Origin of the sequence: Glycomyces sp. NPDC021274, assembly GCF_040641195.1 — a bacterium.
Lineage (GTDB): Bacteria > Actinomycetota > Actinomycetes > Mycobacteriales > Micromonosporaceae > Glycomyces.
Genome location: NZ_JBFADC010000001.1, coordinates 679,276 through 793,392 on the forward strand (window position 1 = coordinate 679,276; position 114,117 = coordinate 793,392).

108 protein-coding genes and 1 tRNA gene (1 of these 109 only partly in view) are annotated in these 114,117 nt (G+C 70.3%); 36 read left to right on the plus strand and 73 right to left on the minus strand.

Features of this window, described 5'->3' with window-relative positions; genetic code table 11:
* On the plus strand, positions 1–473 hold the 3' portion of the coding sequence (lexA, locus tag AB0I03_RS03060; protein ID WP_205324876.1) for a transcriptional repressor LexA. Its footprint begins 184 nt before the window's first position; 473 of the gene's 657 nt are visible here — the last part of the coding sequence; the start codon falls outside the window, past its left edge; it ends in the stop codon at positions 471–473.
* 82 nt (positions 474–555) lie between these two features.
* On the opposite strand, the gene AB0I03_RS03065 is transcribed toward lexA, so the two are convergent.
* On the minus strand, positions 556–2,262 hold the full coding sequence (locus AB0I03_RS03065) for a hypothetical protein (RefSeq protein WP_360405463.1): 1,707 nt from the start codon (positions 2,260–2,262) through the stop codon (positions 556–558).
* 71 nt (positions 2,263–2,333) lie between these two features.
* A complete protein-coding gene (gene hflX, locus AB0I03_RS03070) occupies positions 2,334–3,749 on the minus strand; it encodes a GTPase HflX (RefSeq protein WP_360405466.1) in 1,416 nt (471 codons plus the stop codon).
* 295 nt (positions 3,750–4,044) lie between these two features.
* On the opposite strand from hflX, the gene AB0I03_RS03075 reads away from it, so the two are divergent.
* Positions 4,045–5,433, plus strand: coding sequence for an NAD-dependent malic enzyme (locus tag AB0I03_RS03075; RefSeq protein WP_360405469.1), 1,389 nt, complete (start codon positions 4,045–4,047; stop codon positions 5,431–5,433).
* Between the two features lie 187 nt (positions 5,434–5,620).
* Here the strand turns inward: AB0I03_RS03075 and dapF are convergent, their stop codons facing one another.
* Complete coding sequence (gene dapF / locus AB0I03_RS03080) at positions 5,621–6,403, minus strand: diaminopimelate epimerase (RefSeq protein WP_360405936.1); 783 nt, start codon at positions 6,401–6,403, stop codon at positions 5,621–5,623.
* Between the two features lie 50 nt (positions 6,404–6,453).
* Between dapF and AB0I03_RS03085 the strand changes: the two genes are divergently transcribed.
* Together AB0I03_RS03085 and AB0I03_RS03090 are read left to right on the plus strand one after the other, a co-directional pair.
* Positions 6,454–7,602, plus strand: coding sequence for a nicotinate-nucleotide--dimethylbenzimidazole phosphoribosyltransferase (locus AB0I03_RS03085; protein ID WP_360405472.1), 1,149 nt, complete (start codon positions 6,454–6,456; stop codon positions 7,600–7,602).
* A gap of 131 nt (positions 7,603–7,733) precedes the next feature.
* Complete coding sequence (locus AB0I03_RS03090; protein WP_360405475.1) at positions 7,734–10,463, plus strand: ATP-binding protein; 2,730 nt, start codon at positions 7,734–7,736, stop codon at positions 10,461–10,463.
* A 41-nt stretch (positions 10,464–10,504) separates the two neighbouring features.
* Here AB0I03_RS03090 and AB0I03_RS03095 read toward each other — a convergent pair whose 3' ends face one another.
* Positions 10,505–11,155: an HAD family hydrolase gene (locus tag AB0I03_RS03095; protein WP_360405478.1), complete on the minus strand. Its 651-nt coding sequence runs from the start codon at positions 11,153–11,155 to the stop codon at positions 10,505–10,507.
* A gap of 78 nt (positions 11,156–11,233) precedes the next feature.
* Between AB0I03_RS03095 and AB0I03_RS03100 the strand changes: the two genes are divergently transcribed.
* Both AB0I03_RS03100 and AB0I03_RS03105 read left to right on the plus strand, forming a co-directional pair.
* Positions 11,234–11,716, plus strand: a complete 483-nt coding sequence (locus tag AB0I03_RS03100; RefSeq protein WP_360405481.1) for an NUDIX hydrolase — start codon at positions 11,234–11,236, stop codon at positions 11,714–11,716.
* 10 nt (positions 11,717–11,726) lie between these two features.
* Positions 11,727–12,212 (plus strand): NUDIX hydrolase, encoded by a 486-nt coding sequence (locus AB0I03_RS03105; RefSeq protein WP_360405484.1) that lies wholly within the window; start codon positions 11,727–11,729, stop codon positions 12,210–12,212.
* A gap of 75 nt (positions 12,213–12,287) precedes the next feature.
* Here the strand turns inward: AB0I03_RS03105 and AB0I03_RS03110 are convergent, their stop codons facing one another.
* Together AB0I03_RS03110 and AB0I03_RS03115 are read right to left on the minus strand one after the other, a co-directional pair.
* Positions 12,288–13,247, minus strand: coding sequence for a bile acid:sodium symporter family protein (locus tag AB0I03_RS03110; protein WP_360405487.1), 960 nt, complete (start codon positions 13,245–13,247; stop codon positions 12,288–12,290).
* Between the two features lie 201 nt (positions 13,248–13,448).
* Positions 13,449–15,914, minus strand: coding sequence for a glycoside hydrolase family 2 TIM barrel-domain containing protein (locus tag AB0I03_RS03115; RefSeq protein WP_360405490.1), 2,466 nt, complete (start codon positions 15,912–15,914; stop codon positions 13,449–13,451).
* Positions 15,915–16,240: 326 nt separating this feature from the next.
* On the opposite strand from AB0I03_RS03115, the gene AB0I03_RS03120 reads away from it, so the two are divergent.
* Both AB0I03_RS03120 and AB0I03_RS03125 read left to right on the plus strand, forming a co-directional pair.
* Positions 16,241–17,290 carry a LacI family DNA-binding transcriptional regulator gene (locus AB0I03_RS03120; protein WP_360405493.1) on the plus strand — a complete coding sequence of 350 codons (1,050 nt, stop codon included), beginning with the start codon at positions 16,241–16,243 and terminating at the stop codon, positions 17,288–17,290.
* Positions 17,291–17,438: 148 nt separating this feature from the next.
* Positions 17,439–18,845, plus strand: coding sequence for a cellulase family glycosylhydrolase (locus AB0I03_RS03125; protein WP_360405496.1), 1,407 nt, complete (start codon positions 17,439–17,441; stop codon positions 18,843–18,845).
* A gap of 75 nt (positions 18,846–18,920) precedes the next feature.
* Here the strand turns inward: AB0I03_RS03125 and AB0I03_RS03130 are convergent, their stop codons facing one another.
* Positions 18,921–19,136 carry a hypothetical protein gene (locus AB0I03_RS03130; protein WP_360405499.1) on the minus strand — a complete coding sequence of 72 codons (216 nt, stop codon included), beginning with the start codon at positions 19,134–19,136 and terminating at the stop codon, positions 18,921–18,923.
* A gap of 216 nt (positions 19,137–19,352) precedes the next feature.
* On the opposite strand from AB0I03_RS03130, the gene AB0I03_RS03135 reads away from it, so the two are divergent.
* Positions 19,353–20,642: a hypothetical protein gene (locus AB0I03_RS03135; protein WP_360405502.1), complete on the plus strand. Its 1,290-nt coding sequence runs from the start codon at positions 19,353–19,355 to the stop codon at positions 20,640–20,642.
* Between the two features lie 335 nt (positions 20,643–20,977).
* On the opposite strand, the gene AB0I03_RS03140 is transcribed toward AB0I03_RS03135, so the two are convergent.
* From AB0I03_RS03140 to AB0I03_RS03155, 4 genes are all read right to left on the minus strand, one after another.
* A complete protein-coding gene (locus tag AB0I03_RS03140; protein ID WP_360405505.1) occupies positions 20,978–21,766 on the minus strand; it encodes an aminoglycoside phosphotransferase family protein in 789 nt (262 codons plus the stop codon).
* Between the two features lie 37 nt (positions 21,767–21,803).
* Complete coding sequence (ftsY, locus tag AB0I03_RS03145) at positions 21,804–22,949, minus strand: signal recognition particle-docking protein FtsY (protein WP_360405508.1); 1,146 nt, start codon at positions 22,947–22,949, stop codon at positions 21,804–21,806.
* Between the two features lie 81 nt (positions 22,950–23,030).
* Complete coding sequence (gene smc / locus AB0I03_RS03150) at positions 23,031–26,576, minus strand: chromosome segregation protein SMC (RefSeq protein ID WP_360405511.1); 3,546 nt, start codon at positions 26,574–26,576, stop codon at positions 23,031–23,033.
* Between the two features lie 197 nt (positions 26,577–26,773).
* Positions 26,774–26,962, minus strand: a complete 189-nt coding sequence (locus AB0I03_RS03155; protein WP_205325179.1) for a hypothetical protein — start codon at positions 26,960–26,962, stop codon at positions 26,774–26,776.
* 349 nt (positions 26,963–27,311) lie between these two features.
* Between AB0I03_RS03155 and AB0I03_RS03160 the strand changes: the two genes are divergently transcribed.
* From AB0I03_RS03160 to mutM, 3 genes are all read left to right on the plus strand, one after another.
* Positions 27,312–28,052: a CAP domain-containing protein gene (locus AB0I03_RS03160; protein WP_360405514.1), complete on the plus strand. Its 741-nt coding sequence runs from the start codon at positions 27,312–27,314 to the stop codon at positions 28,050–28,052.
* A gap of 196 nt (positions 28,053–28,248) precedes the next feature.
* Complete coding sequence (locus AB0I03_RS03165) at positions 28,249–28,872, plus strand: response regulator transcription factor (RefSeq protein WP_360405939.1); 624 nt, start codon at positions 28,249–28,251, stop codon at positions 28,870–28,872.
* Between the two features lie 41 nt (positions 28,873–28,913).
* Positions 28,914–29,744 carry a bifunctional DNA-formamidopyrimidine glycosylase/DNA-(apurinic or apyrimidinic site) lyase gene (gene mutM, locus AB0I03_RS03170; protein WP_360405517.1) on the plus strand — a complete coding sequence of 277 codons (831 nt, stop codon included), beginning with the start codon at positions 28,914–28,916 and terminating at the stop codon, positions 29,742–29,744.
* A gap of 44 nt (positions 29,745–29,788) precedes the next feature.
* On the opposite strand, the gene rnc is transcribed toward mutM, so the two are convergent.
* From rnc to AB0I03_RS03215, 9 genes are all read right to left on the minus strand, one after another.
* Positions 29,789–30,505, minus strand: coding sequence for a ribonuclease III (rnc, locus tag AB0I03_RS03175; protein WP_360405519.1), 717 nt, complete (start codon positions 30,503–30,505; stop codon positions 29,789–29,791).
* Between the two features lie 12 nt (positions 30,506–30,517).
* Positions 30,518–30,691 (minus strand): 50S ribosomal protein L32, encoded by a 174-nt coding sequence (gene rpmF / locus AB0I03_RS03180; protein WP_360405521.1) that lies wholly within the window; start codon positions 30,689–30,691, stop codon positions 30,518–30,520.
* A gap of 33 nt (positions 30,692–30,724) precedes the next feature.
* Entirely contained in the window at positions 30,725–31,294 is a 570-nt protein-coding gene (locus AB0I03_RS03185) for a YceD family protein (RefSeq protein WP_360405524.1), read from the minus strand.
* A 181-nt stretch (positions 31,295–31,475) separates the two neighbouring features.
* Complete coding sequence (locus tag AB0I03_RS03190; protein ID WP_360405942.1) at positions 31,476–31,988, minus strand: hypothetical protein; 513 nt, start codon at positions 31,986–31,988, stop codon at positions 31,476–31,478.
* Between the two features lie 63 nt (positions 31,989–32,051).
* Positions 32,052–32,543 carry a pantetheine-phosphate adenylyltransferase gene (gene coaD / locus AB0I03_RS03195; RefSeq protein ID WP_270115622.1) on the minus strand — a complete coding sequence of 164 codons (492 nt, stop codon included), beginning with the start codon at positions 32,541–32,543 and terminating at the stop codon, positions 32,052–32,054.
* Positions 32,540–33,097, minus strand: coding sequence for a 16S rRNA (guanine(966)-N(2))-methyltransferase RsmD (rsmD, locus tag AB0I03_RS03200; RefSeq protein WP_360405528.1), 558 nt, complete (start codon positions 33,095–33,097; stop codon positions 32,540–32,542). The genes coaD and rsmD overlap by 4 nt, the downstream gene beginning before the upstream one ends.
* Positions 33,098–33,312: 215 nt before the next feature.
* Positions 33,313–35,529, minus strand: coding sequence for an ATP-dependent DNA helicase RecG (recG, locus tag AB0I03_RS03205; RefSeq protein WP_360405531.1), 2,217 nt, complete (start codon positions 35,527–35,529; stop codon positions 33,313–33,315).
* Positions 35,526–37,148 carry a DAK2 domain-containing protein gene (locus tag AB0I03_RS03210; protein ID WP_360405534.1) on the minus strand — a complete coding sequence of 541 codons (1,623 nt, stop codon included), beginning with the start codon at positions 37,146–37,148 and terminating at the stop codon, positions 35,526–35,528. The genes recG and AB0I03_RS03210 overlap by 4 nt, the downstream gene beginning before the upstream one ends.
* Positions 37,149–37,257: 109 nt before the next feature.
* A complete protein-coding gene (locus tag AB0I03_RS03215; protein ID WP_360405537.1) occupies positions 37,258–38,472 on the minus strand; it encodes a hypothetical protein in 1,215 nt (404 codons plus the stop codon).
* Positions 38,473–38,872: 400 nt separating this feature from the next.
* Here AB0I03_RS03215 and rpmB point away from each other — a divergent pair, with 400 nt between their 5' ends.
* On the plus strand, positions 38,873–39,064 hold the full coding sequence (rpmB, locus tag AB0I03_RS03220; RefSeq protein WP_030157716.1) for a 50S ribosomal protein L28: 192 nt from the start codon (positions 38,873–38,875) through the stop codon (positions 39,062–39,064).
* A gap of 112 nt (positions 39,065–39,176) precedes the next feature.
* Here rpmB and AB0I03_RS03225 read toward each other — a convergent pair whose 3' ends face one another.
* Complete coding sequence (locus tag AB0I03_RS03225) at positions 39,177–40,127, minus strand: thiamine-phosphate kinase (RefSeq protein WP_360405540.1); 951 nt, start codon at positions 40,125–40,127, stop codon at positions 39,177–39,179.
* 145 nt (positions 40,128–40,272) lie between these two features.
* Between AB0I03_RS03225 and AB0I03_RS03230 the strand changes: the two genes are divergently transcribed.
* Genes AB0I03_RS03230 through AB0I03_RS03240 form a run of 3 tightly spaced genes read left to right on the plus strand, consistent with a single transcriptional unit; the run spans position 40,273 to position 41,650 of the window.
* Positions 40,273–40,506, plus strand: a complete 234-nt coding sequence (locus tag AB0I03_RS03230) for an Lrp/AsnC ligand binding domain-containing protein (protein WP_360405543.1) — start codon at positions 40,273–40,275, stop codon at positions 40,504–40,506.
* Between the two features lie 14 nt (positions 40,507–40,520).
* Positions 40,521–41,060, plus strand: a complete 540-nt coding sequence (locus tag AB0I03_RS03235; protein WP_360405545.1) for a DUF3515 family protein — start codon at positions 40,521–40,523, stop codon at positions 41,058–41,060.
* Positions 41,057–41,650: a DNA-3-methyladenine glycosylase gene (locus AB0I03_RS03240; RefSeq protein ID WP_360405548.1), complete on the plus strand. Its 594-nt coding sequence runs from the start codon at positions 41,057–41,059 to the stop codon at positions 41,648–41,650. The genes AB0I03_RS03235 and AB0I03_RS03240 overlap by 4 nt, the downstream gene beginning before the upstream one ends.
* 10 nt (positions 41,651–41,660) lie before the next feature.
* Here AB0I03_RS03240 and AB0I03_RS03245 read toward each other — a convergent pair whose 3' ends face one another.
* Positions 41,661–43,541 (minus strand): glycosyl hydrolase, encoded by a 1,881-nt coding sequence (locus AB0I03_RS03245; protein WP_360405551.1) that lies wholly within the window; start codon positions 43,539–43,541, stop codon positions 41,661–41,663.
* Between the two features lie 204 nt (positions 43,542–43,745).
* Between AB0I03_RS03245 and AB0I03_RS03250 the strand changes: the two genes are divergently transcribed.
* The 6 genes from AB0I03_RS03250 to AB0I03_RS03275 are packed head-to-tail and all read left to right on the plus strand — an operon-like array spanning position 43,746 to position 51,125.
* Positions 43,746–45,416, plus strand: a complete 1,671-nt coding sequence (locus tag AB0I03_RS03250; RefSeq protein WP_360405553.1) for a Wzz/FepE/Etk N-terminal domain-containing protein — start codon at positions 43,746–43,748, stop codon at positions 45,414–45,416.
* On the plus strand, positions 45,413–46,801 hold the full coding sequence (locus tag AB0I03_RS03255) for a hypothetical protein (protein ID WP_360405556.1): 1,389 nt from the start codon (positions 45,413–45,415) through the stop codon (positions 46,799–46,801). Before AB0I03_RS03250 ends, AB0I03_RS03255 begins: the two co-directional genes overlap by 4 nt.
* Complete coding sequence (locus AB0I03_RS03260; protein WP_360405559.1) at positions 46,798–48,033, plus strand: hypothetical protein; 1,236 nt, start codon at positions 46,798–46,800, stop codon at positions 48,031–48,033. The genes AB0I03_RS03255 and AB0I03_RS03260 overlap by 4 nt, the downstream gene beginning before the upstream one ends.
* A complete protein-coding gene (locus AB0I03_RS03265; protein ID WP_360405562.1) occupies positions 48,030–48,914 on the plus strand; it encodes a sulfotransferase in 885 nt (294 codons plus the stop codon). Before AB0I03_RS03260 ends, AB0I03_RS03265 begins: the two co-directional genes overlap by 4 nt.
* Positions 48,902–50,377, plus strand: coding sequence for a polysaccharide biosynthesis C-terminal domain-containing protein (locus AB0I03_RS03270; RefSeq protein WP_360405565.1), 1,476 nt, complete (start codon positions 48,902–48,904; stop codon positions 50,375–50,377). Before AB0I03_RS03265 ends, AB0I03_RS03270 begins: the two co-directional genes overlap by 13 nt.
* 16 nt (positions 50,378–50,393) lie before the next feature.
* The gene (locus tag AB0I03_RS03275; protein WP_360405568.1) at positions 50,394–51,125 is read left to right on the plus strand and encodes a methyltransferase domain-containing protein; all 732 of its coding nucleotides are present in this window, start codon (positions 50,394–50,396) and stop codon (positions 51,123–51,125) included.
* Here the strand turns inward: AB0I03_RS03275 and AB0I03_RS03280 are convergent.
* Positions 51,122–51,976 carry a WecB/TagA/CpsF family glycosyltransferase gene (locus AB0I03_RS03280; RefSeq protein WP_360405571.1) on the minus strand — a complete coding sequence of 285 codons (855 nt, stop codon included), beginning with the start codon at positions 51,974–51,976 and terminating at the stop codon, positions 51,122–51,124. The genes AB0I03_RS03275 and AB0I03_RS03280 overlap by 4 nt on opposite strands.
* A 158-nt stretch (positions 51,977–52,134) precedes the next feature.
* Between AB0I03_RS03280 and AB0I03_RS03285 the strand changes: the two genes are divergently transcribed.
* The 4 genes from AB0I03_RS03285 to AB0I03_RS03300 all read left to right on the plus strand — a co-directional run bounded on the left by AB0I03_RS03285 (position 52,135) and on the right by AB0I03_RS03300 (position 55,645).
* On the plus strand, positions 52,135–53,199 hold the full coding sequence (locus AB0I03_RS03285; RefSeq protein WP_360405574.1) for a sulfotransferase: 1,065 nt from the start codon (positions 52,135–52,137) through the stop codon (positions 53,197–53,199).
* On the plus strand, positions 53,196–54,101 hold the full coding sequence (locus AB0I03_RS03290; protein ID WP_360405577.1) for a glycosyltransferase family 2 protein: 906 nt from the start codon (positions 53,196–53,198) through the stop codon (positions 54,099–54,101). Before AB0I03_RS03285 ends, AB0I03_RS03290 begins: the two co-directional genes overlap by 4 nt.
* A gap of 147 nt (positions 54,102–54,248) precedes the next feature.
* Positions 54,249–54,848: a DUF4956 domain-containing protein gene (locus AB0I03_RS03295; RefSeq protein ID WP_360405580.1), complete on the plus strand. Its 600-nt coding sequence runs from the start codon at positions 54,249–54,251 to the stop codon at positions 54,846–54,848.
* Positions 54,848–55,645, plus strand: coding sequence for a polyphosphate polymerase domain-containing protein (locus tag AB0I03_RS03300; RefSeq protein ID WP_360405583.1), 798 nt, complete (start codon positions 54,848–54,850; stop codon positions 55,643–55,645). Before AB0I03_RS03295 ends, AB0I03_RS03300 begins: the two co-directional genes overlap by 1 nt.
* Here the strand turns inward: AB0I03_RS03300 and AB0I03_RS03305 are convergent.
* Both AB0I03_RS03305 and AB0I03_RS03310 read right to left on the minus strand, forming a co-directional pair.
* Positions 55,626–56,903 carry a HAMP domain-containing sensor histidine kinase gene (locus AB0I03_RS03305; RefSeq protein WP_360405586.1) on the minus strand — a complete coding sequence of 426 codons (1,278 nt, stop codon included), beginning with the start codon at positions 56,901–56,903 and terminating at the stop codon, positions 55,626–55,628. The two genes, AB0I03_RS03300 and AB0I03_RS03305, sit on opposite strands and share 20 nt — an antisense overlap.
* Positions 56,900–57,592 (minus strand): response regulator transcription factor, encoded by a 693-nt coding sequence (locus AB0I03_RS03310; protein WP_360405589.1) that lies wholly within the window; start codon positions 57,590–57,592, stop codon positions 56,900–56,902. Before AB0I03_RS03310 ends, AB0I03_RS03305 begins: the two co-directional genes overlap by 4 nt.
* Before the next feature lie 111 nt (positions 57,593–57,703).
* Here AB0I03_RS03310 and AB0I03_RS03315 point away from each other — a divergent pair, with 111 nt between their 5' ends.
* Positions 57,704–58,240: a hypothetical protein gene (locus tag AB0I03_RS03315; RefSeq protein ID WP_360405592.1), complete on the plus strand. Its 537-nt coding sequence runs from the start codon at positions 57,704–57,706 to the stop codon at positions 58,238–58,240.
* Between the two features lie 134 nt (positions 58,241–58,374).
* Here the strand turns inward: AB0I03_RS03315 and atpD are convergent, their stop codons facing one another.
* From atpD to argS, 20 genes are all read right to left on the minus strand, one after another.
* Positions 58,375–59,802 (minus strand): F0F1 ATP synthase subunit beta, encoded by a 1,428-nt coding sequence (atpD, locus tag AB0I03_RS03320; protein ID WP_360405595.1) that lies wholly within the window; start codon positions 59,800–59,802, stop codon positions 58,375–58,377.
* Between the two features lie 2 nt (positions 59,803–59,804).
* Complete coding sequence (locus tag AB0I03_RS03325) at positions 59,805–60,743, minus strand: F0F1 ATP synthase subunit gamma (RefSeq protein WP_360405598.1); 939 nt, start codon at positions 60,741–60,743, stop codon at positions 59,805–59,807.
* 2 nt (positions 60,744–60,745) lie between these two features.
* Complete coding sequence (atpA, locus tag AB0I03_RS03330) at positions 60,746–62,380, minus strand: F0F1 ATP synthase subunit alpha (RefSeq protein ID WP_360405601.1); 1,635 nt, start codon at positions 62,378–62,380, stop codon at positions 60,746–60,748.
* Between the two features lie 34 nt (positions 62,381–62,414).
* Complete coding sequence (locus AB0I03_RS03335) at positions 62,415–63,236, minus strand: F0F1 ATP synthase subunit delta (RefSeq protein WP_360405604.1); 822 nt, start codon at positions 63,234–63,236, stop codon at positions 62,415–62,417.
* A complete protein-coding gene (locus AB0I03_RS03340) occupies positions 63,236–63,781 on the minus strand; it encodes a F0F1 ATP synthase subunit B (RefSeq protein ID WP_360405607.1) in 546 nt (181 codons plus the stop codon). The genes AB0I03_RS03335 and AB0I03_RS03340 overlap by 1 nt, the downstream gene beginning before the upstream one ends.
* A gap of 18 nt (positions 63,782–63,799) precedes the next feature.
* Positions 63,800–64,006 (minus strand): F0F1 ATP synthase subunit C, encoded by a 207-nt coding sequence (locus AB0I03_RS03345; RefSeq protein WP_208495318.1) that lies wholly within the window; start codon positions 64,004–64,006, stop codon positions 63,800–63,802.
* A gap of 93 nt (positions 64,007–64,099) precedes the next feature.
* Positions 64,100–64,912, minus strand: coding sequence for a F0F1 ATP synthase subunit A (atpB, locus tag AB0I03_RS03350; protein ID WP_360405610.1), 813 nt, complete (start codon positions 64,910–64,912; stop codon positions 64,100–64,102).
* 33 nt (positions 64,913–64,945) lie between these two features.
* Positions 64,946–65,164 carry an AtpZ/AtpI family protein gene (locus tag AB0I03_RS03355; protein ID WP_208495320.1) on the minus strand — a complete coding sequence of 73 codons (219 nt, stop codon included), beginning with the start codon at positions 65,162–65,164 and terminating at the stop codon, positions 64,946–64,948.
* 126 nt (positions 65,165–65,290) lie between these two features.
* Entirely contained in the window at positions 65,291–65,692 is a 402-nt protein-coding gene (locus AB0I03_RS03360; RefSeq protein ID WP_360405613.1) for a hypothetical protein, read from the minus strand.
* Entirely contained in the window at positions 65,689–66,240 is a 552-nt protein-coding gene (locus tag AB0I03_RS03365; RefSeq protein ID WP_360405616.1) for a phosphotyrosine protein phosphatase, read from the minus strand. Before AB0I03_RS03365 ends, AB0I03_RS03360 begins: the two co-directional genes overlap by 4 nt.
* Positions 66,237–66,980 carry an L-threonylcarbamoyladenylate synthase gene (locus tag AB0I03_RS03370; protein WP_360405945.1) on the minus strand — a complete coding sequence of 248 codons (744 nt, stop codon included), beginning with the start codon at positions 66,978–66,980 and terminating at the stop codon, positions 66,237–66,239. Before AB0I03_RS03370 ends, AB0I03_RS03365 begins: the two co-directional genes overlap by 4 nt.
* 20 nt (positions 66,981–67,000) lie before the next feature.
* Positions 67,001–67,840: a peptide chain release factor N(5)-glutamine methyltransferase gene (gene prmC / locus AB0I03_RS03375; protein WP_360405619.1), complete on the minus strand. Its 840-nt coding sequence runs from the start codon at positions 67,838–67,840 to the stop codon at positions 67,001–67,003.
* Positions 67,837–68,922, minus strand: coding sequence for a peptide chain release factor 1 (prfA, locus tag AB0I03_RS03380; protein WP_360405622.1), 1,086 nt, complete (start codon positions 68,920–68,922; stop codon positions 67,837–67,839). The genes prmC and prfA overlap by 4 nt, the downstream gene beginning before the upstream one ends.
* Before the next feature lie 90 nt (positions 68,923–69,012).
* Complete coding sequence (gene rpmE / locus AB0I03_RS03385; protein WP_205325217.1) at positions 69,013–69,243, minus strand: 50S ribosomal protein L31; 231 nt, start codon at positions 69,241–69,243, stop codon at positions 69,013–69,015.
* Between the two features lie 153 nt (positions 69,244–69,396).
* Positions 69,397–71,406 carry a transcription termination factor Rho gene (gene rho / locus AB0I03_RS03390; RefSeq protein WP_360405948.1) on the minus strand — a complete coding sequence of 670 codons (2,010 nt, stop codon included), beginning with the start codon at positions 71,404–71,406 and terminating at the stop codon, positions 69,397–69,399.
* A 606-nt stretch (positions 71,407–72,012) separates the two neighbouring features.
* Positions 72,013–72,915 (minus strand): homoserine kinase, encoded by a 903-nt coding sequence (thrB, locus tag AB0I03_RS03395; protein WP_360405625.1) that lies wholly within the window; start codon positions 72,913–72,915, stop codon positions 72,013–72,015.
* Positions 72,916–72,971: 56 nt separating this feature from the next.
* A complete protein-coding gene (gene thrC / locus AB0I03_RS03400; RefSeq protein ID WP_360405628.1) occupies positions 72,972–74,027 on the minus strand; it encodes a threonine synthase in 1,056 nt (351 codons plus the stop codon).
* Between the two features lie 60 nt (positions 74,028–74,087).
* Positions 74,088–75,365: a homoserine dehydrogenase gene (locus tag AB0I03_RS03405; protein WP_360405631.1), complete on the minus strand. Its 1,278-nt coding sequence runs from the start codon at positions 75,363–75,365 to the stop codon at positions 74,088–74,090.
* Between the two features lie 177 nt (positions 75,366–75,542).
* Positions 75,543–76,946, minus strand: a complete 1,404-nt coding sequence (lysA, locus tag AB0I03_RS03410; RefSeq protein WP_360405634.1) for a diaminopimelate decarboxylase — start codon at positions 76,944–76,946, stop codon at positions 75,543–75,545.
* Entirely contained in the window at positions 76,946–78,595 is a 1,650-nt protein-coding gene (argS, locus tag AB0I03_RS03415) for an arginine--tRNA ligase (RefSeq protein ID WP_360405637.1), read from the minus strand. Before argS ends, lysA begins: the two co-directional genes overlap by 1 nt.
* 104 nt (positions 78,596–78,699) lie before the next feature.
* Between argS and AB0I03_RS03420 the strand changes: the two genes are divergently transcribed.
* The 5 genes from AB0I03_RS03420 to AB0I03_RS03440 all read left to right on the plus strand — a co-directional run bounded on the left by AB0I03_RS03420 (position 78,700) and on the right by AB0I03_RS03440 (position 82,271).
* Positions 78,700–79,386, plus strand: coding sequence for a DUF3105 domain-containing protein (locus tag AB0I03_RS03420; RefSeq protein WP_360405640.1), 687 nt, complete (start codon positions 78,700–78,702; stop codon positions 79,384–79,386).
* Between the two features lie 168 nt (positions 79,387–79,554).
* Positions 79,555–80,403 (plus strand): DUF3105 domain-containing protein, encoded by an 849-nt coding sequence (locus AB0I03_RS03425; RefSeq protein ID WP_360405643.1) that lies wholly within the window; start codon positions 79,555–79,557, stop codon positions 80,401–80,403.
* 90 nt (positions 80,404–80,493) lie between these two features.
* Entirely contained in the window at positions 80,494–81,114 is a 621-nt protein-coding gene (locus AB0I03_RS03430) for a DUF305 domain-containing protein (RefSeq protein ID WP_360405646.1), read from the plus strand.
* Between the two features lie 10 nt (positions 81,115–81,124).
* Complete coding sequence (locus tag AB0I03_RS03435; protein WP_360405649.1) at positions 81,125–81,871, plus strand: hypothetical protein; 747 nt, start codon at positions 81,125–81,127, stop codon at positions 81,869–81,871.
* Positions 81,872–81,926: 55 nt separating this feature from the next.
* The gene (locus AB0I03_RS03440) at positions 81,927–82,271 is read left to right on the plus strand and encodes an MmcQ/YjbR family DNA-binding protein (protein ID WP_360405652.1); all 345 of its coding nucleotides are present in this window, start codon (positions 81,927–81,929) and stop codon (positions 82,269–82,271) included.
* Between the two features lie 55 nt (positions 82,272–82,326).
* Here AB0I03_RS03440 and AB0I03_RS03445 read toward each other — a convergent pair whose 3' ends face one another.
* The 14 genes from AB0I03_RS03445 to glmU all read right to left on the minus strand — a co-directional run bounded on the left by AB0I03_RS03445 (position 82,327) and on the right by glmU (position 96,913).
* Positions 82,327–83,193: a hypothetical protein gene (locus tag AB0I03_RS03445; RefSeq protein ID WP_360405655.1), complete on the minus strand. Its 867-nt coding sequence runs from the start codon at positions 83,191–83,193 to the stop codon at positions 82,327–82,329.
* Positions 83,194–83,339: 146 nt separating this feature from the next.
* Positions 83,340–84,638 (minus strand): GTP-binding protein, encoded by a 1,299-nt coding sequence (locus AB0I03_RS03450; protein WP_360405658.1) that lies wholly within the window; start codon positions 84,636–84,638, stop codon positions 83,340–83,342.
* Positions 84,638–85,549, minus strand: a complete 912-nt coding sequence (cysD, locus tag AB0I03_RS03455) for a sulfate adenylyltransferase subunit CysD (protein ID WP_360405951.1) — start codon at positions 85,547–85,549, stop codon at positions 84,638–84,640. The genes AB0I03_RS03450 and cysD overlap by 1 nt, the downstream gene beginning before the upstream one ends.
* Positions 85,550–85,631: 82 nt before the next feature.
* A complete protein-coding gene (locus AB0I03_RS03460) occupies positions 85,632–86,456 on the minus strand; it encodes a 3'(2'),5'-bisphosphate nucleotidase CysQ (RefSeq protein WP_360405661.1) in 825 nt (274 codons plus the stop codon).
* An 89-nt stretch (positions 86,457–86,545) separates the two neighbouring features.
* Positions 86,546–87,091: a hypothetical protein gene (locus AB0I03_RS03465; RefSeq protein WP_360405664.1), complete on the minus strand. Its 546-nt coding sequence runs from the start codon at positions 87,089–87,091 to the stop codon at positions 86,546–86,548.
* A 331-nt stretch (positions 87,092–87,422) separates the two neighbouring features.
* On the minus strand, positions 87,423–88,130 hold the full coding sequence (locus AB0I03_RS03470) for a hypothetical protein (RefSeq protein ID WP_360405667.1): 708 nt from the start codon (positions 88,128–88,130) through the stop codon (positions 87,423–87,425).
* A gap of 168 nt (positions 88,131–88,298) precedes the next feature.
* A complete protein-coding gene (locus AB0I03_RS03475) occupies positions 88,299–90,056 on the minus strand; it encodes a hypothetical protein (RefSeq protein ID WP_360405670.1) in 1,758 nt (585 codons plus the stop codon).
* 2 nt (positions 90,057–90,058) lie between these two features.
* Positions 90,059–90,790 carry a hypothetical protein gene (locus AB0I03_RS03480; protein WP_360405673.1) on the minus strand — a complete coding sequence of 244 codons (732 nt, stop codon included), beginning with the start codon at positions 90,788–90,790 and terminating at the stop codon, positions 90,059–90,061.
* A 13-nt stretch (positions 90,791–90,803) separates the two neighbouring features.
* Complete coding sequence (locus AB0I03_RS03485) at positions 90,804–91,133, minus strand: hypothetical protein (protein WP_360405676.1); 330 nt, start codon at positions 91,131–91,133, stop codon at positions 90,804–90,806.
* A 250-nt stretch (positions 91,134–91,383) separates the two neighbouring features.
* Positions 91,384–92,853, minus strand: coding sequence for a sugar transferase (locus tag AB0I03_RS03490; RefSeq protein ID WP_360405679.1), 1,470 nt, complete (start codon positions 92,851–92,853; stop codon positions 91,384–91,386).
* Between the two features lie 124 nt (positions 92,854–92,977).
* Positions 92,978–93,568, minus strand: coding sequence for an aminoacyl-tRNA hydrolase (gene pth, locus AB0I03_RS03495; RefSeq protein WP_360405682.1), 591 nt, complete (start codon positions 93,566–93,568; stop codon positions 92,978–92,980).
* A 14-nt stretch (positions 93,569–93,582) separates the two neighbouring features.
* Entirely contained in the window at positions 93,583–94,185 is a 603-nt protein-coding gene (locus AB0I03_RS03500; protein ID WP_360405685.1) for a 50S ribosomal protein L25/general stress protein Ctc, read from the minus strand.
* 202 nt (positions 94,186–94,387) lie between these two features.
* Positions 94,388–95,371 (minus strand): ribose-phosphate diphosphokinase, encoded by a 984-nt coding sequence (locus AB0I03_RS03505; protein ID WP_270115694.1) that lies wholly within the window; start codon positions 95,369–95,371, stop codon positions 94,388–94,390.
* 102 nt (positions 95,372–95,473) lie between these two features.
* Complete coding sequence (gene glmU / locus AB0I03_RS03510; protein WP_360405688.1) at positions 95,474–96,913, minus strand: bifunctional UDP-N-acetylglucosamine diphosphorylase/glucosamine-1-phosphate N-acetyltransferase GlmU; 1,440 nt, start codon at positions 96,911–96,913, stop codon at positions 95,474–95,476.
* 167 nt (positions 96,914–97,080) lie between these two features.
* Between glmU and AB0I03_RS03515 the strand changes: the two genes are divergently transcribed.
* Genes AB0I03_RS03515 through AB0I03_RS03530 form a run of 4 tightly spaced genes read left to right on the plus strand, consistent with a single transcriptional unit; the run spans position 97,081 to position 101,306 of the window.
* Entirely contained in the window at positions 97,081–98,178 is a 1,098-nt protein-coding gene (locus AB0I03_RS03515; RefSeq protein ID WP_360405691.1) for a substrate-binding domain-containing protein, read from the plus strand.
* Between the two features lie 3 nt (positions 98,179–98,181).
* Positions 98,182–98,955, plus strand: a complete 774-nt coding sequence (locus tag AB0I03_RS03520) for an ATP-binding cassette domain-containing protein (protein WP_360405954.1) — start codon at positions 98,182–98,184, stop codon at positions 98,953–98,955.
* 47 nt (positions 98,956–99,002) lie between these two features.
* The gene (locus AB0I03_RS03525; protein WP_360405957.1) at positions 99,003–100,214 is read left to right on the plus strand and encodes an ABC transporter permease; all 1,212 of its coding nucleotides are present in this window, start codon (positions 99,003–99,005) and stop codon (positions 100,212–100,214) included.
* A gap of 3 nt (positions 100,215–100,217) precedes the next feature.
* A complete protein-coding gene (locus AB0I03_RS03530; RefSeq protein ID WP_360405694.1) occupies positions 100,218–101,306 on the plus strand; it encodes an ROK family protein in 1,089 nt (362 codons plus the stop codon).
* 130 nt (positions 101,307–101,436) lie between these two features.
* Here the strand turns inward: AB0I03_RS03530 and AB0I03_RS03535 are convergent.
* The 14 genes from AB0I03_RS03535 to AB0I03_RS03600 form a co-directional block, all read right to left on the minus strand.
* A tRNA-Gln gene (locus AB0I03_RS03535) sits at positions 101,437–101,511 on the minus strand.
* Positions 101,512–101,569: 58 nt separating this feature from the next.
* Positions 101,570–102,256: a hypothetical protein gene (locus AB0I03_RS03540; RefSeq protein WP_360405697.1), complete on the minus strand. Its 687-nt coding sequence runs from the start codon at positions 102,254–102,256 to the stop codon at positions 101,570–101,572.
* Positions 102,257–102,326: 70 nt separating this feature from the next.
* The gene (locus AB0I03_RS03545; protein WP_360405700.1) at positions 102,327–102,995 is read right to left on the minus strand and encodes a hypothetical protein; all 669 of its coding nucleotides are present in this window, start codon (positions 102,993–102,995) and stop codon (positions 102,327–102,329) included.
* Positions 102,996–103,073: 78 nt separating this feature from the next.
* On the minus strand, positions 103,074–103,961 hold the full coding sequence (locus AB0I03_RS03550) for a LemA family protein (RefSeq protein ID WP_360405703.1): 888 nt from the start codon (positions 103,959–103,961) through the stop codon (positions 103,074–103,076).
* An 81-nt stretch (positions 103,962–104,042) separates the two neighbouring features.
* A complete protein-coding gene (gene glmM / locus AB0I03_RS03555; protein WP_360405706.1) occupies positions 104,043–105,371 on the minus strand; it encodes a phosphoglucosamine mutase in 1,329 nt (442 codons plus the stop codon).
* A gap of 144 nt (positions 105,372–105,515) precedes the next feature.
* On the minus strand, positions 105,516–106,091 hold the full coding sequence (rpsI, locus tag AB0I03_RS03560; protein ID WP_353895412.1) for a 30S ribosomal protein S9: 576 nt from the start codon (positions 106,089–106,091) through the stop codon (positions 105,516–105,518).
* 25 nt (positions 106,092–106,116) lie between these two features.
* On the minus strand, positions 106,117–106,560 hold the full coding sequence (gene rplM / locus AB0I03_RS03565; RefSeq protein WP_270115708.1) for a 50S ribosomal protein L13: 444 nt from the start codon (positions 106,558–106,560) through the stop codon (positions 106,117–106,119).
* Between the two features lie 258 nt (positions 106,561–106,818).
* Positions 106,819–107,979, minus strand: coding sequence for a hypothetical protein (locus AB0I03_RS03570; RefSeq protein ID WP_360405710.1), 1,161 nt, complete (start codon positions 107,977–107,979; stop codon positions 106,819–106,821).
* A complete protein-coding gene (locus AB0I03_RS03575; RefSeq protein ID WP_360405713.1) occupies positions 107,966–108,097 on the minus strand; it encodes a hypothetical protein in 132 nt (43 codons plus the stop codon). Before AB0I03_RS03575 ends, AB0I03_RS03570 begins: the two co-directional genes overlap by 14 nt.
* A 111-nt stretch (positions 108,098–108,208) precedes the next feature.
* Positions 108,209–109,801 carry a phosphomethylpyrimidine synthase ThiC gene (thiC, locus tag AB0I03_RS03580; protein ID WP_360405716.1) on the minus strand — a complete coding sequence of 531 codons (1,593 nt, stop codon included), beginning with the start codon at positions 109,799–109,801 and terminating at the stop codon, positions 108,209–108,211.
* A 91-nt stretch (positions 109,802–109,892) separates the two neighbouring features.
* Complete coding sequence (thiD, locus tag AB0I03_RS03585) at positions 109,893–111,236, minus strand: bifunctional hydroxymethylpyrimidine kinase/phosphomethylpyrimidine kinase (protein WP_360405719.1); 1,344 nt, start codon at positions 111,234–111,236, stop codon at positions 109,893–109,895.
* On the minus strand, positions 111,233–112,039 hold the full coding sequence (locus AB0I03_RS03590) for a thiazole synthase (RefSeq protein ID WP_360405722.1): 807 nt from the start codon (positions 112,037–112,039) through the stop codon (positions 111,233–111,235). Before AB0I03_RS03590 ends, thiD begins: the two co-directional genes overlap by 4 nt.
* Before the next feature lie 2 nt (positions 112,040–112,041).
* Positions 112,042–112,233, minus strand: coding sequence for a sulfur carrier protein ThiS (gene thiS / locus AB0I03_RS03595; RefSeq protein WP_360405725.1), 192 nt, complete (start codon positions 112,231–112,233; stop codon positions 112,042–112,044).
* A complete protein-coding gene (locus AB0I03_RS03600; RefSeq protein ID WP_360405728.1) occupies positions 112,230–113,894 on the minus strand; it encodes an FAD-dependent oxidoreductase in 1,665 nt (554 codons plus the stop codon). Before AB0I03_RS03600 ends, thiS begins: the two co-directional genes overlap by 4 nt.
* Positions 113,895–114,117: the final 223 nt, after the last annotated feature.

The window sequence follows — 114,117 nt, forward strand, 5'->3', positions numbered from 1 at the left end:
AACGGAAGGGCTACCTCAACCGCCTGGCCGGCCGGCCGCGCGCGGTCGGGGTCCGCCAGTCCACCCCGGGCGGCGTCCAGACCTGCTCGCAGCACCCCCGGCCGCGGTACGTGCCGATGGTCGGCGAGATCGCCGCCGGGCAGCCGATCCTGGCCGAGGAGCGCGACTACGACGTCATGCCCCTGCCGGCCGAGTTCGTCGGCGAAGGCGTGCACTTCCTCCTGCGCGTCAAGGGCGACTCGATGGTCGAAGCGGCCATCACCGACGGCGACTGGGTCGTGGTGCGCCAGCAGCCCGACGCTCTGAACGGCGAGATCGTGGCCGCGATGATCGACGGTGAAGCCACCGTGAAGACCTGGAAGCGCAAGAACGGCAAGCCGTGGCTGCTCCCCGCGAACTCCCTGTACGACCCGATCGACGCCACCGAGGCCGAGATCCTCGGGCGCGTCGTCGCCGTCCTCCGGAAGATCTAGCACCGCGGCCTGCGGGCTGCGGTAGTACCGCTGCGCCCGGGAGCAGTGCGCTAACGCGCTGCTCCGGGCGCCGCAGCCGCTTTCAGCGCCCTCGGCCGTACGTCGTGCCGTTCTCAGGCGGGGCCCAGAAGCCGTCCTCCGGCTCCGGGGTCCCTTCGTTGTTTCCGGCCCCGTAGACGCCGCCCTGAGGGGCGCCGTAGGTGTTCCCCCGCCCAGGAGCCGGCGCGGCCGGGCGGGCCCCGTAGACGTTCCCTGAGGGCTCGGAACGGGCACCGAAGCTCTGGCCCGGGCCGGCGTTGTCGTAAACGCTGCCCTGACCGCCGCGCTCGAACGCGCCGTACTGGGGTTCCTCGCGGGCGGCGCCGTACACGCCGCCCTGCCCGGCGGGCGGGGTCTGCGGGCGGGCGCCGTAGACGTTGCCCGAAGGCTCAGGGCGCGAACCGCCGTAGACCGAGCCGGTGGACTCGGGGCGGGCCGGACTCGCACCGTAGACGTTGTCGGACCGGGCCGGCCCCGCGCCGTACACATTGCCCGAAGGCTCGGAGCGGACGCCGCCGTAGACGCCGCCGCGGGCGATCTGGCCCAGGTCCGGGTCGGGCTGGCCGGAGTCGAGGCCGAGGTCAACCGGGTCGTCGTCGAACGCGTCGCCGCGGTCCTTGCCGAAGCCCGACTCCTCGCGGGCGAAGCCCAGCTCGGTGTCGTCCTCTTCGTCGCCGCCGTTCTGCTTGCGGTACTTGCGGATGATGATGATGCCGAAGACCATCGAGGCCATGCCGAGGATCGCGATCGCGGCCAGGATCTTCACGATGGTGCCGACGCCCAGGGAGAGGATCCGGTCGACCAGCGACGGCCCCTCCTCCTCGGCCCCGCCGCCGGAGGCCTCCTCGCTTGCGGCGGGCTCCTCGGCCGCTGGAGCGGCCGGGGCGTAGCTGGTGAGGGTGCCGACGGTGCCGTCGCCATCGGCGGAGTCCAGGGTGACGAAGTTGCCTTCGGCGTCGTAGGCGAGGCCCTGCGCGTCGCCCGCGGCGGTGATCGGGGTGACCACCGGCGTGCCCTCGGTCAGGGTCGTGATCACATCGCCGTCGACGGTCCACTCGTAGACGGCGCTCTCGGTTCGCAGCGCGACCTTCGACGCGTCGGCGTTGAGCGCCGCACCGGTGACCGTGCCGCCCTCGGAGAGCGCGACGGTGCCGGCGCTCTCCAGCGGCGTGTTCTCGGTCTGGTTCTCGCCCGACGGGTAGTAGAGGTTGGTCTCGCCGTCTGCGGCGGAGAAGAACAGCGGCTTCTTGTCCGAGGCGTCCGGGATCAGGAACGTCTCGACCGCTTCGGGCGCGTCGGGGAAGACGTAGCGGTAGGCGACGTTGTTGCCGAAGTCTTCGAGCGAGATCTGGTTGACGGTGATCCAGTCGCGTTCGGTCGCACTGCCGGTGTCGCCGACCCAGAGGAAGCCGTCGGGGTCGAACGCCAGCGCCTGCGGGTCGCGCGGCTGGTGGTCGATGAAGACCTCATCGGCATCGCGAGGGTTGCAGTCGCCGCCGACCCGCATGATCGACAAGGTGCCGTCCTGGTTGTCGGCGGAGGAGACGATGTACCAGCCGTCGCCGTCGGGTGCGGCGACGATGCCCGAGGGACTCGCCAGGCGGGGGTCGTGCAGGTCGCACACCACTTCCCCGCCGCCCTCTTCCTGGGCGTGGGCGGGGGGCACGGCCACCACCAGGGCAGCCGCTCCGGCTGCCCCGGCGACGATCCGCGCAGGCAGGGCCCCTCGGCCCACACGGCGCTCTCGCATCAGGCAAGTGTTCCAGAACACGGGGTGTACCGGCCAGGCCCCCCGAGAGACATGTTCAGGACCACTGCGATTCAGTCGGTTTCGAGGACGAACGCCCGCAATTCTCCGGCCAGCGCGTCGTCGACGCGGGCGGTGATGACACTGCCGTCGCCGCGGTGCTCGGTCGAGAGGACCTCGCCGCGGGAGCGCATGCGGGAGACGAGGTCGCCTCGCACGTACGGGATGCAGACGGTGAGCGTCGTGCGGGGCTGCGGGAGGGCCTGCTCGATGGCGGCGCGGAGCTTGTCGATGCCTTCGCCGGAGTGGGCGGAGACGAAGACCGCGTCGGGCCAGTCGGAGCGGAGCTGCAGGATGTCGTCGGGCGCGACCAGGTCGAGCTTGTTGACGACCACCAGTTCCGGGACCTCTTCGGCGCCGACCTCGGCGAGCACTTCGCGGACCGCTGCGGCCTGGCCGAGCGGGTCGGGGTGCGAGCCGTCGATCACGTGGACGATGAGGTCGGCTTCGGCGACCTCTTCGAGCGTGGAGCGGAAGGCCTCGACGAGCTGGTGGGGCAGGTGCCGCACGAACCCGACGGTGTCGGTGACGGTGTACTCGCGGCCTTCGGCGGTGCGGGAGCGCCGCGTCGAGGTGTCGAGGGTGGCGAACAGGGCGTCCTGGACGAGGATGCCCGCGCCGGTGAGGGCGTTGAGCAGGCTCGACTTGCCGGCGTTGGTGTAGCCGGCGATGGCGACGCCGGGGACCCGGTTGCGGGTGCGGGAGTCGCGCTTGGTCTCGCGGGTGACGGTGAGCTTCGCGAGCTCGCGGCGGAGCTTGGCGACCTTGGCGCGGATGCGCCGGCGGTCGGTCTCGAGCTTCGTCTCGCCGGGGCCGCGGAGGCCGACGCCGCCGTTGGAGCCGCCCTGGCGGCTCATGGCGTCGCCCCAGCCGCGCAGGCGCGGCAGGAGGTACTGGAGCTGGGCGAGTTCGACCTGGGCCTTGCCCTCGGCGCTCTTCGCGTGCTGGGCGAAGATGTCGAGGATGAGGGCGGTGCGGTCGATGACCTTGACGTTGATGGCCTTCTCGAGGGCGATCAGCTGGCCTGGGGACAGTTCGCCGTCGGCGATGACCGTGTCGGCCCCGAGGGCTTCGACGGCTTCCTTGACCTCGCGGACCTTGCCGGAGCCGATGAAGGTGCCGGCGTCGGGCTTGGAGCGGCGCTGGATGAGGCCTTCGACGACTTCGGAGCCGGCGGTCTCGGCGAGCTGCGCGAGCTCGGCCAGGGAGTTCTCGGCGTCGTCGATCGTGCCTTCGGTCCACACGCCGACGAGGACGACGCGCTCGAGGCGCAGGCGCCGGTATTCGGCGTCGGTGACGTCTTCGAGTTCGGTCGAGGCGAGCCCGGCGACGCGTCGCAGTGCTTGGCGTGCTTCCAGGTCCAGTTCGCCCGTTGAGGGGGCGGTGTCGGACGGGAAGTCTTCTTGGGAGTTCATGTGCTCTTCGTGCATCACCACAAGCTTGACACGCGCGTGTGACAGCGGCGAGCGAATATCGCGCAGAGCGTAGTCGGCGGCGTGTCGGGGCGGCCCGGGAGCGGCGGGGCGGGCCCGGGGTTCGAGGTGCGGAGTGGCGGGGCCGATGCGGGGAACAGGGCTGAGGCGGTCTTGCGCGCGGCAGTGGCATCATTCAAGGCATCCGCCTCTGCAGATTCTCCGCGCGCGAGCAGCTTCGACGGCGCTTGCGGGCCATGAAGGAGCATCGCCGGAGGCGCGTCCACGACGAAGTGCACACCTAAGGAGCGGCATGACTGCAGCCCGTCTTCCCAGCGCCGGGTTCTCCATCACGGTCCGATTGGCCCTCTCGGCCGACCCGGGAGCGGCGGGGCGCCTCGCCACCGTCGTCGGGCAGGCCGGTGCGATCGTCACCGCGCTCGACGTGGTCGCCTCCGACAACAAGCGCATGACCGTCGACCTCACCTGCGACACCTCTGATGCGGCGCATGCCGAGCAGGTCACCCAGATCCTGGAGGCGATGCCGGACTTCGACGTGAAGAAGGTCTCCGACCGGACCTTCCTCGTCCACCTCGGCGGCAAGATCGAGGTCACCCCCAAGGTGCCGCTGCGCAACCGCGACGACCTGTCGATGGCGTACACGCCGGGCGTGGCCCGCGTGTGCATGGCGATCGCCGAGAATCCGGACGACGCCCGGCGGCTCACCATCAAGCGGAACACGGTCGCGGTCGTGACCGACGGCTCCGCGGTGCTCGGCCTGGGCAACATCGGGCCCGCCGCGGCGATGCCGGTCATGGAGGGCAAGGCGGCGCTGTTCAAGAAGTTCGGCGATGTGGACGCGTGGCCGGTGTGCCTGGACACGCAGGACACCGACGAGATCGTGAACATCGTGGCGGCGCTCGCGCCCACGTACGGCGGGATCAACCTGGAGGACATCGCCGCGCCGCGGTGCTTCGAGATCGAGGCGCGGCTGCGCGATCGGCTCGACATCCCGGTGTTCCACGACGACCAGCACGGCACCGCGATCGTGGTGCTCGCGGCGCTCACGAACGCGCTGCGCGTGGTGGGCAAGGAGTTCGGGGAGGTGCGGGCGACCATCGTGGGCTGCGGCGCGGCCGGGACGGCGATCATGCGGCTGCTGGAGAAGGCCGGGATCGGCGACATCATTCCGGTCGACCGGGACGGGGCGCTGCACAGCGGCATGGAGACCGACAACGAGACCTGGAAGTGGCTGGGCACGCACTTCAACAAGGGCGACTACTCGGGCGACCTCTCGGGGGCGGTCGAGGGCGCCGACGTGTTCATCGGGGTGAGCGCGCCGAACATCCTCAAGGGGTCGGACGTGGCGAAGATGGCGAAGGACCCGATCGTGTTCGCGCTGGCGAACCCGGATCCGGAGATCAGCCCGACGGAGGCGGCGCGGTACGCGGCGATCGTGGCGACCGGCCGGTCGGACCAGCCGAACCAGATCAACAACGTGCTGGCGTTCCCGGGCGTGTTCCGGGGGTTGCTGGACGCGCAGGCGCGCGACTGGAACGACGATGCGGCGCTGGCTGCGGCGCAGGCGATCGCGGACTGCGTGGGCGCGGAGAAGGTGAACGCGACGTACATCGTGCCGAGCGTCTTCGACCCGAACGTGGCTCCGGCGGTGGCGGCGGCGGTGAAGCAGGCGATGCGCTGACCGCTGCCGATGCTGCCGCTGCGAATGTGACGCGATTAACGCCCCGGGAACCGCTGGTTTCCGGGGTTTTCTGTCGGACCTCCGCGCGACGCTGGAGCCCCACGGTCCCCTCTTGGGAGGGTGGGGGTTTGTGGACGGCCTATTGCCGACGCGCCTCACATTCACCTTTTCGCCGGAAGCCGGCGGCCTAGATCCGGAAGGTGCCTTCGGCGACGATCACGGCCGGGCCGGTGAGGTAGAGGGTCTCGTCGGTGACGGTGATCGTGAGCGTCCCGCCGGGGACGTCCACTTTGCACACACCGGTGGTCTGGCCCGCGTGGCGCAGGGCCACCGCGCCGACCGCGCACGCGCCCGTGCCGCATGAGGCCGTCTCGCCGACGCCGCGCTCATGGACGCGCATCCGCACATGCGGGGCCGCGCCGGTCACGAACTCCACGTTCACGCCCTGCGGGAACACGCCCGCGTCGTAGCGCGGCTGGTGGAAGAGCTCCAGCGCCTCGAGCTCCGCCTCGTCGCCGAGGTGGCACACCAGGTGCGGGTTCCCCATCGACACGGCCTGCCCGGGCCAGGTGAACCCCTCCACGGAAGCCTGCGAGGTCGGCCCGAACTCGGCCGCGCCCATGTCGACCCGCAGCTCATCGCCTTCGACGCGCACGGTCTTGATCCCTGCCCGCGTCGCCACGGGCACCTCCGGGCCCGCCGCGAGCCCCTGCTCGAGCAGGTACCGCACGAACACGCGCACCCCGTTGCCGCACATCTCGGCGATCGAGCCGTCGGCGTTCCGGTAGTCCATGAACCACGCCGCCGCCGGGTCCTCCGAGGGCGCGACGCGCAGCAGCCCGTCGCCGCCGATCCCGAACCGGCGATCGCACAGCAGCGCCACTTGGGCGTCCTTCAGCGGCAGCGCGTCCTGGAGGTCCGGCACGATCACGAAGTCGTTCCCGGTGCCGTGTCCTTTGGCGAAGTCGATGGTGGTCACTAGGCAATTGTGCCCCACGGCTCCCGCGCTAGGCTTCTGCCGTGACTGAGACGACCGACGCCGGACCCCTCGCCGACCTGAAAGCGAAGTTCCCCAACGGGGTGTGGACCACCCGCGCCAACGCGCGGCTCCAGGACGCCCTCATCGAAGGCGCCGGGCTCGGCCGCCTCCAGCCCGCCATCGGGTGGGCCGCCCGCATGCAGGCCACCGAGGCGCCCGTGCCGTTCACCGCACCGCAGATGCTCCTGTTCGCCGGCGAGTACCCGGACGGCTGGGCCGCCGGCGACTACGCGCCCGTCGAAGAGCAGGCCGAAGCCCTGGAGCAGGGCGAAGGGCCGCTCGCCGAGCAGGCCGCCCGCGCCGGACTGCCCCTCACCGTCGTCCGCACCCCCGCGAGCGAGGGCGTCGAGGGTCCGCTCCTGGACGAGACCGAGCTGAACGAGGTCCTGCGACTGGGCCGCGAGAGCGCCGACCGCGCGATCGACGCCGGTGCCGACATCCTCCTCATCGCCGGCCTCGGCGCCGGCGCCGCGACCGCCTCGGTCGCCGTCTGCTCCTTCATCGCCAAGGACGACATCACCACCTACCAGCCGCAGCTGCGCGCCCCCGGCGGTTCGGTCCACGACGCCGCCTGGATGGGCCGCGTCGCCGCCCTGCGCGACCACCTCGCGTTCAACCGCGGCTTCAAACGCAGCCCCGAAGCGCTCGTCACGCGCCTCGCCGGAGCCCAGCTCGGCGCGATGGCGGCGGCGATCTTCACCGCCGCCACCCGCTCCACAGCGATCCTCATCGACGGCCCGGCCGCCATGGCCGCCATGATGATCGCCCGCGACTTCGGCCTCGCCGCCCCGAAGTGGTGCTACGCGCCGAACCGCTCCACCCACCCGGTCGTCGTCAAGCTCGCCAAGCAGGGCGGCCTCGCCGACGACCTCGGCTTCGAACTCGACCTCCCCGACGCTGCCGCGCTCCCCCTCGGCTGGGACCTCATCCAGACGGGCCTGCGCCTCTCGCAGTCACTCCCGATGCCCGCCAAGGAAGAACCGGAGCCGGAACCGGAGACCACGGCCGCCGCATCCACCGCAGCGGCCACCGCCGACGTCACGGCGGCCGAGGAGACCGGCGCCGCGACCGACCCGACGGAGCTGGCCGCCCAGACCGAACCGGCCGAAGAAAAACCCGCCGAAGCCTGAACGTGAAGGCGCTCGCCGCAACCGGCGAGCGCCCAGCACCTCAGTAACCGCTGCCTGCAGTGCCGACGGCGGGCCGCGGCCCGGTGGTATGACCAGTGGAAATGTCGGCCCTGCCAGTAGACTCGGCCGACATGACCGCCGCTCGGCTCCTCCGTGCCCTCGCCGACCTCGCCCCCGCGCCCGCCCCCGCGCAGTCCAATCAGGACTCACTACGCGACCATCTCGGGAAGCAGCACGTGTGGAGCCCCGAACTGGGCACCGTCCGGGGAGCGGGCGAACTGGCGAAGTACGACGAGCTCCACCACGATGAGCGGCTGCTGCGACAGGGCTGGGGCGTCGTCGTGGCCCGCACCGAGGTCGACGGCAAGCGGCGGCGCATCCGCGTTCCGCTCGTCAGCCGGCCGGTGCGGCTCCGAGCGGCCCCGGCGGGATCCGCAATCCAGGAAGTGGTTCCGGCCGGTGACGTCCAGGTCCACGAGGCGCTGGCCGGGACCGATTTCGCCGCGCGGCTCGAAGCCGTGTTCGACCCGGAGCGCAGCGCGGAAGTCCTGCAGGACCTCGCCTGGCTCCGGCAAGCGGCCGAGGCCGCCGGATTCCCGGATGCCGTGCTCTGGCACATTCCACCGCAACGCGACCGGGACCGGCTCCTCGTCGTCGTCGAAGCAGTGGTCTACATCGCGGCCGACCAGGTGCCGACACCACTGACCTCCGGCCTTCGCGCTTGGGCCGAGCGGCCGGAGCTCGATGCCACCGCGTTCGCCGCGATGTACGACCCGGCCGACGCCGAACCCGAAACGGACCCGCGCCCGCCGCAGTGCCCGCTGCCGCTCAGCCGCGAGCAGAGCGCGGCCGTCGTCCAGGCCCGCACCGCCCCGGTCACCGTCGTCGCGGGCGCGCCCGGCTGCGGCAAGAGCCACACCCTCGCCGCGATCGCCTTGGACGCCATAGCGAACGGGCAGTCCGTGCTCATCGCCACCCAGTCCGTGCACGCCGCCGACGTCCTCGCCGAACTCCTCGACCGCCACCCCGGACCGCTGCCCGTCCACTTCGGCGACTCCGAGCGCCGGGAGCGGTTCCTGACCAGGCTCGGCACCGGGACCGCCAAGGGCCACTGGCGCCGTACGGTCGAACGGCAGCGGGAGGCCGCCGCCGAAGCCGCCGAGTACGCCGCGCGCATCGAAACGGAGATCGCGACCTGGCTCGACCTCGAGTCCCGGCGCGGCCGCGTGCAGGACCTGCCGCTGTTCCTCCTCGACGACTTCCCCGGACTCCGCGACGCCGACCTCGACGAGGCCGACCGGCTCCTCGCCCGCGCCCGCCGCGACGACGGCTGGTGGCAGCGGCTCCGCGCCCGGCTCGCCGCCAAGCGGCTGCATCGGATCGCGGGCGCCGCCGGCAGCACCACCGCGCTCGCCCGGGCGCTCCGCACGGCACGCGACCAGCGCGACGCCGCCCGCCTGGCCGCCGCCGGAGGGCTGCGGCTCGCGCCGCTGTGGAGCAGCCTCGAATCCGCGGACGCCCATGCGGCCCAGACGATCGGACGCTCACTGCACCTCGATTCCGGCTCAGCCGACCGGCGCGGCTCGGCCGCGCGCCGAGCGCTGGCCGAGCTGGGGACTGCGCTGCGCAGCGGCAGCCGCCCGCAGCGCCGGGCGCGGCTGGAGAGCGTCGACGTCGCGGCGCTGCTGCGGGCCATGCCGTTGTGGATCGGCACGGTGGCCGATGTCGAGGACGTGCTCCCGGCTCGGGCCGGCATGTTCGACCTGGTGATCCTCGACGAGGCCTCCCATATCAACCAGGTGCGCGCGGCCCCGGTGCTCGCCCGGGCCCGGCGGGCGGTCGTCGCGGGCGATCCCCGGCAGCTGCGGTTCGTGTCGTTCGCCAGCGCCGCGAAGACTGCTGACGTCCTAGCGAAGCACGGCATCGCGGATCGCTTGGGGCAGTTGGACATCGGCAAGGTGAGCGCCTACGACCTGGCGTGCGGGGCCGGCCCTGTCGTGGAGTTGACCGAGCATCACCGCAGCGTGCCGCACCTGATCGGGTTCTCGGCCGCGAAGTTCTACCACGGCCGGGTCAAGCCGATCACCACCCATCCGCGCAACCACGAGGCGGACGCCATCTCGGTGCACCGCGTCGCGGCGCAGTCCTCTCAGGAGGGTGTGGTCGAAGCGGAGGTCTCGCGCGCGCTCGAGCTGCTCGCCGAGCTCGTCGATTCGGGTGCGACCGGGCTGGCCGTCATCTCGCCGTTCCGGGCGCAGGCCGAGGCGATCGAGGCGGGCATTCTCAAGCGCTTCGACCTGGAGACCATCCGCCGCCACCGCATGCGGGCCGGCACGGTGCACGCATTCCAGGGCAGTGAGGCGGAGACGGTGGTCATCGCCCTCGGTGTGGCCGAAGGCGATGCGGCGGGCCGCCGACGTTTCGCGGCCGGGCCGAACCTGTTCAACGTGATGATCACGCGGGCGCGCAAGCACCTGCACGTGGTCACCGCGGTGGGCGACCCGGACGGCCTGATCGGCGAGTTCCTGCGGTATGCGGACCGGCCCCCGCGTTCACCTGGGAACGGTGATGCGGTCGGGAAGTGGACGGCGAAGCTCGCCGATGCGCTGGAGGGCGCGGAAGTGCCGGTGCGCCAGGCGTATCCGGTCGGGCATTGGACGCTGGACCTGGTGGTGGGCGATGCCGAGGAGGCGATCGGCGTGGTCGCCGAGGTCCACCCCGAGGGCCCGGGCGCGCACATCGCCCGGCACCGGGCGCTGCGGCGTGCGGGATGGCGGATCGAGGAGGCCTTCCCGTCGGCGTACGGCGACGACCCGTCGCGGGCCGCGCTCGACCTGCTCGCCGAGGTGCGGGCTCGCTGAGGAGCGTTGCCCTGGTCCTGCTTGCGGGCCGGTCCGGGCGTTCACGAGTTCGCGTTCGCGGCGTGTTCGAGAGCCGCGGCGGCGGAATCGGCGGTGTGCGTCGGGGCGTACTCGGCCTGGGACCATTCGCGGCCGAGGTGGAGCCACACGCTGTGCAGGCCGAGCCGGTGCGCGCCGAGGATGTCGGCGTCGTCGCGGTCGCCGATCATCCAGGCCCCGTCGAGGGTGGCGCCGACGGTTGCGGCGGCCGCGTGGAAGATCCCGGGTTCGGGCTTGCGGGATCCTACGCCTTCGCTGACCACGGTGGCGTCGACGAGGCGGTCGAGTCCGGATGCCTTGACCTTGCCGGTCTGCTGCGGCACGGCCCCGTTGGTGACGATCACGACCTGGTGCCCGGCCGCGCGGATCGCTTGCAGCGCAGTGACGGTGGGCTCGGTGACTCGGGCGTGCTCGCGGGCGCCGCGGCGGAGGAAGTCGATGACCGCGTCCTCGTCGAGTCCGATCGGGTAGCGCTCGATGATCGCCTGCGCGACAGTGGACCGCGTGGCGTACCCGGAGGCGTCGACGGACATTACCCAGTCGGCGTCCTCGGCCGGAAGCCCGTGCGCGGCCAGGAACTCGGCCACACCGAGCCGGAACGCCCCGTCGCGGTCGATGAGGGTGTTGTCCAGGTCGATCATCAGGAGCGTCATGCGCTGGATGCTACGGATCACTGCACCCCTGGGCAAACGCGTTCCCACCGCGCCGCCCGCGCCCGGTAGCTTCAGTCCATGACGCAACTCCCCCAAGCGGTCCTCGACGGTTTCGCGACTTCCTACGCCGTGGTGTGCGCGTTCGCCACCGATCCGGAGGGGCGGGTGCTCGTCGTCAAGCCGACCTACCGCCCGGAGTGGCAGTTCGTCGGCGGGATGGTCGACCGCGGCGAGGCGCCGCACGAGGCGTGCGCGCGGGAGATCAAGGAGGAGATCGGCATCGACCTCCCGGTCGGCGACCTGCTGTTGCTCGACTACGTCCCGGCCCACGGGTTCGTCTCGGCGCCGATGACGATCTACGTCTTCGACTGCGGCACGGTCCAGGACCCGGCGCAGATACGCCTGCAGGCGGACGAGATCGAATCCTTCGCGTGCCTTCCCACCGAGGAGGCCGCCGCGAGGTTCCACCCCACCAACCGCGCCCGCATCAACCTGGCAGCAGAGGCCCGCCGCGCCGGCCGCACCGTCTATGCGCCGCATGGCGACCCGATGCCTCGGTAAGGTCGGCCCCATGCCTCCTAAGGAACTGACGCCGCCGGACCAGTGGCTCGAGGGCCGCCCGAAGCACCTCGCGGCGGCCGGTGCCCTGCTCACCGATGCCGAGGGCCGGGTCCTGGTCGTGAAGCCGAACTACCGCGACCACTGGCTCTTCGTCGGCGGCCAGCTCGATGAGGGCGAGACCCCTGAGCAGGCTTGCCGACGCGAGGTCAAGGAGGAGATCGGCCTCGACGTGGCACTCGGCGAACTCCTGGTGGTCGACTGGACGCCGCCGACCCGCGCCCGGCTGCTCCCACTGGTCGTCTTCATTTTCGACGGCGGCACCGTCGACCCCGCCCGGATTCGCCTGGACCGCGAGGAACTCGACGAGTTCCGTTTCGTCGCCGTCGCGGAGTCCCTCGAACTCCTGTCGGTGAACGGGCGTCGCCGCATGCCGGTGGCGGTCGACGCCAAGCGGACAGGCAACACCCGCTACCTGTCCGTCGGCGCCCGGCCATAGCTGCGGCTCGAACCTTCATGCGCAACGCGAAGGGGGCCCCGCGGTCACAGCCGCGGGGCCGCCATCAGGATCGGCTCACGCCTCGATCGGCTCGCGGTCCTCGTCCTGGGCGTCCTTCGCGGGACGGCGGGACCAGTAGGCCGCCAGCAGCGACCCGGAGATGTTGTGCCACACCGAGAACACCGCGGCGGGCAGGGCCGCGACCGGGTTGAAGTGGGCCGTCGCCAGCGCCGCGGCGAGGCCGGAGTTCTGCATGCCGACCTCGATGCTGACGGCGCGCCGGCCGGCCACGGGCATGCGGCCGAGTTTCGCGAGCACGTAGCCGAGTGCGAGGCCGAAGCCGTTGTGCAGCACCACGGCCAGGACGACGAGCGCGCCGACCTTGAGCAGCGCGTCGGCGCTGCCGGCGACGACCGCCATGACCACGAGGGTGATGCCGAGGACCGACACGAGCGGCAGCGCGTCGAGGACCTTGTCGATCAGGCGCGGCGCGAAGCGGCGCAGCAGCAGGCCGACCACGACGGGCACCAGCACGATCTGGATGATCGAGACGAACAGCGAGCCCGCGTCGACGGGCAGGAACTCGCCCGCGAGCCAGAGCACCAGGAGCGGCGTGAGGAGCGGGGCGAGCAGGGTCGAGACCGAGGTCATCGCGACCGAGAGCGCCGTGTCGCCTTTGGACAGATAGACCATGGCGTTCGAGGCCGTGCCGCCGGGTGCGGAGCCGACGAGGATCATGCCGACGGCCAGCATCGGCTCCATGTCGAAGGCCTGCGCGAGGCCGTATCCGACGAGGGGCATCACGAGGTACTGGGCGACGACGCCGACGACCACGGCCCACGGCCGCTTGCCGATGATCACGAAGTCCTTGGGCCGCAGGGTCATGCCCATGCCGAGCATGATGACCATGAGGAGGTACGGGACGGCCGGGCCGAGCGGGGCGAAGGTGCTGGGGGCCGCGAAGGCGACCGCCGCCGCCGCGAGCACGATGGCGGGCAGCCATGTGCCGGTGAGGGCGCTGATCCGTTGCAACATCTGGGGTATCGCTTTCTGCTGGGACCGCTGGAGCGTCATTGCCGCTGAGCAGGGGCGCGAGGGGTGATGGGCGGACGCGGGACGGCAGACACTCTACTCGCCAACCGAGGATTGGGAATCTGATTCCCAGATGGTGGATCGCGATGCGTAGGAAACGGGCGCGCGGGCGGCTTGAAGGAGCCGCCCGCGCGCCCGGATCGTTCAGTCGTTGATCGCGCGCAGCACCGGCTTGCCGGTCAGCGCCCGCTGCAGCTCGGGCGAGGCCGCGATCTTCTCGCTCTGCACCGTAAACACCACGTGCTCGCCCGGGACGAGGGTGACGAGCGCCTTGTCCACCACCGCATCCGGGTCGAGGCGGTCGGCGAACAGGCACAGGTCGCGGAGCACGCTCTCGGCGTGCACGGTGACGGCCACGCCGCCGTCGACGAGGGCGATCCCGGTGGAGAACCGGGCCTTCGGCCAGTCCATGTCCTTGTCCTCCTTGGTGAACCAGGTCGCGCGCGGAAAGTCCTCGCGGCCGGTCAGGAGGAATTCGCCGTCCTTCGGGATCGCGCCCGGCTCGAGTTCGAGCACGGCCGTGTCGCGCGGGTCGATCTCCATCTGCACGAGCGCCCGGCCGATGATGCGGCCCTCGGCGTTGCACTTCCAGAAGCCGATCACGCCGGTCCAGGCCTCGGCGGCGTCGTTGACCACCACCATGTTCAGCCCGTCGCCTTCGGGCTGGAAGGTCACGAAGCGGTCGGCGAAGCCGTCGCGCAGCGCGTACCAGAGCGGCTTCGGCCGCTCCTCGCCGTCGATCGCGGCCCACGAGGTGACCGGCCAGCAGTCGTTGAGCTGCCACACGACCGCGCCCGAGCAGTACGGGGCGAGCGAGCGGAGGTACTCGATGCCCAGGCGCACCGCACGGGCCTGGTTGACCTGCGTGAAGTACAGCCAGTCGTCGAAGTCGCGCGTGGGCGGCAGGTGGGCGTCGAGGCCGGCCTGGAGCTTGTCCTGGCCGCGCTCGGCCTTCTGGTGCCACAGCATGGCCGGGCTGTCGGGGACGAGCGGTTCATCGGTGACCATGCGCCGCACGGTGGCCCAGGTGGGCGGCGCCTGGTAGCCGAACTCGGCCACGAAGCGCGGCTTCCAGTCGCGGTAGTGGACGTAGTCGCGCTCGTTCCACACGTCCCAGATGTGGACGGAGCCGTGCGCCTGCTCGTTCGGGTGCAGTTCGCGCGCCCCGGAGTAGGGGCTGCCGGGCCAGTACGGCCGGGTGCCGTCCACTTCGGATACGAGCTTGGGGAGGAGGTCGTGGTAGTAGCTCGCGCCCCAGGTCCGCGAGCCCAGGTCGCCCTGCCAGTCCCAGTCGTGCCAGCCCCAGAGGTTCTCGTTGTTGCCGGTCCAGGTCACCAGGCTCGGGTGCGGGGCGAGGCGGGCGAGGTTGTCGCGGGCCTCGGCCTCCACTTCGGACCAGAACGGCTCCTCTTCGGGGTACGCGGCGCACGCGAACGCGAAGTCCTGCCCGACGAGCAGGCCGAGCCGGTCGCAGAGCCGGTAGAAGTCCTCGGACTCGTAGACTCCGCCGCCCCACACGCGGACGTAGTTGACGCCGGCCGCGACCGCCTGGCGCAGGCGGCGCTCGATCCGGGCGGTGTCGATACGGCCGAACAGGGCCTCGTCGGGGATCCAGTTGACGCCCTTGATCCAGACGGCCTCGCCGTTGACCTGCAGGCGGTAGGGCCGGCCGTCGTCGTCGGGCTCAGTGTCGAGTTCGACCGTGCGGAAACCGATCTGGCGCTCCCACTCGTCGAGCACGGTGCCGCCGGAGCGCACGGCCACCGAGGCGGCGTACAGCTCCAGGTCGCCGTGGCCGCGCGGACGCCAGAGGCCCGGGTCCTCGACCTCGAGCCGCACGGTCGCACTGTCGGCTCCGGCCGGGACCCGGAGGACGGCCTCGGCGACGACCTCGCCGTCCGCGGCCTCCCGAGCGAGAGTGCAGGCGAGCTCGATGTCCGCGTCCGCGGCCTGCTGGAGCCGGACGTCGAGCTCGACGATGCCCGTGCCGTCCGCAAGGGAGACCCGCGGCACGACCGCGTCGATGCGCGCGGTCTTCCAGCACTCCAGGCGCACCGGCCGCCAGATCCCGGCGCCGGCGAGGTTCGGGCCCCAGTCCCAGCCGAAGTTGCAGGCGGCCTTGCGGATGAAGTTCCCAGGCTCGGGGTAGGCGTTCGGACGGTCGCCGAGCCGGTCGCGCTGCGCCTCGGCATAGGCGTACGGGGCGGTGAAGTGCACTTCGAGTTCGTTGGCGCCCTCAAGGACCAGGTCGCGCACGTCGAAGCGGTAGCGGCGGTGCATGTTCGCGGTCTCGCCGACGACGGTGCCGTTGAAGCTCACCCGGGCGACCGTGTCGAGCCCGTCGAAGGCCAGCTCGATCCCGTCCCAGTCCGCGGCTGCGCCGTGTGCGGCGGTCCAGTCGAAGGAGGTCCGGTACGTCCAGTCGTGGCGGCCGACCCAGGCCAGCCCGCGCTCGGCCTCGTCCACGTACGGGTCGCCGACGAGTCCGGCGGCCAGCAGGTCGGCGACCACTTCGCCGGGCACCGAGGCCGGGATCGCCTCGACGGTCACCGGGGCCCCGGGGTCGCCGGTGACGGTCCAGCCGTCGTGCAGGGTTCGCTTGGCGCTCAAAGAGACTCCTATGCCTTGGGTAGCGAGCGGTGGAGAACACCACTGTCGGCAGCGTAACCAGCGGCGGCTCGCCCAGGGACGCGCCCGTCGGACCAATGCCGCACGAGGTCCGCGACAGAGTATCGCTTAACCGGATAAGTAGCGTCAACCGCCGACGCCAGCGCGCGCGCCGGCGACGCCTTGACCGGACCGTCGCCGCATTGCGATCATGGGCTTCGGGCCGGTCGATCACCACGGCTGAACCGGTTCGCTCATATCGTGCGCTACAGTCTGGAAACCGGCGCTCGACGCGAGTCCGCGCCCAGTGCCACTCGAGAGGACCACCGATGACCAGGCGAGTCACCATCGCCGACATCGCCGCCGCGGCGGGCGTGTCGAAGGGCGCGGTCTCCTACGCCCTCAACGGGAGGCCCGGCGTCTCGGAGACCACCCGCACCAAGATCCTCGCCATCGCCGCCGAGATGGGCTTCGTCCCCAACCGCGCCGCCCGCTCCCTCTCCGTCTCGTCCGCGCAGGCTGTGGGCATCGCGCTGCGCCGCTCCGCGCGCACCATCGGCATCGAGCCGTACTTCATGGAACTCATCAGCGGCATCGAGGCCACCCTCTCGGCCGGGTCGTTCGGCCTCACCCTCCAGATCGTGGGCACGGTCGAGGAGGAGCTGGAGGTCTACCGGCGGTGGTGGGCCGAGCGGCGCGTCGACGGCGTGTTCCTCTGCGACATCGGCACCAGCGACCAGCGGCTCGACTTCATCGCCGACCTCGGGCTGCCCGCCGTGGCCGTCGGCGGCCCGATTGAAGGCGCGCGGTTCCCCGCGGTCTGGCACGACGACGTCGAGCCCAGCCGCGACATCCTCGAGTACCTGTACACCCTGGGCCACCGGCGCGTCGCCCGCGTCGCGGGCATCCCCGGCCTGCTGCACACCGCGATCCGCGACAAGGCGTACGACGACACCGCGGCGGACCTCGCCTTCGAGTCCGTCACCACCGTCCACAGCGACTACACCGGCGAGCAGGGCGCCCAGATCACGCGGCGCCTGCTGTCATCCGCCAAGCGCCCCACCGCGATCGTCTACGACAACGACGTCATGGCCGTGGCCGGCCTCGGCGTCGCCCACGAACTCGGACTCGAGATCCCCGAGCAGCTGTCGCTCGTGGCCTGGGACGACTCGCAGCTGTGCCGCCTCACCCACCCGGCGCTCACCTCGCTGACGCGGGACATCCCGGCGTACGGCGCCAAGTGCGCCGAGGTCCTCATGTCCCTCATCGGCGCGGCCACCGAGACCGCCCCGAAGAGCACCGAGACGCGAGCTTTCTCGGTTCAGTGCAAGCCCGCTCAGCTCTCGCCCCGCGGCTCCACCGGCCCCGCGCAGACCTGAGCCGCCGCCGCGGTAAATACCGCGGTCACGGCCCGTGGTCAGGTCAATCTCACGGCACGTCTTGAACCTCATCAATATTTATGGTTCTCTATGTTGGGATGAAGATTAACCGATTCATCTCACGCCTGAACCTACAGATGGGATCGACATGGACATCGGCACCCCCAACGCCGCCCCGGCACGGCGTCGACAGTCACGCCGCCGCATGCGCAAGTGGCTCACGGCCCTCGCCGCCGCCCTGGCCGTCGTCTTCGCGGGCGTCTGGCAGCTGATCCCCGCGAGCGCGCAGCAGACCGGGGGCTTCTCCATCGAGGGCACGCAGCTCATCGACGCCAACGGCAACCCGTTCGTCATGCGCGGCTCCACCCACCCCGACGTCTGGTACCAGAGCGAGTTCGCGAGCTTCGGCGAGCTCAGCGACCTCGGCGCCAACACCGTCCGCGTCGTCCTCGGATCGGGCCTGCGCAGCTGGGGCGCGACCAGCCCCGCGCGGGTGCAGCAGATCGTGGACGAATGCAAGGCGCAGCAGCTCATCTGCGTCCTGGAGGTCCACGACACCACCGGCTACGGCGAGGACGCCGCCGCGATCACCCTGGACCAGGCCGTCACCTACTGGGAGAGCGTCCTCAGCGTCCTCGAGGGCGAGGAGGCCTACGTCCTCATCAACATCGGCAACGAGCCGATCGGCAACAACAACCCGCAGCAGTGGACGCAGGCCACGGTGAACGCAGTGGACCGCATGCGCGACATCGGCTACGAGCACACCCTGGTCGTGGACGCGCCGTCCTGGGGCCAGGACTGGGCCCACGTGATGCGCGACAACGCGCCCACCGTGGCCGCGGCCGACCCGCTCGGCAACACGCTGTTCTCGGTGCACATGTACCAGGTGTACGGCACCCCGCAGACCGTCATCGACTACTTCGACGCGTTCGAGGAGATGAACCTGCCGCTCATCGTCGGCGAGTACGCCGACACCCACCAGGGCTCCACGGTCGCCTGGGCGACCATCCAGTCCGAGGCGCAGGCGCGCGGCATCGGCTGGATCGCCTGGTCGTACTCCGGCAACAACGACCCGATCCTCGACCAGGTGCTCGGCTTCGACCCGAACCGGATGACGACCTACGGCGAGCGGGTCTTCAACTCCCAGTACGGCATCGGGAACACCGCCGAGCGCGCCAGCGTCTTCGGCGACGACCCGGGACCGACCACCCCGACGACGAGCCCGACGGGCGAGCCGACGACCGGCGGGCCGACCGAAGGCGACTGCACCGCCAAGATCACCGTCGCCGGCTCGTGGGGCACGGGCTGGCAGGGGAACGTGAGCGTCACCGCCGATCAGGGCGCGGTGGACGGCTGGCGTCTCACCTGGACGTGGGCCGGGTCGACCCGGATCACGAGCAGCTGGAACGCCGACCTCACGGCCTCCGGCGCGAACGTGATCGCGGAGGACGTGGGCTGGAACGCCGCCGTCGCGAGCGGCCAGACCCGCGAGGTCTTCGGCTTCATCGCGTCCAGTCCGACCGGCACGCCGACAGTGACCTGCGAAGCGATCTGATCCCGACATGACGAACGGGCGGCGGACCAGATGGTCCGCCGCCCGTATTCGCGTGTGTGCCGTTCCCGACCGGTGCTAGCCGTTCTTCGTCGGCAGCTGGAACTTGCCGGGTCCGCCCTTCGGCATCTGCGAACGGACGCCGCCCTTCTTGTTGCCGATGGGCTGGTGGCCGGTCTTCTCGGCCTTCTTCCCGCGGGCGAGCGCACGGCGCTGCTCGCGGTTCAGGGGCTCCTCGGCGGTGTCTTCGGTTGCTTCTGCGGCTTCTTGGGCCTTGGGAGCTTCGGCGGTCATACGCTTCCCCTTTTCGGGTAGAGAGTGAAGAGACGTGAGCGCGAAACGGAGTCTGACTCTACGTCTCGAGAACTTGGCACTCAGTCGTATTGGCGGCCTCATCGCAGGAGGCGGCCGAATCTCTTCTAAAAGATCATGCGGCCCACTCTAGCGGAGGTGCGGACGCGGCACAACAACGTTTGCGAGCGGCGTGCCGGTGACTCTACCCTCATACGCATGACCCAGCCCCGTCAGCGCAGCGCGCCGGCCGACCACCCGCACGGCCGGCGCGGCACGCCGCCCGCGCCCAGCCCGGCGAAGCTCGCGCGCGTGCGCACCGTCGCGCAGGACGCCATGCGCGGCGCCCGCTGGTGGACGCTCCTGGACCTCGAGCGGATCCTGCGCGGCGACACCGAGTTCTGGCGCGACCTCTGGGCCCCCTCGCTCGCCATCGCCGCCCACAAGGTCGGCCTCAAGAACGCCCGGTCGCGGCTCGACGAGGCGATCGACGCCGGGTTCCACCAGACCGACCTGTTCGAGCCCGAGCTCTCGGCCGCGTTCGGCGCGGATCCGGACTGGGCGGCGGTGATGGAGCGCGCCCGCGCGAACGTGCCCCGCCCGGCGCTGCGGCTCACGGCCTGGCCCGAGCCGGGGCGGGCCGCGCCGCTGCGCCTCGACCGCGCCGAGGCCCACCGCGAACCGCAGCTGCCGCCGCGCCTGCCGCAGCCCCGTGCGGGGGCCTGGGAGACGGCGAAGGCCCTGCTGGGGTGGACGGCAGGATTGTGGCGGCACGCGAACGCGCGCATCAATGCGGGCGACGCGCTCGACGTCCTCGAGCAGGTCGCCAACGGCGCGCGCTACTCCTGCGTGGAGTACTCGATCGTGCTCGCGCAGGGGCTCAACGCGCTCCGCGTCCCCGCCCGCCGGGTGTGGCTGCGGCGCGGCGACTACCACGACGGTGTGGGCCAGGGCCATGCCGTGGCCGAGGCCTGGATCGACGACCTCGACCAGTGGGTGCTGCTCGACGGCCAGCACGGCGCGTACTGGGCCGACGAGAACGGGAAGCCGCTGAGCCTGCCCGAACTCCAAGCGCGCGAACGGCCCGCGCGGCCGGTCCACGTGGGGCCGCGCGCGCCGATGAAGGACCCGGGCCTGTGGGCGGCGTACTTCGCGCACGCCTCGGTCACCGGGATCGCGTGGGAGCCCGAGGGCTTCGTGCCCGTGTTCCAGGACGGCCAGGTCCTGGCGACCGAGCGGCTGGTGCGCGACAGCGCCGAGGCCTACCCGCGCCTCTCCGACCTCGCGATCGGCGTGACCGCACTTGACGGTGCGCCGGCCGTGGAGCTGAAGCCGGTGCACCCGTACGCGATCGGCGGCTCGTGGAACGGCGAAGCGATCATCGCGCAAGGCCGGCAGCGCTTCGCGCGCGCGCTGGACCGCGAGCCGGGCGAGCACCGCGCGGCGCTGGCGGCCGTGACCGCTTACGGCCCCTTGGCCTCCCGCGAACTGCGCTGGACCGCGAGCTGAAACCGGGCTTGAGCCGCAATGGGTTTCGCGTGCCGAGCCGTAAGAGATATTGACATTTGCCTATCTATTGACAGGCAAGCGCTCGCACGGTAGGTTTGCTTCACTTCCCTCAAAACCATCAAGAAGCCGCACCCGGCGGCGCCTCCCCAGACCAGCGGATCGCTGCGCATCCGCACGGTTCCCTTTGGGAGCGCTCCATTCGTGCGGTCCGCGGTGCCCGCTCCCAGGTTTCGCGGCAAGGGCGAAGACCCCCGGCTCCCGGCTCGTCGGCGGGTCTTCGTCACGGAGGACAGGCTCGAAGCGAGCACGCTCGAACGGCACTGCCGAACGCGGGCCTACCGCAGCGCCTCGTCGAGGATGTACCGCTCAGCGTCCAGGAGCCGCAGGTCCCGCGCCGGCCGGCGCAGGTGGCCCTTCTCCACGATCCGCTCGAACGCGGGATCGCCCGCCTGGGCCATCCGCCGGATGCCCTCGATGTGGTCCACGATCCGCTTGCGGATCACCTTGATGAACCGCTGCCGGTCCCGGTCGGAGAGCCCGTACGCGTCCGCGAACATCCGCAGCCGCCGCGCCCGGTCGGGTTTCTTCCAGCCCAGCGTGACCGAGTCCCGGTCCGTGAAGATCGGTACCCACGTCCAGGCCGCGTACGCGACGTCGTAGATCCGCGCGCCGGGGCTCGCCAGGTCGAAGTCGATGAGCGAGAGCGTCCCGTCCGGCCGCCAGACCACGTTGTGCGGAGCGGCGTCGTGGTGGCAGATGACCTCGGTGTCCGGCGGCGGCGGCCCGAAGGACCGCCAGGTGGCGCCCTGCGGCGGCCGGAAGCCGTACTGCGCGTCGTGGAACATCCGCAGCATCTTCGCGACCGCGCTCATCGTCTCGTCGGTCGTCCAGTGCGGCGCCAGCGGGTACTTGCCCGGCTCGCCCTCGACGAACGAGAGCACCTCCCGGGCGTGCTCGTCGATGCCGAGCACCCGCGGCGCGCCCGTGAAGCCGGCGCCGTCCAGGTGCCGCAGGAGCGAATGCACCGCGGGAGTCCAGGGTCCCGTGTTCCGGCGGACCGTGTCCCCCAGGCGGACGACCGTGCTCGTGTTGCCGCCGATCAGCGGAATCTCGTCTTGGCTCACCGGTCCCCGCAGTGCCTGCCGTCTTCGTTAAGGGGTGTCAGGACTCGGCGCCGTCGACAATCGCATCGACGAACGCTCCGACTTCGAACGGGGCCAGGTCGTCCGGCCCCTCCCCGAGTCCGACCAGCTTAACCGGTACCCCCAACTGCCGCTGAACCGCGATCACGATCCCGCCCTTGGCCGAGCCGTCGAGTTTGGTGAGCACGATGCCGGTGACGTCGCAGACCTCGCCGAAGACCTTCGCCTGCTGCAGGCCGTTCTGGCCGGTGGTCGCATCGAGCACCAGCAGGGTCTCGGCGACCGGGCCCTGCTTCTCGACGACCCGCTTGACCTTGCCGAGCTCGTCCATCAGCCCGGCCTTGTTCTGGAGCCGCCCGGCGGTGTCGATGAGCACGACGTCGGCGCCCTCCTCGGCCCCGGCCTTCACCGCGTCGAACGCGACCGAAGCGGGGTCGGCGCCCTCGCCGCGGCGCACCACCTTGGCGCCCACACGCGAGCCCCAGGTCTCCAGCTGCTCAGCGGCGGCGGCGCGGAACGTGTCCGCCGCGCCCATGAGCACGGTCTTGTCCTCCGCGATGAGCACGCGGGCCACCCGGCCGCAGGTCGTGGTCTTGCCCGAGCCGTTGACACCGACCATCATGATCACGGCCGGGCCCTCGCCCGAGGGCGAGACGGTGGCGATCGAGCGGTCCAGCTCCGGTTCGAGCACGGCGGTGAGCTCGGCCTTCAGCAGGCGGCGCAGCTCCTCCGGATCGCGGGTGCCCAGGACCTTCACCCGCTCGCGCAGGCTCTCGACCACCGCGGTCGTGTCGGCCATGCCGACATCCGCGCCGAGCAGCGTCTCCTCGACCTCGTCCCACACGTCGTCGTCGAGCTTGTCGCTCGCCAGGAGCGCCAGCAGGCCCTTCCCGAGCGCGTTGTTGGAACGGGCGAGGCGCGAGCGCAGCCGCACCAGGCGGCCTTCGACGGGCTCGGGCTTCTCAATGGCCGGAGCCGCCGGCTGCGGCCCCTCGTCCTTGGGGGCCTCGGCTTCCGGCTCAGCCTGCTTCGGGGCCTCGACCTGCGGCTCCTCGGCCGGCGCCTCGACCGCCTTCGAGCGGGAAGCGCGCACACCGACCACGATGCCGACCAGCGCCGCGATCACGACGACGGCCGCGACCACCCAGATCCACAGGTTGTCCACAGGAAAGTCCTCCACCAGAGCTTCAGTCGCACGGATGCGACCGGGCAGTCGCACACGTGCAACCACTGTACTGGGGGCCGGTCAGTCCTCTTCGCGGGAGAACTTCTGGCTGATGACCTGCGTGACACCCGCGCGCATCGTCACGCCGTACAGCGCGTCGCCGATCTCCATCGTCCGCTTCTGGTGCGTGATGATGAGCAGCTGCGAGTTCTCCTGCAGCCGCCGCAAGAGGTCCAGGAGGCGGCCGAGGTTCACGTCGTCGAGCGCCGCCTCCACCTCGTCCATCAGGTAGAACGGGCTGGGGCGGGCGCGGAAGATCGCGACCAGCAGCGCCAGCGCGGTCAGGGACCGCTCGCCGCCCGAGAGCAGCGAGAGCCGCTTGACCTTCTTGCCGGGCGGGCGGGCCTCGACCTCGACGCCGGTGTGGAGCATGTCGTCGGGGTCGGTGAGCAGGATGCGGCCCTCGCCGCCGGGGAAGACCGTCTGGAAGACGTTCTCGAACTCGCGCGCGGTGTCCGCGAAGGCCTCGGCGAAGACCTGCTGGATGCGGTCGTCCACTTCCTTGACGACGGTGGTGAGGTCGGCGCGGGTCTTCTTGACGTCCTCGAGCTGCTCGTTGAGGAACTTGTAGCGCTCTTCGAGGGCCGCGAACTCTTCGAGTGCGAGCGGGTTGACCTTGCCGAGGAGCTTGAGTTCGCGCTCGCCGCGGGCGGCGCGCTTCTCCATGGTGGGGCGGTCGAACTCGTAGGGCTCGGGTTCGGGCCCGCCCTTCTCCAATGCGGCGCTGACCTCTTCGGCGCTGGGCGGCACGAGCTGGTCGGGGCCGTACTCGGCGAGGAGGGTCTCGATGTCGACGCCGAACTCGGCCCCGGCCTTCTCTTCGAGCTGCTCGATGCGCAGGCGCTGCTCGGCGCGGGCGACCTCGTCGCGGTGCGCGGCGGAGGTGATGCGCTCGAGTTCGGCCGCAGTGGCCCCGGCGCGGTTGCGGAGGTCGGCGAGGGCGGCTTCGCGGCGGGTCTGCTCGGCGGCGACGCGGTCGCGTTCGATCGCCGCGGCCTCGAGGGAGTCGGTGAGCGCGACGCCGGCGTTCTCGGCGGCCTCGGCGACGAGCGCGGCGACTTTCGCCCCGCGGGCGCGGGCGGCGCGGCGGGCTTCGGCGCGGGCGCGCGCGGCGCGCTCGGACTGGGCCTGGCGGGCGAGGGCGTCGGCGCGGCCGGCGAGCGCGGAAGCGCGCTCTTCGGCGGTGCGGACGGAGAGGCGCGTCTCCATCTCGTTCTGGCGGGCGGCGTCGAGCGCGCGGGAGAGGACGTCGCGCTCGTCGGTGGAGGGCTCCTCGATCGCGGGCAGCGATTCGAGTTCCTCAAGCCGCGCTTCGAGCTCGGTGAGACCGGCAGTGTCGGTCTCGCGGGCGGCCTGGGCGCGGTCCTTGGTCTGCTGGAGGCGGGCGACCTCGGCTTCGGCGCTGCGGGCGGCGGCGCCGAGTTCGGCGAGGCGGCGGGCGACGACGCTGTGCGCGGCCTCGGCCTGGCGCTGGGCGGTGCGCACCGCCTCGGCGGCGGCCTCGGCTTCGGCGTGGGCCTCGCGGGCGGCCTCGTACTGCTCGCGCAGCTGCGCGGCGAGGGATTCCGAGGCGAGCTTGCGGTCGCGGGCCTCGTCGACGGCGGCCTGGATCTCGATGTAGGACTGGGCCTTCGCGGAGCCGCCGAACGCGGTCGCCGCCCCGAGGACGTCGCCCGCGCGGGTGACGGCGGTGAGATGCGGGTGGGCGTCCACGATGGCGCGGGCGGCGTCGAGGTCGTCGGCGACCACCATGCCGGCGAGGACCGCGCGGACCGTGGAGGCGAGTTCGGCGGGGGCCGAGACGGTGTCGGCGACGGCCTTGTATCCACTGGGGATGTCCACATGTGAGTGCGCGCCTGCGACGACGAACCCTGCTTGTCCCCCGTCTTCGTCGCGGAGGAACTTGAGCGCCGCTGCGGCGCTGGCGGGGTCGGTGACGGCGATGGCGTCGGCGAGGCGGCCGAGGGCGGCGGCGAGCACGGCCTCGTAGCCGGGTTCGACGGTGAGGAGGGCGGCGACGGAGCCGAGGACGCCCGGGGCGGCGTCGGCGCGGGCGAGGAGTGCGGCGGCGCCGTCCTTGCGGCGCAGACCCACCGCGAGCGCCTCCTCGCGGGCGGCCCACTGGGAGGCTTCGCGGTCGGCTTCGCGCTCGGCGGCCTGGAGGCGGTCCGCTTCGGCCTTGGCGGCGGCGACGCGGGCCTTCGCTTCGGCGACGGCCTCGTCGAACTCGGTGTTCGATTCGACCGCTTCGTGCTCGGCCTCGGCTTCGGCATGGGCCTCGGCGGCGGCTTCGGCGCGTTCGCGGGCTTCGGCGAGCGCGATGCTGGCGCGTTCGAGTTCTTCGGCGGCGGCGGCGGTGCGGGTCTGGAGGGAGTCGACGCGGCCGCGCAGGGTGGCGAGGGCTTCGCGGCGCTCGGCGGCGGCCTTCACGGCGGTGACGATGCGCTGCTCGGCTTCCGAGAGCGCGGCCTCGGTCTCCTCGCGGGCCTCCACTGCGGAGGAGAGCCGCTCGGAGTCCTCGGCGATGGACTCGCGCAGCTCGATCTCCTGCTCGCGGATGCGCTCGGCCTCGGTCTCCAGGACTTCGGGGTCGCGTCCGGCGCGGTCGTCCCCGGCGTCCTCGGAGAGGTAGCGGCGGCGCTCGGCGGCGAGCTGGGCGGTCGAGCGCAGGCGTTCGGCGACGGCCTGGAGGCGGTACCAGGTCTCCTGGAGGCGGGCCAGGCGCGGCTTGTCGGCGGCGTGCGCGGCCTCGACCTCGGTGACCTGGGCGCCCAGGCGCTCGTGCTCCTCGGCGAGGACGTCCTTGCGCTCTTTGAGGGCCTCTTCGTCGGCGAGGTCCTTGGCGATGTTGCCGCGCAGGGACGTGAGGTCGTCGGCGAGGAGGCGCAGGCGGGCCTCGCGCAGGTCCATCTGGATGGTCTGGGCGCGGCGGGCGAGTTCGGCCTGGCGGCCGAGCGGCTTGAGCTGGCGGCGCAGCTCGCCGGTGAGGTCGGCGAGGCGGTCGAGGTTGCCCTGCATGCCCTCGAGCTTGCGGAGGGCCTTCTCCTTGCGCTTGCGGTGCTTGAGGACGCCGGCGGCCTCCTCGATGAACGCGCGGCGGTCCTCGGGGCGGGCGTGCAGGTAGGAGTCGAGCTTGCCCTGGCCGACGAGGACGTGCATCTCGCGGCCGATGCCGGCGTCGGAGAGGAGGTCCTGCACGTCGAGGAGGCGGCAGCGGTCGCCGTTGATCTCGTACTCGCCTTCGCCGGAGCGGTACATGCGGCGGGTGATCGAGACTTCGGAGTAGTCGATGGGGATGGCGCCGTCGGAGTTGTCGATCGTCAGCGTGACCTCGGCGCGGCCGAGGGCGGGGCGGCCGGTGGTGCCGGCGAAGATGACGTCCTCCATCTTGCCGCCGCGCAGGGACTTCGCGCCCTGCTCGCCGAGGACCCAGGCGATGGCGTCGACGACATTGGACTTCCCGGAGCCGTTCGGGCCCACGACGCAGGTGATCCCCGGTTCGAAACGCAGGGTCGTGGCCGAGGCGAAGGACTTGAAGCCCTTCAGCGTGAGGCTCTTCAGGTACAACGGTCGCTCCGGGCTGGTGTGCGTCGCTTCTGTGCGGGACCGTCCCAGCCTACAAGGCCGCCATCGGGGAGAGGGGTATATCAAAGGCCCCAAAGGGGACGAACTCGGGAGGGCCGGCGCGGCTTTCAGGGGCGGACATGACAATGCGCGCCGGCTGTATCAGCAGGCGCGCCGTTCTTCCGTTGTCGCGAGACGACTTAAGTCAACGCGGGCTCTTGCAGCCGCATCAACTCCTCGACATGATCGTGCTCGATCTCGTCTTCCCGGGCCCGGAGCTCGGCGAGCTCGGACTCGAGGTTGCGTACTCGCGCGCGTAGCTGGACCACTTCTTCGAGCAGGCGCTTGTTGGGAGCCTGGCCGATGTGGCCGTAGAGGGCTTTCGCCATGGTTTCTCCTTGCGATCACGTCGACTGGTGGCGTTGGCGTACGCACCATGAAAACGTCGCATTTGCTGAGTGAATTTTTTTAGTCGCTGGGGCCGATTGCCCCTAGCCGGACCAGTGGAGCACGGCTCGTGAACACTGGCCGTCTCCTGACATCATCCGCCTGATCGACGGTTCTCGTCAAGCTTTGCACATGCTTTGCCCATCGGATTCGACGGGGGTCACACTCGTGGGGGGTGCCTCACGTCTGAGCACGGGCGATCTGCTTCGTGCACGAGGCGCGCAAACCTGGTAGGGTCCCGGAAAATCCGAACGATTTACACGTAACCCCACGTGACGAGGCCCTACCCCCATGCGAAGACTCCAGGGCGGACGCCACCGCGACCGCGCCGAGCACCGCCGCCGGATGCTCATGCTGATCCCCGCGGTCTTCGGTCTCACGGCCGGTGCGACCTCACTGTGGGCGCTCGGATCGCCACTCGACGGCCTCGCCGCCTCCGGCGACGCCCCCACCACAGCCCAGGTCGAGACCACCCTCCCGGAGGACCCCACCTCGCCTGAGTCCCCGGCGCTCGACGCCCCCAGCGAAGCCGCCATGCGCACGCAGGAGGCCGAGGAGGCCCCCACCACCGAGACCCCCGACGCGACCACCGCGGCCCCCACCCAGGCGGACGACGGCGAGTCCGACGACGATGACGACCAGGGCGGATCCAGCGAGTACGCCGACACGGAGGCGGCCGTGGCCGACCTCGTCGACGCCGAACGCGCCGAGGCCGGCTGCGATCCCCTCGAACGCGACGCCCGCCTCGACGCCGCCGCGCGCCTCCACGCCGAGGACATGGCCGCCAACGACTACTTCGACCACACCTCGCAGGACGGCCGCGGCCCCACCGAACGCGCCGCCGAGCAGGGCTACGAAGGCGGCGTCGGCGAGAACATCGCCGCGGGCTACCCCGACGCCGCGTCCGTCATGGAGGGCTGGATGAACTCCGAAGGGCACCGCGCCAACATCCTCAACTGCGATTACAGCGTCCTCGGCGTCGGTGTCGCGGACCGGAGCGGCACCCTCTACTGGGTCCAGAACTTCGGCTGAGACGACCCCGTTTCGGGGCATTGACGGGCCAGCATTATCGCAGGTGAACCCTGCTGGAACCTCTTTCTGTCGTCCATCCGACTCAAGCCTGGACTGAATGATTACCAACAGTCATGCTGGGATGGCCGCCCGCTGAGGCGCGCATCTGGGGAGGCGACCAAAAAACCTGAAGGACGAGGTGCCAACCGTGCGTGTCATGCTGTACGACCCGAATCAGGTCTTCTCCGCCAGCATTCGACCCCTGCTCCACCGACGCGGTGACATCCCAGTCGAGGCCAGGAGCGCGAAAGCGCTCGTGGCGGCGGATGCGCAGATCGACTGCTGCCTGGTCGCACTCGAAGCGGTCTCCCGCAACCGGGTGCTGACCGACTGCAAGAGACCGGTCTTCCTCATCACCGACCGCGACGACGGCTCGGTCCTCCGCAAGGCCGTCTCGGTCTCGGCCGCCGGAATAGCCAATACGCACATCATGCCCGGCGATCTGCTCGAAGCCATCGACCGCGGGCTCCTCAGTCCGCCCTACTACGATCCGCAACTGCTGCGCGCGGCCCTCCAACCGGCCCCGCTCCTCGGCGAGCACGACGCGCTCGAACTCGCACACCACCTCACGCCGAGAGAGGACGACGTCCTGCGCCGCATCGTGCGCGGCGAACCGACCGCCCAGATGGCCACCCAGATGGGCGTCTCCGTCTCCACCGTCCGCTCCCATGTCCAGAACGTGCTCGGCAAGCTCGGCGTGAACTCGCGCCTCGCCGCCATCGCCTTCGCCATCAACTACGGCCTCGACACCGTCAGGGAGAAGCACCCGCAGCTCAGCTGAGCCGCGGCGGCGGGGCGCAGCAGAGGGCTCATACTTGAGGAGTGCCAGAGCTTCCCGAAGTAGAGACCGTCCGCCGCGGGGTCGACGAGGCCTTCCGCGGCGGGCGCATCCGCACCGTCGAGGTGTACAACCCCCGCACCGTGCGCCGCCACGCCACCGGCATCGCCGATTTCCAGCTGAGCCTCACGGGCCTCCAGGTCACCGGCAGCGGACGGCGCGGCAAGTTCATGTGGCTGACCCTCGATGACGGCCGCGCGCTCGTCTGCCACCTCGGCATGAGCGGCCAGCTGCACGTCGTCACCGCCGCACGCGCGGCGCACAAGCACCTGCGCGGCCGCATCGGGTTCGCCGACGCACGCGAGCTGTGGTTCATCGACCAGCGGACCTTCGGGTACTGGGACCTCGTGGAACTCGACGGCGCGGTCCCGAAGACCATGGCGCACATCGCCCCGGACGTGTTCGAGGCCGAGTTCGACGCCGGCGCGGCCGCCGAGCGGCTGCTGCGGCGCACCATCGAGGTCAAGAAGGCCCTGCTCGACCAGACGTGGATCAGCGGGGTCGGGAACATCTACGCCGACGAGGCGCTGTGGCGTGCGCGGCTGCGCGGCAGGCGCAGCGGCGACTCCCTCTCGAAGCGCAAGGCCCTCGAGCTGCTCGGGCATGTCAAGGACGTGCTCACCGAATCGCTCGCGATCGGCGGCACCTCGTTCGACGAGCTGTACGTGGACGCCCGGGGCGAGGCCGGGTACTTCGCCCGCGAACTCGCGGTCTACGGCCGCGCGGGCCAACCGTGCAAGCGCTGCGGCACCCCGATCAGACGCGAGGTCATCGGCGACAGGTCCGCGCACTACTGCCCGAAGTGCCAGCGATAGCGAAAGGGCGGAACCGGAGAACCGGTTCCGCCCTTCCCGAAAACTTACCGCTGCTTCACGCCGAGGCGTTCGGACAGCATCTGCCAGGCGAGCTTGGCGGCGATCTGCTCGGCGTCCTTCTTGGAACCGCCGGAGCCCTCGCCGAACTCCTCGCCGGCCACGACCGCCCACGCCGTGAACTCCTTGGCGTGGTCGGGACCGGACTCGGTGATCCGGTACTCGGGCACGCCGAGACCGGAGTCGGCCGTCAGCTCCTGCAGGCTCGTCTTCCAGTCCAGGGCAGCACCCTGACCGGCCGCGGCCTCCATGAGCGGATCGAAGAACCGGTGCACCACGAGCTTGGCGGTCTCCACCCCGTACTGCAGGTAGACGGCGCCCAGCAGCGCCTCCACCGCATCGGCGAGGATCGAGTTCTTGCCGCGCCCGCCCGAGCTCTCCTCGCCCTTGCCGAGCAGGAGATGCGGACCGATGCCGCCCGCGCCCATGCGGCGCGCCACCCCGGCCAGCGCCTTCATGTTCACCACCGACGCGCGCAAGCGCGCGAGCTGCCCTTCGGGCAGGTCGGGGTGCTCCTGGTAGAGCGCGGTGGTGACCACCAGGCTGAGCACGGAGTCCCCGAGGAACTCCAGGCGCTCATTGGTGGGCAGTCCGCCGTGCTCGTAGGCGTACGACCGGTGTGTCAGGGCGAGACGCAGCAGTTCGGGGTCGATGTCTCGAACCCCGAACACCGCTTCGAAATGTTGTACTGCCTTGTCGCCCATACGAGGGAGGACTTAGGCCTCGAGGACCTGACGGCCCCTGTAGGTGCCGCAGACATCGCAGACCTGGTGGCCGCGCTTCTTGGCGTGGCACTGCGGGCACTCGACCAGCTGGATCGGCGCAGCCTTCCACTGCGACCGACGGTGCCGGGTGTTGCTGCGCGACATACGACGCTTCGGAACAGCCACTTCAGAACTCCATACCTATACGCTTACGCTGTGCTATTTCGATTCGCCGTCATTGTCGGCGAGTCGAAGCTTCTCCAAGCCCGCCCAACGGGGGTCCACGGTCTCGTGAACGTGGTCGTCGGGCAGTTCATCCCAGGGAATGCCGCACTCGGCGCACATTCCCGGGCAGTCAGGTCGGCACAGCGGGGTGACTGGCATCGCCAGCACCAGCGCGTCCCGGACCGCGGGCTCCAGATCGAGCAGATCCCCCTGGAGCCGCATGATCTCGTCGGCTTCAGTGGTCGCTTCGGTGACGGAGCCTTCATAAGCGTACAGCTCCTGCACCTGGACGCTGAGAGCGTCCTGCACCGGTGCGAGGCACCTCGCACACTCGCCTTCGGCGACCGCCTCGACCTGCCCGGAGGCGAGTACGCCTTCGCTGACGCCGGTGAGGTGGATGTCGAGGTCGAGGACCGCGCCCTTGGGGACCGCGTACACCGCTTCGAGGCCGTAGGCCTCGGGTGCGGGGATCTCGCGCGCGACGTGCATCGTCGTGCCCGCGCCGCGCAGTTCCGCGGTGTCGAACACCAGCGGTGCGGCGGGATCCAGAGCGGTCGTCGTCATGGGTGTACTGCGGTCCTTCGGTAGGGAGGTGCGCCTCGATCGAGGCCGACCGGTAATGCTACATCAACGGCGGAACCGGCCCCAACCCAGGTAGCGGGCGCAGTGCGGCACGCGAGAGGGGTGTGAGCGAGCCGACACGCGAAGGGCCGCCCGGTGCCGCCGGGCGGTGACCCAGCGCTCGCTAGAGCTGCGGGAGCGGCTTCTCCTCCTCGACCGGTTCCTGCGGCGAGGGCGCGAAGCTGCCGATCTCCCGGAGCGTGTGCATCTTGTCGCGGCCGCGCTCCACGCCCGAGAGGGCGCGGTGCAGGAACTGCTCGAAGTTGGCGAGCGTCGTGTCGACGTACTCGTCGACCTCGTCGCGCAGGCGCTGCGCCTCGCCGCGGGCCTCCGCGATGATGCGGTTGCCCTCGTGCTCGGCGGAGACGGTGATCTCGTGGCGGGAGACGAGCCTCGCGTGCTCGGTCTCGCCCTCGGCGATGATCCGCTCGGCCTCGCGCTCGCCGGCGTCGATGATCTTGTCGCGCTCCTGGAGCATGGCCTCGGCGCGGCGGAGGTCGCCGGGGAGTTCGTTCTGGAGCTCTTCGAGCATGGCGATCATCTCGGCCCGGTCAACTTTGCAGGCCCGCGACATGGGCACGGCCTTGGCCTGCTCCACGTAGGCGATGATCTCTTCGATCCGGTCGAGCGCACCCACCGATTTGCTCCCGTCGATGTCAGTCATGGGGACATTGTCCCGGATGAGGGTGGAATAAGGAGGCTATTCCTGGCGCAAACGCTCGATCAGTCGCGATTGGACGAATTCAGGTACATAGGGCGAGATGTCGCCGCCCCATTTCACCACGTCCTTGACCATCGAGGACGACAGGAAGGAGTACAGGGGGTTGGTCGGGATGAACACCGTCTCGATCCCCCTCAACCCGTAGTTCATCTGAGCCATCTGCAGTTCGTAGTCGAAGTCGGAGGCCGCGCGGACGCCTCGCACGAGCACTCCCGCGCCGTGCTCCTTGCAGAAGTCGACGACCAGGCCCTGGAAGGACGCGATGCGCACATTGGGGATGTCCGCGGTGGTCTCGCGGAGGAGTTCCACCCGTTCCTCGACGCTGAACAACGCGTTCTTGGAAGCGTTGTGGAAGACCGCGACCCACACCTCATCGTACAGCTGGGCGGCGCGTCCGAAGATGTCGAGATGACCGTAGGTCACCGGATCGAATGAACCGGAGCAGGCGGCGATTCGGGCTTCAGGTTTCACAGGGCGTGACCGTAGCAAAGTGCCGTGCTGCCGTAGCGCCGGACGCGGTCTTCTGCGATCTTCTCGGGCCACGGCACGGAGGCCTCCTTGCCGCCGCGTTCGACCACCACGTCGGCGTCCTCGGCGAGCCAGCCGTTTCCTACCAGCGCTTCGAGGACCTCGGCGATGGCGGCGTCGGTGACGGCGTAGGGCGGGTCGGCGAAGACGATGTCGAACGGCTCGGCCGGGCCGTTCTGGAGGGTCTTCTCGACAGGGGCGCAGATCACTTCCGCGCCGGTGACGCCGAGGTCGGCGATGTTGCGGCGCAGGAGTTTCGCGGTGAGCGCGTGCGACTCGACGAAGAGCGCCGAGTCGGCGCCGCGCGAGAGCGCTTCGAGGCCGACCGCGCCGGACCCGGCGTAGAGGTCGGCGAAGCGCAGTCCGTCGAGGTCGCCGCCGGGGGCGAGCGAGTTGAACAGCGCTTCGCGGACGCGGTCGGAGGTGGGCCGGGTGCGGTCCCCCGGGGGCGTGGCGAGGCGGCGGCCTTTGAAGCTGCCGGCGATGATCCTAGTCATTTGCCACAACAATAATCCGGCGCGGCGCGAGCCGCAGGCTGGCGGTGCGCGGTACGGAATGGCGGCTCCTCGCGTCTGGGGAAATGTCGGACCCCTGTGGGACGGTCATCGCATTTATTCGGTTGGCCGGAGGCAAATGCGGGTGGGAAGGGGCATGCCCTGCGCCCCGAGCGCAGCGAGGGCGGCAAGCCCGCCAGAACCTCCCGCGTCTCCCGTCAGCCCTTCTCCAGGAACTCGCCGCGGTCGGCCGCCAGGTCGTCCACGAGTTCGGCCAGGCCGGGCTCGCCCTTGAGCTCCGGGTCGGCGCCGATGAGCGCGGTCGCCTCGGCGCGGGCCGCCTCGATGATGTCGGCGTCCTTCAGCAGGGACAGGAGCTTCACGTGCGACTTCATGCCCGACTGGGCCGCGCCGAGCACGTCGCCCTCGCGGCGCTGCTCCAGGTCGAGCTCGGCCAGCGCGAACCCGTCCGTGGTGGAGGCGACGGCGTCGAGGCGTTCGCGCGAGGAGGAGCCTTCGGCGGCTTCGCTCACGAGCAGGCACAGGCCGGGGTGGGAGCCGCGGCCGACGCGGCCGCGCAGCTGGTGGAGTTGGGAGATGCCGAAGCGCTCGGCGTCGAGCACGACCATGGCGGTGGCGTTGGGCACGTTGACGCCCACTTCGATGACGGTGGTCGCGACGAGCACGTCGAGGTCGCCGGCGGCGTAGGCGCGCATGACGCGGTCCTTCTCGTCGGTGTCGAGGCGGCCGTGGAGGAGGCCGAGGCGCAGGCCGCTGAGGGCTCCGCCGCGGAGCTGCTCGACGACGTCGACGACGGCGAGCGGCGGGCGCTTGTCGCCATCGGCTTCGCCGATGGCTTCGGCGTCCTCACCGCCACTGTGCTTCTGGTCGGCTTCGCCGACGCGCGGGCAGACGACATAGGCCTGGCGTCCGGCGGCGACCTCTTCGCGGACGCGGTTCCAGGTGCGGGTCATCCAGCGCTGGTCGGTGTAGGGCACGACGTGGGTGGCGATGGGGGTGCGGCCGGCCGGGAGCTCGGTGAGGCGGCTGGTCTCGAGGTCGCCGTAGACGGTCATGGCGACGGTGCGCGGGATCGGGGTGGCGGTCATGACGAGCGTGTGCGGGGGCCGGTCGGCCTTGGCGCGCAGGGCGTCGCGCTGCTCGACGCCGAAGCGGTGCTGCTCGTCGACGACGACGAAGCCGAGGTCGGCGAAGTCGACGCCGTCGTACAGGAGCGCGTGGGTGCCGATGACGATCCCGGCCGCGTTCGATGCGACCGCTTCGAGGGTGCTGCGGCGCTGCGCGGCGGTCGCGGAACCGGTGAGGAGGACGACGCGGGTGGCCTCGGGCGGGGCGCCGAGCTCGCCGCCGCGGGCGAGGTCGCCGAGCATCTCGACGATGGACCGGTGGTGTTGGGCGGCGAGGACTTCGGTGGGGGCGAGGAGTGCGGCCTGGCCCCCGTGGGCGACCACTTGGAGCATCGCGCGGAGCGCGACGAGGGTCTTGCCGGAGCCGACGTCGCCTTGGAGGAGCCGGTGCATCGGGTGCTCTCCGGCGAGTTCGGCGGCGATCTCCTCGCCGACCTGCCGCTGGCCCTCGGTGATGGTGAAGGGGAGGCGGGCGTCGAAGGCTTCGAGGAGCGCGCCGCCGCGGGCGTAGGCGGTGGCGGTCTCGCCCGCGGCTGCGGCCTTGCGGCGTACGAGCACGGCCTGCATCACCAGGGCCTCTTGCCATTTGAGGCGTTTCTTGGCCGCGCCGAGGGCCTCGTGGGAGTCGGGGCGGTGGATCTGGCGCAGGGCGGTGCCGTAGCCGAGGAGGTGCAGGCGTTCGCGCAGTGAGCGCGGGAGCGGGTCGGGCGGGGCCGGGACCATGTCGAGGACCGTGTGGATGGCCTTGGCGATGTTCCAGCTCGGGATCTCGGCGGTGGCCGGGTAGACGGGGATGAGCGTCCCGGCGAACTCCTCGATCGCGCTGGAAGGGTCGGCGGCGTCCTCGGCGAGGAGCTGGTACTGCGGGGAGTTGAGCTGGAGGCGGCCGCGGAACTGGGCGACCTTGCCCGCGAACAGGCCCCAGCGTCCGGCGACGAGCTCCTTCGCGCGCCAGGCCTGGTTGAAGAAGGTGAGGGTGAGCGTGCGTCCGGCCTCGTCGGCGACGATCACCTCGAGGAGGTCGCGGGGCTTGCCGCCGGGCCGGGAGCCGCGGCGTCCTTTGGGGACGAAGGTCTTCTGGACGGCGGCGCGCACCTGCGCGGTGACGGTGACGTCCTCGCCGATCTGGAGCGCGCCGAGGTCGGTGCGCTCGCCCCGCTGGGCGTAGCGGAACGGGTAGTGCCCGAGGAGGTCCCCCACGGTGTCGAGGCCCAGTCCCTCGCTGAGGGCCTCCCACGTCTTCTTGCCCAGGACCTCGCGCAGCCGGGTGTCCAGCCCAATGGTCATTCGGCTCCTAGCAGCAGCAGCGGTTCGTCGTCTCCGGCGGGCAGCTGCTGGATCTCCACCAGCGGCCACGCCTCATGGACATGATCGCTCAAGGCTGTGACAATCCCGGCGTTCGAACCGGCGCCGGGCAGGACGGTGAGGAGTTCGGCGCCGTCGGCGCAGAGGCGGTCGGCGAGGTCGCGGGCGGCGTCCTCCGGGGTGTCGAAGACGCCGCAGTCCGCCTCGCCGACGACGACGGCGATGCCTTCGGCCTCGGAGCGGAGCTCGCCGGTGCGGCAGGCCCTGATGGCCTCGGCCATGGCGGCGACGTCGTCGTCCAGGGGCCTGTCGGGGTCGTGGACGGCGACGGCCGCGACGGCCTGCACCACGGTGATCGTGCGCAGGACGGTGGCCTGGCGGCCGGCGTCGCGGACGGCTTCGACGGCCTGGTGCGCGGCGCGGGTGGTCTCGGGGCTGTCGGCGAGCACGACGACACTGGCGGCGCCGTTAGCGAGCGCCGCGGCGAGTTCGGTGCCGACCGTGGCACTGGTCGCCGTGCGGCAGCCTTCGCCCGCAAGGAATTCGCGCATGCGGGCGGCGGCGGTGACCACGACGAGGGACCGGGTCGGCGCGGCGGCCGCCGGGGCGTGGTGGCGCGCGGGCGCGGCGTGCATGCGGGCGCTCGCGTGGGTGCCGAGGGTGTCGTCGAAGCGGGTCACGGAGATGCGGTGCACGCGGCCGCGCTCGATCCCGGCCTCGATGGCCGCGCCGATGTCGTTGACGTGCACGTGGACGTTGAACGTGGTGACGTCCTCGGCGGCGCGCGAGCCGATGATGACCACCGAGTCGCCGAGGGCGGTGAGGCGGTGGCGCAGGTCGGCGGCAGCGGCGGCGTTCGCCTCGAGGAGGTACTGGACCTCGTAGCCGTAGACCTCGGAGCCGGTCTCGCGCGGGACCTCCTCGACTTCGGAGACGGCGCGCACGCGGTGGCGTTCGAGGAGGTCGAGCGCACCGGTCGAGACCGATCCGGTGAGGGTCTCCACGAGCGCTTCGAGGATCACGGTGAGGGCCAGGCCCCCGGCGTCCACGACCCCGGCGCGGGCGAGCGCGGGCAGCTGCCCGGGCGTGGCCGCGACGGCTTCGGCGGCGGCCTCGGCGGCGGCGCGGGCGGCCGAGACGAGGCCGAACGGGGCGGCCTTCCCGGCGGCCGAGGCCGCGGACTCGGCGACGGTGAGGATGGTGCCGGCGGTCGGGACGGCGACGGCCGCGGTGGCGGCGTCGGTCGCCGAGCGCAGCCCGGCGGCGAAGCCCTTCGCGTCGATCTCGTCGCTGTTCCAGGCGTCCGCGAGGCCGCGGAGCATCTGCGCGAGGATCACGCCGGAGTTGCCGCGGGCCGAGAGCAGCGCCCGCCCGGCGGCTTCGTCGAGGAGTGGTTCGAGGGCGAGTCCGGGTGTGGCGCCCTGGAAGGCGGCCTGGAGGGTCGCGACCATGTTCGTCGCGGTGTCGGAGTCGGCGACGGGGAACACGTTGAGCTCGTCGACGCCGCGCCGGTGGCGGGTCAACGTGTCGATGCCGCGCGCGGCCCACTCGCGCATGATGTCGGCGTCGAGGACCTGGCGTCCGGTTTCAGGGATTTCCACCACGGGCTCAGAGGATACGCCCTCCCCGTGGCCGGGCGGGGGTTCGGACCGCGGAAAAGGACCGGCCCGCGCGCTTTCGCGTGCGGGCCGGCCGATGCCTTGGTGGGTCTTACGAGCCGAAGCTGAGGCTGCCTCGGGCCGCTTCCAGGGCCTCTACCTGGTCGGCGGTGGCCGATCCGACGAAGCCCGCGTAGCCGCCCGCGTTCTCGATGACCGCGGTCATCACGGTCATGTCGCCGACGGTGAAGGTGCTGAAGTAGGCCGACCGGGCGTCGACCCGGTACTGCGTGGCCTGCGCGCCTTCGGCGGTGCCGCCGGCCCAGGTCGCGGCCAGGTTCTGCAGGTTGGTGCTGAGGTCGGCGATCGCGACGCCCTCGGCGGCGCCGATCGCGGCCGGGTCGAGCGCGCCGAAGAACACGGTCGGGCCGGAGCCCTCGAGGATGAGACCGGTCGGCGCGGTGAACCCGCCGGGCGGGTTCGCCGCCTCGGTCGAGCCCTCTGCGGCGAGGATGCTCAGGCCGGAGGCCTGATCGGCGACCACGGTCGCGGCGGGCGTCTCGGGCGCGGCGCTCGCGCTGTTCTCGATGGTGCCGGTGTCGTCGCCGCCGTTCTCGAGCGGGTTGAAGAGGATGAAGCCGCCGACGCCGAGGGCCAGCGCGATGACCACGATCCCGGCGACGATGAGCCACATCGGGCCCTTGCCGCCCTTCTTGTTCTTGCGCTGGATCGTGTCAGGGGCGCCCCACGGCTGGGCGCCGCCGCCCGAGACCGGGACGAGCTGGCCGCCCTGCGGCCCGAACTGGCCGCCGCCGAACGGCGGGTGGCCGCCGGGGCCGACCGGGGCCGAGACGGGCATGCCCGAGACCGGCATGCCGGAGGCGGGGATCGAGGACACAGGCGGCATCCCGGAGACCGGCATGCCCGAGACGGGCATGCTGCCGGACGGGCCGAACGGGTCCGAGACCGCGGGCGGGGGCGGGGACGCCTGGTACGGCTGCTGCGGCGGCATGCCCTGGTAAGGCTGCTGCTGCTGCTGTTGCTGGGGCATGCCCTGGAAGGCCTGCTGCTGCGGTGCGTCGAACGGCGAGACCGGGACGCCCGGGGGCGGCCCGAACTGCTGCGGTGACGGCTGGCCGGGGCCGCCGACGTACTTGACGGTCCCGTCCTCTTCGACCGGGCCCTGCCGGCCCGACTGCGCCAAGCGCTGGCTCTCCGGCGACCACGGCGGGTCCTCCTGGGGAGGCTGCTCGTTCGGGCGGTACACCGGGGGTTGCTGCTGCGGCGGCTGCCAGCCGTCGGCAGGCTGCTGCGGGGTGTGGCTCATGTTCGACTCACCAAAGAAGATATGGGCATCGGCACATCATGTGTATGCGGCCAGCCTACGGGATCGGAACCCATCCTAGAGTCACCAACGGTAGCCGACCGCGGCAGCCGCCACAGCACAGCGCCGCCGCGGAGCGTCCTGGGAGGACCGACGAATCTGCGCGATCCGGGCTGATGGCCGCTTGCGGCACATCAGGCCTTTCGATTGCGGCACAGGTGTTCCGCCCGGGAGGGACCGGACCCGTCCCCGGGTCGGCCCGGCCTCCGGGGGCCTCGCCCTCGGCGGCTGTGGCGCAGGTCCCGCCACCTGGATGGTCGGCGGTCCGCCGGGTCCGTTAGAATTACCGGGTTGCCCGCCGTCGGGGTGGGCCGAATGAACGTCAATGCAGGAGTTTTGGATTATGTCGAGCGTGTGTGAAGTCTGCGCGAAGCGCCCCGGCTTCGGCAACAACGTCCCGTGGTCCCACAAGAAGACCCGTCGTCGTTGGAACCCGAACCTGCAGACCATCCGCATCGCGACTGGCTCCGGCGACAACAAGCGCCGCGCCAAGGTCTGCACTTCGTGCATCAAGGCCGGCAAGGTCACCCGCTAGGGGCTGACGCCGCGAAGTCTTACGCCGCCGGGGCATTGCCCCGGCGGCGCTTTGTCGTGTCCGGGGCGGGCCGCTCGGACCGGTGGTCCGAGCGGCCCGCTCCCCCGGTGCCTTATTCCTTCGTGAAGTGGTCCCAGCCCGTGGGGCCGGTCCAGCGGCGGCCGTCGACCGTGACGCCGGCGCCTTCGGCGACCGTGCCGATGCGGCGCCAGCCTTCGGGGAGGAGCACGTCGGGCGGGAAGACGGCCGCGAGGGCGTGGTCCTCGCCGCCGGTGAGGATCCAGCCGCGGGCGTCGGCGCCCAGGGCTTCGGCGGCGTTGCGCATCGGTTCGGGGACGGGCAGGGCCGCGGTGTCGACGTCGATGGCGACGCCGGAGGCGTCGGCGATGTGGCCCACGTCGGCGAGGAGGCCGTCGGAGACGTCGATCATGGCGCGCACGCCCATGAGGGCGGCGTCACGCCCGGCCGGGTACGGGGGCTGCGGCCTGCGGTAGGCGCCCACGAGCGCGCCCGGGGAGCGGAAGCCGCGCGAGAGGACGTTGAGGCCGGCGGCCGCCCAGCCGATCCGCCCTGCCAGCGCGAGCACGTCGCCCGGTTCGGCACCGCCGCGCGTGACCGGCTCGCGGCCTTCGAGGTCGCCGAGGGCGGTCACGGTGACGGTGAGGAGTTCGCCGCGGGTGGTGTCGCCGCCGACGACGGCCGCGCCGACGGCGGCGGCTTCGGCGGCGAGGCCGGAGGCGAGGCCTTCGAGCCATTCGGCGGGCAGGTCCTGCGGGGCGGCGACGGCGGCGAGGAGCGCGGTGGGCCGGGCGCCCATGGCGGCGATGTCGGCGAGGTTGGCGGCGGCGGCCTTGTGGCCGACGTCGGCGGCGGAGCACCAGTCGCGGCGGAAGTGGTTGCCTTCCACGAGCATGTCGGTGCACGCGACCACGCGGCCGTCGGGGGCGGTGACGACCGCGGCGTCGTCGCCGGGGCCGAGCACGACGGCGGGTGTGGTCGCGAAATGGCGCGTGAAGCGCTCGATGAGGCGGAACTCGCCGACTTCGGCGACGGTCTCACTCACGTGGGGATCAGTCCTCGGGCGTTTGTTGGTCGGTGAAGCACTGGGTAATCTTCGCTCAACGGCGATCGCGAAGCGGTCAGGCCCGCCCGTGTCGGGTTCGGCCCCACGATCCCCTGCTCGCCCGTCCCCTGAGGAGGCCTGTCGCATGGTGCAGGCGTACATCTTGGTCCAGACCGAGGTCGGCATGGCCGACCAGGTGTCCGAGGACGTGTCGGCGCTGGAGGGCGTGGTCCGGGTGGACATCGTCACCGGCCCGTACGACGTGGTGGTGCTCACCGAGGCCGCCTCCGCGGACCATCTCCGGACGCTGGTGGTGAGTAGAGTCCAGCGGGTGGCGGGCATTACCCGCACGTTGACCTGTTCGATTCTCAACGCCTGAGGAGCGGGGTCCTGGTGGGTTCCGAGAAGAAGTCGCGCCTTCCGGCGATCGTGGCGACCGCTGTGGCGGTGCCCGTCGCGGTGGTCGCGGGTGTGCTGGTGTTCAACGCGATCGCACCGGAGGCCGAGCCGGTGCACGAGGACCTCTCGCCGGTGTCGGTCGAGGTCCCCGCGTTGAGCGAGGAGGACGCGGTGGTGTGCCTGGCGCTCACGGCGACCGCGCCGGTGGCGGCGGGCGGCCTGCCGGCGCGCCCGGTCGAGGGCGGCGCGGGCGCGGCGGAGTCGGTCATGGCGTACGGCGATCCGGCGGTGGTGGCGACCTGCGGGGTCGACCAGGTCGCGGTGGAGGACACGGCGCTGGTGTACCAGCTCAACGGGGTCTGCTGGTATTCGGACGAGGCGGGCCTGGTGTGGACGACGCTCGACCGGCAGGTGCCGGTGGGGGTGAGCGTCCCGGAGGCGAACGAGCAGCCGGTCGACGTGCTCAACGACCTGTCGACCGTGATCGGGGACAAGGTGCCGGCGTCCGCGGAGGCGCCGACGGGGTGCGCGTGAGCGCTGCGCTGGAGCGCTCGTTCTTCGCTCGCGATTCGGTGCGGGTGGCCCCGGAGCTGCTGGGCTGCACGGTGACCGCGAACGGCGTGACGGTGCGGCTGACGGAGGTCGAGGCGTACCGCGAGGACGATCCGGCGTCGCATTCCTTTCGCGGGCGGACGAAGCGCACGGCGGTCATGTTCGGCCCGCCGGGGTTCCTGTACGTCTACTTCACCTACGGCATGCATTACTGCGCGAACCTGGTGTGCGGCCCCGACGGTTCGGGGGCGGCGGTGCTGCTGCGGGCCGGCGAGGTCGTGGACGGGCTCGAGACGGCGCGCGGGCGGCGCGGCCCGAAGGTGCCGGACCGGGACCTCGCGCGGGGCCCGGCGCGGCTGGCGCAGGCGCTGGGCTGGGACCGCGAGGACGACGGCCGCGACATGATCGGCGCGGTGCGCCGGGGCGGCGGCGCGGCGGCGGTTGCCGCCGGGCCGAGGACCGGCATCACGAAGGCGGCCGACACCGACTGGCGGTTCTGGATCCCGGGCGACCGGTTCGTGTCCGCGTACAAGCGCCACCCGAAGGCCCCGCCGGCGCCGATCGCCGACTAGCGCCGGCCGCTCACTCGAGTCTCACGTCGAAGTAGGGCGAGCGCATCAGCTCCCGGAATGCTTCGAGGGTGTCCTCGTGCAAGTGCACTTCCGAGTTCCTGCCTTCGGCGTTCGGCGATTCGAAGTAGACGATCGCTTTCAGCCGCGGATAGTGCGCCATCTGGTAGCGGGCCGCTTGGAAGACCGCTTTCTGGTGGTCCGGGTACTCGTCTTCGTGGAAGACGCCCCATTCGGCGAGCATCATCGGCTTGTCGGGGTGCTCGCGCGCGATCCAGTGGTAGAAGCCGGGCCAGGCGCTCTTGCCCTTGGTCTGGTCGACGATCTCCCCGAAGTCCGAGTGCCCGTCGTCGTGGAGGGACTGGCCGTAGCCCGAGAGGCCGATCCAGTCGACCACGTCCGCACCCGGGTACAGGTCCCCGTGCCAGGGCTTCTCGACCCACTTCAGGTAGCCCATGTAGTTCATGACGGTGACGAGGTTGTCCACTCCGGCGCCCCGCAGCCGCTCGACGACGTAGCGGTACATGTCCGCGTAATCCGATGCCTCCATATTGGATCCTGCGGTCGGGTCGACGTCGTTCTCGGGCTCGTGGTGGACGGTGAAGAAGAACGGCTTGTGGAAATTGGCCTTGAGGTGCTCGGCGAGTCTGTCGAGGTACGCGTCGGTCTCCGGGTCGCCCGCGGCGATGGCGCCCCATTCGGCCATCATCGGCTTCCAGTTGATGAACAGGGTCCGCGGGTGCAGCGGGTCCTCGGTGAGCGCGATCTGCGCGGGGGTCGGGAACAGGCGCGCATCGCCGCGCTCATAGGCGTGGTAGATCTGCTGGTCCTGCTCCACTCTGGACTCGAACTCCAGGAGCGCCTGCTCCTTCGCCCGCGACGTGTGCGCCGCGGGGGCGACGCCGACGAGGGCGCCGCAGGTCGGGATGAGCTTGTCCCGGGTCACACAGGTCGAGAGCTGGTCCTCGACCTGACCGGCTTCGGGCTGGAGCGGCGGTCCTTGCGGCGAGGTCGGGTCGGCGGCCGGGAGCGCCGGGTCGGCCGACGGGTCCACTGAGGGCACCGGGCCCGTTGCGGGCGTCGGGCTCGGGGACGCGGACGGGCCGGGATCGGTCGACGCGGGAGCGTCCGGCGTGCCGGTCGGGCCCTCGGTGGGCGACGGACTCGGGGCGGTCGGGTCCTCAGTGGGCGTCGTGCCGGGGACGGTCGGGTCGGGCAGCGGGACGGGCGCGGTCGGCGGGACCGGGTTCACCGGCGGCACCGCCGAGATGGTGCGCAGGTTCGGTCCCGAACCGTATTCGGCCCCTTCGAACTCGAGGTAGGCCTTCCGGTCGGGGGTCGTGACGGCGAAGCCGTAGCGGCCGGGCGCGTTGATCGCACCGGTGACGTCGAAGACCACTTCGGTGGCCCCCGCGTCGATCTCGACCGCGTCCCACACCGCGCCGTACGGCGGGGCCGTGGCGGCCGTGAGCGAGCACAGGCAGCTCACGGGGTGCACGGAGGCGACCTCGAGGGTCATGCCCTCGCTGTCGGGCGGGACGGCGACGGGCAGGCGCAGCTCGGCGGTGTGGTCGGGCCGGACCGTGGACTCGTCGACGGCGAACTGCAGGTGGGTGACGGCGATCCCGAGGTCGGCGGAGGTGCCGACGGGCAGCACCGCGGGCGACTGCGGCGCGGGACCGGCGACCTGCGTGGCGATGAACGACGCGGCGAGCGGCGCATGGTCGACCGTGCCGTCGCCGTCCTGCCAGGCCTCGTCGACGCCGAGGCGCTCCCCGTGCGAGCCGACGCCGTAGCCGGCCACGAAGCCCGCCAGGACCAGCGGCAGCACCGCCAGGACGGTCACGATCCCGCGGCCCGCCCGCAGGCCCTGGCGCTTCTCGGTGTCGCTCATCGTCCACCTTCTTCCGTCCAATGTGACACGCACTCAAATGCTGCGAATCACCATATTAGCGAACAAAATGGTTTTTACTAGCCTGCTCCCGCAAACACAACCCCAGTTCCGCGCACGGCGCGCCTCGAACCCGCCCGGCCGTCACCTGAAGGTCGCATCGCTCGTTACTCAACCGAGATCCCGATAACGAGAAAGGCCTTCGCGTTGAGGACCCCTGCCGCCCGCACGCTCGCCGATTACGGCGTCATCGTCCGCCGCTCCTGGTGGCTCATCATCGGAACGGTGGCCGCGGCATTGGCCGCCGGGTTCGCCTACACCTCGCTGAGCGAGGAGGTCTACGAGTCCACCTCCGCGATCCTGGTGCTGCCTACCGCGGGAGACACCGCCGTCGCGGGCGCCCGCACCGCCGGGCAGGTCAACCTCGACACCGAGGCCCAGCTCGTCAAGTCCACCGAGGTGGCCGTGGCCGCCGCCGAAACGCTCGGCGCCGACGACCCGGGCGAGCTCGTCTCGCGCGTGTCGGTCACCGTGCCGCCCAACACCGCCGTGCTCGAGATCGCCTTCCGCGCCGAGAACCCCGAGGCCGCCCAGGCCGGGGCCATCGCGTTCAGCGAGGCGTACCTCGACCACCGCCGCTCCGGGGCCACCGCCTCGCTCGACAGCGCGATCGCCACGGCCATTGTGGGCCTCGACGCGGTCGATGCCGACATCGCCGCCGCCGAGGACGAACTGTCCGGAATGGACGCCGACGCCGGCGGCCGGGCCGGGCTCGAATCCGAGCTCGACGGGCTGCGCCGGCAGGCCGAGGAGATCGAGGCCGAGATCGCCGCCATCGAGGCCCAGCAGGGCGCGATCACGCCCGGCCGCGTCATCAACGAGGCCTCCGCGCCCGGAGCGCCCGTGAGCCCGAACGCGATGTTCAACCTCGCCGCCGCGCTCGGCCTCGGCCTGCCGCTCGGCCTCATCCTCGCGTGGGCCCGCCACCGCCTGGCCCGCAAAGTGGCCTACCCGACCGACCTGGTCGAGCGGTGCGAACTCGACGTGCTCGCCTCCGTGCCCCCGGGCGTGAAGTTCCAGCGCCGCGAGGTCTTCGGCGCCTACAGCCCCGGCGGCCGGGTCTTCTCCCAGCTCCGCAATGTCGTGTCCTCGCAGTTGACGCACGACCAGCGCGTCATCGTCGTCGCCGGCGTGGCCCCCGGCCCCGCCGCGAGCGTCGTCGCCGCCAACCTCGCCACCGCGATGGCCCGCGCGGGCGACCGCGCCACCGCCGTCGCCGCCAACCCGAGCACCACCGTTGGCCTGCCGGAACTGTTCGGCACCGACCCGGTGCCGGGCCTCGCCGACGTCTGGTCCGGCCGGGTCGACCTCGCCGTGGCCACGCAGGCCGCCCCGCGGCAGCCGAGCCTCAACGTGATCGGCCCGGGCGCCGCCGCCAGGGCCACAGGCCCCACCAGCGAGGCCGCCGCGGAGACCTTCGCGAAGCTCGCCGAAGCCGGGCGCTTCGTGGTCGTCGACGCCCCGCCGCTGTCGTGCAGCGCCGACGCGCAGCTGCTCGCCGGGCACGCCGACGCGGTGATCCTCGCCGTCCAGTCAGGACGCGACTCGATCAGGGAGACCGCCGCGGCCGCACTGGCGATGCGCCAGATCGACACCCCGCTGCTCGGCGCGATCCTGCTTCCGAGCGTGCTGGGGCCGATGAACACGGTGCCGCTGCCGACCGCGCGCCGCGAGGCAGAGCGGTCCGAATCCCGCGATGCGCTCGTCTCCCAGGACGAGACGCCCACGGACTCGCTCGAGCCCGTCGATGACGAAGAGGCGACGACGCAGGTGATGCCGGCCGTTCCCGCCGCCGTGCCCGCAGCCGAGTCGCGATGACGCTCCTCGCGGCCGCCCGCTCCGCCGGGCGCGTCCGGATCGACCCCGCCGCGCGGGGCGACCGCGAAGGCGCCTCGCTCACGTGGCTGCTGGCCGGGTTCCCGCTGTGGTGGGCGCTCGGCATGGGCGTCCTCGTCATCCCGTTCGTCGCCGCGGTCGCGGCCGTGAAGCTGGTGCGCCGCAGGTCGATCAGCGTGCCGCCCGCGTTCGGGTGGTGGCTCCTGTTCCTCCTCGCGGTCACGCTGAGCCTCGCGAACCTCGGCGTGGACCCGCCGGGCACCGTGCCCGAGACCTGGTTCTCGAGCCTGCCCGGGGCGACCTTCCGGTTCGGCTTCTACTGCTGCTGCACCCTCATCGCCCTGTGGGCCTACAACCTCCTGGTAGAGGGGAAGCTCAAGCGGGACACGCTGATCCGGCTCCTCGGCTGGCTGTTCGCGGTCACGGTGGCGGGCGGGTTCCTCGGCACCTTCTTCGGGTCCTTCGAGTACACGTCCCCGGTGGAGGCGCTGCTGCCGAACGCGGTGGCGAAGGACGGGTTCGTGCAGTCGCTCGTGCACCCGGCGGCCGCGCAGACCATGGACTTCCTCGGCTACGAGACGCCGCGCCCCGCCGCGCCCTGGGGCTACACCAACACGTGGGGCAACAACTTCGCGATCACCGCGGTCTGGTTCGTCATCGCGGCGTTCTGCACGCCCCTCAAGACGAAATGGCGGGTCGCCGCCGTCGCGCTGCTGGTCGCCTCGCTCGTGCCCGCCGTGTACTCGATGAACCGCGGCCTGTGGCTCGGCCTCGCCGCCATCGCGGTCTTCGCGGCGCTGCGGCTGCTCGTCTCCGGCAGACCCGGCGGGATGCTCGCCCTGGCCGGGGCCGGATGCGCCGCGGTCCTGCTCGTGGTCCTCACGCCACTGGGGACGGTCGTGCAGACCCGGCTCGACAACGGGCACTCCGACGAGGGCCGGGCGTTCTCCTCCGAGCGCGCCACCGAGCTCGTGATCGAGCACTCCCCCGTGATCGGCTTCGGGACGACCCGCAAGACCCTCGGCTCGGGCGAGTCGATCGCCGTCGGCCCCACCCCCGAATGCCCCCGCTGCGGCGGCCGCACCCTCGGCGGGAACGGCCAGCTCTGGCAGGTCATGTTCGCCCACGGCATCCTCGGCACCGTCACCTACCTCGGGTTCGCGCTCGCGGTCCTGTGGCGGTTCCGGCACGACCACACCGCGGTCGGGATCGCCGGGAGCGCCGTCGTGGGCTTCTCGCTCATCACGATGTTCTACTACAACGCCCTCGTCACGCCCCTCCTGTTCACCCTGCTCAGCTACGTCCTCCTCGCCGCGGGCCGCCCGCCCGGGGCGTCCCACCACGGCCCAGAGACGGAGAACCGATGAGCCGAGCCCTGAAGACCACCGACGACCTGCGCAGGCGCGCGACCTACCTTGCGGAGGTGGTCGACCAGCTGTACCCCGGTGCAGCGCAAGGCGACGCACCGCGGCCCTACATCGTGGTGCCCGGCCGCCGCAAGCCGCGCGTGCTCATCCCGGCCGCCGACCGCAAGGTCGCCGCGGCCGCGCTGCACCGCTACGCCCGGCCCGCCGCGCGCGGCGCGCGCCTCAAGCGCGACGCCGCCGTGTGGGCCCTGCGCCTGGGCCTGGACCGGATGCTGCTGCCGCACCGGATCAAAGTGGGCGGCGCCGAAGGCATCGACGACCACCTCGCGGCCGTGCTCGGCCACGAGGTCCACCTGAGCATCCACATCGGACCGGCGCGGGCGAACCGCAAGCCGGTGCTGCAGATCCTCGACGGCGACGCGACCACGGTGGCCTTCGCCAAGCTCGGCGTCAACCCGCTCACCCGGGAGCTCGTGGAGGCCGAGGCGAACGCGACGCGGCGCCTCAGCGAGTTCTGCGACCTCAAGCTGCTGCGGGTGCCGCGGCTGCTGCACTCCGGGAACTGGAACGGCCACAACCTGATGGTGGCGTCCGCGCTCCCGTCCTGGGACGCCCCGGCCGACCTCGGCCCCTCCCGGCGCACCGCCGCCATGCGCGAACTCGCCGACGCCTGCGGCACCGCCCGCTCGCCGCTCGGCGAGTCCGACTACGCCGCGCGCCTGCGCACGCGCCTCAAGGACCTCACCGCACGCGGCGAGACCGACGCGGACACGCTCCAGACCGCGGGCGAGACCCTGCTCGACCGGTACGCCGGCACCGAGCTGACCTTCGGTGCGTGGCACGGCGACTGGTCCCCGTGGAACACCCGCGAGACCGAGTCGCTCGTGTACCTGTGGGACCTCGAGCGTTTCGAGACCGGCGTCCCCTACGGCTTCGACGCCGCCCACTACCGGCTCCAGGACCACATCGTCACCCAGGGGGCGGACCCGACCACGGCCGTGCTCGGCCTGGTCGCCGACGCCCCCTCGATCCTCGCGCCCATGGGGGTCGCGCCCGCTGAGGCCGAGCCGACCGTGCTGCTGTACCTCGTGGACCTCGCCGCCCGCTACATGGGCGACCAGGCCGAACGCGCCGGCGCGGCCCTCGGGGCGCTCGGCCGGTGGCTCCTGCCCACGCTGCTGCGCCACATCGCCCGCCAGCGCACCGCTTCGGAGACCGGAGGCCAGCCGTGAGCCACCGCAGCCTCAAAGAGCGCATCCCCAGCCAGTTGAAGGCCGTCGTCGGGCACTCCTCCCGCACGTTCGGGCGGCTGACCGCCTCCTCCCGCATCCTGCCGGGCCTGCTGATCTGCGGCGGCCAGCGCTGCGGCACCACGTCCCTGTACCGGGCCCTGGCCCAGCACCCGGCGATCCTGAAACCGGTGTTCCACAAGGGCGTGCACTACTTCGACACCGGCTACGACAAGGGCATGGCCTGGTACCGCGGGCACTTCCCGACGCAGGCGGCCGCGCGGCGGATCGCCGACCACACCGGGCTCGCGCCGATCGGCTTCGAGTCGAGCCCGTACTACCTGTACCACCCGCTCGCCGCGGAGCGGTTCGCGCGGGACCTGCCCGGGGTCAAGGTGATCGTGCTCGTGCGCGACCCGGTCGAGCGGGCCTGGTCGCACCACGCGCACGAGGTGGCACGCGGGTTCGAGCCGATCGCGGACTTCGCCGAGGCCGTGGCGGCCGAGGACGCCCGGCTCGAGGGCAAGGAGGAGCGGCTCAGGGCCGACCCTTCGCTGTACGACTTCGACCACCAGCACCACGCCTACACGGCGCGGGGGCGGTACACGGACTACCTCGAGCCGCTCGCCGCGCAGGTGGGGCGCGACAAGGTGCTGGTGCTCGACTCGGGCGAGTTCTTCTCCCGGCCGGAGGACGCGTTCGAGCGCGTGCTGCGGTTCCTGGGGCTGCCGTGGCTCGGGGAGTTCGCCTTCGCGCGGCACAACGCGCGCGGGCGTCCCTCCCCGATGTCGGCGGACCTGCGCGAGCAGTTGACGGCGCACTACGGGCCTTACGACGAGCGGCTCGCGGACTGGCTTGGGGACGTGCCGAGTTGGCGGCGCTGACCTCCGGCGCGGTCGCCGAAGCGGGGCCGGAGGAGAGCGGCAGGGCGGAGCTGCGCGGCACCGCGCGCGGCGGCCTCGCGAACCTCGTCGGTGCGGCGGTCTCCGGGATGGGCGGCCTGGCGGTCACGTGGCTGGCGGCGGTGGCGCTCTCGCCCGCCGAGGCCGGCGCGTTCTTCACCGCCACATCGGTGTTCCTGCTGGCGGGCGCGATCGCGCGCGTGGGCACGCCCACGGGGCTGGTGTACTGGGTGGCGCGGCTGCACCAGAACGGGCGGGACGGCGCGGTCGGCTCGGTCCTGAAGCTCGGCCTGTGGCCCGCGGCGATCGTGTCGATGGCGACGGCGTTCGGGCTGCTGCTGGCGGCGCCGATGTTCGCCAACCCGGACCTGGTGCGGCTGATCGCGGTGTTCCTGCCCGCGTCGGTCGCGATGGAGGCGCTGCTGGCGGCGACGCGCGGGTACCGGCTGATGGGGCCCTCGGTCCTCATCGACAAGCTCGGCCGCACGGTCGCGCAGCTGGTGGGGCTCGCGGCGATCGCGTTGGCGGGCACGGCCTCGCCGTTCACGATCACGTTCGCGTGGGTGCTGCCGTACCTGCCGGCGGCGGTCGCGGCGGGCTGGTACCTGCTGCGGCGCCACCGCCGGTCGCAGACGAAGCAGGAGTTCCCCGACCGGGTCTCGGCCCGCGCGTTCTGGGGCTTCACCGCGCCGCGCGCCGCCGCGGGCGTGGCCCAGCTGGGGCTGCAGCGGCTCGACATCATCATGGTCGCGGCGCTGGCCGGGCTCGGCCCGGCCGCGGTGTACACGGTGGCGACGCGGTTCGTGATCGTCGGGCAGATGGCCGCGGGCGCGGTCGGGCAGTCGGTGCAGCCGCGCGCGGCGGCGGCGATGGCCGCCGGGAAGCCGGCTTCGGCGCGCGCGCTGTACCAGGAGTCGACGGCGTGGATCGTGGCGCTCACCTGGCCGGTGTACCTCGGGGTGGGGCTGCTGGCGGACTGGTACCTGCGGCTGTTCGGCGGCGAGTACGTCGGCGGCGACGCGCGGCTGGTCGTGTGGATCCTGGTGCCCGCGATGATGTGCAGCTCGGCGTGCGGGGTGGTCGACTCGATGCTGGCGATGGCCGGGAAGACCTCGTGGCAGTTGATCGACGTCTCGATTTCACTCCTCGTCAATGTGGGGTTGAACCTGGCGTTGATCCCTTCCATGGGGGTCGTCGGCGCGGCGATCGCGTGGTCGGCGGCGGTTCTGGTCAATAATTTGGTTCCACTCGCGCAACTGTGGCGCACGTTCGGTCTGCACCCGTTCGGGGCGTTGACGAGGCGGGCGCTGTTCGCGGCCGGCCTCGGATTCGGGGTCCTGCCGCTGGCGTTCACGCCGCTCGGCCCGCTTTGGACTGCGGCCGCGCTCGCGGCCGCGGGCCTCGCGTGGGCGGTGGCGCTGCTGCGCTACCGGCACCGAATATGAACTTGAAAGGGACTTCGTGGCCAGCAACTACACCGAGGTGTTCCAGGACCCGACCGCGGTAGAGAAGTACGCCGAGCGGACGTACGCTCCGGGGACGTTCTCGTCGATCGTCTCCAGCCGGCAGGCCGGATGGCTGCGCGGGTTCGTGCCGAACGCCTTCGCGACGCGGCCCGTCCACCACGACTTCGCGTGCGGCACCGGCCGCGTCTCGCGGATGCTCGCGGGGATGGTCGCGGTCTCGCACGGCTACGACACCTCGGAGGCGATGCTGCAGAAGGGCCGCGAACTGGGCACGCCCGGGCACGCGCACCTCGTGCAGCCGGGGCTGGCCGCGCCCGAGGTCGACCCGGGTCGCCCGGCGCTGGTGACGGCGTTCCGGTTCGTGCTCAATGTGGACCTGCACCTGCGGGACCAGCTGATGGACTTCGCATCGGCGGCGCTGCCGGACGCGGACGCGGGCCTGCTGCTGGTGGAGAACCACGGCAACGCGTCGTCGCTGCGGCACCTGCGCAAGACCTTCGGGCGGCTGGACGCGAGCACGTGGTTCCAGGAGCTCTCGCACCTGGAGATGCGGGACCTGTTCGCGCGCCACGGCTTCGAGCTGGTCGGCATGCAGGGGTTCACGCTGTTCACCCAGGGCTGCTACCGCGCGCCGTGGGGCTGGGCCTCGCGGGGCGCCGACGCCGCGCTGGCGTCGCCGCTCTCGAAGTGGGCCACGGACGTGGTCTACATCGCCCGGCGCCGCTAGTCCTGCGTGCGCGCTCGGCGGCGTTCCCGGTAGGCCTCGGCGAGGAGCCGCACGGCTTCGGGGACGTCGTCCCTGAGGTAGCGGCGGGCGAGCCGGCGGGGTTCGGAGAGCATCCGGAAGAGCCATTCGGTGCCGGTGCGCTGCATCCATTTCGGGGCGCGGCGGCGGTAGCCGGCGATGAAGTCGATGCTCGCGCCGCAACCGAGGAACCAGGCGCCGGGGGCGACCGCGCGCAGGCGCGCCGTCACCTGCTCCTGCTTGGGGAAGCCGAGGCCCACGTAGACGAGGTCGGGGGCGGCGGCCTCGACGCGTTCGACGAGGGCGCTCCACTGCGAGTCGTCGCGGTCGAAGCCCATGGGCGGGCACCAGGCGCCGACCACTTTCAGGCCCGGGTAGCGGGCCTCGAGGAGGTCGGCGGCGCGTTCGGTGGGGCGCGCGGCGCCGTCCGGGGTGCCGCCCAGCAGGGCGATGCGCAGCCCGCGCGTGGCGGCCGCTTCGGAGAGGGACCAGACGAGGTCCGAGCCCGCGACGCGGGCGGGCAGCGGATTCCGGGCCACTCTGGAGGCCCACACGAGCGGCGCGCCGTCGGCGACCACGAGTTCCGCGGCCGCGATGACGGCGCGCAGCTCGCGGTTGCGGCGGGCGGCGGCGACGATGTCGACGTTCGGGGTGACGATCTGGCCGCCTCGCCCCGATTCGAGCGCGTCGAGCACGCGTGCCACCGCCTCGGCCTCGGTGACCGGGTCGATGCCGATGCCGCCCAGGCACACCCGCGGTGCGGGTCCGGCGTGCGGTCGAGGGGAAGGCGCGGCGCTGACACGGTCCGCGCTCGAAGGGCCCAAACGCTCCATGCGATCAGACGTTAGAGGTCCGCGTGCGATTTTCCGGGAATTTTGGCCACAGGGCGTGTCCCCCACCCCACCCCGAGTCGTTATAGGAATCATCAAGGGGCATCTGCAGGTTTCCGAGCCCGGCTCGGATCGCGGCCCCGAAGCAGTGGAGCACCAGGGTGAGCGAGGGATCAGTGAGCGTGAAGATCGCCGACACGGCCGAGCAGTCCGAGAACCGCGTCAAAGTGGTCTTCATCGGAGGACTCGGGCGCAGCGGCACGACGCTCCTCGAACGCCTGCTCGGACAGCTCCCCGGGGTCGTCCCCCTCGGCGAGATCACCCACCTGTGGGAACGGGACCTGGTCGGCAACGAGATGTGCGCCTGCGGGGCCGCGTTCTCGCACTGCGAGTTCTGGCAGCGGATCGGGCAGCGCGCCTTCGGCTCCTGGGAGCAGGTCGACGTCGAACGCCTCAACGCCCTCAAGGCCACTGTGGACCGGACCCGGCACATCCCGGCGCTCGCGGCGAAGCGCCTCGCGCCCGCGCAGCACCAGCTCGTGACCGAGTACGCCGAGTACTTCGAGAAGATCTACACCGCCGCCGCCAAGGACACGCGCGCGCAGGTCGTGGTCGACTCCTCCAAGCACGCGTCGCTCGCGTACTGCCTGCGCTGGTCGCCGAAGATCGACCTGCGCGTGCTGCACGTCGTGCGCGACTCGCGGGGCGTCGCCTACTCGTGGACCAAGAAGGTGTCCCGCCCCGAGTCCCCCACGGGCGACCAGATGACCCGCTACTCCCCCGCGAAGGCCGCGATGCTGTGGAACGCGCAGAACGCCGCGTTCAGCCTCCTCGCCCGCCGCGGCGTCCCCGTCCGGCGGGTCCGCTACGAGCGGATCATCCAGCGCCCGCGCAAGGTGATCGCGTCGCTGGGCCGGTTCTGCGGCCTGGACCTCGCGGAGTCGGACTACAACTTCATCGGGGACGGCTGGGCCGACCTGGGCCCGAGCCACTCGGCGGCCGGCAACCCCATGCGGTTCACCGTGGGGCGCATCCCGATCTACCCCGACGAGGCCTGGACCGCGGACCTGCCCGACAGCACCCGGCGCATGGTCTCCACCCTGACCCGGCCCCTCCTGGGCCGCTACGGCTACCTCGACGACGAGGAGGCCCCTGTGGACGAACCCGTTCTGGAAACCCACGTCGACGCTTGCGGAGACGTACATGTGCAAAGGGAGCGCGTGTGACTGACTGGCCTTCGGTGGGCGTCGTCATCCCCACCCACAACCGCCCCGAGCAGGTGCGCGCCGCACTGAGCTCGGTGCTGACCCAGTTCTACCCCGGTGGCATCGAAGTGGTCGTGGTCTTCGACCGCGCCAAAGTGGACGAAACGCTCGCGGCGGACGGCGAGCGTCCGGTGCGCGTGGTCAAGAACGAGCGCACGCCCGGCCTCGCCGGGGCCCGGAACACCGGGATCACCGCGCTGGAGACCGACCTCGTGGCGTTCCTCGACGACGACGACGAATGGCTGCCCGGCAAACTCGCCGCGCAGGTCACCGCGCTCGGCACCGAGGCCGAGCTGTGCACGACCGCGATCGAGGTCGACTACCGCGGCCGCCGGAACTCGCGGCTCGCGCAGAAGACCATGGTGCGCCACGGCGACCTGCTCCGCTCGCGCATGATGATGCTCCACTCCTCCACGTTCCTGTTCCGGCGCTCGGCGCTGCTGGGCGGGCTCGGCCTGGTCGCCGAAGACGCGCCGGGCAGCCAGAACGAGGACTGGGACATGCTGCTGCGCGCCTCGCGGCGCCGGCCCATCGCGCACGTCGACGTCCCGTACGCGCTCGTGAACTGGGCCGGCTCGCACTTCGAGACCCGCTGGGACACGAAGATCTCCTCACTGCGGTGGATCCTCGACCGCCACCCCGAGATCCACGGCAGCCCCGAGGGCGCCGCGCGCGTCTACGGCCAGATCGCGTGCTGGCACGCCGCCACAGGCGACCGCAAGGAGGCCCTGCGCTGGGCGATCCGGGCGACGAAGGCGAACCCGAGCGAGCCCCGCGCCGCAGTGGCCGCCGCGGCGGCGGCGGGCATCGTCGGCGTCCCGACCGTGATGGCCGCACTGCACCGCCGCGGCCGCGGCATCTGAGACGCGAGCGTCAACCTCGTGTTCAGCATTTGTCCCCGCTTTATTCACGCCTTAGCGGCGCCTTAACCGGCGCGGCCCTAGTTTTTCTCCAGACCGCCTGAGCCGCAATCGCTCAGGCGACCGGTCCCGTCACCGAGGAGGAACACCGTGGGTCTCGCACTCGCCCTGGCACTGCCCGTCAACCTGTTCGCGATCACCGTGCTCGCCTGCGCGATCTACTACCGCCGCCATCACCGGACCGACCTCGCCTTGGCCTATGTGGCGCTCAACGTCGGCGTCTTCTCCGTGTCCGCGCTCATGCTCTCGCAGCAGGTGAGCCTCGGCCTGGCGTTCGGGCTCTTCGGCGTCCTGTCGATCCTGCGGCTGCGCTCGGACCAGATCTCGCAGCGGGACGTCGGCTACTACTTCACGTCGCTCGCACTGGGCCTCATCAACGGCATCGGCGCTTCGCGCCCGGCGGTGATGATCGGGCTCAGCGTCCTGCTGGTGGTCACCATGTACGTCGCCGACCATCCGAAGCTCGCGAACCGGGGACGGCACCGCATGATCGTGCTCGACACCGTGCACCGCGACGAGACCGCGCTACAGGCGGACCTCGAGCGGCGCCTGGGCGGCACGGTGCGGAAGTTCGAGGTCATCGACACCGACTTCGTGCGCGAGACGATGACCGTGGACGTGCGGTTCCGGCCCCAGCCCGCGAACACCCCCGCCAGCCCCGACCGCACCTACCCGATCGCGAGGGTCTGATGATCGCCCGGGAAGGACTGGACCTGTTCGCGCCCATCGACCTCGCGAGCGTCGTGGACGCCGCGAACCTGCAGACCCGCGTCGACTCCAAGTACCTGCTGACCCCGGAGGCCTACCGGCGCTTCCGCGACCGGCTCTCCCGGCACGGCGACTGGCGCTGCCTGGAGATCGACGGGCGGCGGCGATTCACGTACGAGTCGATCTACTTCGACACGCCCGACCTGCTGACGTACCGCCAGCACCGGCAGGGCCGCCGACTCCGCTTCAAGGTCCGCTCCCGCACGTACGCCGACTCGGGCGAATGCGCGTTCGAGGTCAAACTCAAAGGGGCGCGGGCGGACACGGTGAAGGAGCGCATGGACTACCGCGCAGCGGACGCGGGTCGGCTCGCACCGGACGCCGCCGAGTTCCTCGCCCAGACGCTGCGACGGGCCTACGGCATGGCCGTGCCGCACGGGATGGCCCCGCGGGTGCGCACCGACTACCGCCGCCACACGCTGGTGGACCTGCGCGCGGCCACCCGGATCACCTGCGACGAGGAGCTCCGGGTCGCCGGAGCCACAGGTTCGGCATCAGCCCGGCGGGTGTGCCTGGTCGAGGTCAAGTCGGCGCAGGCCGGCGGCCCGGTCGACCGAATGCTGTGGCAGGCGGGGGCCCGGCCCGTGTCGGTCAGCAAGTACTGCCTCGCGGCGGCCGCGCTCTACCCGTGGCTCGGCGCGAACCCTTGGGCCCGTGCGTACAAGGAGTGCTTCGGGCCGGTCGACGCCCGACCGGAACTCAGCCCAGTTCGAGTCTGATGAGCGCGCCCCTGCCGCCGTGGCCCGCGCCGAAGACGACCTGACCGCCCGAGGCCGCGGCGGCGCGGCGGGCGATGTCCATGCCCAGCCCGGTCGAACCGCCGCCGGAGCGCCCGCGCTCGAACACCGCCGCATCGGGCAGGCCCGGCCCCTCGTCGGCGATGTCCACGATCGCGCCGCCTTCGGGCCGGGCCCACAGCCGGACCTCGAACGCGGTCCCGTCGGGCGTGTGCGCGAAGACGTTCGCCAGCAGCGAGTCCATGGCCGCGGAAAGGTCTTCGGCACTGAGCTTCACCGGCAGCGGGCCGGGGGCGAGCGAAACGCGGCACTCGCGGGCGGTGTCCTCGGCGAGCGCGGACCAGAACTCGAAGCGCTCGGCCACGACCGCGACCGCATCGCATTCGGCCGCACCGAGTCCGGGCCTCCGGGCGTCGCGGATCGCGGCATTGACGGCCCGCTCGACCTCGCCGATCGCCTCGTCGACGGCGGCCCTCTCGGCCGGGTCTGCGATCGCCTCGGCTTCGAGTCGCAAGACCGTGAGCGGGGTGCGGAGCCGGTGCGAGAGGTCGGCGACGCGTTCGCGCTCCCGCTCGCGTTCGGCTTCGAGCAGGTCCCTGATGCGGTCGGCGAGGGAGTTCAGTGCGGTGCCGACCCGTTTGATCTCGGGCGGGCCTTCGGCGCCCGCCCTGGCCTCCAGGTCGCCTTCAGCGAGCCGGTTGGAGACTTCGGTCAGATCGGCCAGCGGCACGAGGACCACCCGCGCCAGACGCGAGGCCAGGAGCAGACCGAATCCCAAGAGCACCAAGGCGATCGCGCCGAGCAGCAGCCAGGAGCGGCCGACGCCGGCGGTCAACTGGGCGTCGTCCACATAGGCCCGGACGACTGCATGACCGTTGTCGGGCATGCGAACGCCGTAGAGAATCTCCCGCCCGCCCTCGGTCGCGGCGGTGAGGGATCTGCCCTGGGCCGCAAGGTCGACGGCCGAGGAGCGGGGCGCCTCGGCGCCTATGACACTCCCGTCGGGCCAGAAGACGGTGACGGGGTAGGGGCTCTCGGCGTTGAGCAGCGCCACGCTGTTCTCCATGTCGGACTTCGGCGTTGTCGCGACGATCGAGGACAGGACCTGGGCCTCCTGCTCGGCCGCGGTGACGACGCGCTCGGCCGCGGAGTTGCGCAGCAGGATCGCCAGAGGGATCGAGAAGACGAGCAGGATCAGGGTGGCGGTGGCGGCCACCAGGAGTGTCAGGCGGGCCCTCATGCGGTGCTCCCCGGGTCGACGAGTTTGACGCCGACGCCGCGCACCGTGTGCAGGAACCGCGGGGTCTGCGCGGTCTCGCCGAGTTTGCGGCGCAGCCACGCCAGGTGGACGTCGACGGTCTTGTCCGCCCCGCCGAACGGCAGGTCCCACACCTCGGTGAGCAGCTGGCGCTTGGGAACGACCTCCCCCGCACGGGCGGCGAGGTGGTGCAGCAGGTCGAATTCCTTGGGACTCAGTTCCAGAGCCCGGCCGTCGAGGACCGCCTGGCGGCCCTTCGGGTCGATCCGCAGCGGACCAACGACGACGGTGGGATCGGCCGGCGCGCCCGCTCCGGCGCGGCGCAGCACCGCCTGGATGCGCGCGTCCAGCTGCTTCGCGGTGAACGGCTTGACCACGTAGTCGTCGGCGCCCGCGCCGAGGATGCGGACGATCTCGTTCTCGTCGTCACGGGCCGTGGCGACGATGACGGGGACGTCGGAGACGCCGCGCAGCATCCGCAGCATCTCGCCGCCGTCGAGGTCGGGCAGACCGAGGTCGAGCACGACCAGGTCGGGCCGGTGGTCCACGGCGGCGCGCAGCCCGGTCATCGCGTCGGGGGCGGGTGCGACCTGGTGTCCGAGGTCCCTGAGGGACCGCAGGAGCGCGGTGCGGACGCGTTCGTCGTCCTCGATCAGGAGCAGCTGGGCCATGCGGGAACTCTATGCGGCGCTGCCGTGGAGGGGCACATCACGTCGGTCCCTCAGTGAGCCTTAGACCGGCCTTATCGCGCTCTTAAGGTTCCGGCGGGCAAGCTGGATCGCATGAAGAGGAACCTGGTAGTGAGCGGCTGGGTGGCCGCCGCGGTGGTGGCCGTCGGTGCGGGGATCGGCGCGGTGGCGCTGGCGCAGGGCGGGACCCTCGCCCCGCCGACCGAGCCGATGTCCGAGGAAAGCGTCCTGGAAGCCCTGGCGGAGGGGAACGAGGGAGGCGAGGCGGTCGCGACGCCGAGCGAGCGTCCTGAGCCGAGCCCCGAAGCGAGCCCGGACACGCCGACGCCCACGGGCGCACTCGACGAGGTCCCGACCGGCGACGCCACCGGCGGGGACGAGGTCATCGCGACCGACGGCGGCTCGGTCCTGGCCCGCTGCACCGGCACCGACGTCGAACTGGTGTGGTGGGTGGCCTCGCAGGGCTGGCGTGCCGTCGCCGTCGAACCCGGTCCCGCCGCGTCCGCGACGTTCGGGTTCACCGACGACGATGACGATGACGATGACGACGGCCTGATCTACCAGGTCACCTGTGTCGACGGGGTTCCCACCGCCGCGCAGCGACCCGGCGACGACGACGCCGACGACTGAGGCGCGACCGAATGCGGCACTGCCGGCGGAGGCACGACCGGCGGAAAGACCACTGACACTGCACCTGGGGGAAGGAAAGCGGCCCCGGAACCTTTCGGTTCCGGGGCCGCTCTCGTCAAGCGCTGCAATAAGGGTCACCCCTTCTTGCGGAGCTCCTCTTCGTTCTTGTGCAGGTCCTCGAGGCCGCCGCACATGAAGAACGCCTGCTCGGGGAAGTGGTCGTACTCGCCCTCGGCGATCTTCTTGAAGGCCTCGACGGTCTCCTTGACGGGGACGAACGAACCCTCGACACCGGTGAACTGCTTCGCCGCGAACGTGTTCTGCGACAGGAAGCGCTCGATGCGGCGCGCGCGGCCCACGACGAGACGGTCCTCTTCCGAGAGCTCGTCCATACCGAGGATCGCGATGATGTCCTGCAGCTCGTTGTACTTCTGCAGGATCTGCTTCACCTGGGAGGCGACCGCGTAGTGCTCGGCACCCACGACCTCGGGCTCCAGAATGCGGGAGTTCGAGGCGAGCGGGTCGATCGCCGGGTAGATGCCCTTGTCGGAGATCTTCCGCTCGAGGTTCGTCGTCGCGTCCAAGTGCGTGAACGCGGTGAACGGCGCCGGGTCGGTGTAGTCGTCCGCGGGGACGTACACGGCCTGCATCGAGGTGATGGCCTTGCCGCGCAGCGAGGTGATGCGCTCCTGGAGCTCACCCATCTCGTCCGCCAGGGTCGGCTGGTAACCCACGGCCGAGGGCATGCGGCCCAGCAGCGCGGAGGTCTCCGAACCGGCCTGCGTGAAGCGGAAGATGTTGTCGATGAAGAGCAGCACCTCCTGGTTCTTCACGTCGCGGAAGTACTCGGCCATCGTCAGGGCCGACAGGGCGACGCGAAGACGCACCCCCGGCGGCTCGTCCATCTGGCCGTAGACCAGCGAGGTCTTCGGGAGCACGCCGGCCTCGGCCATTTCGGCGATGAGGTCGTTGCCCTCACGGGTGCGCTCGCCGACACCGGCGAACACCGAAGAACCACCGAAGTTCTGGGCGACACGGATGATCATCTCCTGGATGAGCACCGTCTTGCCCACGCCGGCGCCGCCGAACAGGCCGATCTTGCCGCCCTTGACGTACGGGGCGAGGAGGTCGATCGCCTTGATGCCGGTCTCCAGCATCTCGGTCTTCGGCTCCAGCTGCGCGAACGCCGGGGCGTGGCGGTGGATCTCCCAGTAGTCGTCGGCCTCGAGCTCTTCGCCTTCGGCGAGGTTCAGGCACTCACCGAGGACGTTGAACACCTTGCCCTTGATGCCGTCGCCGACGGGGACCTTGATCTGGCCGCCGGTGTCGCGGACTTCGGTACCGCGGACCAGGCCGTCGGTCGGGGCCATGCAGATGCCGCGGATCTGGTTGTCGCCCAGGTGCTGGGCCACTTCCAGGGTCAGCGTCTTGTTGTGATCGCCGTAGACGACGTCAACGTGGAGTGCGTTGAAGATCGCCGGGATGGCATTTCGAGGGAACTCGACGTCGACGACCGGCCCGATGACCCGTACGACGCGCCCCACTCCTTGAGTGTCAGTCATCGTTACTCTCTTCCTGCGGCGGAAAGGGCCGAGGCCCCGCCCACGATTTCGCTGATCTCCTGCGTGATCGCCGCCTGCCGCGCCGCGTTCGCGCTCCGCCGCAGGGTCTTGATCATTTCATCGGCATTGTCCGTAGCGGCCTTCATGGCCCGACGCTTCGCCGCCAACTCGCTGGCCGCGGCGTCGATGAGCGCCGCGTAGATGCGAGTGGTCAAGTACTTCGGCAGCAGCGAGGCGAGCAGCGCCTCCGGGTTCGGCTCGAACTCGTAGTCCGGGAGGAGGATGTGCTCGTCGAGCTCTTCCTCCTCCACCTCTTCGACTTCGAGAGGAGCCAATTGCCGCGGTTCAGGGGTCTGCGTGAGCAGCGAGACGAACCTGGTGTGCACGAGGTGCAACTCGTCCACTCCGAGGATACCGTCCGCACCGCCGTCGTCGTCCTCATCGTCCGCGCCGGACATGAACGCCGCGAGCAGCGTCCGCGTGATCTCCTGCGCGTCCGAGACCTTCGGCTGCTGGGAGAACCCGGTCCACGACTGCTCGATCGGCCGACTGCGGAAGTTGTAATAGTCGACCCCCCTGCGACCGGCGATGTAGAGCACCGGCTGCTTGCCCTCTTCGGCGAGGCGCGAGACCAGCTGCTCGGCGGTGCGGATGACGTTGGCGTTGTAGCCGCCGCACATCCCCTTGTCCGCAGTGACGACCAGGACACCGGCACGCCGCACCCGCTCGCGCGGCTGGAGCAGCGGGTGGTTGATCGACGCGTTCGACGCCAAGGAGGTCATCACACTGGTCATGGCGCGGGAATACGGCAGCGACGCCGCCACCCGCTCCTGCGCCTTGGCGATGCGGCTGGTCGCGACCAGCTCCTGCGCCTTGGTGATCTTCCGGATGGACTGGGTCGACTTCAGCCGCTTCCGCAAACTACGAAGCTGCGCTGACATGGCTAACCCCTCTTGACGCGCTTGACGGTCTCGACATCCACGTCGCCTTCAAGGGCGTCTTCAGCGGTGTCGGTCACGTGCAGGTCGTCCGCGGTGGCCTTGAACATCTTCTTGAACTTGGCGGCCGCGCGCTTGAGGGTGTCCTCGATGTCGCCGGCGACCTTGTCCTTGCCTGCGGTGAGCTGGGCGACAACGTCCTTGTGGTTGGCCCGCATGTAGGTGAGGAACTCCGCCTCGAAGCGGCGCACCTCTCCCACGGGGATGTCGTCGAGCTCACCGGCGGTGCCGGCCCAGATCGAGATGGTCTCCTCGCCCATGGGGAGCGGCTCGGCCACACCCTGCTTGAGCAGTTCGACCATCCGCAGACCGCGGTCCAGCTGCGCACGGGACGCGGCGTCCAGGTCGGACGCGAAGGCCGCGAAGGCCTCCAAGTCGCGGTACTGGGCCAGGTCCAGACGCAGCGAACCGGCGACCGAGCGCATGCCCTTGGTCTGCGCGGCGCCACCGACACGGGAGACGGACGTACCGACGTTGATCGCCGGACGCACACCCGAGTTGAACAGGCCCTCTTCGAGGTACACCTGGCCGTCGGTGATGGAGATGACGTTGGTCGGGATGAACTGCGAGATGTCGCCGGCCTTGGTCTCGATGATCGGCAGACCCGTCATCGAACCGCCACCGAGCTCCTCGGAGAGCTTCGCGCAACGCTCCAGCAGACGGGAGTGCAGGTAGAAGACGTCACCGGGGAAGGCCTCGCGGCCCGGGGGACGACGCAGCAGCAGCGACACGGTGCGGTACGCCTCGGCCTGCTTCGACAGGTCGTCGAAGACGATGAGGACGTGCTTGCCGCTGTACATCCAGTGCTGGCCGATGGCCGAACCGGTGTAGGGCGCCAGGTACTTCAGGCCCGCGGGCTCGTCGGCGTTCGCCGCGACGATGGTGGTGTACTCCATCGCGCCGTGCGCCTCGAGCATGCCCTTGATGCCCGCAACGGTGGAGCCCTTCTGGCCGACCGCGACGTAGATGCAGCGCAGCTGCTTGTCGGGGTCGCCGGACTCCCAGTTCGCGCGCTGGTTGATGATCGTGTCGATCGCGACCTGCGTCTTGCCGGTCTTGCGGTCGCCGATGATCAGCTGGCGCTGGCCGCGCCCGATGGGGGTCATCGAGTCGATGGCCTTGATGCCGGTCTCGACGGGCTCGAACACCGACTGGCGGCTGACGACGTTGGGGGCCTGGGCCTCCAGCTCGCGCTCGCCCTCGGCCTCGATCTCGCCGAGGTCGTCGATGGGGTTGCCCAGGGCGTCGACGACGCGGCCCAGGAACTTGTCGCCCACCGGCACGGAGAGGACCTTGCCGGTGCGCTTGACCGACTGGCCCTCGCCGACCTTGACCGGGTCGCCCAGGAGGACGGCGCCGATCTCGCGGACGTCGAGGTTCAGGGCCAGGCCCATCACGCCGCCCTCGAACTCCAGGAGCTCGTTGGCCATGACGGAGGGCAGGCCCTCGACGACGGCGATGCCGTCGCCGGCGGAGGTGACGGTACCGACCTCTTCGCGGGTGATCTCCGGCCGGTAAGACGAGACGTACGCGTCGAGCGCGTTACGGATCTCGTCAGAGGAGATGGTCAATTCAGCCATCTGAACGTTTACCTTTCTGTTGTTACCGGCTGGATCAGCGTCCGGCCAAGGCTTGGCGGGCTTCGTCGAGGCGGCGCGAGACGGAACCGTCCCACAGCTCCGAGCCGACTTGCACTCGGATGCCCCCGACGATCGCGGGGTCGACCGTGACCTTGAGCGCCACAGGGCGCCCGTAGACCAGGGTGAGCTTGGCGGCGAGCTGGCGCTCCCCCGCCTCGTCGAGCGGCCTCGCCACGGTCACGTAGGCCACGGTCTCGTCGTGGGCCGCAGCGGCGGCCTCGACGAGATGGGCCAACGAGGCGTGGAAGCTGCGACCGCCGATGCCGAAGCACGAGGCGGACGCCAGCTTCACCGTCACCGGCTCGGCCTTGCCCGCGAGCAGCTGCTCGACGAGCGAGGCCCGGCCCTTCGGGTCGGAGCCCGAAGCGCCCAGGACGGCGGCGAGCTCGGCGTCGCCGTCGACGAGCTGCCCGAAACGGAACAGCTCGTCTTCGACGTTCGCCAGGCTGCCGTCCTTGGTCGCGGCGAGCAGCAGCGCCGTGACGGCGAGCTGCTCGGTGCCGTCGACCAGTTCGGACGGTGCGCCCCAGCGGCCGCGCACGAGCGTGGCCACCACGTCAGCGGCGGTCGCGCCCACTTGGCCCGCGATGAGCCCGCGGACCAGGCCCTCCCGGTCGTCCGCCGTGCGGGCGGGGTCGGACAGGGCGCGACGCAGCCGAGGCTGGTCGACGAGGAACCTCGTCACTCCCAGCAGCTGATCGCCGCACTCGGTGAGCTGCTCGGCCGAGGCGCTGGAGGCGGCTGCCTCCAGCACGGCCCGGCCGGCCTCGATGCTTTCGCGTCCAGTCGTCGACATCAGCGCGCTCCGCTCGTCTCGGCCGTGTCGTCGGCGATCTGGGCCAGGAACTGGTCCACGGTCGCCGTCGTGTCGGCGTCGCCGGCGAGGCGCTGGCCGATGATCTTCCCGGCCAGGTCAACGGCCAGGTTGCCGACCTCGCTGCGCAGCTCGCGGACGAGCTGCTGGCGAGAGGCCTCGATCTGCGCGTGGCCCGCCGCAATGACGCGGTTGGCCTCCTCGCGGGCGGAGACGAGGATCTCCTCCTTGGCCGCCACAGCGTCGGCACGAGCCTCGTCGCGAATCGCGGCGGCCTCTTCCTGCGCGGTGGCGAGCTTGCGACGGTATTCCTCGAGCGTCTGGTTGGCCTCTTCTTGAGCCCGCTCAGCCCGCTCGATGCCGCCTTCGATCGCGTCCACTCGTGCCTCGAAGGTCTTCTCCATCAAGGGGAAGACGAACTTCATGAGCACGAAGCACAGCAGACCGAAGGCGATGGCGCCGACGAGGATCTCTTGCCAGATCGGGAAGAGAATCGCCGTGCCCCCTTCTTCGGCGGCGAGAATCATGTTCGCTCCGTGAGGTGGTTAGGAGTTGATGAACGCGAGGACCAGGCCGAACAGGGCCAGAACCTCGACGAGGGCGAAGCCCATGAACAGCATCGGGCGGGTGATACCGGCCGACTCGGGCTGACGCGCAGTGGCGGTGATCCACGCGGCGAAGATCAGGGCGACACCGATACCGGGGCCGATCGCAGCGAGGCCGTAACCGACGACGTTGAGGCTGCCTTCCATGGCGTTTTTCTCCTAGGTGTCAGCGTGGCGTGTCCGTCACGCGCACGATGTTCTTCAATTGCGAAAACTGGATGGGGGTGAAGGCTCGGGGAGCTAGTGCTCGTCCGCGAGGGACCCCTGGATGTACATGCCCGTCAGCAGCGTGAAGACGTAGGCCTGCAGCAGGATGACGATGAGCTCGAAGAAGGTCATCGCGATGCCCATGCCGAACGAGAAGATCGACAGGCCCTGGACGAAGATGTTGCCCGCGTTGAGCATCTCGAAGCCGCCGAGGATGAACACCAGCAGGATGAGGTGGCCGGCGAACATGTTCGCGAAGAGCCGCAGGGCGAGGGTGACCGGTCGCAGGATGATGTTCTGCAGGAACTCGATCGGGATCAGCAGGGGGTAGATGAACCAGGGGGCGCCCGGGGGCACGCAGGTCATCTTGAGGAAGCCGATGAAGCCGTGCTTCTTGAAGCCCACGAACATGTAGATGCCCCACGAGATCACGCCGAGCATCAGCGGGAACGCGATGTGCGAGTTCGGGGAGACCTGGATGCCGGGCACGATGGCCCACATGTTCATGATGAGGATGAAGAGGAAGAGCGTCGCGAGGTAGGGCGCGAACCGCACGCCCTCCTTCTTGCCCATCTGGTCGATGGCGACGGTGTTCCGGATGAAACCGTAAGCGGTTTCGGCGATCCACTGCTTCTTCGTGGGGACGATCTGGGGTTTGCGGTACGCCCACAGGAAGAAGACGATGAGAATGGCGACAGAGGCCCACACCGCGAAGGTGATGGTGGTGAACATATGGGCGAGGGCGGTGTCGCTGAGCCCGGTGAACCAGTCCCGGAAGTCAAAGTTGTGAATGCCGGGCGGGAAGTGGGATTCCCCTTCGGCCAGCACGGTGGCTGAGTCGGTCACGCGAGTCACGCCTCTCAGTCAGTGTCGGTCAAGTTACGGCGACATCTGCTTGATCAGCAGGTAGATCCCTGCTGCAGCACCGACCAGCATCCCTACCAGGAGCCCGACTTTGGGCAGTTCGAGCCACAGGTCGACCAGATATCCGAGACCACCCCAGAAGATGAGCCCGGACAGCAGATATCCCAGCGCACGCCAGCCCATATCCGAACCATCCGGCTGGGGCTTGCGATCGGGGGGTTCCATGTCGGCCATGTCGAGCTGAACTCTAACAGCTACTACACAGGAACTGCCCAGCGGGTTCGCTGAGATGAGCGCCATCTGTGCGGCGTTGTCAACCCCTGCGAAACACCGCGTGTCGCAAGGGTCGTCAAGAATTCGTCAAGAACGCTGATCGAGCTCGATGTAGAGAATTTTCGCCTTATAGGCCCAAACGACCTGGGTGGCGAGCCACGCGACGGCCCCGCCGATCACGCCGTAGGCGAAGGGCAGCAGCGCGTCCGGCACGGCCGCCTGGACGACCGAGAGGACCGTCAGCACGAGCGCCAGCTTGACCGAATACGTGATCAAAGCCATAGGCAGAGTGAGACGCAGGTCAAAGGTCTCGGCCAGTGCGACGGCCGCCGCAGAACCCGCGAACCCCAAGGCCGCCAACGCTACTCCTGCCGGAGCGGCCCATGCGGCGGTCCCGCCGGCTGTGATGCCGCCGACCACCGCGGCGATGACGGCCGCGATCGCCGCGGCGATGAGGCACGGCCGCAGGAACCCTTTGATCTTGGTCATGAGCGCGGCTCCAGGGCGGCGGCCACCGGCTTCAGCGCCGCTTCGAGCTGGTCGGCGATCTGGGCGTAGACGGCCTGCCGCATCCCCCAGGGGTCGGCGAGGTCGATCTCGTCGTAGTCGCCACGGCGCGCGTCGGCCGCGTCGACGAGGGCCTTGCCGCGGACGGCGGTGTCGCCGTCCGGGAGGGAGTCGGCGAGGTCGGCGGCCATCGACCCGAACGAGCGGACGAGGAAGGCCTTGGCGAACGACTCGGGGAAGCGCTCGCCGAGGTACTCCAGGTGCCCGATCGTGGCGACGAGGATGAGGTCCGAGGCCTCGACGTGCTCGCGCAGGAGGTGCCGGGCCCGGTGGCCGTCGGGGTCGTAGCCGCGCGAATCGAGCTCGGTCATCGCGTTGTGCTGCATGTTCTCGCCCTCGTGGAAGGCCGAGATGCCCGCGCCGTGGTTGAGCACGTCCTCGCCGGTGAGCCCGGCGAGGATGCGCTCGGACATGGGCGACCGGCAGATGTTGCCGGTGCACACGTGCAGCACGGTGAACGGCGAGGTCACGCCTGGTCGGCCTTCTGCTCGGCGGTCTCGTCGGCTTCCGCGTCCGTCGCCGCAGTGTCATCTGCTTCGAGGTCGTCCGCTTCCGGCTCGTCGTCCTCGGGGCCCTGGCCGGGGCCGTAGCCGTCGCGGTCGAGCGTGTCGGGCACGATCTTGCGGATCTGCTCGAGGCTCAGCGCGCCCAGGCGCAGGATCTGCGGCGGGTGGGCCACGCAGTCGATGATGGTCGACGGCTGGTTGTCCTCACTCGGGCCGGCCTCCAGGTACACGGAGACGTCGGAGCCGAGCTGGGCCTTCGCGTCGGCGGCGGTCTCGGCCGGGGGCTGGCCGGTCTTGTTCGCCGAGGAGACGGCCATCGGGCCGGTCTCCTTGAGCAGTTCGAGCGCGAGCGGGTGCAGCGGCATGCGCACCGCGACCGTGCCGTCGGTGTCACCGAGGTCCCAGGTCAGGGTCGGGGTGTACGGCACGACGATGGTGAGCGGGCCGGGCCAGAACGCCTCGATGAGCTCCTTGGCGGAGTCGGGGATGTCAGAGGCGATGCCGTCGAGGGCCCGCTTCGAGCCGATGAGGACCGGGGGCGCCATGTCGCGCCCGCGGCCCTTCGCGGCGAGCAAGGCCTTGACGGCCGTGGGATTGAACGCGTCGCAGCCGATGCCGTAGACGGTGTCGGTGGGAATGACGACGAGACGACCGCCGGTCACAGCCCTGGTGGCCGACTTCAGCCCGGTCGCGCGGTCCTTGATCTTCCTGCAATTGAACAGCCTCACGGCGACAAGCCTAGCCTTCCCGTTGCGAACCGCGGGCGGCCCGCCAGGTCGTCGTGGTCCTCGGTCTCGGTGAACCCGCTGACGTTCAGGATTTCGGGGGCGACGGCACCGTGCGTGTCGTCGTGCTCGAAGCCGAACCAGCCGCCGGGCTTGAGCCAGCTCGCGGCGCGTACGGCCAGCGGCTGGATCACGGCGAGCCCCGCTTCGGCGGCGTAGACCGCGCCGGTCGGGTCGAAATCGACCTCAGGCGCGACTTCCATGTCGAACGGGACGTAAGGCGGATTGGCGACCACGAGGTCGACCTGGCCGTCGAACTCGTTCAGGGTGTTCGCCGCGGTGGCGTCCGCGAGCACTGCGATCGCACCGGTGCCGTGGAGGTTCTGGTAGGTCCACTTGAACGCCTCCGGGTCCGACTCGACCGCCCAGACCCGGCTGTCCGGACGCTCAGTGGCGATCGCATGGGCGATCGCCCCCGAACCGGAGCACGCGTCGATGACGAGGCCCCCGTGCGGCAGGTGTTCCAGGGCCCAGTCCACGAGGAGTTCGGTCTCGGGCCGGGGCACGAACACGCCGGGCCCGACCGCGAGCTCGCCGTAGCGGAACGCGGCCGACCCGATGATGTGCTGGAGGGGCTTGCGCCATGAGCGCTCGGCCAGGAGCCGCATGTACTCCAGGCTCTGCTCCTGGGTCGGGGGGTCGGCGACGAGCAGCCTGCCGCGCGGCACGCCGGCGACGTGTGCGGCGAGCAGTTCGGCGTCGACTCGCGGCGAGTCGATGCCCTTCTGCCCCAGCAGCTGCGTGCCGGACCCGATCAGGAACCGCCAGTCGTTGATCATTCCGTGCCGCGTGACATGCGCTCGGCCCGGTCGGCGGTGGCGAGGGCGTCGAGGACCTCGTCGAGCGCGCCGTCCATGACCTGGTCGAGGTTGTAGGCGGTGAAGCCGACGCGGTGGTCGGTGAGCCGGTTCTGCGGGAAGTTGTACGTCCGGATGCGCTCGGAGCGGTCCGCGGTGCGCACCTGCGAGAGCCGGGCGGCACCGGCGGCGGCGGCGGCCTCCTCCTGCTGCTTGGCGAGGAGCCGGGCGCGGAGCACCTTGATCGCCGCTTCCTTGTTCTGCAGCTGGCTCTTCTCGTTCTGGCTGGTCACGACCACGCCGGTGGGCACGTGCGTGAGGCGCACGGCGGAGTCGGTGGTGTTGACCGACTGGCCGCCGGGCCCGGAGGAGCGGTACACGTCGACGCGGACATCGTTCATGTTCAGCTCGAAGTCGACCTCTTCGGCCTCGGGCATCACGACGACCGCCGCAGCGGAGGTGTGCACGCGTCCCTGCGACTCGGTCACGGGCACGCGCTGCACGCGGTGCACGCCGCCCTCGAACTTCAGGCGCGACCACACGCCGTTGCCGCCTTCGGGAGTGCCCTTGGTGCGCACGGCGATCGAGGAGTCCTTGATGCCGCCGAGGTCGGTGGGCACCATCTCCAGGGTCTCGACGGTCCAGCCCATGCGCTCGAAGTAGCGCAGGTACATGCGCATGAGGTCCCCGGCGAACAGGCCGGACTCCTCACCGCCCGCGCCGGCCTTGATCTCGATGATCACGTCCTTCGCGTCGTCGGGGTCGCGCGGGACCAGCAGCTCGGCGAGCTTCGACTCGAGCTCGGGGATGCGCTTGCGGATGCTCTCGGCCTCCGCCGCGAACTCGGCATCCTCCTTGGCGAGCTCCTCGGCGGTCTCGAGGTCGTCCTTGGCCGACGCGATGTCCTCGGCGGTCTTCGCGATCGGGGACAGCTCCGCGTAGCGGCGTCCGACCCGCCGCGCCTGGGCCTGGTCGGCGTGCAGGGCGGGGTCGCCCATCTGGACTTCCAGGTCGCGGAACTCGGCGAGGAGCGATTCCAGGCGGTTGTCGGCAGCGGTCGTCATTGCGGATCCTTCGAATGAGCCTTGCGAGCAGTCAGGTGATACGAAAAACGCAGCGCCCGCGTCATAAGACACGAGCGCTGCGCGGCAAAGCTACTTACCGGCCTGAGCCTTCTCCTGGGTCTTGGCGTAGCGGGCCTTGAACTTGGCCACGCGACCGCCGGTGTCGAGGATGCGCTGCTTACCGGTGTAGAACGGGTGGCACTTGTTGCAGGTCGCAGCCTGGATCTTGCCACTGGCCACCGTCGACCGGGTGGTGAAGGCGTTCCCGCAGGAACAGGTCACCTCGGTGACGACGTACTGAGGGTGGATCCCGTCTTTCATGACTTCCCTTTCTCTGGGTCGCCGGGTCGGCATGAGCCGTGAACCGGAACCGCATCGTGCCCGTTACGGGCGCTAGGGTGCGCGACCTGCGCACCAACACTCAATGATAAGGCGTGAGGCCGCTCTCAACGAGGGCGGCCTCACGCCTCACGACTACTCGCCGGGCGTGTTCTTGACGATCTGCATCAGGAACTCGGCGTTCGTCTGCGTCTTCTTCAACCGGTCGATCAGCAGGTCGATCGCCTGCTGCGGGTCCAGCGAAGACAGGACCCGGCGGAGCTTCAGCATCACTGCCTGCTCCTCGGCGCTCATCATGAGCTCGTCCTTGCGGGTGCTCGACTGGTGCACGTCGATCGCCGGGTAGGTGCGCTTCTCGGCGATCTTGCGGTCGAGCTTGAGCTCGGCGTTGCCCGTGCCCTTGAACTCCTCGAAGATCACCGTGTCGCCCATGGAGCCGGTCTCGACCAGCGCCGTGCCGATGATGGTCAGCGACCCGCCGTGCTCGATGTTGCGCGCCGCGCCGAGGAACCGCTTCGGCGGGTACAGCGCCGTCGAGTCGATGCCACCGGACAGGATGCGTCCCGAAGCGGGCGACGAGTTGTTGTACGCGCGGCCCAGACGGGTGATCGAGTCGAGCAGCACGACCACGTCGTGGCCGAGTTCGACCAGGCGCTTGGCGCGCTCGATCGCCAGCTCGGCGACGGTGGTGTGGTCCGACGGCGGGCGGTCGAAGGTCGAGGCGATGACCTCGCCCTTCACCGAACGCTGCATGTCGGTGACCTCTTCGGGCCGCTCGTCCGCGAGGACCACCATGAGGTGGCACTCGGGGTTGTTCGTGGTGATCGCGTTCGCGATCGCCTGCAGCACCATCGTCTTACCGGCCTTCGGCGGGGAGACGATGAGGGCGCGCTGGCCCTTGCCGATCGGGGCCACGAGGTCTATGACCCTCGTGGTGATCGCGTTCGGCTCGGTCTCCAGACGCAGGCGCTCCTGCGGGTACAGCGGCGTGAGCTTGTAGAACTCGTCGCGCTTCGTCGCGTCCTGCGGGCTCATGCCGTTGACGGTGTCGAGGCGGACCAGCGGGTTGTACTTCTCGCGACGCTGCTGCTGCTTGCCGCCCTGGCCGTTCGGCTCTTCCGGGCTGCCGCCGCGGCTGGGCTTGACGGCGCCGGTGATGGCGTCGCCGCGGCGCAGGCGGTGCTTGCGGACCTGCGACATCGAGACGTAGACGTCGTCAGGGCCGGCGAGGTAGCCGGTGGTCCGGATGAACGCGTAGTTGTCGAGGATGTCGAGGATGCCGGCGACGGGCACGAGCTGCTCGTCGTTCGCGACGCTGCCGCTCACGCGGTCGCGCTCGGGAGCCTCGTCCCGGCCGCCGCGCTGGCGGCGGTCGGAGCGGTCGCGGCGCTTGCGGCGGCGGTTGTCGCCATCGCCGTCGCGCGGACCGCGGTCGTCGTAACCGTCGTCCTCGTTCCGGCGCTCGCGGGTCTCGGTGCGGGCCTCGGACTGCTCGGTGCGCTCAGCGCGCTCGGGGCGTTCAGCACGCTCCGAACGCTCGGGGCGCTCCTCGCGGCGGCCGTTCTCGCGGTTGCCGCCTTCGCGACCGCTCTCGCGGCCGCCTTCGCGGTTGTCGCGCCCGTTCTCACGGGAGCGGCGACGCCGCTGCGGGCGGTCCTCATCGGACTCGATGGTCGTCGGCTCGTCAAAGTTACGGCTCGCAAGCTTCGCCGTGGTCGACTGGCCTTCGGACTCAACGGTTCCAGTCTGACGCTCTTCACGGCGGCGCGGCTGCGGCGGACCGGCCGGGCGGGTCGCCCGGCGGGCGGCGGTGCCGCCCTTGGCCTCTGCACTCTCGGAGCCGTTGTCGGCGGGCGCGGTGTCGACTGTGGTCGACGGGGCCTCGGCGATGGGCGTTTGGTCAGAGTCAGGCACTGGCGGGGCCTCCTTTTCCGCGCTGGCACCGCCGGGCTGCGAGCCCGCATCCTGCCGTTCCTGGATGGCGGCGATCAGCTCGCTCTTGCGCATCCGGCCAACGCCGGTGATGCCGAGCGATTGCGCCATCTGCTGGAGCTCGGGCATCAGCATAGAGGCCAGACCGGTTCCTGCCCGACGGCGCTTCTTGGTCTCCGGAATCTCTTCCGCAGCCGAAGCCTCATCGCTCATCCGGTCCGACGTCGTGCCGGTGGTGTCGCTCAATGGATTCCTTCCCTGGCGGAACTTCGAAGTGGATTCGAGGAGTTTCCGCGTCTTTCAAATAGCCGCAATGCCGATGTTCTGGTCTGCGTCCCGCCATCGCTTCGGCCGCTTTCGGTCAGCATGTGACCTCGGCGGTTGGAAGACGACGGTTGACACTGGGTGCAACACCCCTGGGCTGTCCGCTGAGCAGACGGTCCTGATCGTGGTGAGCAGCCTCTGGGCCTGCGACTGGACGGCTTTGCGATGAATGATCGTGCACGGTGAGACACGTGATTGCGATCTCCGCTGATTGCGATCCTCGCCTTTGCGATCCGATCCGGGCGGAGGCCCGGCGCCACAAGCGGACAGCGACTGTTCCTTGGTCGAAACCGTGCCATGCCACGCTGGAGCTATGCAAAGTCACAAATCCATGGTTGAGGGTGATGACCCAAACAAGAGATCAGGCGTGCGCTGGATGCGCCACAGCTGTTGTGACCACAAGCATAAGCAAGGCTTCGAGCAGTCACGACACCGGGTGGTCGTCTAACTGGAATGGTAGCGCACTCTTCCCATTCACAACAACGGACCCGAGGATCACTCGTTCGGGGAGGTCGCGACCTGCACGGCCCCGTCGGCGACTTCCAGGCGCATGGCCTCGAAGCCCGATGGGACCTCGGGTACTCGCGCGTCGTCGACGGTAAGGGCGAGCACGGTCGGACCCGCACCGGAGATCGCGGCTGCGATTCCGGCGGAGCGCAATGCTCTCAACAAATGGGTGCTCTCGGGCATTCCCTTGGCCCGGTACGACTGGTGCAGCCGGTCGTCCGTGGCCTCGAAGAGGCGCGAGGGGTGGTGCGTGATCGCGGCGGCGAGCAGCGCGGACCGGGAGAGGTTGAACACCGCGTCGACGTGCGGGACCTTCTCGGGCAGCGCCGCGCGGGCGACCGAGGTCAGGCCCTTCGACTGCGGCACGAACACCCACGGGTGGACGCGCGGCGACGGCTCGAGGCCGATGGCCTTGGCACCGTCCTCTGTGGTGTAGGCGATGGTGAAGCCGCCGAGGAGGCACGGGGCGACGTTGTCCGGGTGGCCTTCGATCTCGCTGGCGAGGGCGAGCTTCTGCGTGCGGGTCATGCCGGCGCCGGCGAGCGCGTCGGCGAGCATGATGCCCGCGACGATCGCCGCCGACGAGGAGCCGAGTCCGCGGGCGTGCGGAATCCTGTTGCGGCACTTGATCTTCAGGCCCGGGGCCGCGAGGCCGAGGTGTTTGAAGGTGCGCAGCATCGTGGCGGCCACGAGGTGGCGTTCGTCGAGCGCGACGGTGCCCTCGCCTTCGCCCTGGACCTCGACCATGATGGCGGTGCCGCTCGTGGCCTCGGCCGTGACCTCGTCGCAGAGGTCGAGGGCGAGGCCCAGCGAGTCGAAGCCGGGCCCGAGGTTGGCCGAGGTGGCCGGGACGCGCACGGTGGCGCGGGGGCCGGTCTGGAAGGCCTCCAACTAAAGGCCCACCCGTCGCCCGCCGCCACCCGAACCGGTGGTCGCTTCGCTCCCCATCACAGCCCCAAAGCGGTGGCGGTCTTGACCACGTCGACCGGGACGGTCTGCGGCTGCGGCGCGGTGGAGACGGCCCAGTCGGGGTCCTTGAGGCCGTTGCCGGTGACGGTGCAGACGATCGTCTGTCCTTTCTCGACCCAGCCGGCTTCGGCCTGCTTGAGGAGCCCGGCGACCGAGGCGGCCGACGCGAGTTCGACGAAGACGCCTTCGGAGCGGGCCAGCAGCATGTACGCGGCGTGGATCTCGCGGTCGGTGGCGGCGATGATGTCGCCGTTCGACTCCTTCTTGGCGTCGAGCGCCTTCGTCCACGAGGCCGGGTTGCCGATGCGGATCGCGGTCGCGATGGTCTGCGGGTGCTCGACCACGTGGCCGTCGACGATCGGGGCGGAGCCGGCGGCCTGGACGCCGAGCATCCGGGGCAGCTTCGTGGCGTTGCCCGCGGCGTGGTCCTCGTTGTAGCCCATCCAGTAGGCGGTGATGTTGCCCGCGTTGCCCACCGGCAGGCAGTGGATGTCCGGGGCGTCGCCGAGGACCTGCACGACCTCGTACGCCGCGGTCTTCTGCCCGAGGATGCGGTTGAAGTTGATGTGGTTGACGAGCGTCACCGGGTAGTCCTGGGCGAGCTTGTCGGCCATGGTGAGGCAGTCGTCGAAGTTGCCGTCGACCTGGAGGAGCTTCGCGCCGTGCACGAGGGCCTGGGCGAGCTTGCCGAGGGCGATCTTCCCGGCCGGGACGAGCACCGCGCAGGTGATCCCGGCGCGCGCGGCGTACGCGGCCGCCGAAGCGGAGGTGTTGCCCGTGGAGGCGCAGATGACGGCCTTCGAGCCCTCCTCGACGGCCTTCGAGACCGCGAGCGTCATGCCGCGGTCCTTGAAGGAGCCGGTCGGGTTGAGGCCTTCGACCTTGAGGTAGACGTCGCAGCCGGTCTTCGCGGAGAGGACCGGGGCGGGCAGCAGCGGCGTGCCGCCCTCTTGCAGGGTGACGACGGGGGTGGCGTCGGTGACCGGGAGCCGGTCGCGGAATTCCTCGATGAGGCCGCGCCACCCCGGGCGCATGCTTGGCGAAGCTTGCGAGCCATGACCTGGCATCGCACTCTCACTTGCGGACATGGCGTCCTATTCTCCTTCGACGCGCATGACCGAGGCGACATTGTGCACCGAGGTCAGTTGCGACAGTTCCTCTACGGTGTCCGACAACTGCTTGTCGGCCGCCGTGTGGGTGACGACCACGAGCCGGGCCTCATCGCCCTGGCCGGATTGATGGACGGTGGCGAGGCTGACGCCGTGGTGGGCGAAGGTGGCCGCCACGCGCGCGAGCACGCCGGGTTCGTCGACCACGTCGAGGCTGACGTGGTACCTGGTGCGGGCCTCGCCGATGGGTTTCACCGGGAGGTCCTGGTAGGCGGCCTCGGGCGGGAAGGCGGTGATCCCGCCGCGCTTGTTGCGCGCCACGGCCACGATATCGCCGAGCACCGCCGAAGCGGTCTCGGTGCCGCCCGCTCCCGCTCCGTAGAACATGAGGCGGCCGGCGGACTCGGCCTCGACGAACACCGCGTTGTAGGCGCCGTTGACGTTCGCGAGCGGGTGGGTCGCCGGGATCATCGCCGGGTGGACCCGCACGGACACGCCGTCGGCCTCCCTGGTGGCGATGCACAGGGGCTTCACGACCCGGCCCTGGGCGGCGGCCGACGCGATGTCGGCGGCCGAGACGTCCCGGATGCCCTCGCGGTAGACCTCGCCCAGGTCGATGTGGGTGTGGAACGCGAGCGAGGCGATGAGCGCGGCCTTCGCGGCGGCGTCGTAGTTGTCGACGTCCGCGGTCGGGTCCGCCTCGGCGTAGCCCAGCTCGGTCGCCTCGCTGAGGGCCTCCTCGAAGGCGGCGCCGGTCTGCGACATCTGGCTGAGGATGTAGTTCGTGGTGCCGTTGACGATGCCGAGCACCCGGTTGATCGTGTCGCCGTGCAGCGACTCGCGCAGCGGGCGCATGAGCGGGATCGCCGCGGCGGCGGCGGCCTCGTAGTAGAGGTCCGCGTCGCCCGCCTTCGCGGCGGCCGACAGGGCCGGGCCGTCCTCGGCGAGCAGGGCCTTGTTCGCGGTCACGACCGACTTGCCCTCGGCGAGCGCGGTGGTGATCCAGGTGCGGGCGGGCTCGATGCCGCCGGCGACCTCGACGACGATGTCCACGTCCGGGCGCTTGACGAGGCCGAGCGCGTCAGTGGTGAACAGCGACTGCTCCACGGGCAGGTGCGAGCGGTCGCGGTCGAGGCGGCGGACCGCGATCCCGACGATCTCGACCGGTTCGCCCACCCGGGACGCCAGCTCCTCCCCGCGCGTTCGCATGAGGCGCACGACTTCACTGCCGACGTTGCCGCATCCGAGTAGCGCGAGTTTCATCGCTGGTGTCCCTTCATAGTGCATTTATATTCTCGACCCGGGCGGGTCGAGGAGGTGCGTCAGGGGGCAATCTGACAAGGCTCGTGAGGAGCTAGTACATCAGCGGAGCTTGCGTAGCGTACTTGCGACGAGCGAGCCGCAGCTCAGATTGTTCCCTGGCGTGCCTCCTCGAGCCGGCTAGCCGACGTCGAGCCGTAGTAGGTCGTCGACGGTCTCACGCGCCAGGATCACACGTGCCTCGCCGTTCCGGACGGCGACGACCGGCGGGCGGGGCACGTGGTTGTAGTTCGAGCCCATGGAGCGGCAGTAGGCGCCGGTTCCAGGGACCGCGATCAGGTCCCCCGGCGCGACATCGGCCGGGAGGAACTCATCTTTAACAACAATGTCGCCTGCTTCGCAATGCTTTCCCACTACTCGGGCCAGCGCGGGCGTCGCGTCCGAGGAGCGCGAGGCGAGCGTCGCCGAGTAGGTGGCGTCGTAGAGCGCAGTGCGGATGTTGTCGCTGATGCCGCCGTCGACGGAGACGTAGAGGCGGGCGGCGGACCCGGCGAGGGTGACGGGCTTGACGGTGCCGACCTGGTAGAGGGTGAACATCGTGGGGCCGATGAGGCTGCGGCCGGGTTCGATGGAGAGGCGCGGGACGTCGATGCCGGCGGCGGTGCACTCCTCGTCGACGATCTTGCGCAGCGACGCGGCGATGTCGGCGGGCGGCTGCGGGTCGTCCTGGCTGGTGTAGGCCATGCCGAAGCCGCCGCCGAGGTCCATCTCGGGGATCTGGACGCTGAAGTCGGCCTGGAGCTTCGCGTGGAGGCGGGCGACGCGGGCGGCGGAGATCTCGAACGCGGCGGTGTCGAAGATCTGGGAGCCGATGTGCGAGTGGAGGCCGAGGAGTTCGAGGTGCTCGGCCTGGATGACGCGGCGGGCGGCGTCGTAGGCGGCACCTCCGGCGAGGGAGAAGCCGAACTTCTGGTCCTCGTGGGCGGTGGCGATGAACTCGTGGGTGTGGGCTTCGACGCCGACGTTGACGCGGACCATCACGTTCGGGCGCTTGCCGAGTTCGGCGGCGATCGCTTCGAGGCGCTCGATCTCGGTGAAGGAGTCGGCGACGATGCGGCCGACGCCGACCTCGACGGCCTGGCGCAGTTCGGCGGGCGACTTGTTGTTGCCGTGGAGCCCGAGGCGGGCCGGGTCGAGCCCGGCGGCCAGGGCGACGGCGAGTTCACCGGCGGTGCAGACGTCGACGAAGAGGCCTTCTTCGGCGGCGGCGCGGAGCACCGCCTTGGAGCAGAAGGCCTTGGAGGCGTAGAAGACGTCGGCGCCTTGGAAGGCCTCGGTCCAGGCGCGGCAGCGGGCGCGGAAGTCGTCCTCGTCGAAGATGTAGGCGGGCGTGCCGAACTCGGCGGCCAGCGCTTCGACGGAGAGGCCGCCGATGTGGAGGACGCCGTCGTCGGCGCGTTCGACGTTCTGGGCCCACAGCTGCGGGAGGAGCGTGTTGACGTCCTCGGGCACGCCGAGCCAGCCCGGGCGCAGTGCGGAGTAGTCGAAGTCGCCGTGCAGTGCGCCGGCTTCGTGGGTGCGCATTACATCCGCTCCGGGGCCGAGACGCCGAGCAGGCCGAGCGCGTTGGCGAGGACGACTCGGGTGGCGTCGACGACCCAGAGGCGCGCCTGGTTGACCGGGGTGGTGGCCTCGTCCGGGAAGGGCAGGACGCGGCAGTCGTGCTGGAAGCGGTGGTAGGCGGCGGCCAGCTCTTCGGCGTACCGGGCGACCCGGTGCGGTTCGCGCAGGTCGGCGGCGGTGGCGACGACGGCCGGGAACTCGGCGAGGGCCTTGAGCAGGTCCGATTCGCGCGGGTGGGTGAGGAGCGCGGCGTCGTAGGACTCGCCCTTCTCGACGCCGCGTTCGGCGGCGTTGCGGAGCACGCCGGAGACGCGGGCGTGCGCGTACTGGACGTAGTAGACCGGGTTGTCGCTGCTGTGCTTGGTCCACAGGTCGATGTCGATGTCGATCGTCGAGTCCGAGGAGTAGCGCGCGAGCACGTAGCGGGCGGCGTCGACGCCGATGGCCTCGACGATGTCGTTGAGGGTGATGACATTGCCGTACCGCTTGGCCATGCGGACGGGCTGGCCGTCCTTGAGCAGGTTCACCATCTGGCCGATGAGGATCTCGAGGGTCCCCGGCTTGTCGCCGAAGGCCTGGCTCATGGCCTGCATGCGGCCGATGTAGCCGTGGTGGTCGGCGCCGAGCATGAGCACGAGCTTGTCGAAGCCCCGCTCGCGCTTGTCGAGGTAGTAGGCGCAGTCGGCGGCGAAGTAGGTCCACTCGCCGTTCGACTTCTTGAGCGCCCGGTCCTTGTCGTCGCCGAAGGCGGTGGTGCGCAGGAAGACCGCGCCTTCGGACTCGAAGATGTGGCCCTGCTGGTCGAGGCGCGCCACGGCGGCGTCGAGCTCGCCCTTGTCGTGCAGGTCCTTCTCGTTGAAGTACACGTCGAAATGGGTGCCGAAGTTGTCGAGGTCGTTCTTGATCTCGGCGAACATCAGCTCGACGCCGACCTCGTGGAAGACCGCCTGCGGGTCGTCGGCGGCGAGCGCGTCGGGCCGGATCTCGAGCACCTGCTGGGCGATCTCGTCGATGTAGCCGCCGGCGTAGCCGTTCTCGGGGGTGGGCTCGCCCTTGGCGCTGGCGAGGAGCGAGGCGGCGAAGTTGTTCACCTGCACGCCGGCGTCGTTGAAGTAGTACTCGGCGGTGACCTTCGCGCCGGAGGCCCGCATGACCCGGGCCAGCGCGTCGCCGACGGCGGCCCAGCGGGTGCCGCCGACGTGGACGGGGCCGGTCGGGTTCGCGGAGACGAACTCGAGGTTGATGTGCTGCTCGGTCATGGACTCGTTGTCGCCGTACGACGGTCCGGCGGCGACGATCTTCCCGGCGATCTCCCCCGCGGCGGCCGCGTCCAGGGTGATGTTGAGGAAGCCGGGTCCGGCGATGTCGACCTTCGCGACGCCTTCGGTGGCGGCGAGGTGCTCGGCGATCTGCTCGGCGAGCGCGCGCGGGTTCGTGCCGGCCTTCTTGGCGGTCTGCAGCGCGATGTTGGAGGCGTAGTCGCCGTGCTTGGGGTCCCTGGGTCGCTCTACCGCCGTCTGGGTGGGCAGTACGGCGTCGTCGAGGGCCAAGGCCTCGAACGCGGCGCGCGTAGCGGACAGCACTTTCTCTGCGAGCGTCTCAGGAGTCACCCGGTAATCGTAGACGCCGCGCTTCGTCGCCCGCGAGTGATAAACCCCCTTGTGGCCTGCACCGGTAGGTTGCTTGTGTGCAACCTCGACGGAAGGCCTCGAACATGCGCCCGCTTCGCAACCGCTGGACCGCCCTCGCCGCCGCTCTCGCGCTCACCGCGCTCGCCGGATGCACCGCCGAGGGCGGTGACGACGGGGACGGATCGGCCGCAGCCGATTCGACGACCGAGGTCGCGAGCGAGCTCGAAGGCGTCGAGAACTTCTACGGCGAGTACGGCGACTTCGTCACGGCGATGGCCGCGGTCCAGGAAGGGCAGGTCACCCCTGAGGATCTGGAGTACCCGTTCGTGGTCCAGCAGGACCACGTCGACGTCGCAGGCGGGACCTACGTGCCGCCGGACTACGAGCTGCGCCCGCCCGCGGGCGGGGACCACTTGTCGGCGTGGCAGGCCTGCACGGGCTCGGTCTATCCCGATCCGATCGTCGACGGCAACGGCGTCCATTCGATGGAGCACGGCGCCGTGTGGCTGACCTACGACCCGGCGCTGGTCGACGGCGACGGGATCGCCCTGCTGGCGTCGAAGATCGAGGGCCGCGACTACTCGCTGATGAGCCCGTACCCCGAGCAGGGCGTCGCGGTCTCGCTCCAGTCCTGGGGGAACCGGTACCAGACGGACGACTTGGACGACCCGATGATCGAGGACTACCTCGACACCTACATTCTCAACGAGCGGTTCAACCCGGAACCGAACGCGACCTGCTCAGGCGGTGTGACGACGACCGCGCCGTAGGTGGGTCGCCTCATGCCGCGTCGTTGAAGAGTGCAGTCGGGGCGCGCTCTAAGGGAGTGTCCTGGACCGACCAGGTAAGGTGGCGTACGCGAGTGGACTTCATACCGGGCGTCCCCCGGCTCCGCTCCGGCTCATCCCGACCTCGACGAATAAGGCTCTCCCCGCGATATGGCATCGAAGAAGCAGACCGCCAGCAAGGGCTCCGGCAAGAGCACCGGCAAAGGCGCAGTCGTTGAAAAAGGCCCTGCCGGCAGGAAAGACGCCGGCAAGGGCGACAGCAAGGGCCTGAGCAAGTCCTCGGCGCCCGCAAACGCCCGCAAAGGCCGCGCCGTCCAGGTCAAGCAGCCGAAGCCGTGGGGCCTGATCTTCACGTTCGCCGGCGTCGGCGTCGTCGCGCTCGGCCTGATCGGGGCCGCCGTGTTCGTGGTCTGGGACCGCAGCCAGCCGCCGGAGGGGGTCACCGACTTCTACGGCGAGTACGCGAACTACTCCGAGATCACCGAGGCCCTCCAGGACGGCGACGTCAAGGAGGAGGACCTCGAGCACCCCTGGGTCGTCCAGCAGACCCACATCGACGGTGAAGACCCGATGGCGGTGCCCGAGTACGAGATCAACCCGCCCGCGGGCGGCGACCACCTCTCGCAGTGGCAGAACTGCACCGGGTCGGTCTACGACGCGCAGATCATGGACGGCAACGCCGTCCACTCCCTCGAGCACGGCGCGGTGTGGCTGACCTACGACCCGGCGCTCGTCGACGGCGACGGCGTCGAGCAGCTCGCGGCGAAGGTCGAGAGCCGCGACTTCTCGCTGATGAGCCCGTACCCCGGGCAGGGTGTCGAGGTCTCGCTGCAGGCCTGGGGCGTGCAGTACCAGACCGACGACATCAACGACCCGAAGATCGACGAGTTCATGGACTTCTACATCCAGAACTCCGACAACGCGGCCGAGCCGGGCGCCCAGTGCGCCAACGGCCTGACCACCACCGTCGCCGACCAGCAGCAGATGCCCACCGGCTGACAGCCGCGAACCTTTCGGGGCGACGCTCGTTAGGCAAGTAGGACAACGGGCGCTCCTTCTCAGGGAGCGCCCGCCGAGAGAGGACGACGAATGAGCCGCTTGTGGCGCAGACCCGCACTGCTGGTCGCGATCACCGCAGTGCTCATGCTCGCCGCAGGGCTCGCGGTCGGCTGGGTGGCGGGCACGTCCGCTCCCGGCAACGACTCCGTCGAGGCCGGGTTCGCGCGCGACATGCAGACGCACCACCAGCAGGCCGTCGAGATGGCCATGTACGAGTGGCAGAACGGCTCGGACCCGGCGATGACCACGGTCGCGTACGACATCGCCACCACCCAGAGCACCGAGATCGGCATGTACCGCACCTGGCTGCGCGACTGGGGCGTCCAGCTCTCCAGCGGCGAGCCGATGGCGTGGGCGGGCGACGAGCACGCGCACGACAGCGAGGAGAACGGCGGGCTCATGCCCGGCATGGCCACTGACGAGCAGATGGCCGAGTTCAGGACCCTCACCGGCGCCGAGGCCGACGTCATGTTCGCCGACCTCATGATCGCCCACCACATCGGCGGCGTCGACATGGCCAAGGCCGTGCTCGAACTCACCGACGACGAGCTCGTCGCGACCGCGGCCCGGCGCACCGTGAGCCAGCAGCAGGCCGAGATCGAGAACCTCGAGAACCACCGCGACAACATCCTGAACGCCGTCGAAGAGTAGGGACGCCGCTGTGAGCCAGGACCAGTGGGGACCTCGTTACGGCGACCCGACGCATCCGACCACGGGGGAGCTCCCCCGGGTCGGCGACGGCCGCACGGACGAGCAGCGCACGATCCAGGTCGACACCGTCGCCGAAGCGCCGCCCCGCCAGGAGTCGCGCTCGCGGTACCGCTACAGCTGGGAGCCCTCCGCGCCGCGCGACGCCGAGCCCGCCGGCTCCGAGGCGGGCCACGGGTTCTCCGAACCCCGGTACGCCGCTTCGGAACCGCGACCGGAGTTCTCGCAGCCCGAGAGCCAGGCCGGCCACGCCGAACCGGGATTCAGCTGGTCGGTGCCCCGCGTCGGCCGCGAGAGCGCCGCCTCCGGGCTCACCGGGGAGCACTCCCGGCCCAGCCTCAGCGGCTACCGGCCGGGCGACACCGCCCAGTTCGCGCGCGTCGGCGACGGCCTCCGCGGCTCCGTCGGGCCCGTCTCGGTCCAGATCGACCACGTCAGGGTCGACAACGGGGTCAACGGCGACACGCAGCTCCTCGACACCGCGAACTTCAAGCGCCCGCCCGAGACCGAGATCGCGCCCGCCGAGCAGGCGCCGCAACCGGAACCCGGCACCGGCTCCATGCCCGCCATGCGCCACCAGATCGGCCCCGACTGGACCCAGACGCCGCTGCGCCTCCTCGCCGCGGCCGTCGTCGCCACCGCCGTCCTCGGCGCCTCCGCCGCCAGCCTCATCACGATCGGCAACTGGATCAACCCCTGAGGTCCCCCCGATGTCGCACCCGTGCGAGAGAATCGGAGCGACGAAAGGGGCCCGCATGCCGACCTGGGACGACGTAGTGGCCATCGCGACCCGCCTACCCGAAGTCGAAGTGACGACCAGCTGGCAGACCCCCTCACTGAAGGTCAAGGGCAAGTTCTTCGCCCGCCTCCGCACCGAGGCCGAAGGCGGCCTCGCCATCGTCTGCGAACCCGGCGAGAAGGCCGCCCTCCTCGCCTCCGCCGACCCGGCCTTCTACACCACGCCCCACTACGACGGCTACGCCATGATCCTCATCCACCTCGACCGCATCGACGAGCAGCGCCTCGCCGAGATGATCGAAGACGCCTGGCTCCTCAAAGCCCCCGTGCGCGTCCGCAAAGCCTACGAAAACCGGGAATGACGAAGGCCCGGCCGCTGGTGCGGCCGGGCCTTTCGAAGTCAGCGGTGCACGACGCTCAGTCGAAGATCTCCTCGACCCGGTCCACCGTCACCGCTCTGATGAACCACCGGTCGAGCTCTTCCTCATCCGAGACGCCTTCGATTCGGGCGAGCGCCGACGCGGAGACCTCGATGCCGCGGGCGTCGAGCACCTTGAGCAGCCCGCCGATCTGCCCGAGCCGCTTGCCTCGCTGCTCGCCCTTGAGTTCCAGCTTCCCAGCCGGACTCTCAAGGTACTGCTGGTACGTCATGCTCATGTATTCCTCCAGTACGTTGTACGCCTCGTCTGAGAGAAGTTGCATCGCCCATCCAGCATACTGCTGGCGGTCCGACTCGGAAAGCTCGTTGAGTCTCCGGCCGAGCTTGTGGGCGACCTGCTCGGCCTGCGGTCCCCCGCAGGCCGCCTTAAGAATCAGGATCTCCACCGCTTCTTTGGGACTCTGGTCCTCTGCGGTCTCCAAGAGATCCTCCGGGTTGATGACATCCGGGAGCAGTGTGAACCCGGGCGGTCCGATTTCGATCGCCCGGCGAGCCCAGTCCGCCGTGGCCGCATCGGTGCAGACTGCAAGCAGCCGCACCGGGCACTTCAGACGGGCGCGGAGAATCGTCACATACATCGGCCAGCTATAGCGCTTCCGATTGTCCTGGCCGCGTTGGATCTCGATGATGACCGCGTGAACGGGCACCCCCGCTTCATCACGGAACACGGCTGCGTTGTCGCAGTTGAGTTCGAGGGGGTCGTTGTTGGTGAGCGCCTCCGATTCGGGCAGTGCGCTGGCATACGCGGGGAACGAGGCGCCGAGCGACTTGACGAGCAGTTCGGCCGCGAGTTCCGGGCGGACCTGGAACAGGCGGATGGGGACCTCATGCGAATGGGTGACCATGACATGAAACGGTATTGGAGCTCACCACGCGATTCGCGTTTCGACACTCCGACACGAATCCACATCAATGTGATGCCTGACACTTAGGCGGACAACGGATTCGGGCCCGGCCGCTTGCGCGGCCGGGCCCGAATCTCTTGCAGTGCTTAGACGATGATGCCGGCGCCCACGGTGCGGTTGTCGGCCTCGTCGATGATGATGAACCCGCCGGTGGCCCGGTTGCGGCGGTAGTCGTCGCACAGGAGCGGCTTGGTCGTCCGCAGCGTGACGCGGCCGATCTCGTTGAGCTTGAGCTCGGTCGCGGTCTCGTCCCGGTGCAGCGTGTTGATGTCGAGCTGGTACTGCACGTCCTTGACGATCGCGCGCACATCCGAGGTGGTGTGCTTGACGGCGTACTTGCCGCGCAGCTTCAGCGGCCGCGCCTCGTCCATCCAGCAGACCATCGCCTCGATGTCCTGCGAGACGCGCGCCTGGTTGCCCGGGCGGCACAGCATGTCGCCGCGGGAGACGTCGAGTTCGTCCTCTAGTCGCACGGTGACGCTCAAAGGCGGGAAGGCCTCGTCGAGCGGGCCGTCGGCGGTCTCGATCGAGGCGATGCGCGAGGTGAAGCCGCTGGGCAGCACCATGACCTCGTCGCCGGGCTTCATGACGCCGGAGGCGACCTGGCCCGCGTAGCCGCGGAAGTCGTGGTTGTCGCTGGAGTGCGGCCGGATCACGTGCTGGACCGGGAAGCGCACGTCCACGAGGTTGCGGTCCGAGGCGATGTGGACCCGCTCCAGGTGGTGGAGCAGGCTCGGGCCGTTGAACCACGGCATGTTCTCAGACCGGTTGACCACGTTGTCGCCCTTGAGGGCCGACACGGGGATCACGGTCAAGTCGGGGATCTCGAGCTTGGTCGCGAACGCGGCGAACTCGTTCTCGATCCGCTTGAACACGGCCTCGTCGTAGTCCACCAGGTCCATCTTGTTGACGCACAGGACCATGTGCGGCACGCGCAGCAGCGAGCACAGGAACGCGTGGCGCCGGGACTGCTCCACAAGGCCCTTGCGGGCGTCGACCAGGATCAGCGCGAGGTCGGCCGTGGAGGCGCCGGTGACCATGTTGCGCGTGTACTGGATGTGGCCGGGCGTGTCCGCGATGATGAACTTGCGCTCGGGCGTGGAGAAGTAGCGGTACGCGACGTCGATCGTGATGCCCTGCTCGCGCTCCGAGCGGAGCCCGTCGGTGAGCAGCGCCAGGTCGGTGTATTCGTCGCCGCGGCCGGCACTGACGGCCTCGACGGCGTCCCACTGGTCGTCGAAGAGCGCCTTCGAGTCGAACAGGAGCCGGCCGATGAGGGTCGACTTGCCGTCGTCCACCGAACCGGCCGTGGCGAAGCGCAGCAGCTCGTGCGTGTCCTCGCGGGAGGCCTTGCTCTCCTCGCGGGGCGGCATGGTGTCCGTCATTAGAAGTAGCCTTCCCGTTTCCGGTCTTCCATCGCGGCCTCGGAGGTCTTGTCGTCGCCGCGGGTCGCACCGCGCTCGGTGATGCGGGTGACCTCGACTTCGGCGATGATCTCGTCGATCGTGGTCGCGTCCGAGCGCACGCCGGCGGTCAGGTTCGCGTCCCCGACGGTGCGGTAGCGGACCTTCTCGAAGAAGGTCTCCTCGCCCTCGCGCGGGCGGATGAACTCATTGACGGCGTAGAGCATGCCGCCGCGGTCCACGACCTCGCGCTCGGCCGAGAAGTACACCTCGGGAAGCGGGATGTCCTCGGAGCCGATGTAGCGCCACACGTCCAGCTCGGTCCAGTTCGAGAGCGGGAACACGCGGATCTGCTCGCCCGGGTGGACCCGGCCGTTGTACAGGTTCCACAGCTCGGGGCGCTGGTTCTTGGGGTCCCACTGGCCGAAGTCGTCGCGGAAGGAGAACACGCGCTCCTTGGCGCGGGCCTTCTCCTCGTCGCGGCGCGCGCCGCCGAAGAGGGCGTCGAACTGGTACTTCTCGGCCGCTTCCAGGAGCACGGGGGTCTGGATGCGGTTGCGGGTGCCGTCCGGCGGCTCGGTGACCATGCCGCGGTCGATCGCGTCCTGGACGGAGGCGATGATGAGCTGGACCCCGGCGTCGGCCACGCGCCGGTCGCGGTACTCGATGACCTCGGCGAAGTTCTGGCCGGTGTCGACGTGCATCACCGGGAACGGGATCGGCGCGGGCGCGAAGGCCTTCTGCGCCAGGTGCAGCATGACGATGGAGTCCTTGCCGCCCGAGAAGAGCAGCACGGGCCGCTGACAGGTGGCCGCGACTTCACGGAAGATGAAGATCGCCTCGGCCTCCAATGCGGCCAGATGGCTGATGCGGTAGTCGCTCACCGGCGCAATGCTCCTCTCGGCAGACCCCGTTCGGGGTGTTCGGTCGTCGTCGTTCAGGGTGCTCGGTCGGGTCCGGTCGGGAACCGGGTGGTCAGTACGTCCCTTTGATGGCCTCGAGCGCGGGCCCGGCCAAGTCGGGGCGGCAGACCAGCAGGTCCGGAAGGTACGGATCGGCGTTGTTGTACTGCAGCGGAGCGCCGTCGATCCGCGTCGCGTGCCAACCGGAGGCGAGGGCCACCCCCACCGGTGCGGCGGAGTCCCATTCGAACTGGCCGCCGGCGTGCACATAAGCGTCAACTGTACCGGCGACCACGGCCATGACCTTGGCACCGGCGGAGCCCATCGGCACGAGTTCCGCGCCGAGCGCGGCGGCGACCGCTTCGGCCTCGGCCGGTGGTCTGGTGCGGGACACGGCGATCAGGGGCCTGCCGTCGCGGGGCGCGGGCACCGCATAGGTCTCATCGGTGCGCAACGTCACAGCCTGTGCAGGGAGCGTCACTGCGGAGGCGGTGAGCCCGAGGCCCCGCTCCCAAAGCGCGACGTGCACGGCCCAGTCGTCGCGGCCCTCCTCGGAGTACTCACGAGTCCCGTCGAGTGGATCGATGATCCAGACCCGATCCGCCCCGAGCCGCTCGGTACCGACACGCCCCGCCTCGCCCTTGCCCTCCTCAGAGAGCACCGCGTCACCAGGCCGCTCGGCGGCTACGCGCCCGAGCAGGTAGTCATTGGCTTCCTTGTCCCCCGCGGCCTTGAGGGCCTTGGGGTCGGCGAACCCCATCTCGGCTCGCAGCTTCAGGAGGACCTCCCCAGCGCCACTCGCCAGCTCGGCCGCGAACGCGACATCAGCCGACGAAGCAGCCTCAGGCGTGGCGGTGGGAACTCCGGTCACCGAAGCGGAGTCAGGGGCGTCATGCATGCGCGCCAGTCTACGCTGCAGCCCAACCCCGCCCAAATATTGGGCCACCCAATCCCGACATCCGGAAACCCCTCGCATTTCCCATTCCGTCAGCGCGGTCCCGCACCATCCCCCTTATGGAAGTCAAATCCAGAGCCGTCCGCGAACGTGATCCGCTGATAGATCTGCGAACGAGGGCTCCTGAACGTGGGTGAAAGCCGCCTGGTCGCTGTTTCGCACCGAAACTGAGACGCCGCAATCTCGAGCTCCGTACGGCAGACCATCGGCTCGGGCGGCATGGAAATGCACTGCTCCAATGACGCCTCGACTCCGTAATGCCGCCGCACCTCCCGCCCTCTATCCCGCTCCCCGATCTGCGGGCTCAGCGCCACCCGAGCGAATCGGCGGTCGGTCAGCACCCACACTCCGGCGTCCGGTTCGAGACGCATCGCGGACAGGAAACGGACCGCCATAGCCCCTGAATCGGCACCGAACACGATGACCTTCGGATGGGCGTAAGGCCAGAAAATGCCGCCCGCGCTGTAACCGTCACGAGAAGAATCCCTCCCCCACGCCGCCCAAAAGACCGTGTACACCACCCACCAAGCGACCATGACCGGAAGCAACAGCATCCGCACCAAGACTCGCCAGGTCACGCCCCAAACCGTCCGGCCCGCGCCATCCGGCAGACGGCCTCCGACCACGTACAGGTCGACTCCAGCGTGCACGAACCAAACCGGCCGTTCCCCCTGCTGCAGCCAGCCCGCGTGCAGTGACCCCGGCGCATCGGTCGCAACATGAAACTCGCGAAATCTCGGTGTCACGCTCGGCTACTTCCCTTTCAGCTCGCTCAGCAGCTTGGCGAACTCGGCGAACGGCTGTTCGAAAATGAAGCCGGTCAAGCTCCAAGTCATTTCGGCCGCACCGGCCTCTGCCACCGAGGTAGCGGAACCCGTCCGATTCGTACGGACATGGTGGGACGGGGGTCTATGGTCCGGTTGGTCCTGCGGGCCAATTGGCCTGTTGGTTCGGGTGGCTTTGCTGGGGCGGACCGTAGCCGGGTTGCGGGGCGTATCCCTGCTGTGGGGCGAAGCCGTGCGGGGTGTGGAAGGCCGGGGCATGCGGGGGCGTCGGTGCGGCGGTTCGCTTCGGAGCCCATTGGCGCACACGGCGGGTGAAGATCAGGATGAAGACGATCAGCGCGGAGAGGAAGGCGACCGGGGCCGCCATCGCGTTCAGCATGATCGGGTCGACCGGACCGAGGAAGTACTCCTTGGTTCCGGTGGGGGCGGCGACGGTCTTCCAGAGGATTACGGAACCGGCTGCCCAACCGGCCAAGGGGAGCAGCATGATGCCGACCCAGATCGCGGTGAGGATGCGGGCCCAGCGGCGTCGCTTGTGGAGACCGATCGCGGATATAAGCGCCAGGACGGCGAGCAGGGCCGGGAGGGCGATGACGGTCACGAGGGCATACAGGAATTCGCCCGTGGCAAGACTTTGCGGTGTATCCCCAGGCTCATTCAGATCCCACATCTCACGGGAGGAAATGAGACCTACCAACCGTTGCATGAGCATGTAATACAGCGCTGGCGTGGCGAGCGCGATTGCGAAAACCGCCGTTTGGATCACTCGGACCGCGCCGGGCTTTCGGTCCGGTTGTGTCGGGGCAGGGGGAACCTGCGGGGCGTACGTCATTCGTGCTCCTAGGCTTCGGTCGCGCGGGATCGGGTCTGGTCTGCGAATGCGGTAGTACGACATGCCCGCCGGGCGTGGGCTTACGGGGGAGCCGGACGGGCACGAGTCGGAAAATGCAACGGCGGCCGGGTCCGTTCCGGGCTCGGCCGCCGCTGTTGGTCGTTCTGGTTAGGCGAGAGGGTCGTTCTCGTCGTTGAAGCGGGCGAGGCCCCAGACGTCTTCGTCTTCGGTGAGCCAGGTGCCGGTGTCGGCATCCTCGTCGTCACCAAGGGCGCCAGCGCCGCGGCCGCCGCCCATCATGCCTCCGGCGCCGGCCTTGCCGCCTGCGCCCATGCCGGCTTTGCCCGCACCGGCTCCGGCGGTTTTGCCGAAGAGGCCTTGGCCCTTGCCCATGCCACCACTACCGGCACCGCGGCCAGCGCCGCTTCCGCCGGTCATGCCCGTCATGCTGCCTGCGCCGCCGACGGCCGGGCCGAAGAGACCCGAACCCGGGCCGAGGCCACCGCCGCCACCCGGGCTCATGCCGCCGCCGCCGGTGCCGAGACCCGAAGGAGTCAGCGTGCCGGCGCTAAGGCCACCTGAGGCGAGACCACCGGAGGTGTCGTCATCGTCGCCGGTGGAGGACTCCCACGGGTTCAGCCCGCTGGTCGATCCGGAGTTGGAGCCGCCGGTGAGGTTGCCTCCCGGGCCGAAGGTGGAGGTGTTGGCCGGAGGCGTGAGGCCTGCGCTGCCTGAGCTGTTGACCGAGCCGTTCCAGTCGCCGCCTCCGGGCGGCGAGTAGCCCGAGCCGGTGAGGTCGCCGGCGGACTCGCGGAAGGTCGAGTCGCCGGAAGGTTCCACGGTCGGGTGGAACTCGGAGGCGGAGGTCTCCGCATCGTTCCAACGAGCAGTTACGGTCTCGTTCTGCTCTGTCGCCCGCGCCTCGTAGTCCTGGGAACCCGAGTCGTAGTCCTGCTTGGCGCGGTCATTGGCGTCCTGTTGGGCAAGACGTGCTGCCTCAGCACGCAGCGAGGATTCCTGCTCAGGGGTGAGGGTGGTCGCCTCGGTCTTCTCCGAGGCGGTCATCCCGGCGGTGTCGACCGAGCCGACTTGCTCCGCCTTGAGCCGGGTGTAGTGGTACTCGGTCTGGTCAGTGACGTACTGGTTCAGCTCGCTGGTGTACTCGCTGTCGAACCCCCCGTACTCCATCGCCTCCTCAGCACCCTGGTCGCCGTTCCAGGAGCAGCCGGACGAGATTTCGCACTCACCGGAGTGGAACGGGGGCCGCATGTGGATCTTGGTGTCGGAGAAGAGGTTCCACTCATCCTCGACCCAGTATTGCGGCGCAGGATACGGGAGCTCGCCAGAGCCGCCGCCCTGAAGACTGTAGATCTCATCGCCCTTTTGGTTGAGCAGACCGATGATGCCGGTGGTTTCAGTTCCGATATCAGAGGCGATCTGCTCGCAGTTCGCGAACACCGCCTCCATCTGCTCGGCGAACGCGTCGAAGTCGTTGCCCTGCCAGCCGTTCGACAGCTCCGTGAGCTTCGACCGGAGGATCGGCGCGACTGCAGTCGCCTCGTTGTCGGCGAAGTCGTTGTTGAACATCCCCCACTTGAGTGCGATTTCCTTGAGGGCGTACTTATCCGGGTCAGCAGGACGGATTTGGGCCACCAAGGACTGCACCTCGTCCTGGCTGGGAGCGGCGATGCCGGTGGCCACGCATTTCAGGTTCGAAATCTGCCCTGCCACCGGGATTGCCGAAACCAGCTTGACCCAGGCATCTTCTGCCGGGTTGTGGGTGTTCTGGCAATCGCCGTTGGGGCACGGGTCACCGCCGAGGTAGGCACCGTCGACCATCGACTGCTGGCCGTCAATGGCATCTTGTCCTGCGAGGTCTCCGTTTCCGGCGTAGTCCTCGGTCTGGAATTCGATATCGTCGCCCATGACTACTGGACCTCCGCAATTCGGTCGTTCACGGTTTGGTTGACCTCGGGCAGATACGTGTCAACGAACCATTGGTTGAGCTCGTCGCTGGTGAACTGGTACGCCGGGGTGCCCTCGTTCCTGAGGCCGAAGTCCGCGCCGTAGTTCAGCTGGATGTGGAACACCCACTGTCCGTCGCGAGCAATCACTTCGACGTGGGGGCTTTCCGCGCTCCCAATCCAGGAAACGATCGTTCCCTGATCCCAAGGATCTCCGAATTCCTCGCTTTGAGGATCGGTTCCCTGGGACGACGCTGAGTCTGCGGCTGCAACGCGGTCCTCGTAGGCCGCCACCGCCTGCTCTTCACTTTCGGTCGGAACGATCTTGACCTTGATCTCGCCGCCACCCATGGTGCTCGCGTACTCGTCGGCAGCCGAAACGCTGATGAGGTCGTTGCAGCCGATGGACTCTGGGTCCCAGGTATTGCCGATCTGAGCGGTGCTCGGCTCACCACCGGCTGAGGTAGATGATCCGTAGCCCTCGATGCCCATGTAATCCGTGATGGGCTGAAGGTTGTCGAGGACCTCGCAAGCGTCCCATGAAGTCATCTCGGTGTAGACGGCGTTGTCGCTTCCGCCGTCGTCGCCGTTCGAGTTGCCGCCGGTGTCCTCGCCTCGTTCGAAGAGGCTGCAGCCGCTCAGGAAGAGGGCAGCGGCACCGGTCGCGGCGAAGGTTTTGAGGAATATGCGCTTCATCAGCTCGGAGGCCCTAGCTTTCAAGGTTATTCTGGCTGGCTTGGAACTCGGTGAGGTTCAGATCCTCGGAGTCCATGTGCACGCCAAGCGATTCGTTGATCGTGACGATCGCGCCGTAGAGGTCCGCGCGCAGCTTTTGCAGGTTGTTCCACAACTCCTCGTGGGCGGCCGCGTAGTCGCGGCGGGCCTGCTGCGAAGAGTCGAGAAGACCGAACCCGGGCTCGACGCCCAACTCGTTGCCAGTGGCGAGCAGCTGGAGCTTCTCCGTCACGAAATTGAAGCGCAACGCGAGTTCGTCGCGGTACGCCTCCAGATAGGCGGGATCGAGAATGCGCTGGGCCACGGCGGGGACCTCCGGGGGTTATTGGGCGAAACGACTGCAAAACCATCTTGATTTTAACGGTCCGTTGCAACACCGTGTGATTGCGGCAGGGAGTGGCCCAACACGTTCCGGGTCCGCCACGCCGCGTCCGTGGCGGGTTCGATGTTCGGGTCGATGGAGCAAAGTGCCCCGCCTGGCCGAAGGCCGGGCGGGGCACCTCTCGCGCTCGGCCTGGTTGCGGAGGCCGGGCGGAGCGTCTGCGAGCGCTTTGTCAGTAGGCGCCCTGCGGGCGGAGGATCGCGGTCACTGTGCGGAGCAGGATGACGAAGTCCAGGGAGAGGTTCCAATGCTCGACGTAGCGCAGGTCGAGGCGCACGGCCTCTTCCCAGGGGAGGTCGGAGCGGCCGGAGACCTGCCATAGGCCGGTCATGCCGGGTTTGACGGCGAGGCGGCGGCGCATGTCCGACTCGTAGGCGGCGACTTCGACCGCAAGGGGCGGGCGGGGGCCGACGAGGCTCATGTCGCCGCGGAGGACGTTGACGAGTTGGGGGAACTCGTCGATGGAGAAGCGGCGCAGGTATTTGCCGACGGCGGTGATGCGGGGGTCGTCCTTCATCTTGAAGAGGACGCCGTCGCCTTCGTTGAGGTGCGCGATCTGCGCGAGGCGCCGTTCGGCGTCCAGGTGCATGGTGCGGAACTTCCAGATGGTGAACGGCTGGCCGTCCTTGCCGATGCGCTCCTGCTTGAACAGGGCCGGGCCGGGCGAGGTGCAGCGGATGAGGAACGCGGCGCTGAGGAGGAGCGGCGAGAGCGCGAGCAGCAGCATTGCGGCGCCGATGCGGTCGACGGCGTCCTTGGCGAGGCGGCGGACGCCGGTGAGGCGGGCGTGGTCGAGGTGGAGCATCGGGAGGCCGTCGACGGGGCGGACGGTGGTGCGGTCGCCGGCGACGTCGACGAGGGCGGACGCGACGATCAGGTCGACTTCGCTGCGTTCGAGCTTCCAGGCGAGGCGGCGCAGGGCCTGGCCGTCGATTTCGGGGCAGCCCAGGACGATCACGGTGTCGGCGCGTTCGGCGGCGACGGCTTCGGCGATGCGGTCGAAGCTGCCGCGGACGCGGGTGTCGAAGTCCAGCAGGGCGCCTCGGGGCTTCTCGGTGGGCAGGCAGGCGGCCACGACTTTGAGGCCGTGGTAGTGCTCGCGGCGGAGTTGGACTATGAGGGCGGCGACGGAGGACTCGTGGCCGACGAGGACGACGCGCTTCATGCAGCGGCCGTCGCGGCGCATGTGGTGCAGCCATTTGCGCCAGCCGAAGCGGGCGATGATGGAACAGGCTGCGGCGGTGGGGATCGCGATGAGGACGAAGACGCGCGAGGTCGGCAGCTCGAGTCCATAGGAGACGATGGCGACGGCGGCGGTGAGGGCCACGGCGGCGTGCACGGTCCGCTGGTATTCCTCGGTGCCGACGAACAGGTACCGCTTCTCGAACGCGCGGGAGAGGCCGAGGACCGCGATCCACACTGCGGGCATGGCGATCAGGGCGAGGGCGTAGACGCGGGTGCCGTCGTTGACGTGGCCGAAGCGGGCGAAGAAGGCCAGGGCCGCGCCGATGAGGCCGGCGGCGATGTCGGAGCCGATGATGCCCGCGAAGTACTTGCGCTGCCAGGCAGGTGGGCCGCCGTAGGGTCGGGTCGCTTGGGGTCCTATGGAATAGACGCGCCCCTTTGCGGGGCTGTCATGCACGCCTTCGAAAGCCGTCGAGTCCGCAACCACTGTCATGACCGGTTAACGACTGAGGAGACGTTGAGTGACGGGATTATCACCCTGCGGAGTACATGAGATTTAGTCCACTCTAGGCGGACCGGTGTTACTCCGGCGGGGCGTTGACCGCGTTCTGCGCCAGCACGAAGCCCTTTTCGATGATCGCTTCCACCGCGTCGGCCGCGAGTTCGATGTTCAGGTCCACTTCAGGGCGTTCGGCTTTGGCGAAGTCCTTGAGGACGTAGTCGGCCGCGTCCTGGCGTCCGGGCGGGCGGCCGATGCCGAAGCGCACGCGGGCGTAGTCCTTGGTGCCCAGCACCTTCGAGAGTGAGCGCAGGCCGTTGTGGCCGCCTTCGCCGCCGCCGCGCTTGAGGCGCAGCTCGCCGAAGGGGACGTCGAGTTCGTCGTGGACGGCGATCACCGATTCGGGCGGGATCCCGAAGTACTGGGCGATCGGCCCGACGGACTCGCCCGAGAGGTTCATGAACGTCAAGGGCTTGACGAGTATGACGCGAGGCCCGCCTACCCCCAGGCGGGCCTCGCAGACTTCGGCGCGGTACTTGCGGACCGCGGCGAAACGGCCGCCGGCGCGCCGGGCGAGCGCGTCGACGACCATGAAACCGACATTGTGGCGGTTCGCGGCGTACTTCGGCCCGGGGTTGCCCAGGCCGACCACGAGCGTCGGGGTGTCGGTCATGGAGTTCTCGGTGGCTACTCGGCGGCGGCCGGAGCGGCGTCGCCCTCGGCTTCATCCTCGTCGGAGACTTCGCCGCGGGGCTCGCTGACGGAGGCGAGCACGAGGTCGCCGTCGGAGAGGATGACGATGCCCTCGGGGACCTCGACCTCGCGCACGTAGCGCTGCGAGCCGATGGCCAGGCCTTCGATGCTGACCTCGATGGACTCGGGGATGTGGGTCGCCTCGGCCTCGACGGTCAGGGTGTTGAGGTCGTGCACGACCAGGCCGCCCTTCTCCGCCTCGCCGACGAAGTTGACCGGGATGTCGGTGGTGATGGTCTCGCCGCGGCGGACGATCAGGAGGTCGGCGTGGACGATGTCGTCACGCAGCGGGTCGCGCTGGATGTCCTTGGGGATCACCAGCTCGCGGGTACCGTCAGTGACCTCGATGGCGATGAGCTGGTTGGCGCCGCCCTTGCGGATGGCGGCGGCGAGCTCAAGCGAGGGAAGGGAAATGTGGAGCGGCTTCTCGCCGTGGCCGTAGACCACCGCGGGAACCTTTCCAGCCCGGCGCGTACGGCGGGCACCGCCCTTCCCGAAGTCAGTGCGAGGCTCGGCGCTGATACGAACTTCGGACACGGAAATACTCCCCTGTTTTTTAGCAACATTTCATGCGGCGCTCGACGCTCACGTCGGCATTCAGAAGGGCACACGAGCCCTGAAAAAGACCTACGCCTTTGCGTCGATTACGGCGCCCTCTGGAGGACACCCTCGCCGTCGGCAACCCCACCAGAGTACTACGCGCATCGGATCAGGCTTGACACGGGCGTCGATATGTGACTTACGAGAGACCGCCGAAGAGGGTGGTGACGGAGCCGTCGTTGAAGACCTCCCAGATGGCCTTCGCGACGAGCGGCGCGATGGACAGGGTGGTGATCTTCTCGAGGTCCTGCGCCTCTTTGGGGAGCGGCAGGGTGTTGGTGACGATGACTTCGCTGACCGGGGCCTTGGCGAGGCGCTCGACGGCGGGGCCGGACATGATCGCGTGCGTGGAGGCGATGACGATGTCCTCGACGCCGGACTCCTTGAGCATCTCGGCCGCGGAGCAGATCGTGCCGGCGGTGTCGATCATGTCGTCGATGAGGAGGCAGGTGCGGCCTTCGACGTCGCCGACGACCTTGTGCGCGACGACCTGGTTGGGTTTGAGCGGGTCGCGGGTCTTGTGCACGAACGCGATCGGGCAGCCGCCGAGGCGGTCGGACCAGCGCTCGGCGAGGCGCACGCGGCCGGTGTCGGGCGAGACGACGGCCATCTGGCGGTCGGCGTACTTCTCCTCGACGTAGCGCGCGAGCGTGCCCATGGCGAAGAGGTGGTCGACGGGGCCGTCGAAGAAGCCCTGGATCTGGGCGGTGTGGAGGTCGACGGTGAGGATGCGGTCGGCACCGGCGGTCTTGAGGAGGTCGGCCATGAGGCGCGCGGAGATGGGCTCGCGGCCGCGGTGCTTCTTGTCCTGGCGCGCGTACGGGTAGAACGGCAGGACGACGGTGATCCGCTTGGCCGAGCCGCGCTTGAGCGCGTCGATCATGATGAGGGTCTCCATGACCCACTCGTTGATCGGCGCGGGCATGGACTGGACGACGAAGGCGTCGCAGCCGCGGACGGACTCCTGGTAGCGCACGAAGAGCTCGCCGTTGGCGAAGGAGTAGGCGCTCATCGGGGTCGGCGCGACCCCGAGGTGCTTGCCGATCTCCTCAGCCAGCTCCGGGTAGGCACGCCCGGAGAACAACATGAGCATCTTGGAGTTGACAGCGGACATGCTCGCCATGACGTGGGCTCCCCCAGTAGGTCGTCTCACCTGAACCTCGACGGTTCCAGTGTCCCCTGCCCGGCCCCGGAGCGCGAGGGGACCGGGGGGTTTAGTGTCCCGTCACGCTTCCGACACTCCCGCCTCATCCTTCGCACGCCGCGCTGCTTTGTCCGAGACCGTGCCGGGGCGCTTCTTGGCGACCCAGTCGGGGAGCACGGCCTGGCGGGCGCGGGCGACGCCGAGGTCGCCGGGGGCGACGTCCTTGACGATGGTGGAGCCGGCGGCGATGTACGCGCCGTCGCCGACGCTGACGGGGGCGACGAGCACCGAGTCGCAGCCGATGAACGCGCCTTCGCCGATCTCGGTGTGGTGCTTCCTGACGCCGTCGTAGTTGGCGACGATGACGCCGCAGCCGATGTTGGCGTCGGCGCCGACGGTGGCGTCGCCGAGGTAGGCCAGGTGCGCGGCCTTGGCGCCGGGGCCGAGCTCGGCGTTCTTCGTCTCGACGAACGCGCCGATCTTGGACTTCTCGGCGAGCTTGGAGGCCGGGCGCAGGTGGGCGAACGGGCCGACGTGGGCGCCTTCGCCGATGTGGGACTGGTCGGCGTGGCTGCGGACGACGACGGCGCCTGCGCCGACGATCGTGTCGGTGAGCGTCGTGTCGGGGCCGATCTCGGCGCCGGAGTCGACGGCAGTGGCGCCCTTGAGCTGCACGCCCGGGCGGAGGAGCACGTCGGGGGCGACCTTGACGGTGGCGTCGATCCAGGTGGTCTCGGGGTCCTCCATGGTCACGCCCGACTTCATCAGCTTGGCGTTGATGCGGCCCTGCATGATGCGGCGCAGCCCGGCGAGCTGGGCGCGGTCGTTGCAGGCCAGGACCTCGGTCGGGTCGTCGACGACGACGGCGCCGACGGCGTGCCCGGCTTCGCGGGCGAGCTCGAGCACGTCGGTGAGGTAGAGCTCGCCCTGGTCGTTCGCGGAGGTGAGCTTCCCCAGCTGCTCGCGCAGGACCTGCGCGTCGAAGGCGTAGGTGCCGGAGTTGATCTCGCGGATGGCGAGTTCGTCGAGGTCGGCGTCGCGGTGCTCGACGTTGCGGAGCACGTTGCCCTCGCCGTCGCGCACGATGCGGCCGAACCCGGTGGGGTCGTCGACTTCGGCGGTGAGGACGGTGACGGCGTGGCGGGCCTTCTCGTGGACCTCGACCAGTTCGGTCAGGGTGCTGCGGCGCATGAGGGGGGCGTCGCCGCAGAGGACGACGACGGTGCCCTCGAGGTCGGGGTAGGCCTCCAGCGCTGTGCGCACGGCGTGGCCGGTGCCCAGCTGCTCGGTCTGCATGACGGTCTCGGCGTCCGGGGCGGACTTGTCGAGGAACGCGGTGACCTGGTCGGCCGCGGCGCCGACGACCACGATGCGGTGGTCGGGCTGGAAGGACTTGGTGCTGCGGAGGACGTGCCCCAGGAGGGTCCTGCCCAGGAGTTCATGGAGGACCTTGGGTTTCGCCGACTTCATACGGGTGCCCAGGCCAGCGGCCAGGATGATCGCCGAACGCTCACTGCTCATGATGGGCCATGGTAGTCGGTGGCCGAGTGGTGAACGGCCCGGCCCGGGAACCTGCCTCGTCACCGAATCGTTACGAATGGAACACGTTCTCCATCGCCCTGACACTTGTGCGAGCTGCGTCACTCATCATATGTTGCAGACAACAACAAACCTCGGAGGTACCTCTCATGCACCTTCTCAGCAGCTCCCGACCACGACTCGCATTGGCCGCCACCGCAGGCGCGGTCCTCGCCCTCACCCTCACCGCCTGCGGACAAGGCGACGGCGGCGGCGCCGAGGACACCCCGCTCATCGGCGTGATCCTCCCCGACTCCGCCTCCTCGGACCGGTGGGAGACCGCCGACCGCAAGTACCTCGAAGCGGCCTTCGAGGCGGCCGGCGTCGACTACGACATCCAGAACGCCCAGGGCAGCCGGGAGGACTTCCAGACCATCGCCGACCAGATGCTCACCAAGGGCGCCGACGTCCTGGTGACTGTGAACCTCGACTCCGGAACCGGCAAGACCGTCATCGAGAAGGCGAAGTCGCAGGGTGTGGCCACCATCGACTACGACCGGCTCACCGAGGACGGCGGCGCCGACTACTACGTGAGCTTCGACAACGAGCAGGTCGGTGTGCTCCAGGGCGAGGGCCTCGTCGGGTGCCTCGAAGGCGTCGCGAACCCGCTCGTGGCCGAGCTGAACGGCTCCCCCACCGACAACAACGCGACCCTGTTCAAGAACGGGTACGACTCGGTGCTCCAGCCGCTGTACGACGCCGGGACCTACACCAAGGGCCCCGACGAATGGGTGCCGGACTGGGACAACGCCCAGGGCGGCACGCTCTTCGAGCAGATGCTCACCGACACCGGCACCGAGGTCGACGGCGTGCTCGCCGCCAACGACGGCCTCGCCCACGCGGTCATCACGGTCTTGGAGCGCAACAACCTCAACGGCACCGTCCCGGTCACCGGGCAGGACGCCACCATCCAGGGGCTCCAGAACATCCTCACCGGCGACCAGTGCATGACCGTCTACAAGGCCATCGAGGAGGAGGCCAACGCCGCCGCCGAACTGGCCGTGGCCCTGGCCAACGGCGAGAAGCCCGCGACCGACGCCACCGTCACCGACCCGGTGAGCGGCGCCGAGGTGCCCTCCGTGCTGCTCGAACCCGTCGCCATCACCATCGAGAACATCCAGGTCGTCGTCGACGACGGCTTCGCCGACCCGGCCGAGCTGTGCGCCGGCGAGTACGCGGCGCTCTGCACCGAGCACGGCATCGGATAGGGGCTGCACGTGCTGCTCGAACTCACCGGGCTCTCGAAGCGCTTCGGACCGGTTGAAGTCCTCTCCGACGTCGATCTCTCGATCGACGCCGGAGAGGTCTGCGCCCTGGTCGGCGACAACGGCGCCGGGAAGTCCACACTCGTCAAATGCGTGGCCGGCATCCACGGGATCGACGGCGGCGCCATCAGTGTCGACGGCGAGGCCCGCACCATCTCCGGGCCGCGCGACGCCGCGGCCCTCGGCATCGAGGTCGTCTACCAGGACCTCGCGCTCTGCGACAACCTCGACGTGGTCGAGAACCTGTTCCTCGGCCGCGAGAAGGTCCACGGGCTCATCCTCGACGAGGACTCCATGGAGCAGCTCGCCGCCGAGACGCTCTCCTCACTCGCGGTGCGCACCATCAGGAACCTCCGCCAGCCCGTCGCCAGCCTCTCGGGCGGCCAGCGCCAGACCGTGGCCATCGCCAAAGCGGTGCTGTGGAACTCGCGCCTCGTCATCCTCGACGAGCCGACCGCGGCCCTCGGCGTGGCCCAGACCCGGCAGGTGCTCGAACTCATCCGGCGCCTGGCCGACCAGGGCCTGGCCGTCCTCTACATCTCCCACAACCTCAACGACGTCTTCGCCGTGGCCGACCGGATCGCCGCGCTCTACCTGGGGCGCATGGCGGCGGTGCTCGACGCGGCCGACGCGACCCAGTCGCAGGTGGTCGAACTCATCACCAGCGGCCGGTCCGGGTCTCTCGGGCTCGGCGCGGACACGAACGGAGCCCGGACGTGAGCACCCAAGTCGAAACCCGGCCTGAGGCCGGGACCGAGCCGGGCGCGGTGCGCGCCGTCGCCGACCACCTGCGCGGCTACTGGGCCGAGGTCAGGTCGGGCGAGGTCGGCGCGCTGCCGGCCGTCGCCGGGATCATCGCGCTGTGCGTGTTCTTCGGGATCTCGCAGCCGGTGTTCCTCTCCGTGGGGAACCTCGCGAACCTCTTCGGGCAGGGCGCGGCCGTCGCGTGCATCGCCATGGGCCTGGTGTTCGTGCTGGTCATCGGCGAGATCGACCTTTCGGCCGGGTTCGCTTCGGGCGTGTGCGCGGCGGTGATGGCGGTGATCCTCACGAACTGGGGGATGCCGTGGCCGCTCGCGATCGGCGCGGCGATCGCCACCGGCGTGGTGATCGGGCTGCTGCTCGGCACGCTGGTGGTCAAGCTCGGCATCCCGTCGTTCGTGGTGACGCTCGCGGCGTTCCTGGCGTTCCAGGGGATCGTGCTCATGATCCTCGAAGAGGGCAGCAACATCACGATCCACAACGAGACGGTGAAGGCCGTCGCGGGCGGGAACCTGGAACGCTGGCAGGGCTGGACGCTGCTGGTCTTGACGATCGCGGCGTACGCTGCGCTGCAGTTGAACCGGTGGCGGCGGCGGGTGGCGCGGTCGCTCGTGCACGAACCGCTCGCGGTGGTCGTGGCAAGGATCATGGCGCTCGGGGCGCTGCTCACGGCGACGGTGTTCCTGCTGAACCTGGAGCGCTCGGCGAACCCGCAGATCATCTCGCTCACCGGCGTGCCCGTCGTGGTCGCGCTCCTCGGGGGGTTCTTCGCGATCTGGACGTTCGTGTTGCACCGCACCAGGTTCGGGCGCCACCTCTACGCGGTCGGCGGCAACGCCGAGGCCGCGGTGCGCGCGGGTGTGAACGTGGACCGGGTGCGCATCGCGGCGTTCGTCATCTGCTCGGGGATGGCGGCGGTCGGCGGCATCGTCGCCGCTTCGCGCGCTGCCTCGGTGGACCCCAACACGGGAGGGTCCAATGTGCTCCTGCTTTCTGTGGGGGCGGCCGTGATCGGCGGTGCTAGCCTCTTCGGTGGCAAGGGCACGGTGCGGGCGGCCCTGCTGGGAGGAGCGGTCGTGGCGATCATCAACAACGGGATGGGCCTCATGGGTCTGAGCGCCGGGGTGCGGTTCGGCGTCACGGGCGCCGTGCTGCTGCTCGCGGCGGGCGTGGACGCCATGTCCCGGGGCCGGGGCAAGCTCTTCGGCAGGCACTGACCGGTGGCCCTGCCCCCGGCCGTGGAGCTGCGGCGGCGCAACCGCGCGGCGCTGCTCGAGCAGCTCCACCGGCACGGTCCGCAGACCCGCGCGGAGCTCACGGAGGCGTTGGGACTCAACCGCTCCACGATCGGCGCGCTGGCGACCGACCTGGCGGATTCGGGGCACCTGCAGGAGACGACGGGGCAGTCGACCGGTTCGGCCGGTCGGCCCTCGACGCTCGTCGCCTGCGTGCCGCAGTCGATCACTGTGGCGGCGGTGGAGATCCGCGCCGACCGGCTGCGTTTCGCGCTCGTGGGCCTGGGCGGCGAGGTGCTGGAGCGGTCGGAGACGGCGCTCGGTGACGGCGCCGACCCGATGGCGGCGGTGGCGGTGATCGCCGGCGGCACCGCTGCGGAGGCGGTCGAGGCGGTGGCGGCGATGCCGGGCCTGGTCGACGAGGGCACGGTCGCGCACTCGACGGAGCTGGGCTGGGTCGACCGGGCGGTGGCCGCCGATCTGGAGGCGGCGACCGGCCGGGAGTGGATGGTGGTCGACGCGGCGACGGCCGCGGCGGTCGGCGAATGGTCGCGCGGTGACGCGCGCGATGCCCGCAAGCTCCTGTACCTGCACGGCGGCCGGGGACTGACCGCGGGACTGGTGATCGAGGGCCGCGCGCAGCGCGGCGGCTCGATCCAGTTGGGGCACATCGTGGTCGAGCCCGGCGGGCGCGAATGCGAATGCGGGCTGCGCGGGTGCCTGGAGGCCGAGATGGAGGTCCTCGCGTTCGCCGAGGACATCGAGCGCACCACGCTCGCGGCGGGCATGGGCGACGCCGCGGCGCGGGACTGGCTGCGCCGCTCGGGCGAGGACCTGGGCCGGGCCCTGGGCGCGGTCGTGACCGCGACGGGCCCCGACGAGATCCTGTTCGGCGGCTGGCTGCGGGAGCTGTACCTGTCGACGGCCGCGCCGGTGCGCTCGGCGCTGGCGGAGACGACGCTCCCGCATCTGCGCTCGAAGCTGCGGCTGCGCACGCCGGTGCTCGGTGACGAGGGGGCGCTCATGGGCGCGGCGGAGACGGGCTTCGAAGCGGTCTTCGACCGGATGCGTTGACCCGGCACGGGGCTTCCACGGCCAATCGATGGCTTCTGGGCTGCGACCGACCGCAAGATCACGAAGCGGATCAACCGCCTGGTCAAGAGATCAAACGCCGCTTCGCGTTCTCGGCGTGCGGATCGAGATGTGGCTGGCCCGCCAGGACTCGAACCTGAAATGACTGAACCAAAATCAGTAGTGTTGCCAATTACACCACGGGCCATCGCGGGCAGCGCTTCTCAGCGGCCCGCGCGCAGCAATCTTAGCAACCCGTGCGATCGCTACCCGTCCGACCACACGTGCGCGGGCACCTGGTCGAGCACCTGGTGCAGGAACTCCGCGTAGTAGAAGATCGAAGCCGGATCGAGCCGCCCCGGGCGGAAGGTCATCAGCCACGCCCCCTCGAACCGCCAGCGGATCGTGTGCGCGCGCGGGTCGGCGAGCATCCATTCCATCGTGCGCGGATGGATCACGTCGTGCGCGTAGCGCGGGCTCGGCGACATGATCCTGAACTTGTCGTTGAACGCCCTGTTCTCAAAGGCGATGTCCTTGTCGAACCGCCGGCTCAGCGCGGTCTCGTGCGCGATGTCGAGCAGCGGCCGCATCGCGGGGAGGCTGATCGCGACCACCTGGTAGTCGTGCGTGGTGTCGGACTCCCCGCTGCTCACGTGGTACCGGAGCCGGAAGCAGTGCAGGTGCGTCCCGCGGAACGTGCCGCGCAGGACGTCGAGCGCCTCGTGGCCGCTGCCGGTGGTGAACGGCGGCTGCCGCGAGAGCCCCAGCGCCGACTGGTCCTGGGGCCAGTACTGGAAGCCGTGGTGGGCCGCCCAGGCCGCGAGTGCCGCGATGTGCCGCTGCCGCTGCCGGTGCGAGTAGTAGATCGCGAGCGCGATGGCCGTACCGGGGATCCCCAGGCACACCAGCGAGAACAGGGAGACGTACAGGCCGATGACGACGCCTTCGGTCACGTTGCCTCCTTCTCCCCCCGGGTGGGGACGCCGCCGGGCCGCGTCGTTCGACGCGGCCCGGAAGGAGTCGTCAGTTGTTCGCCCACACGTGCCTGGGCACCTGTCCGAGGATGTCGATCAGGAAGTCCGCGTAGAAGAAGACCTCCTCGAGCTTGAGCGCGCCCGAGCGGTAGGTCATGAGCCACGGGCCCTCGAACCGCCACGAGTACGACCGCGCGCGCTGGTCCTGGAGCATCCACTCCATGGTCCGGGCGTGGATGATGTCGTACGCGAACCGGCGGTTCGGCGACTTGATCCGGAACGTGTCGTTGAACGCCTGGTTCTCGAAGTCGATGTCCTTCGCGAACCGCTTGGTCAGGAAGTTCTCCTGGCTGATGTCCAGCAGCGGCCGCGCGGCGGGCAGGCCGATCGCGACCACCTGGTGGGTGTGCGTCTGCGACTCCTTGCCGCTGCCGGTCGTGTACTGGTACTGGAAGAACACGATGTGCACGTTCTTGTACATGCCGCGGAAGACGTCGATGCCCTTGCGGGAGTGGCCGACGTTGAACGGTTCCTCAGTGGACAGACCGGTCACCGAGTTGTCGCTGGGCTCGTAGTGGAAGCCGTACTGGGCCGCCCAGGCCCGGAACATCGCGATCTTCTTCTGCCTGGCGCGCCAAGCGAAGTAGATGCCGACACCGACCACGATGAGGCACAGGACGTAAGCCCACCACGGCATGTCGCCGCTGGAATCAGACACGGGGTGTTTCCTTCTTACACGGGCGTTCAGGGCTGGGGGACGGCTCGCAAGCTTCGCCGAAAATGCAGGTGCGGGGGCCTACCGGCCGTAGGGCTGCTGGCCGTATCCGGGCTGCTGCGGCTGCTGGGGCTGCTGCGGGTAACCGGGCTGGGGCGCAGGCTGGCCGTAACCGGGCTGCGGGGCGCCGTAACCGGGCTGCTGGGGCTGCTGCCCGTAGCCGGGCTGCGGGACGGGCTGGCCGTATCCGGGCTGCTGCGGCGGCTGCTGCTGGTAGCCGACCTGCTGCGGCTGGCCGTAGCCGGGCGGCATCTGACCGGGTGCCGGCTGCGGCGGCATCTGCTGCTGCTGGACCGGCGGCTGCTGCATGTACGCCGGCTGGCCCATGTCGCGCATCTTCGGCGCCGTGCGGGCCGCCGGATTGTCGAGCTCGAAGTACTCCTCGGGCTTGAAGCCGCCCATCTTCGCGGAGATCGAACCTGGGAAGACCTGCAGCGCGGTGTTGTACTCGCGCACGTTCGCGTTGTAGAACCGGCGCGGGGCCGCGATGCGGTTCTCGGTCTCGGTGATCTCCTGCTGGAGCTGCAGGAAGTTCTGGTTGGTCTGCAGGGCGGGGTAGGACTCCTGCATGTGGATGACGCCGCGGATGGCGTTCCCGAGCTGGCCTTCGGCCTGGCCCTGCTGGGCGTGGCCCGCGTTCGGGTCCTGCCGGGTCTGCATGGCCGCCGCGCGCGCCTCGGCGACCTGCCGCAGCGTCGCGTTCTCCGAGCCCGCGGCCTGCTGCACGACGTACATCAGGTTGTCCAGCAGGTCGTACCGACGCTGGAGCTCGACATCGATCTGCGCCCAAGACTCCTGGGTGATGTTGCGCATTCGCACCAGTTTGTTGCGTCCGCCGAGGGCGGCGAACACCAGGATCAGGCCGATCAACAACAGGAGGATCAGGATCCAGACGATTGGGTTGTCCATAGGGCGTGAGCTTAGTGCATCTATGCCAACGGGAGGGCACCGCTCAGGTGCCCTCCCGCTACGCAAACCAGATGGTCGGAATCAGCCCATGGCGTGTTCGACGACCGCGACGAGCTCGGCCGCCACCGACACCGCCACCGGCTCTTCCGAGGCCTCGACCATGACCCGGACGAGCGGCTCGGTGCCGGAGGGCCGCAGCAGGACCCGGCCGTCGGAGCCGAGCTTCGCCTGCCACAGCGCCACGGCACTGCGCACGTCCGCATGGTCGATCACGGACTTGTCGGTCACCCGCACGTTCACCAGCACCTGCGGCGCGGGCGTGAACACGGAGGCGAGCTCCTCCAGCGACTTCCCGGTGGCGGCCATGCGCGCGAGCAGCAGGATCGCCGTGAGCGTCCCGTCGCCCGTGGTCGCGTGGTCGGAGACGATGATGTGCCCCGACTGCTCGCCGCCGAGCGAGTAGCCGCCCTCGCCGATGCGCTCGAGCACGTACCGGTCGCCCACCCCGGTGACCTCGAGCTTGATCCCGGCCGCGCCCATCGCCTGGTGCAGGCCGAGGTTGCTCATCACCGTCGTGACGAGCGTGTCGCCGCGCAGCTGCCCGGCCTCGCGCATCGCCAGCGCCAGAATCGCCATGATCGCGTCGCCGTCGACGTCGGCGCCGTTCGCGTCCACCGCGAGGCAGCGGTCCGCGTCGCCGTCGAGCGCGATGCCGGCGTGCGCGCCGTGCTCGACGACGGCCGCGCGCAGCCCGCCCATGTGGGTGGACCCGCAGTCCTCGTTGATGTTGAGCCCGTCGGGGTCGGCGTTGATCGTGATGACCTCGGCGCCCACACGACGCAGGGCCTCGGGGGCGGCGCCCGTGGCGGCGCCGTTGGCGGGGTCGAGCACGACCTTGATGCCCTCGAGCGGGTGCGGGCAGGCCGCGACCAGGTGCTCGATGTACGACTCGACGGGGTCGACCGAGCGGACGATGCGACCGACGCCCTCGCCCTGCGGCAGCGGCGTCGTGTCGTTCATGGCCGCCTCGATGGCGTCCTCGACCTCGTCGGGGAGCTTGCGGCCGCCGGCCGCGAAGAACTTGATGCCGTTGTCGGGCATGGGGTTGTGCGAGGCCGAGATCATGACGCCGAAGTCGGCGCCGGTCAGGGCCGTGAGGTGGGCGACCGCGGGCGTGGGGAGGATGCCCAGGTCGATGACTTTCACGCCCGCCGCGGCGAGGCCGGCGGCGCTGGCGGCGGCGAGCATCTCGCCGGAGGCGCGGGGGTCGCGGCCGATGACGGCGACGGCGCGGCGGTCAGCCGCACCGAGGACCCGCGCGGCGGCGATGCTGAGGCGGAGTGCCAGGTCGGGCGTGAGGTCGGCGTTCGCCCGCCCTCGTACGCCGTCGGTGCCGAACAGTCGTGACACGGTGTGGCTTCCCATCGTTGTGGCATAAAAAAACGGGGGCTGCCGAGGATGTCCTCCTCGGCAGCCCCGTCGCTTGTGCAGACTAGCGCGTTCCCCGCTGCCCGAAACTCACGGATCGCAAGCTTCGTGGGCGGGGAAGGCGTGCTAGCGCTTCGAGTACTGCGGTGCCTTGCGGGCCTTCTTGAGGCCGTACTTCTTCGATTCCTTCTCGCGCGCGTCGCGGGTCAGGAAGCCGGCGGCCTTGAGGGCCGGGCGCATGTTCGGGTCGACCTCGAGCAGGGCGCGGGCGATGCCGAGGCGGAGCGCGCCGGCCTGGCCGGTGGCGCCGCCGCCCTTGATGTTGACCAGGACGTCGAAGTTGTCGCCGGCCTCGACGGTCACGAAGGGCTCCGCGACGGTCTGCTGGTGGACCTTGCTCGGGAAGTAGTCCTCGAGGGTCTTGCCGTTGACGACGTACTTGCCGGTGCCGGCGACCAGGCGGACGCGGGCGATCGCGCGCTTGCGGCGGCCCACGGTCTGGATCGCGCGGTCGGACGGCACCACGGGGATGCTCGGCACGGACGGCGCGGCGGCGACGTCGGCGGGGACGTCGACAGGGACCTCGGGAACCTCGACGGCGGTCTCGGCGACCTCGACGGGGGCCTCGGGGGCTTCGGTCTCGACGACCTCGGCGGCCTCGGTTGCTTCAGTGGCCTCGTTGGCCTGGATCTCGTCACTCATGTGGATGCTCCTGTTCCGCCCGCGCCTACTGCGCGATCTTCTTGATCTCGTACGGCTTCGGCTGCTGGGCGGTGTGCGGGTGGCCGGGACCCGCGTAGACCTTCAGCTTCTTGGACACGGCGCGACCGAGCTTGTTCTTCGGCAGCATGCCGAAGACGGCCTTCTCGACGACCTTGTGGGGGGCCTTCTCCATGAAGTCGGCGTACGACTTCTCCTTGAGTCCGCCCGGGAAGCCGGAGTGGCGGTAGGCCTTCTTGGTCTGGAGCTTGTTCCGGGTCAGCACGACCTTCTCGGCGTTCACGATGATGACGTAGTCACCGGTGTCCGCGTTCGGTGCGAAGGTCGGCTTGTGCTTGCCGCGGAGCAGTTCGGCAGCGTGCGTCGCGAGCCGGCCCAACACCACGTCGGTCGCGTCGATCACGAGCCACTGCGGGTCAATGTCACCCGGCTTAGGGCTGTACGTGCGCACAGGTTTACCTAGCTTTCGTTGTCGGTGTGGAACGAATCCCGCGGATGAGGGCGGGACCGCCTGAATCCCCGGGGCCGAGATCGGCGCGCTCCGCGGCGCTGGGCCGCGGGCGTGGGATTCGTTGGACAGTGCTTTCGCGGTGAAGCGTGCGGGCCGTTAGCGGGCCCGGTGCGAAGTCACTCGAACAACAGCTGCCAAGTCTACGCGGTGGTGGCGGCCCCCCTGAAGGCGGCCGCCGTGACCTCGGCTACAGCCCTTTCAGCGCGGGAGTTCGGTGCCTTGGGTGAACTCGAGTCCGGGTTCGGCGGCCGCCTGCTCGGCGACGGACCGGTACCGGTCCACGGCGCGCAGGATCCGCTGCCAGCGCGAGGCGACCTGCGGCCGGGCGCGTTCGCGTTCGTTCACCATGTCGAGGAAGTTGAACCAGGCGGTGATCTCGGCCGCACCGGCCGCGGGGACGGTCACTTCGGTCTCGGCTTCGAACGCCGGTCCGGCCGGGTGCGCACTGCGGGGGTCGCGGATGCCGCCGACGCTGACGTACAGGCGGGCGGGGCCCTGCGGGGCGGGGATCCACCAGGTGCCCCAGGCCGAGCCGAGCGGCCGTCCGTCGAGGTGGACGTGCGGGGCGTCGACCCAGTCGGTGAGCTCGTTGCCGAAGAACTCGTACCGGCGCAGGCCGATGGTGTCGCGCAGGCGCTTGTCCATGCCGATCATGTGCATGGTGCGCGGGCGGGGGCGGACGCGCAGGAGGATGCCGGTGCCGGCGGGCGGGGCCGCGGCGGCGGGCAGGATCAGTGCGGGCGAGTCGGGCAGGGCGAGCGGGGCGGGTGCGGTCGCGGCGGGGTCGAGCGGGTCGCGGCGCCTGCCGTAGGCGGCGGCGAGCCCGGCGGTCAGCGACACGGCCGTGGCCGCCCCGATGATGCCCACCGTGACCGGCCCGGCGTCCCAACCGAGCGGTTCGCGCAGGAGGAGGCCGACGACGAACGCGACGATGAGCGCCGGGAACCACAGGCCGCAGCCCCAGCGCACGCCGCTGACGACGCTCGGCGACGAGGATCGCGCGAGGGCCTGCTTCACGTGCTCCTCGGTGCCGGCGTGCACCCGGTCGCGGCCGCCGCCGTGGCGGTCGAGGTGATGACCGAGGTGCAGGTCGATGGTCGCCCCGGCGCGGATGTCGACGGCGACGGTCTCGTAGACCTGCCGGACCATGATCTCGACGCGATGGCGGCCGGCGTGGAGTCGCAGCTCGATGCGGCCGTCCTCGGCGGCTCCGGCGGGGCGCCCGTCGACGAGGATCGCGGGCGCGGCCTTCGCCATCGTGACGATCCCGAGCGCCGAGTCGGTGTCGAGGTCCTGGATCTGGAGGTCGGGGACGTGGAGGCGGAGCGTGCCGCGTCCCCGGTCGTCAGCAGGGGGCATTCGGGTTGGTGGGGACGATCTCGATCTCGAGGCCCTTGAACAGGTCGCCGAGCCGGCCGGTGATCCCCCAGGTGAGGTCTTCGGCGGTGTCGACGGCGATGGGCTGGTAGTCGCTCACGACTGCTCCTCCGGATCGGGGGTCTGGCGGGGGGCCGATGGATCGTCTCACGATACCGACCCCCCTCCAGCGGGCCCACCGGTCGGCGGCCGGAGCCGCCGACCGTGGGGGTCAGGCGGCGTCCACGACCGGGAGGTAGACCTTGCCGCCGGAGGCGGTGAACTCGTCGCTCTTCTCGGCCATGCCCTTCTCGGCGTACTCCTTCAGCTCCTGGCTGATCTTCATGGAGCAGAACTTGGGGCCGCACATGGAGCAGAAGTGCGCGGTCTTCGCCGGTTCGGCGGGCAGGGTCTCGTCGTGGTACTCGCGGGCCCGGTCGGGGTCGAGCGAGAGGTTGAACTGGTCCTGCCAGCGGAACTCGAAGCGGGCCTTGGAGAGCGCGTCGTCCCACTCCTGTGCCTTCGGGTGGCCCTTGGCGAGGTCGGCGGCGTGGGCGGCGATCTTGTAGGCGATCACGCCCTCCTTGACGTCCTCGCGGTTGGGCAGGCCCAGGTGCTCCTTCGGCGTCACGTAGCAGAGCATCGCGGTGCCGAACCAGCCGATCATGGCCGCGCCGATCGCGGAGGTGATGTGGTCGTAGGCGGGCGCGACGTCGGTGGTGAGCGGGCCGAGCGTGTAGAACGGGGCCTCGCCGCAGATCTCCTGCTGGAGGTCGACGTTCTCCTTGATCTTGTGCATCGGGACGTGGCCCGGGCCCTCGACCATGACCTGGACGTCGTACTCCCAGGCGATGTGGGTGAGCTCGCCGAGGGTGCGGAGCTCGGCGAACTGGGCGTCGTCGTTGGCGTCGGCGATGGAGCCGGGGCGCAGGCCGTCGCCGAGGGAGAACGCGATGTCGTACTTCGCGAAGATCTCGCAGAGTTCGCGGTAGTGCGTGTAGAGGAAGTTCTCCTCGTGGTGGGCGAGGCACCAGGCGGCCATGATCGAACCGCCGCGGGAGACGATCCCGGTGACGCGGCGGGCCGCGAGCGGCACGTACCGCAGGAGGACCCCGGCGTGGACGGTCATGTAGTCGACGCCCTGCTCGGCCTGCTCGATGATCGTGTCGCGGTAGACCTCCCAGTTGAGCTTCACCGGGTCGCCGTTGACCTTCTCGAGGGCCTGGTAGAGCGGGACGGTGCCGATCGGGACCGGGGAGTTCCGCATGATGTGCTCGCGGGTCTCGTGGATGTGCTTGCCGGTGGACAGGTCCATCACGGTGTCGGCGCCCCACTTGGTGGCCCAGGTGAGCTTCTCGACCTCGGCGGCGACGGAGTCGGAGACGGCGGAGGTGCCGATGTTCGCGTTGATCTTCGTGAGGAAGTGCTTGCCGATGATCATCGGCTCGGTCTCGGGGTGGTTGACGTTGGCGGGCAGGATCGCCCGGCCGGCGGCGATCTCGGCGCGCACGAACTCGGCCTCGAGGCCTTCGCGGACGGCGACGAACTCCATCTCAGGGGTGACGATGCCCTGCTTGGCGTAGTGGAGCTGCGTGGGGCAGTCGAGCTGGTCGCCTTCGTGCTCGATCGTGCTCGACGCGGCTCCGGCGCGCTCGGCGATCCAGCCCGCGCGCAGCTTCGGCAGCCCCACCTCGGGATCGGACCCGGGCCCGGACGTGTCGTAGAGCCGGACCGGCGGCTCGCCGCCGGCCAGCTCGACCTGGGTGAACGGCACCTGGATGTCGGGACGCGGGCCTTCGGCGTAGACCTTGCTTCTGGCGTTCATGCTGTCTCCTTGCAGTGGTTCGATACGAATCTCGATCGGTCCGCGCGCACTGTTCGAATCGTGAGCGGCGCGGCAGTGTCAGACCCCGATGTCAGGGTTGGAACCGGGGGCCCACCGAATCGCCAATAGCGCCTTCGGCGTCCCCGGAAACCAAGCGGCGCTGCGGAACGCGAGAGCGCGTGCGGCACCCGTCGACCTGGGCCGCTTGCGCCGGAGCGGCCCCTTGCAGGACCACCCGCAGCGGCCACGGGCGGAACCCGCCCGCCGCGTTGCGCCGGTCGCGCCGAGACGACCGCTCGGCGCGCCTTTGCCGCGGTGGTGGTGCGGCTCGGGAGTGCGCAGAGTCCCGGGTGAATCTCGCGTTCCTCGATCCGCGGCGCGCGGCTTCCGCGATGTGCGCGGGCGGTAAATGCGCATGATGGTGATGGACCGGCCCTGGGCCGAGGCCGAGCCGCCAGTCCGCTGCGGCCTGCAACGCCTCGGTCACGTACGTCTTCGCGCCCGAGACCGCTTGCGGCAGCGGGTGTCCGAGCGCGAGCCGCGCCGCGATCGCCGAGGCGAGCGTGCACCCCGTGCCGTGGTCGTTGCGGGTCGCGACCCGCGGCGCCGTCAATTCGAGCATCCGGCCGTCGCACCACAGCACGTCGATCGCCGAGCCCGAACCGCCTGCGGCGCCGGCGGTTCCACCCGAGGTGCGCGGATCGTCGCGGCGCTCACCCCGGCCGCTTCGCATTCCGCCAGGCTCACCCGGGCCGCTCGGCGGTCCCCCGGTGTCCTCCGACCCGCGGACGCTGATGCGCTCACCGCGACCGCCACTCGTCGGTTCGCCCTCGTCCACGCCGCTGCGCTGCGCCAGACCGGCGTCCTCCTCGCGGTGACCGCCCTTGACCAGCACTGCTCGCGGCCCGTAAGTCGCCAGGGCGCGGGCGGCCTCGCGCATGTCGTCGACCGTGGTGATCTCGCGGCCGAGGAGTTGTCGCGCTTCGATCAGGTTGGGCGTCAAGAGGGTCGCGAGCGGGCCGAGCCGCGCGAGGTACGCGGCCGGGTCGCCCGCGAACAGCGAGTCGCCGGTCGTCGTGACCATCACCGGGTCGACCACGAGGTTCGGCAGCCGCTCGGCCTCGCCGTACTGCGCGACGAGCGCGAGCAGCGCGTCGCCGCCCAGCATCCCGGTCTTGACCGCCGCGACCGAGAAGTCGCCGAGGACCGCATCCAGTTGGGCCTGAACCAGATCCACCCCCACCGCCTCGGCGGCGGTGACACCGCGCGTGTTCTGCGCGGTGATCGCGGTGATGACGCTGGTGCCGTACACGCCATGCGCAGCGAACGTATGCAGGTCCGCTTGGATGCCCGCGCCGCCGCCGGAGTCGGACCCGGCGATGGTCAGCGCCACGGGCGGCTGCCGCTGCGACTTTCCCGATGCTGCGCGGCTCACAGGTCGGCCATCCCCTCGAAGCTCGATGAGGCATTGGCCAAGTGGCGCTTGGGAATGCGGCCCGCGAGACGGGCGGCGCGGCCGGCGCTCACGGCATCGCGCATCGCGGCGGCCATGAGCGCGGGGTCGGCGGCGCGGGTCACCGCGGTGGCGAGGAGGACCGCCGAGCAGCCGAGCTCCATCGCCAGCGCGGCATCCGAAGCGGTGCCGATCCCGGCGTCGCAGACGACCGGCACGTTGGCGTTCTCGCAGATCAGCGCCATGTTGTGCGGGTTGCGCACGCCGAGGCCGGTGCCGATGGGCGCGGCGAGGGGCATCACCGCGGCGCACCCGGCGTCCTCCAGGCGGCGGGCCAGCACCGGGTCGTCACTCGTGTAGGGCAGAACGGTGAACCCGTCGGCGACCAGGGTCTCGGCGGCGTCGAGGAGTTCGACGGGATCGGGGAGGAGGGTGTCCTCGTCACCGATGACCTCGAGCTTGATCCAGTTGGTGCCGAATGCTTCACGGGCGAGTTTGGCGGTGCGCACGGCCTGCTCCGCGGTGAAGCACCCGGCGGTGTTGGGGAGGAGTTCGACCCCGCAGCGTTCGATGACGTCGAGGAGGGACCCGGACGCGCCGGGGTCGACGCGACGCAGCGCGACGGTGACGAGCTCGGTGCCGGAGGCGGTGATCGCCTCGGCGAGCTGGGCGTGGTTGGCGGCGCCGCCGGTGCCGAGGATGAGGCGCGACGTGAAGGTCTTGTCGGCGATCTTCAGGTCGGCGTCGCGGGTCGGGTCGGTGCGGGCGGTGGCGTGCTGTGGCATGGCTAGCCTCCTTGGGTCGCGGTGAGCACTTCGACAGCGTCGCCGTCGGCGAGCGGACGGTCCCATTCGGACCGCGGCACGACTTCCCCGTTGAGCGCCACGGCGATGCCCCGGCGCGCGGTGGTGACGGCGGCGACCGCGTCGGTGATGGTGGCGATGCCTTCGCGCGCTTCGCCGTTGACCTCGATCTTCATGAGTCAGCCTCCTCGTGGGTGGAATTGGATTCGGCCGCATCGGAGCCGCTGCGCGGTGGGCGGTCACCGGATTTGTCAGACCCGCCGGGCACCCTTGATTCGGGGGCGCCTGCGAACGGCGCGGCGTGGCGCTGGTCGCTGCCCTCGAACGGGTCCGCTCGCGACGGTCGCAGCTCGTCGCGACGCGGCGGACCGCTCGCCGATTGCGCGTCGGCGCTCTGGTCCGGCGCAGCGCTGACCGCATCTCGCCTGTCGGCTTCCTCGATCCGCGCCAGAGCTCCTGCGCGCTGCTCCTCGGACGGCTCGCATTCGGCGCGCTGCTGTTCCGACAGATTGATCCGCGGCGAGCGATCCGAGCGCTGGTCCTGCGCCGTCCCGAAGCGACGCGGGTCGAAGGCCGCCGGGACCGCCTTCTCGTTTCCGTTGAGCAGCGCGGCGACTGCGGTCGCTGTCGCGGGGATGAGGGCGATGCCGTTGCGGTAGTGGCCGGTGGCGGCCACGGTCCGCTCGTCGAGGCGGCCGATGAGGGGCAGGTTGTCCGGGGTGCCGGGGCGGAAGCCGACGCTCACCTCATCGAGGTGGTATTCAGCGATCTCGGGCACGAGCTCGATCGAGCGGCGCAGCAGGTCGTACACGGCTCCGGCGGTGCCGGTGCGCTGGTCGAACCCGCGTTCGTCGCTCGAGGCGCCGACCACGATCTCGCCGCTTTCGCGGGTGACGATGTAGATCGGGTGCCCTTTCACGAAGCCGCGCACGGTGGTTCGGGGCACCGGCTGGTCGCCGACCGCCCGGAGCCGCAGCACCGCGCCGCGCACCGGCCGCACCGGCAGATGCCACGAGGCGGCGGTGGCATGCTCGTTCTCGCGGTCGCGGCTCCCGCGGTCCCCGTCGATCGCTCGATCGCCGTAACCGTCATCCCGGTTGCCGCCACGGTCGCCATCGCCATCGCCATCGCCATCGCCGAGTGAACCCATCAGGTCCGGGCCCCAGTCCGATCTCCGACCCGCACCCGCACCCGCACCCGCACCCGCACCCGCACCCGCACCCGCACCCGCACCCGCACCCGCACCGAAAAATCTCGCCGATCCGCAGCCGGCCGCGATGACCACCTGGTCGGCGTCGAGCGCCGCGAGGGCGTCGACGCGCTCGGTGCGCAATGCCACCCCGGCCCGCTCCGCCGCGATCAGTAGTGCGTCATGTACTACTCGCGGATCCACGGCCCGGTCCTCCGGCGCGAGCACGCCGCCACGCACCCGGTGGCTCAGCAGCGGCTCGACCTTGCGAGCGGCGCGCGCCGACAGCGTTTCGACGTTCCTTGCGGTGAACCGGTACAGCGCCGCCTGCCGGTCGATCTCAGCGCGGTCGCCGTCCTCGACGCCGACGACGAGCGTCGGCACGTCGCGGAAGCCGAGGTGCAGGCCGGAGGCCGCTTCAAGTTCGCGGGCAAAGTCGGGCCAGGCGTCGGCCGATTCGGCCATGAACGGGCCGAGTGCCTCCTCGCCGTAATGGGATTCGGTGACGGGAGCGATCATGCCGGCGGCCACGCGCGAGGCGCCCGAGCCCGGATCGGGGTCGTGCACGACGACCTCGGCCCCGGACTGGGCGGCCCGCCACGCGACGGCGAGCCCGATCGAGCCGGCGCCGACGATGGCGATGCGCATCAGGCCTCGCCCACCCCTCGCAGGAGGCCGGTATCGGGCGCTTCGCTCCGGCCGCCGAGGTGATCGTGCATGGTGTCCCCGGCGACCGGCAGGGCGTGATGATCGGCAGAGCGGTGCCCGACCTGCCGGTCTCCTGCGTCCGGATCGCCGTGGCCGGTGTTCCGAACGCCGACCGCGCCGAAGCGCTCACCGCGCGAACCGCCTGCGGCCCGCCAGTCTCGGC

Excerpts from the sequence above, each read along its gene's own strand:
- AB0I03_RS03470 (WP_360405667.1), bottom strand. The coding sequence starts at position 88,130 with ATGACGTACGCCCCGCAGGTTCCCCCTGCCCCGACACAACCGGACCGA.
- AB0I03_RS03305 (WP_360405586.1), bottom strand. The coding sequence starts at position 56,903 with ATGAGGGCCCGCCTGACACTCCTGGTGGCCGCCACCGCCACCCTGATC.
- AB0I03_RS03100 (WP_360405481.1), top strand. The coding sequence starts at position 11,234 with ATGACGCAACTCCCCCAAGCGGTCCTCGACGGTTTCGCGACTTCCTAC.
- AB0I03_RS03130 (WP_360405499.1), bottom strand. The coding sequence starts at position 19,136 with ATGACCGCCGAAGCTCCCAAGGCCCAAGAAGCCGCAGAAGCAACCGAA.
- AB0I03_RS03245 (WP_360405551.1), bottom strand. The coding sequence starts at position 43,541 with ATGAGCGACACCGAGAAGCGCCAGGGCCTGCGGGCGGGCCGCGGGATC.
- atpD (WP_360405595.1), bottom strand. The coding sequence starts at position 59,802 with ATGACTGACACTCAAGGAGTGGGGCGCGTCGTACGGGTCATCGGGCCG.
- AB0I03_RS03600 (WP_360405728.1), bottom strand. The coding sequence starts at position 113,894 with ATGCGCATCGCCATCGTCGGCGCCGGCTCGATCGGGCTCGCCGTCGCG.
- AB0I03_RS03475 (WP_360405670.1), bottom strand. The coding sequence starts at position 90,056 with ATGGGCGACGATATCGAATTCCAGACCGAGGACTACGCCGGAAACGGA.
- AB0I03_RS03340 (WP_360405607.1), bottom strand. The coding sequence starts at position 63,781 with ATGATTCTCGCCGCCGAAGAAGGGGGCACGGCGATTCTCTTCCCGATC.
- AB0I03_RS03430 (WP_360405646.1), top strand. The coding sequence starts at position 80,494 with ATGAGCCGCTTGTGGCGCAGACCCGCACTGCTGGTCGCGATCACCGCA.
- hflX (WP_360405466.1), bottom strand. The coding sequence starts at position 3,749 with ATGCACGAAGAGCACATGAACTCCCAAGAAGACTTCCCGTCCGACACC.
- prmC (WP_360405619.1), bottom strand. The coding sequence starts at position 67,840 with ATGATCAACGACTGGCGGTTCCTGATCGGGTCCGGCACGCAGCTGCTG.
- AB0I03_RS03110 (WP_360405487.1), bottom strand. The coding sequence starts at position 13,247 with ATGTTGCAACGGATCAGCGCCCTCACCGGCACATGGCTGCCCGCCATC.
- AB0I03_RS03310 (WP_360405589.1), bottom strand. The coding sequence starts at position 57,592 with ATGGCCCAGCTGCTCCTGATCGAGGACGACGAACGCGTCCGCACCGCG.
- recG (WP_360405531.1), bottom strand. The coding sequence starts at position 35,529 with ATGACCATTGGGCTGGACACCCGGCTGCGCGAGGTCCTGGGCAAGAAG.
- rpmB (WP_030157716.1), top strand. The coding sequence starts at position 38,873 with ATGTCGAGCGTGTGTGAAGTCTGCGCGAAGCGCCCCGGCTTCGGCAAC.
- AB0I03_RS03300 (WP_360405583.1), top strand. The coding sequence starts at position 54,848 with ATGATCGCCCGGGAAGGACTGGACCTGTTCGCGCCCATCGACCTCGCG.
- AB0I03_RS03425 (WP_360405643.1), top strand. The coding sequence starts at position 79,555 with ATGGCATCGAAGAAGCAGACCGCCAGCAAGGGCTCCGGCAAGAGCACC.
- AB0I03_RS03155 (WP_205325179.1), bottom strand. The coding sequence starts at position 26,962 with ATGGCGAAAGCCCTCTACGGCCACATCGGCCAGGCTCCCAACAAGCGC.
- AB0I03_RS03280 (WP_360405571.1), bottom strand. The coding sequence starts at position 51,976 with ATGGAGCGTTTGGGCCCTTCGAGCGCGGACCGTGTCAGCGCCGCGCCT.
- AB0I03_RS03515 (WP_360405691.1), top strand. The coding sequence starts at position 97,081 with ATGCACCTTCTCAGCAGCTCCCGACCACGACTCGCATTGGCCGCCACC.
- AB0I03_RS03185 (WP_360405524.1), bottom strand. The coding sequence starts at position 31,294 with ATGACGACGACCGCTCTGGATCCCGCCGCACCGCTGGTGTTCGACACC.
- pth (WP_360405682.1), bottom strand. The coding sequence starts at position 93,568 with ATGACCGACACCCCGACGCTCGTGGTCGGCCTGGGCAACCCCGGGCCG.
- rho (WP_360405948.1), bottom strand. The coding sequence starts at position 71,406 with ATGAGCGATGAGGCTTCGGCTGCGGAAGAGATTCCGGAGACCAAGAAG.
- AB0I03_RS03590 (WP_360405722.1), bottom strand. The coding sequence starts at position 112,039 with ATGCCACAGCACGCCACCGCCCGCACCGACCCGACCCGCGACGCCGAC.
- AB0I03_RS03215 (WP_360405537.1), bottom strand. The coding sequence starts at position 38,472 with ATGAGCCACACCCCGCAGCAGCCTGCCGACGGCTGGCAGCCGCCGCAG.
- AB0I03_RS03165 (WP_360405939.1), top strand. The coding sequence starts at position 28,249 with ATGCTGTACGACCCGAATCAGGTCTTCTCCGCCAGCATTCGACCCCTG.
- AB0I03_RS03315 (WP_360405592.1), top strand. The coding sequence starts at position 57,704 with ATGAAGAGGAACCTGGTAGTGAGCGGCTGGGTGGCCGCCGCGGTGGTG.
- AB0I03_RS03095 (WP_360405478.1), bottom strand. The coding sequence starts at position 11,155 with ATGACGCTCCTGATGATCGACCTGGACAACACCCTCATCGACCGCGAC.
- lysA (WP_360405634.1), bottom strand. The coding sequence starts at position 76,946 with ATGCGCACCCACGAAGCCGGCGCACTGCACGGCGACTTCGACTACTCC.
- AB0I03_RS03440 (WP_360405652.1), top strand. The coding sequence starts at position 81,927 with ATGCCGACCTGGGACGACGTAGTGGCCATCGCGACCCGCCTACCCGAA.
- AB0I03_RS03090 (WP_360405475.1), top strand. The coding sequence starts at position 7,734 with ATGACCGCCGCTCGGCTCCTCCGTGCCCTCGCCGACCTCGCCCCCGCG.
- AB0I03_RS03355 (WP_208495320.1), bottom strand. The coding sequence starts at position 65,164 with ATGGCCGACATGGAACCCCCCGATCGCAAGCCCCAGCCGGATGGTTCG.
- rpsI (WP_353895412.1), bottom strand. The coding sequence starts at position 106,091 with ATGAGTGACGAGATCCAGGCCAACGAGGCCACTGAAGCAACCGAGGCC.
- AB0I03_RS03505 (WP_270115694.1), bottom strand. The coding sequence starts at position 95,371 with ATGGCGAGCATGTCCGCTGTCAACTCCAAGATGCTCATGTTGTTCTCC.
- glmU (WP_360405688.1), bottom strand. The coding sequence starts at position 96,913 with ATGAGCAGTGAGCGTTCGGCGATCATCCTGGCCGCTGGCCTGGGCACC.
- AB0I03_RS03120 (WP_360405493.1), top strand. The coding sequence starts at position 16,241 with ATGACCAGGCGAGTCACCATCGCCGACATCGCCGCCGCGGCGGGCGTG.
- rnc (WP_360405519.1), bottom strand. The coding sequence starts at position 30,505 with ATGGGCGACAAGGCAGTACAACATTTCGAAGCGGTGTTCGGGGTTCGA.
- AB0I03_RS03570 (WP_360405710.1), bottom strand. The coding sequence starts at position 107,979 with ATGCCCCCTGCTGACGACCGGGGACGCGGCACGCTCCGCCTCCACGTC.
- AB0I03_RS03445 (WP_360405655.1), bottom strand. The coding sequence starts at position 83,193 with ATGGTCACCCATTCGCATGAGGTCCCCATCCGCCTGTTCCAGGTCCGC.
- AB0I03_RS03260 (WP_360405559.1), top strand. The coding sequence starts at position 46,798 with ATGAGCCGAGCCCTGAAGACCACCGACGACCTGCGCAGGCGCGCGACC.
- AB0I03_RS03065 (WP_360405463.1), bottom strand. The coding sequence starts at position 2,262 with ATGCGAGAGCGCCGTGTGGGCCGAGGGGCCCTGCCTGCGCGGATCGTC.
- rsmD (WP_360405528.1), bottom strand. The coding sequence starts at position 33,097 with ATGACTAGGATCATCGCCGGCAGCTTCAAAGGCCGCCGCCTCGCCACG.
- AB0I03_RS03325 (WP_360405598.1), bottom strand. The coding sequence starts at position 60,743 with ATGTCAGCGCAGCTTCGTAGTTTGCGGAAGCGGCTGAAGTCGACCCAG.
- AB0I03_RS03345 (WP_208495318.1), bottom strand. The coding sequence starts at position 64,006 with ATGGAAGGCAGCCTCAACGTCGTCGGTTACGGCCTCGCTGCGATCGGC.
- AB0I03_RS03125 (WP_360405496.1), top strand. The coding sequence starts at position 17,439 with ATGGACATCGGCACCCCCAACGCCGCCCCGGCACGGCGTCGACAGTCA.
- AB0I03_RS03230 (WP_360405543.1), top strand. The coding sequence starts at position 40,273 with ATGGTGCAGGCGTACATCTTGGTCCAGACCGAGGTCGGCATGGCCGAC.
- rpmE (WP_205325217.1), bottom strand. The coding sequence starts at position 69,243 with ATGAAAGACGGGATCCACCCTCAGTACGTCGTCACCGAGGTGACCTGT.
- AB0I03_RS03135 (WP_360405502.1), top strand. The coding sequence starts at position 19,353 with ATGACCCAGCCCCGTCAGCGCAGCGCGCCGGCCGACCACCCGCACGGC.
- AB0I03_RS03335 (WP_360405604.1), bottom strand. The coding sequence starts at position 63,236 with ATGTCGACGACTGGACGCGAAAGCATCGAGGCCGGCCGGGCCGTGCTG.
- AB0I03_RS03420 (WP_360405640.1), top strand. The coding sequence starts at position 78,700 with ATGCGCCCGCTTCGCAACCGCTGGACCGCCCTCGCCGCCGCTCTCGCG.
- AB0I03_RS03550 (WP_360405703.1), bottom strand. The coding sequence starts at position 103,961 with ATGGACAACCCAATCGTCTGGATCCTGATCCTCCTGTTGTTGATCGGC.
- AB0I03_RS03255 (WP_360405556.1), top strand. The coding sequence starts at position 45,413 with ATGACGCTCCTCGCGGCCGCCCGCTCCGCCGGGCGCGTCCGGATCGAC.
- AB0I03_RS03160 (WP_360405514.1), top strand. The coding sequence starts at position 27,312 with ATGCGAAGACTCCAGGGCGGACGCCACCGCGACCGCGCCGAGCACCGC.
- AB0I03_RS03450 (WP_360405658.1), bottom strand. The coding sequence starts at position 84,638 with ATGACGGACACCATGCCGCCCCGCGAGGAGAGCAAGGCCTCCCGCGAG.
- thiS (WP_360405725.1), bottom strand. The coding sequence starts at position 112,233 with ATGAAGATCGAGGTCAACGGCGAAGCGCGCGAAGGCATCGCCACCATC.
- AB0I03_RS03360 (WP_360405613.1), bottom strand. The coding sequence starts at position 65,692 with ATGACCAAGATCAAAGGGTTCCTGCGGCCGTGCCTCATCGCCGCGGCG.
- AB0I03_RS03405 (WP_360405631.1), bottom strand. The coding sequence starts at position 75,365 with ATGAAACTCGCGCTACTCGGATGCGGCAACGTCGGCAGTGAAGTCGTG.
- AB0I03_RS03075 (WP_360405469.1), top strand. The coding sequence starts at position 4,045 with ATGACTGCAGCCCGTCTTCCCAGCGCCGGGTTCTCCATCACGGTCCGA.
- thiC (WP_360405716.1), bottom strand. The coding sequence starts at position 109,801 with ATGAACGCCAGAAGCAAGGTCTACGCCGAAGGCCCGCGTCCCGACATC.
- prfA (WP_360405622.1), bottom strand. The coding sequence starts at position 68,922 with ATGACGACCGCTGCCGACAACCGCCTGGAATCGCTCCTCGCCGAGTTC.
- AB0I03_RS03480 (WP_360405673.1), bottom strand. The coding sequence starts at position 90,790 with ATGAAGCGCATATTCCTCAAAACCTTCGCCGCGACCGGTGCCGCTGCC.
- atpA (WP_360405601.1), bottom strand. The coding sequence starts at position 62,380 with ATGGCTGAATTGACCATCTCCTCTGACGAGATCCGTAACGCGCTCGAC.
- thrC (WP_360405628.1), bottom strand. The coding sequence starts at position 74,027 with ATGCGCCCGGGGTGGCGCGGCCTCATCGAGGAATTCCGCGACCGGCTC.
- AB0I03_RS03460 (WP_360405661.1), bottom strand. The coding sequence starts at position 86,456 with ATGCATGACGCCCCTGACTCCGCTTCGGTGACCGGAGTTCCCACCGCC.
- AB0I03_RS03105 (WP_360405484.1), top strand. The coding sequence starts at position 11,727 with ATGCCTCCTAAGGAACTGACGCCGCCGGACCAGTGGCTCGAGGGCCGC.